Below are 115343 nucleotides of genomic sequence, written 5' to 3'. Positions count from 1 at the left end.
ATTACAATAGTAGCTAATGTCTACACTCCTGCCAACTACGATGCTTCAAAAAAATATCCTGCGGTAGTTATTGCCCATCCTAATGGTGGTGTAAAAGAACAAGTGGCAGGTTTATACGCCCAACGATTAGCTGAACAGGGCTATATCACTATCACGGCAGATGCTGCATACCAAGGAGGTAGCGGTGGAGAGCCTCGTAATGTGGATAAACCGGCAAACCGAATTGAAGACGTACACGCAATGGCCGATTTTATTTCACAATATAAAGGAGTTGATACTTCAAGACTTGGATTATTAGGAATTTGTGGTGGCGGCGGTTATTCTTTAAAGGCAGCCCAATCAGACAAACGATTTAAAGCAATAGCGACAGTGAGTATGTTCAATTCTGGTGTAGTAAGACGTAACGGTTTTATGAACTCACAATTTTCAACAATTCAGCAACGATTAAAAGAAGCTTCTGATGCCCGTACCCAAGAAGCAGCAGGTGGTACAATTATGTATGTAGGCGATACGCAACTCACTGATAAACAAATAGCAGCACTACCGTTTGATCTATATCGTGAAGGATTTGAGTATTACGGTAAAACACATGCTCATCCAAATTCAACATTTAAATACACAAAGAGTAGTCTGATGGATTTAATGACGTTTGATGCCAGTACCAATATGGACTTGATAAACCAACCATTATTAATGATAGCGGGTAGTAAAGCCGATACTTTTTATATGACTGATGATGCTTTTAACAAAGCTACCAATGCAAAAAACAAAGAACTATTTCTTATTAATGGCGCTACTCATATAGAAACCTATTGGAAACCCGATTATGTATTGCAAGCGGTAAATAAATTGGGTAATTTTTATCAAACCAATCTTTAAAATTTAAAAAGATGAACCTTAAAAATATAGCCATAATAGTTCTTACAGGAGTGTTTGCTTTTTCTTGTAAAGCGCAAAAAAAAGCAATACTTTCAACAGAAACAGCATTACAAAAATCAATCCTTTTCGGCAAAGGAGAAAAAATTACCAATACTAATTTTACAGGTACAGCTTATTTACAAATGCTGATAGCCGCTGATAGTCTTAATCCAACCTCAGTAGGAAATGTGACCTTTGAACCTGGAGCAAGAACAAAATGGCACCTTCATCCTGGCGGGCAAATTTTGTTGGCCACCGATGGAGTTGGATATTATCAGGAAAAAGGGCAACCTAAAAAAATACTTCGTAAAGGAGATGTAATCAAATGTCCACCCAATATTCAACATTGGCACGGTGCCAGTATTGACACCTATTTTGTTCAAGTCGCAATAACAAATACTCAAAACGGCGTGCCTGTTTGGTTACAGGCTGTAACTGATGAAGAGTACAAATAAATTTAAATAAATAGAAACAGAAAAGAAATTTTTTTTCGAAATATGCTTTTCAATGCTATATTACGCGCGGTTTCAGCCGACTGATAAGCTAAAATAATAATCCCACAAACCTATATAAAATAAATATTTTTACGCTTCTAAAAACTAAATAGAACTGAAATTAAAAATAAAATTGCATTCTGAAACGCTTGTTCCAAAAAAAATTATATATTTGCATTTTAAATTAAAACTTAATGGCTCGCTGCATAGAATTTAACGAAGTTGAAAAAATTGAAAAAGCAATGAATGTCTTTTGGGAAAAAGGATATAATGCTACTTCAATGCAAGACCTCGTGGATGCAATGCAGATCAATAGAAGTAGTTTATATAATACAATTGGTGACAAGCATCAGTTATTTATGAAATGCATCAGCAATTATTTTGATACAGCAATGTGTGAAGTAAAGCAAAAAGTAGCCAAAGAAAAATCTGCTAAGCAAGCTCTTATCAACATTATTAATGATAAAGCATCCTGGATAGTAGATTGTGAAAAAGGTTGTCTAGGTATTAAAACTATTTTTGAATTAGCACCTGAAGACCTTGAAGTTCGCAACCTAATGAGTAAAAACAATGATATTTTTATTGATTTTTTAGCTGAAACGGTTCAAAAAGCAATGGACAATAAGGAAATGGATGATACTGAAGATGCTGATTTAATGGCAGAGTATATTATGACATCATTTACAGGTTGGAAACAATCCTACATCCTCCATAGAAATCCTATAAAAATTAAAAAAATGTCAGAATACCTGATTAAAAATATATTCAAATAATTTTTTTTTACACGAATTCTGAAACGTTTATTTCAGATAACATTATTTATTAAGCATACGCATTTTTTAAACTACAGCATTGATTCTGAAACGATTGTTCCAGAATTATTGCTACACTAAAACCATAATCTTTAAATAAAAACAGCATGAATTCTGAAACGTTTATTCCAAAAACAATTGCAATACCTAAGACCCAATTAAATCCAATTTCAATCATGAAAAAAATTACATTATTAAGCATAATGGCTGTGTTTATAATCAGCTGTGCAGATAAATCACAAGCGCCTGCTGCTGCAGCTCCTACTCTTCCTGTAATGAGTATTAGCTATCAGGCAGCCTCAACAGAAACCGAATATCCAGCTGCTCTACAAGGTGCTGTAGATGTAGAAATTCGCCCGCAAGTATCCGGAAACCTAGAAAGAATATATGTAGACGAAGGTACTTATGTTAACAAAGGTCAGACACTTTTTAAAATAAACGAACGCCCTTTTCGTGAGCAATTAAACAATGCTTTGGCTAATCTTCACGCGGCAGAAGCAGCTTATTTAAACGCTCAATTAGAAGTCGATAAATTGATGCCTTTGGTTCTGAACAAGGTAGTTTCGGAATATCAGTTGAAAACGGCTAAAGCTTCGCAAAAAATCGCTGCTGCCAATATCGAACAAGCAAAAGCAATGGTAGGTTCCGCTAGAATTAATTTAGGATATACAAATGTTACAGCTCCTGTTAGCGGTTATATTGGAAGATTGCCTAAAAAACAAGGAAGTTTAGTTGCCTCAACTGATGTTGAGCCGTTAACCAGCTTATCAGATGTGCATGAAGTGTATGCTTATTTCTCATTAGGTGAAACCGATTTTATCAAATTCAAATCGCTTTATACAGGAAATACCCTTGGCGATAAAATCAAAAAAATTCCTCCAGTTACTTTAATTCTTGCTGATAATTCGGATTACCCGCAATTAGGTAAAATCGATATGGTCGACGGACAATTCGATAAAAACACAGGGGCAATAACACTTAGAGCAACTTTCCCAAATGCAGGCGGAACGCTACGTTCAGGAAATACAGGGAAAATTCGTTTGGGAATTCAACACAATGATGCCATTTTGGTTCCGCAATCGGCCACAGTAGAAATGCAGGATAAAATATTCGTTTTTACACTAAACAAAGCAAACAAAGTTAACAAAATGCCTATCACAATTATTGGTAAAAGTGGTACTGACTATCTTATCAAAGACGGTGTAAAATCTGGAGACCAAATTGTATTAAGCGGTATCGACAAACTTCAGGAAGGACAGGTAATTCAACCAGAAAAAACAACGGCTAAAGTTGCCCAAATAATTAACAAAAAATAATTTATATAAAAAATGTTCAAAATATTTATACAAAGACCCGTACTGGCAACTGTTATTTCCATTTTATTGGTGATATTAGGTATACTTGGTCTGACGAAGTTGCCTTTACAACAGTTTCCAGATATTGCTCCACCATCTGTTTTAGTGACAGCAGTTTATCCGGGAGCTAATGCAGAAACGGTTTTGCGTTCTGTTGCCCCTTCTCTGGAAGAATCTATAAACGGTGTTGAAAACATGACGTACATGAGCTCTACAGCCAGTAATGATGGTACTCTTGCTATTACTGTTTTCTTTAAACTGGGGACTGATGCTGATCAGGCAGCTGTAAACGTTCAAAACAGGGTGGCACAAGCTACAAGTCAGTTGCCGGCAGAAGTTATTCAGCAAGGTGTAACCACTGCAAAACAACAAAACAGTTTCATCATGGCGATCGGTATGTATACCGATGATGAGTCGAAATACGATCAGACTTTTGTTGCCAATTATGCTCAAATTAATATTATTCCTGAAATCAAACGTATTCCGGGTGTAGGTTCTGCCAGTATTTTTGGAGGAGTCAAAGATTATTCGATGAGAGTTTGGTTAAACCCAACTCAAATGTCAACCTATCAGGTTACACCAAATGAAGTAATGGCAGCTATTCAGGACAAAAGTTTAGAAGCTGCGCCGGGTAAATTTGGTGAAAGAAGTAAAGAGGTTTTTGAATATGTAATTAAATATAAAGGGAAACTTACTAAACCAGAGGATTATCAAAACATTGCCATTCGTTCGAATGCAGATGGTTCTGTCCTGCGCTTAAAAGATGTTGCCAGAGTAGAACTTGGTGCCTATTCTTATAACAGCTTAACGCGTTTAAACGGAAAAAAGGGAATTGTAATTGGTGTTATTCAGTTGGCGGGTTCTAACTCAAATGATATTCAAGTTGCTATTAATAAGCTAATTGTAAAAGCCTCAAAAGATTTTCCTCCAGGCATAAAACACAATATTTTCTATAGTACAAAGGTTTCGTTAGACCAATCTATCGATCAGGTGAAACAAACTTTGATAGAAGCGTTTATATTAGTATTCATCGTTGTATTTATCTTCTTGCAGGATTTCAGATCGACTTTAATTCCGGCAATTGCAGTTCCAGTGGCCATTCTAGGTACGTTCTTCTTCATGCAGTTATTTGGATTTTCGATTAATTTATTGACATTATTCGCTTTAATCTTAGCGATTGGTATTGTTGTGGATGATGCGATTGTAGTCGTCGAAGCCGTGCATGCTAAAATGGAACATAAACATTTGTCTCCAAAAATTGCAACACATGAAGCTATGCACGAAATTACCGGTGCGATTATTTCGATCACATTGGTAATGGCGGCGGTATTCTTGCCGGTTGGTTTTATGGAAGGATCAACAGGGGTTTTCTATCGACAGTTTGCTTTTACGATGGCGATTGCAATTGTAATTTCGGCAGTAAACGCTTTAACGTTGAGTCCTGCCCTTGCTGCTTTATTCTTAAAAGATAATCATACTGGTGAAGAAGGAAATAAACCTTATGCAAAACAAGGTTTTAAAGAGAAATTTTTTATCGGATTCAACAATAGTTTCAACTCTCTTACCAACCGTTATGTTGGTGGATTAAAATTCTTGATTCGTAACAAATGGGTAAGCTTAGGCGGATTGGCTTTAATTACTTTTGCTACAATTGTTATGGTAAAAACGACTCCTTCAGGGTTTATCCCAACAGAAGATCAAGGATTTATTGCCATTGCGGTAAACACTCCTTCTGGAACCTCTTTAGACGGAACCCAAAAAGTAATGACTGAAGCTGAAAATATACTAAGCAAATTAGACGCATCAAGAGACGTTACTGCGATTTCAGGTTTCAACTTATTGACAAATTCTACAAGTCCATCTTCTGCAGTTGTTTTTGTATTGCTTAAACCAAATGACGAACGTGGCGATGTTAAAAATATCGACGAAATAATGAATCAGGTTCGTGGCAAATTAGGTGCGATTTCAGGAGGTAGTTTCTTCGTATTTAGTTTCCCAACCGTTCCGGGATTTAGTAACGTAGAAGCTTTAGACTTAGTGTTGCAGGATAAAACCGGTGGCAAACTGGATAAGTTTAGTGGTATCTCTCAAAACTTCATTGGAGAATTGATGAAACGCCCTGAAATTGCTGTAGCATTTACCAGTTTCAAAGCCGATTATCCTCAATTACAATTGGATATTAATGATGCAAAAGCAGATCAATTAGGCGTAAAAGTCAAAGATATTTTGCAAACGATGCAAGCATATTTCGGTTCAGCACAAGCATCTGACTTTAACCGATTTGGTAAATATTACAGAGTGGTTGTTCAGGCTGATGTTGATGACAGAGCAGATCCTTCTGCCATAGACCGAGTTTTTGTGAAAAACAAAAATGGAGAAATGGTGCCAATAAATACTTTAGTAAAACTGACTCGTATTTATGGTTCTGAAACTGCCTCGAGATACAATTTATTCAACTCCATTTCGATTAATGCAATTCCGAAACCTGGATTTAGTTCCGGAGACGCCATTAAAGCGATTGAAGAAGTAGCAGCACAGCAATTACCAGCAGGTTACAGCTATGAATTCTCAGGACAAACCCGTGAGGAAATTTCTTCCGGAGGTCAATCAGCAACTATTTTCTTACTGTGTCTGATATTCATTTATTTCCTACTTGCTGCACAGTACGAAAGTTACATTTTGCCATTGGCCGTAATCTTATCCATACCAGCAGGTATATTTGGAGTATTTGTAGCCATTGGATTAACAGGAATCGAAAACAACATTTATGTACAAGTTGCATTGGTAATGTTAATTGGGCTTCTCGCCAAAAATGCCATCTTGATTGTAGAGTTTGCCGTCCAAAAACGAAAATCCGGTCAGGCATTAGTCAAAGCGTCAATCGATGCAGCAAAACTACGTTTACGACCAATTATCATGACATCACTAGCTTTTGTTGTGGGATTAATCCCGATGATGAGTGCCAAAGGACCATCTGCACAAGGTAATCACTCCATCAGTATTGGTGCCGCAGGAGGTATGATTTCAGGAGTAATTCTAGGGTTGTTAATCATCCCGGTTTTATTCATCGTATTCCAACATTTACAAGAAAAGGTTTCCGGGAAACCAGTAGCCGTAATTCATAACGAAGAAAAATAAAAATGGAAAATTATATAACGACAATTCTGGTGACCATTCTCATTGGCATCGGATACATATCCTACAAAGTTTCGAAAGATCTCGAAACCAGAAAAGATACTTGTACAGAAATTTAATGACAACATATAAAATGAAAAAATATATAACCAAATTTGTGATGGTCGTTATTATGATCACCACAATAATATCCTGCAACGTTTCGAAGAATATAGAAACTCCAAAAGATGCATTTCCTGAGAATTTCAGGAATGCATCGGTTTCAACTGATACTATAAGTATTGGTGACTTGGAGTGGAAAAATTTCTTTATAGAAAAATATATTACCCAGTTGATTGACAGTGCTATTACCAGAAACAACAATTTGCAAATCGCGACTAAAAATATTGAAATTGCACAATTCAGGTTCACACAATCGAAATGGGGAAATATCCCTCAGGCCAATTTATTTGTGAATGCAAGTACCAGCAATCCATCAGACAATAGTTTTACCGGAAAGAATTTAAGTCAGGCTTTAGGTCAAAACCATATCGATGATTATTCTGCGGGAGTCTCTCTTTCATGGGAAGCAGACATCTGGGGTAAAATTCGCAATCAGAAAAAAGGCGCTTTTGCGGAATACCTTCAATCAGAAGAAGTAAAAAAAGCGTTGCAAACTACTATTGTAGCTAATGTTTCAAGCGGCTATTACAATCTTTTGATGTTGGATGCGCAACTGCAAATTGCCAGACAAAACCTGAAACTTAATGATAGTACAACCAAAATCATTAAATTAAAATATGACGCTGGTCAGGTAACTTCATTGGCGATTCAACAATCTGAGGCACAGAAATTAAACGCTGCGCAATTGATTCCTTTATTGGAACAAAATATTGCCATTCAGGAAAATGCGTTGAGTGTTTTAACAGGCTCATTTCCAAATTCAAAACAAAGAAGCATTCGTTTGAGTTCAATTGAAGTGAAAAATAATGCGTCTATTGGAATTCCGTCTTCACTAGTAAGCAGAAGACCTGATGTAAGAAGCGCGGAATTAGCCTTAAAAGTAGCTAATGCAAATGTTGGAATCACAAAAGCCGACTTATATCCTTCTCTCAAAATTACAGCGCAAGGTGGTCTAAATTCATTCGAAACCAGCAATTGGTTCAATATTCCGGCTTCTTTGTTCGGAACTATTGCCGGAGGTTTAACGCAACCTTTACTGAATAATAAAAAAGTGAGAACACAGTACAATATTGCGGTCGCCGAAAGAGAAAAAGCTGTTTTGAGTTTCAGACAAGCTGTTTTAGTGGCTGTTAGTGAAGTCTCAAATGCTTTGGTAAAAGTTGAAAAATTAGCGTTGCAAGAAGCTTTTTTACAAGAACGCGTAAAAACGTTGCAACAAGCCACTAAAAATTCTAATTTATTATTCAAAAACGGAATGGCAGAATACCTTGAAGTACTTTCTGCGCAAGCTAATATATTGCAAAGTGAATTGGAATTGGCTAATATGAAGCGAGAACAATTAATCGCAAATATTGAATTGTACCGATCATTAGGCGGAGGTTGGAAATAATAGTATTCTAAAAACAGCATCATTTCAAATATAAGAAATGATGCTGTTTTAAAATAACACCATAAGATTCTAAATTACTATTTTAAGTACTCACTAATCAAAAATTTATTACTTACTATTCAGGTGGATTGCGTTTTGACACTATTATTGGAAAACAGTATAACAACCTCATCTGAATATATTGATAAAATAAACAAATCATCAGTGTTTTCTATTATTGCTGCCTAAAAAAGAAATCAATAAAAAAAGAGCCCTTAAAAAAACACATAACATTCCCTTAAATGAATTGTATTCTTTTTTTTCTATCCTTGTACCCTTTGAAAAATATAAAATACAACTAATTTAAAATTTGCAATGAATCGAATACTTGTTTATTTCTCCCTTTTTCTATTCTTTTTTACATCAATATCAAAAGGACAATCTCCTTCTGACGGATTAAAAATTGCTTTTCTGGCAGATGTTCATTTTCAGGATTTATATGGAACCTTACAAGACAGCGACTACAAAGGAATCATTAATCCTAAGAACGGAAAGCATACTTTATTAAGAACGATGGAATCGCAGTTACATTCTACACGGATTTTTAATGAAAACTATTTTGCCTTTCTCGCAGCATTGGACGATATTGTACAACGTGGTATAAAAATCGTGGCTCTTCCAGGTGATTACAGTGATGACGGGCAACCGCTTCACATTCGGGGATTAAAGCAAATCCTTACTGATTATACTAAAAAACACGGTATCCAGTTCTTTATCACCACAGGAAATCACGATCCTGCAGGGCCTTTTGCTCAGGAATCCGGTAAAAATGATTTTTTGGGCAGTGGAGGAAAACGCCAACCTATTTTCAGTAAAAAGGGATTATACAAGTCCAACAGCACTAATGAAAATGCTGCAGTAATAACCCAAGATATTGCCAAAATGGGATATCTCGGTATTACCACAGAACTGAAAGATTTTGGTTTTTTTCCAAAAGAAAACGATGCATTCTGGGCCACTCCTTTCAGCACGTATTCATTAGACACTTATAATTATACAAAAGCAACAGAAGCCGCTTCATTAACTAACAGAATGTATTCCGTAGCGCTCGGATATTCAGTGCCTGATGTAAGTTATGTGGTAGAACCCGTTCCCGGGCTTTGGTTACTGGCCATTGATGGAAACGTTTATATTCCCAAAAAAGAGGCTGTAGAAAATTCAAAAGATTCTAAAGAATATTCTGATGCCAGTTTAGGTTACAATACTGTTCTTTCCCATAAAAAACACCTGATAAAATGGGTTGGGGAAATAAGTGCTGAGGCAAAAAAAAGAGGTAAAACCCTAATCGCATTCAGCCACTTCCCGATGGTGGAATTTAATGATGATGCTTCCCCGGAAATTGAAAAATTAATGGGTAAAGGAAAATGGCAATTAGACCGTGTTCCCAAAGAAGAAGTGGCACAAACCTTTGCTGATGCCGGATTGAAAATACATTTTGGAGGACACATGCACATCAATGATACCGGAGTTCGAAAAACCAATAACGGAAACACATTGGTCAACATTCAAACCCCATCATTGGCAGCATATATTCCTGCTTACAAACTTCTCACTATCAAAGAAAATGAGGTAATAGAAATAGAAACCATAGCAATCAATGAAGTTCCTCGATTTAATGAATTGTTTGATCTTTATAAAATGGAATATGATTTTTTGAAAAATCAGCACACAGCAGACATTTGGAATACCGCTATTTTAGAAACAAAAAATTACCATGATTTTACCGATTTTCATTTGAAAGAATTAGTTCGATTACGCTTTTTACCGGAAGACTGGCCTGAATTATTTAAGAATTTTATGTTGAATGTTTCCGGCGAAGACTTACTGATACTCGCTAATATGAAGTCTAAAGTTGATGATAATACCATCATAAACCACAAAAATAATTTTGAAAAAGAGTGGAAAAAAGCAGAAAAGAAAGTAAAGCAACAATTAACAGACAATCAGTTCAATCAAAGTGATTTTAATTGGTCTGGTTTGGAGCTTATCACCGACTTTTATCGCATTCGAAGTGCCGATGAACTGGCTATTGCCGACATTGGAAAAGAAAGAATAAAACAATATCAATTTATTATCGCTTCGTATCTTGACCATCAAAAGGAAAGAAATTTAAATCCAAAAAATCAAACAGCAAAAAATACAATTCTTCTTCTGACCATTCTGAATAAGTTCTTAAACGGAGCTCCGGCAGATCACTTTTTTATTGATTTAAAATCAGGTGCTATTCAAAATTAAAAGAAAATAGTTCTCCATAAAAAAAGAGGTCTCCTTAATAAGGAAACCTCTTTTTCTTTTAATTTAATTTTTATAGCGACCAACTAATCAATTATTTAAGCTGCAATACTTGCTTAATTTTATGAAAAACTTCATTATTTTCATACACTCCCGAAAAAATATTTGATTGAGGTCCATAACTAAATATAGGTACCATAATTCCAGTATGATCGTAAGTTGTAAAATCGCCTTCAATCATTTTCTCTTTTACATTTCCTTGCGGTAGCGTAAACCCCGAAGTCTCATGATCTGCGGTAACAATGACCAAAGTGTTGCCCGTTTTATCTGCAAATTTAATCGCTTCGGTTATGGCTCTGTCAAAATCAATTCCTTCCGAAACAATTCCGGGTACATTATTCGTGTGACCGTAGGAATCAATTTGGGCGCCTTCAACCATAAGGAAGAACGGTTTATTCTTGGCATTCAAAAACTCCAATCCATTTTTTGTGGCTTCCGCCAATAGATTGCCTCGTCCTTTTAAAACACTGGGAACCGTATTTTCAGAGAAAAAAAGACCCACTTGATCTTTATTGCTTTTGGCTACATCTGCAATGGAGTTCAAAATTGAAAAATCAGTTTTAGAAAAACCATCAGCAAAATTTCGGCCTCCGCCACCCATAAAAAGCGATAATTTACTATTCATAAGGTCATTAGCGATGGCTGCGGTCAAATCTCGCTCTTTTTGATGCGCATAAAACGAAGCTGGTGTCGCTCCTGTAATGTGGTCTGTAGTGATGCAAGCCGTACTATATCCCTTTTTGGTAAGGAGTTCCATAATGCTCTCGATAGGTTTCCCGAAAGAATCTACCCCAATAGCTCTGTTATATGTTTTTTGACCAGTGGCAAGAGCTGTTCCTCCAGCAGCTGAATCGGTAGTGAAATCATCTGAAGACTGTGTTTTTAAAAACCCGATAGCTTTTAATTGAGTCAGTGTCAGTTGACCGCCATTAGCCAAAACAGCACTGGAAATCTGAGCAAGTCCGTTACCGTCGCCTATAAGCAAAATAACATTTTGTATGGGACTGTTTTTCTTGTCAGACAAATAAGTAGGTTTGTAAACCGGCGAATCAATTGTATTGTAAAAAACTCTGCTGTCTAATGTGTTCAAGTAGCGGGAACTCTCGTAAGGCATGTCGGTGTTTATAAAATCTACTCCAAGATCCTTGAAGGTTTTCCATGCGGTTTTAGAATCTGGACAACCCCAAAAACGGAATGGTTTTCCATAACTATGCGCTTTATTGATCGCTTCGGATACCTTTTTGTAATCTTCGACAGTAAGTCGTCCTTTTCCGTTCCAAGATGAAAACTCACTAAAACTTTTACTGATTAGCGCCACCTTTTCCCATTGTTCTTTTTCGGGAATACCCGCTAAACTTTGATAATCAAATTGAATGTAATTTGGGTATTGCGTATATGTTTTTACTTCTGGTCGGTTTCCCGATATGACAATGGAGAATTTTTTATTGTTTATTACTTTGGGATAGGTTTCTAAAACAGCAATCAGTTTTTTTAGCGTTGCAACAGACTCGGTTTTAATATCAATCAATAATTGTATGGATTGGTGATTCCCCAGTTGAAGCGCCATTACTTGTTGCAAAGGATCTAAGTACAGCTTTTCAAGAGTACGCTCTTTCTTGATTTCGGCCTCCGTGTGGCTTACATACAAGTTGTTATCCTTCAAAAAAATATCCGCTTCAATAGAATTTAAACCATTGGCGTAAGCACTCCAAAACGGAATATTTTGCTCATAATCATTATGAGAATGTATTTTATATTTTTGAACATCTTGCGCCCGAATGAACTGCAAAGAAAATAACAAGACAAGAACTGAAATTTTAAATGATTGGGACATACTATAAATTGTAAAAAAAGTAATGTTAATAAACGTATTTAATTATGTAGACCTTTCGGGTATCATAACAATACACCGAAAGGTCTTTAATAAAATTATATTTTAGGAAGTGAATTCATGTGATACTGTTTGGTTTTTTATTTTAAAACTGTACCAATAATCCTCTTTTTAATCCAATTAATATCCTGCGTTTTGAACCAAATACCCAGGTTTGTCTGAAGCTCCGTCAATGGCAGATTGTGGAATTGGAAAAAGACGTTTCTGAACATTACTGTCTGTTTTTTCAGTCCACGTTCCTTCGTATTTTCCAAAACGAATCATATCCGTACGTCTAAGCGTTTCCCAGTAAAATTCAAATCCACGTTCTCTATACAAAATATCAAGTGTCATAGATGTTAATGCTGGTGCAGCAATTCTAGCAGTTCTTGAAGCTCTTACCACATTCACATCTGCAAGTGCACCACCCATATCGTTTGATTTACGCAATTTTGCCTCGGCACGCATCATGTAAATATCAGCAAAACGCATGATAACAATATCCGCATCTCCTTTGTTTCTTCCGGTATCCGATTTTTTACTGAACTCATATTTCAAAACTCTATAACCGGTACTGTATCCACTTCCTGCAGCGGTAAAATCGATAAACTGCGTATGGTTTACTAACTTGGTTTTATCCGATCTTGTAATGTTGCGAAGCTTACTTATTTTATAACCAACACCATCCGCACAACGCGCAAATGGCTGTCCGTTTGCAGTGGTAATCAATCCGTATTGTTGTCCTCTTAATATACCTCGATTCACTTCAAAGTCTTTTGCAGCGATACAGGAATCAGCGGGTATTCTAAGATTCTCTTTAAAAAATCGAGGATCGGCAGTTGCAGGATCTTTAGCTCCATATGCCGAAACCCATGTCTGATAAAAATCAGGGGTAATCGCTGGTCCGTCAGTTCCGTTTGCTCGGGGAAATGCAGGACTAGGGAACATATCACCAGACAAAGAAAAATAAGCCAAACGATTGTGTCCGTTCAATTCGGCACGTTGATCAACAGCAAAAATTAATTCTTTATTGGTATGATTTTCATCGTCAAAGATTTCAAAATATTCCGAAGAAAGATTGTACTGACCAGATGCTATAATTTTATCGGTATACGAAATAACCTTATCCATATCGTCTGATTTAAAATCAAAATTAGTGGCATAAGGCTCACGGTAAACCGCAGCATTCAAATACAAACGAGACAAAAGTCCCCATACAGCACCTTTAGTAATACGACCAGGTCCAGCTGTTGTACTCACTTCATTTTCAATTGCTACTAATTCTTTTGCAATGTATTCTACCGCATCATTACCACGGACAATAGTGGAGACTTCGGCTGGATTTTCTTTTACAAAAATCAATCCGAATAAGTCCAAACTCAACATCGAATAGTAAGCTCTCAATCCACGGGCTTCCGCTAAATAAATTTTAGCTGTTGGGTTTGTTTCTGCCAATGGAGCCAGCGCATTTATTGCCGTTACTGATCGGGAGATACCTTGAGTAATAGATCCCCAAGTGTCTTTTATACGAATATGAGAGCTAGAATAGGTATGACGGTGCATATCAATAAAGATTCCGTTGTCACCCCAATCTGTTCCACCTCTATATGGTAAAATAGCTTCATCTGTTGATATTTCCTGAAGTGTAAAATAACTGGTATGCAAAAACAAGTTGGGTAAAACTGCGTAAGCCGGAGAAATACTTCCATCTGCAACCGCATCCATTTTTGCTCCTCCAGTCAAGGATTCATCCAATACCTCTTCCTCTAGATCAGAACACCCAAATTGCATAAAAGTGGATAATACTGTAAGTGCTATTAAAAATTTATTTTTCATGTGAATTGTCTTTTATTAAAATGAAACATTGAATCCGAATAAAAATGTTCTTGCTTTTGGGTAACTCAAATAATCGATACCATAAGAAGTAACACCATCTACTGATCTATCTGTATTAACCTCAGGATCGTACCCGTCATAATCCGTAATAACAAATAAATTTTGTCCTGTTAAAGAAAACCTCATCGAACTAACCCAGTCTTGAATACCTATCATTTTAGGATTTAAATTGTATCCTAATGAAAGGTTGTTCAAACGAAGAAAAGCACCATTTTTCAAGTATCGTGTTGAAATCGAGGCCGGATTTGTTATTGACTCTGATGGAAATTGAGCTACTGCTGCAGTTGTATTCAATGATTTAGCTAATCTAGCTTTGTAAAAATTTGAATTGGCAGTATTATCATAGATTTTATTTCCTGAAACCCCATTGAAATTAAAGTTTAAATCAAATCCTTTGTATGCGATGTTACCATAAAAACTGTATAATTTGTCTGGCAATGCGCTACCGGCAACTACTCTGTCTGCATCGGTATCTAAACCATCACCGTTAACATCTCTAAACATGCTCATTCCTTGATCATTAACACCAATGAATTCTTTCATGTAGAAGGTACCAATAGGTTGTCCGTTAACATATCCATTAATAGTAGCTGACGAAAGACCTGAACCTGATGCACTTCCAGTTGTTAAAACAGTAAAAGGAGAATTTTCGATTTTGTTGTCTATGAACGATACATTACCGCCTAAACCAAATGAAACACCATTTTCACTTTTGTATTCGTAAGCAAGCGCTAATTCTAAACCTTTATTAGTGATGGTCATATCCTTCACATTGGTCCAATAAGTTGAAGCGGCTTGAATAGGATCTGACGGTACCACTTCAAGTAAAATATTATCAGAAACTTTGTTAAAATAATCTACCGTTCCCGATAAAGCGCCATTAAACAATCCGAAATCTAAACCAACATTGGTTTGTGTAGATACTTCCCACTGGATGTTTGGATTAGCTAGACGCGCATAAGTGGTGCCCCCAGGAAAGGTTCCTGCTGGATTAAGAGGATAACTGGTACTTCCTGTCACTGATGTTGTAGAGGATGCTTGTGTAATTTTGGATGGAATTTCCTGATTTCCTGTTCGTCCCCAACCAGCTCTAAGTTTTAGGTTGCTAAACGGTGATAATTTCATAAATTCTTCTTCTGAAATTCTCCAACCGGCAGCAAATGAAGGAAAGTTTCCGTACTTATTATTGCTTCCAAATTTTGATGAACCATCCCTACGGAACGTAGCAGTCAATAAGTAGCGGTCTTTAAGGCTATACCCTACTCTTCCAAAAAAGGATTGCAGTTCATTTTTAATAGCCGATCCTGATGGTAAATTATCTATTAAATCCAATTCTTGTCCCAAACCAGGATTGTATTTTGGGTCGATACCATTATCTTTAAATTTATCAATACTCCAATGTCTGTATTGCACAAATGTCTTTTGGTACGAATGACCAGCCAAAAGAGAAAAATTATGCTCTTTTAAATCAAAGTTGTAAGTGATATAGTTTTCAATCAGATTGTTTTTATTACTGATATAATACGAATCCAGTCTTCCGTCCTGTTGCGGTAAAGTACTTGGACGATTTTGTATGTCTCGGTCAGAATTAGAGTTATCAACACCTAAATTTAACTTATAATCCAATCCTTTGATAATTTCAAATGAAGGAGAAATATTCGCAATAATTCGGTTTGTATTCGTCAAGTCTTCATACAAATCAAGACGTATCAACGGATTAAAAACATCTGCAAATATGGAAGGAGCACCATTTTCATCATACGCAGGATACGTTGGATTCAAACTCAATGCAGTACCTATCAAACTTTCTATAGCCGGTCTCTCACTTTTAGTATTGGTAGCATTCAAGTTCAAATCAATCTTAAGCCTGTTATTTAACAGTTTCTGGGTTAGATTAATTCTACCGGAAATCTTTTTCAGTTCACTGTTTTTCAAAATACCTTGTTGATCTTGGTGACCAATAGAAGCAAAATACGTTAGATTATCAGCACCACCGCTTAAATTTAAGTTATGGTTTTGAGAGAATGCTGTTCGTGTTATTTCTTTTTGCCAATTAGTAGATCCACCCAAATCAATTAGCTGCCCACCGATTTCAACTACTTTTGCTCTAAAAGCATCTGCACTATAAACAGGGATTTCTTTGGCCATATTTGAGGTTCCAAGACTTGTTGAATACGTTACTTTAGATTGTCCTTTTTTACCTCTTTTTGTGGTAATCAAGATAACTCCATTAGCTCCTCTTGAACCATAAATAGCTGTAGCAGAAGCATCTTTCAACACATCGATAGATTCTATATCATCAGCATTAATAAAACTAAGCGGATTTGTTGCTCCGCCTGTACTTGAATTATCAAGAGCAAATCCATCAATAATAAATAAAGGTGTACTTCCAGTACGAACTCCACCTTGACCACGTATGCTTATGGCTTGGTTACTACCTGGTTCTCCACTTGCAGAAGTGATGTTTACCCCAGAAACCTTACCTTGTATTAATTGCTCCGGTGAAGTAACGATACCTCGGTTAAACGCATCACTTTTAACTGAAGTTACTGCACCTGTAACATCTCTTTTTCGTTTTGAACCATATCCCACTACTACCAAATCTTCAAGTTGCATGGCGCTTGCTTGCAATTTTATATCTAATTTGTTGTAGTTTTTAATCGTTACTTCTTGTGTTTCTAATCCTATATAAGAAAACTCTATAACATCACCAACTGATGCTTTAATACTAAAACGACCATCAAGATCTGTAACTATTCCTTTTTTATTTCCCTTTACTAACACATTAACTCCTGGTAACGGAAAATTGGCATCATCTAATACTACTCCTGTCACTTCTGTTTGAGCCCAAGCAGCAACAGAGAAAACGGTTAAAAAGAATAGCATCAAAAATCTAATTTTTTTCATCTTTTATCAATTTATTTATAATGGACAAATAGAATCGATATTTGCTAAACTTATGTTAATTGCGAAATAACAAAAAGTAAATTTTTCAAAAACAAAAAAATGTATGACAGTAAAAAAAAGAAAAAATAAAAGAGGCAAAATCACAACTAAACCAGATAGAAATTAAGTATTTAAAAAGCATACTAACCGTGATTTTTTTATGAAATAAAGTAGTTGCTACTGCTATTCCCGATTAAGAACTCAACGAACGTAAAATCAAATTACATTCACCAATAAACAACTGAAATAAAGGATGTTTGTCATGAATTTCGTTATGATTTTTTACGTATTGAAGAAGTCTTCAAAAGCTGCTTTTATTCTATTATTTGCATCTAAAAAAAATGTTCAAACAAATTACGTCACTAATAATTCTTTGGCACAATTTGCTAAAATCAAATTTAAAACAGCAGTAAGACCAAACCTTTTTTAAATAACAGATAGTTAACATTTGTATAATATACCATCCATTTTTGAAGGAAAAAATTGTTATAGTTCATAAAATAAAGCATAAATTAGCACATACTAACAACGTTTTTTTTAAGCATACTCACCACACTATCAGATTTTTATAAAAATTAAAATCTAATACACATCATTTAATCATTTTTTAAACAATTCTTACATGAATCTAGTAAAAAGCCTTTTTAGAAAAACGACAGTAATCCTGTTCGTTTTATGCAGTACTTTTCTATTGGCACAAAAACCAGCCAACAATGCTACATTCAATAAATTTCTGGATGATTATTACGAAGAAGGATTGCAATTTGACCCTATTTCTGCCACGTCAAGAGGCGACAACAGATACAACGATTTATTGCCTAACGATATCGCAGAACCGTATCTGAAAAAGAAACACGACTTCACCATAAAATATCAAAAACGGTTAGAAACTTTTGATAGAAAAAGCCTCAATTACTTTGATAAAATTGCTTTCGATATTGCTAGCCTTCAATTAAGACAAGCCCTGGAAAGAGAAAAATTCCATTTTGAATACATGCCCTTTAGCCAGTTTAGGGGATTTCCTGGAGCATTACCTTCTCTAGGTTCAGGTAAGGGCGCTCAACCTTTTAAAACAGTAAAAGATTACGAAAACTGGATCAAACGAATAGAGGGTTTTACGATATGGGCTTATACTGCTATAGCCAATTTTGACAAAGGTGTTGCAATAGGAATGGTACTTCCCAAAGCATTAGTTGTTAAAATGATTCCACAACTGGAAGCGCAAACTGCTACAGATACCCTTAAGAATATTTTTTATGAACCCGCCCGAAATATGCCAACCTCTTTTTCTGCAAAAGAAAAAAAAGCGATACGATTGGCTTATCAAAATGCTATCACTACTAAAATAATCCCTACTTACCGAAAACTGGCTGATTATTTAAAAAATGTTTATTTGCCAAAAGCCAGAACTACAGCAGGCTATAATGATTTACCAAATGGAAAAGCAATGTATGAATATTTGGTTAGCGTAAGTACTACTACTGATAAAACACCAGATGAAATTTACCAAACGGGGCTTAGGGAAGTGGAACGAATTACCAAAGAAATTGATGACCTCCAAATAAAAATTGGCTTTCAGGGAGACAGAACCGCATTTTTCAATCATGCCTTAACCGATCCTTCCTTTTTTCCTTTTACCACTGACGAACAAATATTAGAAAGTTACAGAGCCATCTTGCCCATAATAGAACCCAACCTGAAAAAATTATTCAATATTGTACCCAAAACAGCATTTGAGGTAAGGGCAATTGAAAAGTTTAAAGCGGCTACTTCTGCAGCCAATTATGAAAGAGGTACTACGGACGGCAGCAGACCCGGTTATTTTAATGTTCCCATCGTTGACGCTGCTAAATTCAATAAATTAGGTATGGACAATCTTTTTATGCATGAAGCCATTCCTGGACACCATTTTCAATTGTCCCTTCAACAAGAGAATCAATCGATGCCTAAAATTAGGAAATTTGCTGGCTATTCCGTTTTTTCTGAAGGATGGGCTTTATATACGGAATCATTGGGTGAAGAATTAGGATTATACACTGATCCTTATCAAAAATTGGCAGCATACAAATCAGAACTATTTAGAGCGATACGATTAGTAATAGACGTTGGATTGCATACCGGAATCATGACAAGGGAAGAATCAATCCAATACATGATGGAAAAAGGAGGAAGAGAGAAAAATGCTTCTGTTTCTGAAACAGAAAGATATATGGCAATGCCCGGACAGGCACTTTCCTATAAAACAGGAGAATTGAAAATAACGGAATTGAAAAACAAATATATTAAAAGCTTGGGTCCAAAGTTTGAAATCAAAAAATTTCATGATGCCATTTTGCAGGTTGGTTCAGTACCTTTAAGCGTGTTTGAAACGTATATGGATAATTGGGCAAATGAACAAATTAAATAATCACTTGTTCCGTTACCAATAAATACTGCTGAGTAGAAATTATACAGATAACCGATTTTTATTTTATATTTTTACTAAATAGTTAACCTATCAAACCATTATATAAAACACATTAGGCTCAATTTGGCTTAACTGATAATAAACCAATACTTATAAAATCCTATCTATGAGAAAATTTTCAATCGTACTATTTTTTTTAATACAATTACAATCTTCAATCGCTCAAAATGTAACAGAAGCTGTTGCCATTACTGATATGTTGAAAATTAAAACTGTTAGTAACATAACGCTTACAAAAGATGGAAAACGAGCTGCTTTTACGGTGACTTCTATCGAAGCCGATGAAAATAATAAATTAGATTACAAATACCGCACACAGATTTTCACTACCAATACTTTAAACAATTCCGTACCTGTACAACTGACCACAAATAAAGATGGAGCGACAAGACCGGCATGGAGCCCAGACGGTAAACAGATAGCTTTTACCCGTTCTGTAGAGGACAAAACACAAATTTTTATATTATCTATGGAAGGTGGTGAACCCATGCAATTGACAAAACATAAATACGGCGCATCCAATCCAAAATGGTCGCCAGACGGTAAAAGAATACTTTTTTCATCAAGCATCCCGTTACGAGAGTTACTTCAGGATTCTATTTTAAATAAATCGAATGCAATTCCTACTTGGAAAATGGAAAAGCCCGGTTTTGACAAAAATGAACATTTACTAACGAACAAAGAGAAACCAAATCCTAACGGAAGTTTATCTGAAATAAGAGCTTATTTAGATAAAAACGCAATAGACAAAAAAGCAATTGTCCTGAATAAATTAAACTTCCAAAGTGAATCGAATGTCTCTTCAGAAATGAATTTCAATCACTTTTTTGAAATAAATGTCTCCAAAGATGCTGAACCGCGTTTGCTCACTAAAGGATTTTATAATTTTAACAATGCAGACTACACACCAAACGGAAAGCAAATAATTGTATCTGGAGATGTAGACACTGAAGAAAATCAGGACCGATCATTAGAAGGTGAGATTTTTATAATGGATACCAATGGTGAGAATTTTAAAATGCTACTAGGAGAAAATGGAAAAAGATACAATGGCGCCACAATATCTCCATCAGGGAAATGGCTGGCTTTCTTGTCCGGCAATACTTCTTTTATTAGTGTTCCTTCAGTATCAATAATGCCATTGAACGGCACGGAGAAAGATATTGTAACAATCCCTTTTGATCGTAATAAAACAAATTTTATCTGGAGTAAAGATGATAAATACCTGTACTTTACTTCTCAAATGAACGGTGGCAATGTTTTGCACAGAATTAACCGATTAACAAAAAAAATAGAGGCTTTGTCAAGCGTTGATACTGGTATTTCAAGTTTCGACATTGTAAATAATACGATTGTATTTTCAAAAACTCAAGTATCAAATCCTTCCGAATTATATTTTGCTGATGCTAATCTAAAAAATGAAAAAAAAGTAAGTAATTTTAATGATTGGGTTATTAATAAAAAACTATCCTTTCCTGAAAAGAAAACATTCATCAACGATTTAGGAATGACTGTAGAATATTGGATCATGAAACCCTCCAACTACACGCAAGGAGAAAAATATCCATTATTGCTAGAAATTCATGGGGGTCCATCAGCAATGTGGGGTCCCGGTGAAGAAAGTATGTGGCATGAGTACCAATATTTTTGCAGTAAAGGATATGGCATCGTTTATAGTAATCCAAGAGGTTCGGGTGGATATGGTTTGGATTTTTTAAGAGGTAATATCAACGATTGGGGCAAAGGCCCAGCTAGTGATGTACTGACAGCATTAGATAAAACCGTTGAAGAAGGCTGGGCAGACAAATCCAAGTTACTCATTACGGGAGGTTCGTATGCAGGTTACCTGACAGCTTGGATTATAAGTCATGATAACCGTTTCAAAGCGGCTTGCGCCCAACGCGGTGTCTATGATCTTACAACCTTTTTTGGAGAAGGAAATGCATGGAGATTAGTTCCAAATTATTTTGGAGGGTATCCATGGGAACCAAAAGTGAAGGAAATTCTAACTCGTGAATCACCAATAAGCTATGTTCAAAATATCACAACGCCTTTCATTATTTTTCATGGTGGCAACGACCGTCGTACCGGTTTTATTCAGGCAGAAATGATGTTTCGCAGTTTAAAAGTATTGAATCGTCCAGTAGAATTTGTAGTACATCCCGGTGCAACTCATGAAATTACCAGAAATGGTGACAACCGTCAACGAATGGATCAAATGCTGCGAACGTATGAGTTTTTTGAAAGATCGATTGAAAAAAAATAAAGCAACTAATTTGTATCTATTACAGTATGAGGATTTAAATCCTAAAAATATAAAAGCCCTGTGCATTATAAAATGACAGGGCTTTTTTGTAAAAATCAAGTCTTATTTTTTATTATTAGACGCTGCCAAAACATATATAATTTTGGAGTTTTCATAATTAAAAAACCTGCTGCCTTCAAAATAAGTTGTTTTGACTATCTTTAAAAAACTTTAAAATAAAATCATGGAAACACAATCCTATAAAAATCATATTCGGTATTACCCACCCCATCATTTTGTTTATTATCCCATAATAATGACATTTCTAGCATTCAGCATATATTTTAGTTGCACCACCGAAGATTCATTAATTTGGTCATTTATAAGTGGAATTTTCGTTGTTCTTTTTTGTCTGGCTTTCATGCTACGCCAACATTATGCCTTGACTTTGCAAAACCGAATCGTGCGTCTGGAACTTCGATACCGCTATTTTTCGATTACAGGAAAAAGATTGGAGGATTTTGAGCATCGATTAAATGACGACCAATTATTTGCATTACGTTTTGCCTCAGACAATGAATTTCCTGAGCTTACGCAAAAAGCGATGAATGAAAATCTTTCGGGAAAGGAAATTAAAAAATTGATTCAGCACTGGAAAGGTGACTATGAAAGAGTTTAAACACAAAAAATAATACTCCAATTTATCCAATATAACGATTCAGAATTTTGTTTCTTTGTTCCGAAAAACAGCACTAAAAGCTGAATTTAAAACCCATAAATGGCAGAATATTTTCTAGATATTGAGTATAATGATATCACGTACCAAGAGGAAGAAGTCAATTTCAAGGAATTTGAGTGCTGTACGTTTACCAATTGTAATTTCTCTCAATGTGCTTTTGTAGCGGTTACTTTCATTGACTGCATCTTCAATGATTGTACTTTCAGTAACGCCAAAATAAATTATGTAGCCTTTAGAACTGTGACTTTCAATCGATGTGAAATCAAAGATGTCAATTTTGCTATGTGCGATAAATTAATTTTCGAAATTACTTTTAATAATTGCATTTTGGATTTCTCCAAATTTTATACTCTAAAGATGAAAGGAACTTCGTTTACCAATTGTAGTATTATTGCAGTTGATTTTATGAGCACTGATTTAACCGAAGTTATTTTTGACAATTGCGATTTATACCGTTCCGAATTTGCGAAAGCAATTGCTAACAAAGCTGATTTCAAAACAAGCTATAACTATACGATTGATCCGAAAACAACAAAGTTAAAAAAAGCAGTCTTTGCTTTAGAAGGATTAAAAGGATTGCTTTATAAACATGAAATTATAGTGCAATAATAGTAATTTACTACTTAGAATAGTTGTTTTTTGAGTGGCTGAATTAAGTTCCACAGCTATGCAGACTGCTTGGAAAATGTATGGAAATATAGGTTTTAAAAGATCCGAAGATTTAGATTTTATGCACTTTTGGATTCAGATTGCTTTAACCAAAGGAATCAAAGCTTCTTTTCCATTTTGTAATCTTCCATTTTGTAGCCAAGTTCCAATAAAATCTCTTCTTCTGAAACTACTTCAAATCCTATTTTTTTATAAAACGAAATGGCTTTATTGAATTTATTTACATTCAATGAAACTACAACCGATTGATTTTCCTTGGCAAAATTTTCTACAGCTTCAATAAGCAACTTACCCGCTCCTTTTCCCTGTGCCTCAGGCAACATATAGATTTTGTGAAGGCGAGTGCATTTTTCGTTTAAATAATTGTGTTCATACGAAGCAAAACCAAGACATACTTCTCCCTCATTTACCAAGAGAAAACGATGTCCTTTTTCGTTTAAATTTTTAAGTAAGGTTTTCTCTGAATAGAACAAATCGAGCATATAATCAATTTGTTCTTTCGATAAAATAGAACCGTAAGCCATTGGCCAAGATTTATAGGCAATTTCTCGAATAGTTTTAAAGTCGTGTATGGCGGCGTCAGCTAGTATTAACATTGTGATTTATTATTGAAATTAAAGCAAATCTCCTTTTGGAATAAAAATATAAAATTTAGCACCTACACCCGGTTTTGCTTTTACTTTTATAAATCCTTTGTGATTATCTACAATTCTACTGCAAATAGCCAGACCAAGTCCAGTTCCAGAATATTTAGGATCCGTTTCCAATCGCTTGAACAATAGGAATATTTTATCTGAATACTCTTGTTTGAAACCAATTCCGTTATCAGAAATTACAATTTTATGGTAATCTTTTTTATTGGCGATTTTATAATCAAGCATTTCTTTTTCTGTAATTTTTTTAGAAGCAATACTGATTTCTGGAGCAATATCTTCTTTACTGTATTTAAGGGAATTTGAAATTAAATTTATAAAAAGCTGCTTCACCTGAAAAGGTATCGCTTTAATTGTAGGCAAATTTCCAATTGTGATAATGGCTTTTTTATCTTCAATATTAGAAGATAAATCTTGAAGTATTTCTTCTATAATTTTATTAACATCCGTTTTCACAAAAACCTTATCCCCTTTTATTGTTCTGGAATAATTCACTAAATCAATTAATAAGGTCTGCATTCTATTGGCAGTTACGCGAATTTTTGAGAAATATTCTTTCCCTTGAGAGGTAAGCAAGTCCGATTCCTTTCCTTCTAATCTGGAGATAAACATTTGAATCTTGCGAAGTGGCTCCTGCAAATCATGACTTACAATATTGTTAAAAGCCTCGAGTTCAGTATTAATATATTTTAGTTCTTTATTATTATTTTCAAGCTCGAGTGTTTTATTATACTGGCTTGTAATATCATAATTAACTCCTATTTTAATCAAATCTCCATTACCGTTTTTAGTAAAACTACCAACGCCCATAATATATTTTATATCACCGCTTGGTGTCAAAAATCGGAAAATCGTTGAGGTAGATTGATGGTTAACCAAAGAATCAGTATGTACTTTAGTCACATATTCTAAATCATCCGGATGGATATATTTAATTGAATTTTCTATATTCGGTTCGAATGCATTGGGTTCAACTCCCATCAATCGAAATAAATTATCTGAAAAAGTATAGGTATTACTTTCTAAATTAACCATCCAATGCCCGAAACTGGCTGTCATTTCAGCAGAATTATAGGACTCATTCAACAGTTTTAATTGATCATTCGCCTTTTTGAGTTCATCAATATCAACATTCATTTTTTGGAACGAAAGCAGTAATATAAGAAGCGAAAGTATCACTAATAAAAAAGCGGTAATGATTGAATCTTGTAATTCAAACTGATGATTATTGTTTTCAAATTCCGTCTTTGCACTTTCAGAAAATATAATTTTAGTGACAAAGGATTTCATCATTTCAGTAACATTACTGTTCTCCAATAACATCGCATTTATCGCTACAGGACCAGAATTTTTACTTTGTGCAAGAAGTAAGGTCTTCCTGAATATTTTGAATCTAAGATCAATAAGTCTTTTTAATCGGTCTATATCATTATATCTGGCAGTGTCATTTGCAGTTAACAATTTAAGCTTTGTGATGCTTTCTTCAATTTTACCCCTACTCAAAAATCGATCTTCTATATATGCTGCATCTTTAGTGATAATATAACTCCGTAGACTCGTTTCGTAATTACTCATTACGGATAACAGTTTTTCTAATTCGAGTTGCGTTTCATTTGAATTTGCTATTAATTCAACCGTTGAATCAAGCTTTTTCATTTGGGAATAAAACATCGAGGCTATATAACAAACAACAACAATTGCAATAGCTAAAGCTATTTTAAACACTTGTGAGTTTTTATATAGTCCAAGAATTTTCATTTATTCCTTGTTATATGCTAAAGAAAAAAGTTTCAATATTTAAACCTGAGGTATGAAATTGCCAATTCATATTTACAACCTCCTTGATTACTTTTTTAAGTTTAGAAAAGTCATTGGGTTTTTTAATGTAGATATTTGCTCCTTCAATAAAAGTATCTTCAATATCTTTTTCTGATGAAGAGGTAGAATATATGGCAATCGAAACATCTCTAAAACGAGTGTTCGATCTAATTTCTTTCAGACAGTCAATTCCTGTTTTTCCTGGCATATTCAAATCGAGAAATAAAACATGAGGCAACTTAATTTCAGGATGCACTAAATAATCCATTAGATCATTACCATCTTTAAATAGAGTCAACTTATTATTCATTTTAAGCTCTTGTATAGCTTCACTAAAAAAAGTGCGATCATCTTCGTCATCGTCAGCTAAAAGAATATGCATTGAATCTTGGTGTGTAATCATAAAATATAAGGTATATTTTTAATTTTTTATTTAATCATTATTAGATAACTCTCTCTTTTTACCTACTATTCTTTTAAACATTGAAGGTGTTAATCCCGTCACTTTTTTAAATTGAGTTGATAAGTAAGCAACACTACTATAGTTTAACTCATGAGAAATTTCGGTTAAGGTGAGTTTCTCTTCAATTATAAGTTTTTTGGCTCTTTCAATCTTTTGAATAATAATAAAATTCTCAATAGATGTAAATGTATATTCCGAAAAAACATTAGTAATATAACCGTATCTAAAGTTCAGCTTATCCGATAAATATTGAGAAATCGTGATGTTTGGAAATTTTTCTTTTTCATAGACAATCTCAATTATAGCATCTTTAATTTTTTGGATTAATTGTCCTTTTGGATTATCAATAATCTGAATGCCATACTTAGTCAAACAAACCTGAAGTTCTGTTAAAACATCCTCAGAAACATTGTCTCCAATTTCAATTTGTCCTAAATCCAACAACTGATATTTAATATCAAATTTTTCTAATTGATCTTGCAATATTGCCTTACAAGCAACATTTCCATCATAATTAAAATTGAGTTTCATATCAATAAACAAGTGTTAAGGTTAAAATTAAATCATAAATGTAAATCAAAAAATATTAATCTGGTAACAAATAATTTATTTTGAATACAAAACATTGTCTTCTTTTAAACGCAATAAATATAAATAACTGATTATTAAGGTTCTTAAATCGTTCATTATTTACTAAAAATTAGAACTAAAATCGGCTATAATAAAAAACTACCCATGAATTGTTTCATTTTTACCGTAATTTGTTATAATATTTTCTTCAAATTCTAACCATTCTCTCCAACGCTTTTCAACGTTAATTCCTACTCCGTATTTTCTTGCATAAGTAATAAAAGTAGTATAATGTCCTGCTTCACTCTCCATCAAATCCCTGTAAAAAACTGACAACTCTTCATCTTGAATGTTTTCCGAAAGTACTTTGAAACGCTCACAACTTCTGGCCTCTATCATTGCTGAAAACAATAACCGTTCCACTAAGCTGGAAACTCTACTTCCATCACTGCTTTTTTTCATGTACAAATACAATTCGTTTACATATTCATCTTTGCGTTCACGCCCCAATTTCAAGCCACGCTTAATAATAATATTGTGAACTTGCTCAAAATGATCGATTTCTTCTTTGGCCAAAGCCAATAAATCCTTCACTAAATCTTGATGTTCTGAATTGTTTGTGATAATGGTAATGGCATTTGTAGCTGCTTTTTGTTCACACCAAGCGTGATCTGTCAAGATTTCCTCAATGTTTTTTTCTACAATATTGACCCATCTTGGATCCGTTGGCAATTTTAATCTTAGTACAGACATTTATACAATTTGTTTAAAGTTTAAAGTTACATTAAAATAAAAAAAGTTTAAAGTTTAAAAAATTGCGATCACTTTCCGTAAACACAAAACCTTAAACCTTAAACTTTAAACTTTTTTGAACTTTTTAGTATACGAAAATAGCTCTTTCGCTCATCATTTCGTTTACTTCATTAGCTACCGCTTCGATAACATCTTCGTTAGTGTGGTCTACCAATACTCTGTCAATTAGAGCAACAATAGTTTCCATATCTTCTTCAACTAGACCACGAGTGGTAATAGCAGCAGTTCCTACACGAATACCTGAAGTTACAAATGGTGATTTATCATCAAATGGAACCATGTTTTTATTTACGGTAATTTCTGCTTTTACCAATGCATTTTCAGCATCTTTTCCAGAAATATTCTTGTTTCTTAAATCAATCAACATCATGTGATTATCTGTTCCGCCAGAAATGATTTCATATCCTCTTTTTACAAAAGCATCCGCCATAGCGTTAGCATTTTTTTGTAATTGTAAAGCATATGTAAAAAATTCATCTTTCAAAGCTTCACCAAAAGCTACTGCTTTTGCAGCAATAATGTGCATTAAAGGACCTCCTTGATTTCCAGGGAAAACAGCCAAGTCTAATAAAGAAGACATCATTCTGATTTCTCCTTTTGGAGTAGTTAAACCAAATGGATTTTCGAAATCTTTACCCATCATAATCAAACCACCACGAGGACCACGTAACGTTTTGTGTGTTGTAGTAGTTACAATATGGCAATGAGGCAAAGGATCATTCATCAATCCTTTTGCAATAAGTCCGGCAGGATGAGAAATATCAGCTAATAAAATAGCGCCAACACTGTCAGCAATTACTCTGAAACGCTCAAAATCCATATCACGAGAATAAGCCGAAGCTCCTGCGATAATTAATTTTGGTTGTTCTCTAGTCGCTATTTCTTGAATTTTATCATAATTTAATCTTCCTGTTTCCTTATCTACACCATAAAAAGAAGGCGTGTATAAACGTCCTGAAAAATTAACCGGTGAACCATGCGTTAAATGTCCTCCATGAGACAAATCAAAACCTAAAATTTTATCTCCTGGTTTGATACATGCGTGGTAAACCGCTGTATTAGCTTGTGAACCGGAGTGTGGCTGTACATTTGCATATTCAGCTCCAAATAATTCTTTGGCTCTGTCAATAGCAATTTGTTCAACAACATCAACTACTTCACAACCGCCGTAGTATCTTTTGCCAGGATATCCTTCAGCATATTTGTTAGTTAAAACAGAACCAGCTGCTTCCATTACTTCGTCACTTACGAAGTTTTCCGATGCAATAAGTTCTAATCCGTGAATTTGTCTTTCTTGTTCTTCTAGAATAAGGTCAAAAATTTGTTCGTCGCGTTGCATTTTTTTGATTTTCGTTAATTTGATGCAAAAATACAAAAAAACGTTTGGTTAATAGTTAGATTATAATATATTTGATGAGTAATTTTTTAACAAAATAATTAACAAAATATGCCAATAACAGCTAACGATACCAATAGAAAATCATGGCTTGAAGTACCTGTCAACAGTGATTTCCCTATTCAAAATATTCCTTTTGGAGTTTTTCTTACCAAAGAAAACATTGTAACCGTAGGAACAAGAATTGGTGATTTTGCAATCGATTTGGGAGCTTTACAACAATTAAATTATTTTGAAGGCATTGAACTGACCGATGACATGTTCATGCAGGATACTTTGAATGATTTTATTTCTGACGGTCAAAAAACATGGCGTTTGGTTCGAAACCGAATTGCTGAACTTTTTGATGTGACAAATTCGAAACTACAAGATAATATTAAAGACAGAGATATTATAATTTTCAAAATGGAAGATGTTGAAATGCAATTACCGGTACTCATTGGTGATTACACTGACTTCTATTCCAGTAAAGAGCACGCAACTAATGTAGGAAAAATGTTCCGTGACCCTGAAAATGCATTGTTACCAAACTGGCTTCATATCCCTGTAGGATATCATGGTAGAAGTTCTACTATCGTTCCATCAGGAATTCCAGTACACAGACCAATGGGACAAACGTTGCCAAATGGCGAAACCACACCCGTTTTTGGACCCTCTCGCTCGGTAGATTTTGAATTGGAAACTGCTTTTATTACTACGGATGTAAATATAATGGGAGAAAACATTGCTGTAACTGAAGCTGAAGATTATATTTTCGGAATGGTTTTATTGAATGACTGGAGTGCCCGCGACATTCAAAAATGGGAATATGTACCATTAGGACCATTCTTGGCAAAAAACTTTGCAACTTCAATTTCGCCTTGGATAGTTACTATGGATGCTTTGGAACCTTTTAGAACCAAAGGACCAAAACAAGAACCTACTCCACTTCCCTATTTGCAACAAAAAGGAAAACATTCATTTGATATCAATTTAGAAGTGGCAATTCAGCCTGAAAATGCAAAACCAACTGTTGTTTCGCACTCTAATTTTAAATATTTATACTGGTCAATGTGCCAACAATTAGCACATCACACCTCAAATGGATGTCGTGTGAATTCTGGTGATATGATGGGATCAGGAACTATTTCCGGCCCTACTGAAGATAGCTTTGGTTCCATGTTAGAATTAACTTGGGGCGGAAAAAATCCAATAAAAATGGGCGACGGAACAGAGCGTAAATTTATCAATGACAATGACACCGTAATCATGAAAGGTTTTTGCCAAAATGGTCAGGTCCGAATTGGTTTTGGTGAAGTTTCCAGCAAATTACTGCCTCCTTTTGTGAGACAATAAAAAATTAGAAATACACTTTTTAAAACCTAACATTTATTCTATTTTTGTTAGGTTTTTTTATGGCATTATTTTTGGATTTTAAAATTCAAAACCCGTAAAACTGCTTAAAAACAGTAGAAACAATTTCGAAAAATCATTTACTTAACTGTAAGCTTATGAAAAAAATTACTCTTTTATTATCCCTGTTTCTCCTTGTTTCCTCATGTGGCGTGAAACAAACCCAAAATTTATTAAGCTCTGGAAATTACGATCAAGCAATTGATAATGCCGTTTCAAATTTGCGAACCAATAAAGATAAAAAAGGCAAACAAGATTATGTTTACTTGCTGGAAGAGGCTTTCGCCAAAGCAAAAGAACGTGATTTGAATGCCATTAATTTATTAGCAAAAGATGCTAATCCTGCTCAATTGGAAAAAATGTACAACACGTATTTACAATTGAATTCCCGTCAGGAAAAAATCAAACCGTTACTTCCTTTGAAACTACTTAAAGAAGGACGAAATGCAATTTTTCCATTTGATAATTATAACGACCAAATCATTGACAGCAAAAATGCCTTATCAGCGTATTTGTATGCTAATGCAAAAAAATTAATGGGAACTTCAGACAAAATGAATTACCGAAAAGCCTATGATGATATGGAATATTTAAACCAAATAACTCCAAATTATAAAAACGTTTTACAACTCATGGATGAAGCTAAATTTAAAGGTTCTGATTATGTTTCGGTTTACACCAAAAACGAAACGAATATGATTATCCCGGTTCGTCTTCAAAATGACTTATTGGACTTTAGCACCTATGGATTGAACGACAAATGGACTGTCTACCACAGCAACAAACAAAAAGGAATTGATTATGATTACGGAATGGTAATTAACTTTAGACATATTTATATTTCGCCTGAGCAAATAAAAGAAAGAGAGTTTGTAAAAGACCGCATTATAAAAGATGGTGTAAAAAAACTGATTGACGCCAACGGAAAAGAAGTTTTGGACGAAAAAGGCAAAGTCGTGATGGTGGATAATATGAGAAATGCAACTGTACGCATTTATGAATTCAGACAGTTTAAATCCTGTCAAATTACTGCCAAAGTAGATTACATCAACTTTAAAAGCAATCAATTTTTACAATCTTTCCCAATAGCCAGTGAGTTTATTTTCGAAAATATTTATGCAACATATAAAGGAGATCGACGCGCTTCTGACGATAATTATTACTCTTATTTTGACAAAAGAGCGGTAGCTTTTCCTAGCAATGAACAAATGGTTTATGATACCGGAGAAGATTTAAAAGCCAAAATAAAAGATGTAATCAGCAGAAACAGGTTTAGAAACTAATATTTTAAATTAATACTATTACATAAAACTCCTTGATAATTAAGCCTATCAAGGGGTTTTTCAATTTAAAAAATCAACAATACATTAAAATTTTGTTACAAAACACAAAATTAGTGTTGTGTTTTAAAAATATGTGTACTTTTGCACCAATGAATAAAACAAGTTTACATATAACTTCTTTGTCACGGACAAACAGACCTACTACTTCTCCCGAAGTACGGATACTATCCCTATAGTACCCAAAAGCTGTTTCGTATCTTTATTCATTTTTCATTTTTTCCGTTTTGAAATTACCGCTATTTTCCATTGGATTAATATATCCAAAAATTAATACTTATTTATCACTATCGTATTGTAGTTCAATTTATTGCACAACAATCGACTGTTTTAGTATTATATTTGAATTTGGCGAAAATGCATTTCAAAAACAAATACACGAATCGTTTTTTAACTCAAAATAATCGCTTGAAATGAAAATTTCTATCATTGTAACTCAGGAAGAACATTATAAGTATTCGCAAGAAATATGCGATACTATTGAATCGTCCGCCTTATTGAGAGGTACTGGGATTGCAAAAAGAACTCCTGAATACATCCAAAAAAAGATGGAAAGTAAAGATGCCGTTATCGCATTAGATAATGGAAAATTTGCTGGTTTTTGCTATATCGAAAGTTGGCAACACGGAAAATTTGTAGCACATTCCGGATTGATTGTACATCCTGATTACAGAAATTTAGGTTTAGCAAAAAAAATCAAATCATTTGTTTTTGACTATTCATTAGAGAAATATCCAGACGCTAAGGTTTTTGGAATCACTACTGGTTTAGCGGTAATGAAAATAAATTCCGATTTGGGGTACAAACCTGTTCCTTTTTCAGAATTGACCAGCGATCCAAGTTTTTGGAAAGGGTGCCAAACGTGCACCAATTATGAAATCCTAAAAAGCAAAGACAATAAAATGTGTTTGTGTACCGGAATGCTTTATGACCCAAAAGAAAAGCCTAAAGATCCGCCTAAACACCCATTTAATGTCAGAGTATTAAACAGATTAAAATCAATTAAAGAAGCCTTGTTCTTAAAAAAATAATATCATGAAAAAAGTTGTATTAGCTTATAGTGGAGGATTAGATACCTCATATTGCCTGAAATATTTAAAAAACGAAAAAGGATATGAAGTTCATACCGTTCTTATAAATACAGGAGGATTTGACGAAGCTGAACTAGCCGCTATTGAAGAAAGAGCCTACGAATTAGGAAGTGCGCAACATGCAAATCTTACCATTGTAGATAAATATTATGATAAAGCCATTAAATATTTGATTTACGGAAATGTATTAAAAAACAATACGTATCCATTATCTGTAAGTGCAGAACGTGTTTTTCAAGCTATCGAAGCGATTAAATATGCAAAATCTGTTGGTGCTGAAGCAATCGCCCACGGAAGTACCGGCGCAGGAAATGACCAAATTCGTTTTGATTTAATTTTTCAAACCATTGCTCCCGAAATTGAAATCATTACACCTATCAGAGATTTAAAGTTATCAAGACAGGAAGAAGTGGATTATTTATCTATAAACGGAGTTCATTATTCTTGGGAAAAAGCACAATATTCCATTAATAAAGGATTGTGGGGAACAAGCGTAGGCGGTAAAGAAACATTGACATCAAATCAAACTTTACCAAGTGAAGCGTACCCTTCTCAATTGCAAAAAACGGGTGAAGAGAAAGTAACACTACAATTTGAAAAAGGACAATTAGTAGGCATCAACGGTACTTTGGACACACCAACAAAAAATATCGTTGCACTTGAAAAATTAGCCAGCGCGTATGCAATTGGTAGAGATATTCATGTTGGTGACACTATAATAGGAATTAAAGGAAGAGTTGGTTTTGAAGCCGCCGCACCTTTAATCATCATCAAAGCGCACCATTTATTAGAGAAACACACGCTGGGTAAATGGCAACAATACTGGAAAGAACAACTGGGGAACTGGTACGGAATGTTGTTTCATGAAGGACAATTCTTAGACCCTGTAATGAGAAACATCGAGGCTTTCCTAGAAGACACTCAAACAACTGTAAATGGAACCGTTATCGTTTCTCTAAAACCATATCACTTTACATTGGACGGAATAGAATCTGAAAATGATTTAATGAATACCGGTTTTGGACAATATGGAGAAATGAACAACGCTTGGACATCTGACGATGCCAAAGGATTTATCAAAATTCTTGGAAATGCCCAAAACATATTTTCATCTGTAAACAAACTGACACATGATTAATATTGGAATAATTGGCGGTTCGGGTTACACTGCGGGGGAACTCATCAGAATATTGATGTTTCATCCCAATGCTACACTTGATTTTGTTTACAGTACGACAAACGCTGGAAAACCACTTTCGGTTGCACATCATGATTTGATGGGCGATATCGAAATGAATTTTACCGATACTGTAAATCCAAATGTGAATGTTGTCTTCTTGTGTTTAGGTCATGGTAAATCAAAATCATTTTTAGAGCAAAATCAATTTGCGAGTCATACCAAAATTATCGATTTAGGAAATGATTTCAGATTGACAAAAGACAAAGAGTTTGACAATAAAACTTTCGTTTACGGCTTGCCTGAATTGAATAAAGCGGTTATCAAAAACGCACAATTTATCGCTAATCCTGGTTGTTTTGCGACAGCGATTCAATTAGCATTATTGCCATTGGCCAAAAACGAAATGCTTACGACTGACGTTCATATCAATGCCACAACGGGAAGTACGGGAGCCGGAGTTACGCCTTCGGAAACGACGCATTTTAGTTGGAGATTGAACAATATGTCGCATTACAAAGCTTTTGAACACCAACATTTGGGCGAAATAAACCAAAGTGTCAACCAATTACAAGCGGATTATACAAACGAATTGATTTTTGTACCTAACAGAGGTGATTTTGCTAGAGGAATTTTCGCAACATTATATACAACAGTCGAAGAAAATCTGGAAGATGTAGTAGCTAAATATGAGGCTTTTTACAAAGACCAGCCTTTCGTAACGGTTACGACAACCGGAATCAACATGAAACAAGTGGTTCAAACGAATAAATGCATCATCAGTTTAATGAAAAAAGGAAACCGGCTATTGATTACTTCAGTAATTGATAATTTAACAAAAGGAGCCTCAGGACAAGCCATACAAAACATGAATTTAATGTTTGGATTGGATGAAACCACAGGATTGTATTTGAAACCAAGCGGGTTTTAGAAAAAATTTGTTTAAAGTTTAAGGTTTAAAGTTAGGAGCGATACAATTATTTACTTCTACAACTTTAAACCTGAAACTTTAAACTTTAAACAAAAAAGAAAATGAACTTATTTGACGTTTACCCATTATACAACATCACTCCTGTAAAAGCACTGGATTGTACTATTACAGATGAAAAAGGAGTGGAATATTTAGATTTATACGGTGGTCATGGAGTAATTTCCATTGGACACACTCAACCGGATTATGTTGCCAAACTAAAAAATCAATTGGATAATATTGGTTTTTATTCCAATGCGATTCAGAATCCATTGCAAGTAGAACTGGCAGAAAAATTAGGGAAACTTTCCGGATTGGAAGACTATACTTTATTCTTGTGCAGTTCTGGAGCTGAAGCCAATGAAAATGCTTTGAAATTAGCCTCTTTTCACAACAATAAATCGCGTGTAATTGCTTTTGATAATTCCTTTCACGGAAGAACTTCGGCGGCAGTTGCGGTTACTGATAACAAAAAAATTGTTGCGCCAATCAATGCACAACAAATCGTTACTTTTTTACCATTGAATAATATCGAGTTGGTAGAAAACGAACTAAAAAAAGGAGATGTTTCTTCTGTTATTATCGAAGGAATTCAAGGAGTTGGCGGTTTAGACCAAGGAACAACTGAATTTTTTCAGGCATTAGAAAAACTATGTGAGGCTTACGATGTCGTTTTGATTTTGGATGAAGTGCAATCAGGATACGGAAGAAGCGGAAAGTTTTTTGCACACCAACACCATAACATCAAAGCAGATATTATTTGTCTGGCGAAAGGAATGGGTAACGGATTTCCTATTGGCGGAATCTTGATTTCTCCAAAATTCACAGCGAGTTATGGATTATTGGGAACTACTTTTGGAGGAAACCATTTGGCTTGTGCTGCTGGAATAGCAGTTTTGGATGTGATTGAAAGCCAAAAATTAATGGATAACGTAAATGACGTTTATGCCTATTTTTTAGAAGCAATCAAACAAGTTCCTGAAGTGATCCAAGTAAAAGGAAGAGGATTAATGCTAGGTGTAGAATTTGATTTTGACGTAAGTACACTTCGTAAAAAAATGATTATTGACAAACATATTTTTACCGGAAATGCAAATAATAAAAACTTATTAAGAATTCTTCCACCATTGACAATCAATAAGGAAGCAATCGATACCTTTATTATAGCTTTAAAAGAAACATTGGCTGAATTGAAATAATATGCTCAGCAAAATCAGACTTTGAGGAGCGTGCAAATTAATTTTACAATAAGTACAAAATGAAAAATAATATTAAATTGTTACTTTCTTTATTAACAATAATAATTGGATGGCTCATGGGTGGTTTTGGTTTTACAACTAAACTAGGACACCCCATTAGTACAATTTGCTTTTATTTAGGTCTTGCATTGATTCTCACAGGAATAATATTTTTTATTAAAATCGTAAAAGAAAAATGAACACTTTATTACCAATAGAAAAACGAAATTCAGTTTTAAGCCGTATGGCCGAACTTCTTGAACAAGAAAGAGCCAATCTTAAGACTATAAATCAACAAGATTTAAATAATTATTCTGGGGATGATTTGGCCATGGAAAAACGTTTATTGGTTGATGATGCCAAAATTGACGGCATGATTTTATCCATGCAACAATTAGCAAGTCAAGAAGATCCTATTGGCGTGGAGCGTTTTAATTTCGACCATGAAAACGGAATGAAAATCATCAATAAAACAGCGGCTTTTGGAACTATAATGATTATTTATGAATCCAGACCTGATGTTACTGTTGAAGCTGGTGGAATCGCTTTTAAATCCGGAAATAAAATTCTATTGAAAGGCGGAAAAGAATCTTTACTATCCAACTTAAAAATTGTGGAATTGTGGCACCAAGCCTTAACAGCAAACAATGTTGCTACAGAATGGGTGGAATACTTGAATTACAATCGGGAAGAAACACAGGCATTTTTAGAAAAACCAACACAAAAAGTGGACTTAATCGTTCCTCGTGGTGGTGAGAAATTGATTGCTTTTGTAAAAAAACACGCCACTTGCCCAGTGATTATAAGTGGCCGTGGAAATAATTTTGTATATATAAATAAGGAAGCCGATTTAAAAAAAGCGCTTGACATTATTATTAACGGAAAAACCTCAAACATATCAGTTTGCAATGCTTTAGATAAAGTTTTAATTGATACTAATATTGAAAATTGGGAAGCTTTTGCTACCAGTATAGTTCAGGAATTACAACAAAGAAATGTAACCATTTTAGGAGATGAAAGTATTTCCAGAGTTACAAACATTCCTCAGATCGAATCGGATTTAATTTGGTACGAAGAGTTTTTAGATTACAAAATTGTTATTGGAATAACAAATTCGGATCAAGAAGCGATTGACAAAATAAATAAATATTGTGGTGGACATTCAGCTACGATAATCACAAAGAATGATGCAATTGCTCAGGAATTCATGGAAAACGTGGATACGGCAGCCGTTTATCAAAACGCCTCTACCCGATTCACTGATGGAGGACAATTTGGTTTAGGAGGAGAATTGGCGATAAGCACAGACAAATTACACCAACGTGGGCCAATTGGGCTGCAACATTTAGTTACTAATAAGTGGTATATTTACGGAAATGGACAAATCAGGTAAAGGATTTTTGATTGAAGATTAACGATTTTTGATTGAAGATTAACGATTTTTGATTGAAGATTGAAAAAAGAAGAATTCAGAATATTAACACAACACTTTGCGAACTTAGCGTTTAACACTGTTACGTTTGAAAATTAACTTTGCGCACTTTGCGGTTAAAAAAATGGCAAAAAAAAGAATTTTATTAAAGTTAGGCAGCAATACGTTAACCAAAGAAACCAATCACATTTCGAGAGGAAAGATTGAAGATATTGGGATGCAAATAGCCGCTTTACAAGACGATTATGAGTTCATCATTGTAAGTTCAGGTGCGATTGCCGCAGCCAAACAATTTGTAAAACTGGAAAATCAAGACAAAGATGTTTTTGTGAAACAAGCATTGGCTTCTATTGGTCAGCCCCATTTAATGAGGATTTATCATGAAAACTTCAGCGATTTAGGATTACTGATTTCGCAGTGTTTACTTTCGTATTCTGATTTCGAAAAAGAACAATCCAAAGTAAATATCGTGAACACCATCAATGTGTTGGTCAAAAATAATTACATTCCGATTATCAATGAAAATGATACGGTGGCTACGGATGAGATTCGGTTTGGCGATAATGATAAATTAGCCGCTTTAACGGCCGTTCTATTAAATGTTGACATTCTGATTATCGCCACCAATACGAACGGGATTTACACCAAAGCATCCATTAATGATGCTGTTCCCGAAACCATTTCTTTGGTAACCGATTTGAAAGTATTAGAAAAAGAGATTGGCGATTCTAAATCCTCGCACGGAACCGGCGGAATGCAATCTAAAATAGAAGCTTCGGCAATTGCCAAAGACGCCACTATCGAAACCTGGATTGTCAATGGATTGGAAGACAATTTTATTTTGAAAGCTTTAAAAAACGAAATACCTTTTACTAAAATTCTATAAAATGTTGATACGGTTAATCGTTAATTCGGTTAATCAATTAAACAAATAACCGATTAAACAAATAAGACAATGAACTACATCTCCATACAAAACATAGATTCGCTCGATAAATGGGTGAAACAAGCATTAAAAATCAAGAAAAAACCTCTTAAAAACAAAAAACTAGGTAAAAACAAAACCTTAGGAATGTTGTTTTTTAATTCCAGTTTAAGAACGCGTTTAAGTACACAAAAAGCCGCTTTGAATTTGGGAATGAACGTCATGGTAATGAATTTTACCAGTGAAGGTTGGACATTAGAATTTGAAGATGGAGCCATCATGAACTCTGGTGCTTCGGAACACATTAAAGAAGCTGCTGCGGTAGTTTCTCAATATTGCGATATTGTTGCTATCAGAGCTTTTGCCGGATTGACAGACAAAGAAAAAGACAATGCCGAAATCGTACTTTCCGGTTTCCTAAAATATGCCACTGTACCTGTTGTCAATATGGAAAGCGCTACGGGGCATCCGTTACAATCGCTCGCAGATGCGATAACTATGGCGGAATACAAAACAGAACACAAGCCAAAAGTAGTTTTGACTTGGGCGCCACACCCTAAAGCGTTACCTCAAGCAGTTGCCAATTCTTTCGTGCAAATGATGCAGTTACAAGATGCAGACTTTGTAATTACACACCCCAAAGGCTACGAATTGAATCCTGAAATCACGAAAGATTCCAAGATTGAATACGACCAAGACAAAGCTTTTGAAAATGCCGATTTTATCTATGCCAAAAACTGGAGCAATTATAACGAGTATGGTCAGATTACAAATTCTGACCCAAATTGGACTGTAACTGCCGATAAAATGAAACTGACCAACAATGCTAAATTCATGCACTGTTTGCCGGTAAGACGTAATGTAATTGTTACTGATGAAGTGATCGACAGCGAAAATTCTATTGTTATCGAACAAGCCAACAATAGAACGTATGCTGCACAATTAGTGTTGCAAAAAATATTGGAAAATGGAAAATAAAAAACCGGTAACGCTAATAAAAATTGGTGGAAACATAATTGACAATCCAACGGAATTATCACAATTTTTATCTGATTTTTCGAAGATTGGAGGGTATAAAGTGCTCGTTCATGGTGGTGGAAAATCAGCTACCAAAATGGCCGAAAGCATAGGTTTAGCACCTCAAATGATTGATGGAAGACGCATCACCGATGCCGCTATGCTTGATGTAGTTGTGATGATTTATGCAGGTCAAATCAACAAAAATATTGTGGCTCAATTGCAAGCAAATTCAACCAATGCAATGGGTTTTTCTGGGGCTGATGGGAATTTAATTCAATCGGACAAAAGAAACCACCCAACCATCAATTATGGTTTTGTAGGCGATGTAAAAAAAGTGAACACACAATTATTGGAAACGTTGCTTTCTAATGGTATTGTTCCTGTATTTTGTGCCATAACACACGATGCAAAAGGACAATTATTAAACACGAATGCGGATACTATTGCGAGTGAATTGGCGATTGCTTTATCGGAAGTTTTTGATGTCACTTTGAATTATTGCTTTGAAAAACCGGGCGTTTTATATGATGCCGAAGACGATTCTTCCGTAATTGAGAACATAAATCAAGAATTATATTCCAGATTAAAAGCCGAAAAAGCAATACATTCAGGCATGATTCCTAAATTAGACAACTGTTTCAACAGTTTGTCCAAAGGAGTTCAAAAAATAAAAATTGGTCATCACAAGATGTTACAAGATAAAACGGCATTGTACACTACAATTACACTATGAAGAGTATAGAAATCCTTACACAAGAAGCCATTGCGCTATTAAAAGCACTGATTGAAACGCCTTCATTTTCAAGTGAAGAAGACCAAACAGCACTTTTAATCGAAAATTGGTTTACACAAAATAATATCCCTTTCGAAAGAGAGAATAATAATATTTGGGCTTTCAATAAGAATTTTGATAAGTCCAAACCTACGCTTTTACTGAATTCTCACCACGATACCGTAAAGCCGAACCAAGGTTATACCAATGATCCATTTGAAGCCATCGTCAAAAACGGTAAATTATTTGGACTGGGAAGTAATGATGCGGGAGGTTGTCTGGTTTCGCTTTTAGCCACTTTTGTACATTTTTATTCGAATGAAAATCTGCCATACAATATAGTGATGGTCGCTTCAGCCGAAGAAGAAAGCAGCGGGAAAAATGGATTAAACAGCGTTTTAAAACATTTACCGGAACTGGAATGTGCGATTGTGGGAGAACCAACTTTAATGCAATTGGCCGTAGCCGAAAAAGGTTTGTTGGTGCTTGATGTTATTGTAAAAGGTACCGCCAGTCACGCCGCCCATAACAATCCTGACAATCCAATTTACAATGCGATTCCCATTATGGAATGGTTTAACAGCTATCAATTCGAAAAAATATCGGAGGTTTTAGGTCCTGTAAAAATGACGGTAACGCAAGTAACAGCCGGAAAACAACACAACGTAGTTCCTGCGGAATGTCATTTGGTTGTCGATATCCGAGTGAATGATTGTTACAGCAATCAAGAAATTTTAGATACCGTGAGAAAGCATTTAACTGCCGAAGTCAATCCGCGTTCGATGCATTTAAACGCATCTTCAATTCCTGTTGCACACGGATTAGTACAAGCCGGAATTGCTCTGGGAAGAACCACGTATGGCTCGCCTACCCTTTCGGATCAATCGGTTTTGAGTTGTCAATCCTTGAAATTAGGACCAGGAGAAACCCTGCGGTCACACTCGGCAGACGAATTTATATTTATAAACGAAATAGAAGAAGGAATTCAATTGTATATCAAAATACTTTCAGACTTCTTTATTCAGACTTCTTAGATTTTTAGACTCCTTAGAAGTCTAAAAATCTAATTGTCTAAAAATCTAAAAATCTAATTATGAAACTTTGGGAAAAAGGAATACCAACCGATAAGCAAATTGAACATTTCACCGTTGGAAACGACAGAGAACTGGATTTAGTTCTGGCTAAATATGACGCCTTGGGTTCTATTGCACATGCAAAAATGCTGGGACAAATCGGGCTTTTAACAGACTCCGAAACCGTTTCTTTGGTTTTAGCTTTGGAAGAAATAATAAAAGATGCTGAAAACGGTAATTTCGAAATCGAAGACAGCTTTGAAGACGTGCATTCCAAAATCGAATATTTACTAACAGTAAAACTTGGGGACGCCGGAAAAAAAATTCACACTGCCCGTTCTCGCAACGACCAAGTTCTGGTAGATGTTAATTTATATCTTAAAGATGTCGTTAAAGAACTGAAAGAGCAAGTAAAAAGCCTTTTTGATTTACTGATGGAATCAGCAGATAAACACCAAAATGTGTTATTGCCAGGATACACGCACCTTCAAATTGCAATGCCATCTTCTTTCGGAATGTGGTTTTCTGCTTACGCCGAAACTTTGATTGATGATATTACGATGTTGAATGCCGCTTTGAAAATTGTGGACCAAAACCCCTTAGGCTCGGCTGCAGGTTACGGAAGCTCATTTCCTATCAACAGAACATTCACGACACAGGAATTGGGTTTTGAAACTTTAAAATTCAATTCGGTAGCGGCACAAATGAGCCGTGGGAAATCAGAAAAAACAGTCGCTTTTGCTATGAGTAGCGTGGCAGCAACTTTGGCTAAATTCTCGATGGATGTTTGTTTGTACATGAGTCAGAATTTTGATTTCATCACTTTGCCTTCGCATCTTACAACCGGTTCGAGCATTATGCCGCACAAGAAAAACCCGGATGTTTTTGAATTGATTCGTGGGAAATGCAACAAAATTCAAGCGTTACCATACGAAATCACTTTAATTACAAATAATCTTCCAAGTGGCTATCACAGAGATTTACAATTGTTGAAAGAAGGATTGTTTCCAGCGATTCAAAACCTGAAAGCCTGTTTGGATATAGCAATTTTTGCTATCAAGGACATTAAAGTAAAAGAACATATCTTAGACGATAAAAAATACGATTATTTGTTTACGGTAGATTCCTTAAACGAAATGGTCGTTGCAGGAATGCCTTTTAGAGATGCTTATAAAGCCGTTGCTGAGCAATTAGAAAATGGGACTTTTCAATCTCCAAAAGAAACCAAACACACGCACGAAGGAAGTATCAACAACCTTTGTTTGGATGCCATAAAAAAGAAAATGGACGATTCATATTAATTCAGGACCAAAATAATTGTTACAAAAAAATCCATCAGCCGCGACTGATGGATTTTTTTATATTCCAAATTTAAACTGTTGGTTCTTATACCTTTTTACTTAATTCTTCCGCATCAATATCACTGTGCGAAACATTATAAATGGCTTTTCCTTCTTTAATTAAAATCAATTGTGGGGATTGATGCGTTACACCAAATTGATCCGCAATGGCATTAGAAATAGCTCTATATGCTATTAAATCTAAAAAATAAGGCGTAACTTTATCTGAGCTATTAAACTCATTTTCAAACTGTTTCAGTGCCATCCTACTTACACTGCATCGTGTACTGTGTTTAAAAATTGCTACTGGTTTTTCATTCGAAATAGCAATAATTTCATTCAGTTGCCCTAAATCGGTTAGTTCATTCCAATTGATTTTATTTTCATTTAAATCCTTGTCGTCTGAACTATTGAACATATTTTTAAAAAAACTCATAATTGTCTTATTTTAAGACATTTTGACTTTGAAATATAATAAAAATCATGAAATTTCTGTCAATTTGTCGGTAATATTGTATTGGAATATAAATTGAATATTGATTCGCAAAGTTAGTCAAATAACCACAAAACAAATAACATCATGAACATAAATAAATTTACAATCAAATCCCAGGAAGCCATCCAGCTATCCCAACAATTGGCGCAAAGCTACGGGCAACAACAAATAGAAAACGAACATATTTTCAAAGCCATTTTTGAAGTAGATGAAAATGTGGCTCCTTTTCTGCTTAAAAAACTCAATGTAAATGTGAGTTTATTGGAACAAATAATAGACAGCACGATACAAAGCTTCCCGAAAGTTTCCGGTGGTGAAATTATGCTTTCCAGAACTGCAAATTCAACGCTGAACGAAGCCGAGATTATTGCAAAAAAAATGAATGATGAATTCGTTTCTTTGGAGCATTTAATTTTAGCCATATTTGGTTCTAAAAGTAAAGTTGCCCAAATCCTAAAAGACCAAGGCGTTACCGAAAAAGGACTAAAAGCCGCAATCGATGAATTGAGAAAAGGAGAACGAGTGACATCGGCATCTGCTGAGGAAACCTATAATTCTTTAAATAAATACGCCAAAAACCTCAACGAATTAGCCCGTACCGGGAAACTCGATCCCGTTATTGGACGTGATGAGGAAATTCGTCGTGTGTTACAAATCCTGACCCGTAGAACCAAAAACAATCCAATGTTGGTTGGTGAACCCGGAGTGGGAAAAACCGCCATTGCGGAAGGATTAGCACACCGAATTGTTGATGGAGACGTTCCTGAAAACCTGAAAGATAAAATCGTGTATTCCCTTGATATGGGGGCGCTGATTGCAGGTGCTAAATACAAAGGGGAATTTGAAGAACGACTAAAATCCGTGGTAAAAGAGGTGACTTCTGCCGAAGGCGATATTGTTTTATTCATAGACGAAATCCATACGCTTGTGGGAGCTGGTGGTGGCGAAGGTGCCATGGATGCGGCAAATATTCTGAAACCGGCGTTGGCTCGTGGGGAACTGCGTGCGATTGGAGCAACCACATTAGACGAATATCAAAAATATTTTGAAAAGGATAAAGCATTAGAGAGACGTTTCCAAAAAATAATGGTCGAAGAACCGGATACCGAAAGCGCTATTTCGATTTTGCGTGGAATCAAGGAGAAATACGAAACACACCATAAAGTCCAAATCAAAGACGATGCTATTATTGCGGCTGTTGAATTATCGCAACGCTATATTACGAACCGTTTTCTTCCGGACAAAGCAATCGATTTAATGGACGAAGCCGCTTCAAAACTGCGTATGGAAATCAATTCAAAACCCGAAGAATTGGATGTTTTGGATAGAAAAGTAATGCAATTGGAAATTGAAATTGAAGCGATTAAAAGAGAAAAAGACGAAAGTAAACTCAAAGTTTTAGGAATGGATTTGGCCAACCTAAAAGAAGAGAGAAACGAAATTTACGCCAAATGGAAATCGGAGAAAGATGTGGTCGATAACATTCAAGCGGTAAAAACGGAGATAGAGGATTTCAAATACGAAGCCGAACGTGCAGAGCGTGATGGTGATTATGGAAAAGTTGCCGAAATTCGTTATGGAAAAATCAAAGAAGCCCAAGAACGATTGGATGCGTTTCAAAAACAATTGGCCGAAGATCAAACTGGAGGAACTTCTTTGATTAAAGAAGAAGTTACCCGTGAAGATATTGCAGAAGTCGTGGCAAAATGGACGGGAATTCCAGTAATGAAAATGCTTCAAGGCGAAAGAGAAAAACTATTGAAACTGGAAGATGAATTGCATCACAGGGTTGTAGGACAAGAAGAAGCCATTCAGGCGGTAAGTGATGCCGTGCGCAGAAGCCGTGCCGGATTACAGGATATGAAAAAACCAGTGGGAACGTTTCTTTTCCTTGGAACAACCGGAGTTGGAAAAACAGAATTGGCGAAAGCCTTAGCCGAATACCTATTTGACGATGAAAATGCGATGACCCGTATTGACATGAGCGAATACCAAGAACGCCACAGCGTAAGCCGTTTGGTTGGTGCGCCTCCGGGATATGTAGGTTATGATGAAGGCGGACAATTGACCGAAGCCGTTCGTAGAAAACCGTATTCCGTAATCTTATTGGATGAGATTGAGAAAGCGCATCCGGACACGTTCAACATCTTGCTACAAGTTTTGGACGAAGGACGTTTGACAGATAACAAAGGACGTTTGGCAGATTTTAAAAACACGATTATTATCATGACTTCTAATATGGGAAGCCAAATTATACAGGAGAAATTCGAAAACCTGAAAGGAAGCGTGGAAGCCGCAACCGAATTGGCTAAAGTAGAAGTTCTTGGGTTGTTAAAACAAACGGTGCGTCCGGAATTCATCAATCGTATTGATGAAATTGTAATGTTCACGCCATTAACCAATGAAAATATAGCTCAAATTGTAGGGTTACAACTGAAAAATGTAACCAAAATGCTGGCACAACAAGGTATCACGATGGACGCCACTCCAGAAGCTATTGCCTATTTATCTGAGAAAGGATACGATCCGCAATTTGGAGCCAGACCTGTAAAACGTGTGATTCAAAGAGACGTTCTCAATGAATTATCCAAAGAAATTCTATCCGGAAAAATAACTACAGACAGCATTATTTTGATTGATGCGTTTGATGGAAAACTGGTTTTTAGAAATCAAACCGAGTTAGTAGAGTAAATATTTGACTATCTTTGATAAAAATAAAATTATGCAAACTATTAAGTTAAAAATAAACGATAGTATCTATAATGAGTTAATGTGGTTTCTTAATCGATTCAGTAAAGATGAAGTTGAAATCATTAAAGAAAATGAAGATTTTACTGAAACTAAAAACTATTTAGAGCGGGAACTTGAAGACATAAAAAGTGGCACAGCAACATTTTTTACCGTAGAAGAAGCAGAAATAAGAATTGAAAAAACAATTCGAAAGTATGAGAATCCTTCTTAAAAGTTCCTTTATTGATCGGCTTGAAAATCAGGTTATATATATTGCAAAAGATAGCCCCAGTAGAGCTCGAAAATTCAATATGGATGTATTAAAAGAAGTAAAAAATATTCATCCAAATCCTTATAGATTTAGAAAATCAACCTATTTTGAAGACAACACTATTCGGGATTTGATTTTCAAGGGTTATACTATCGTTTATAAAATAAATGAAGAAACAATTGAAGTTTTTGGTTTTGTAAAATACCAAGAAAAATTACATGATTATTAATCTCTTTTTTTTTAATATCAAAAACACCAATCGAAAGGTTGGTGTTTTTTTATGTCATCCTTTTTTTAGGAACAGGGTGAATTAGTTTCTTAAGAATCTAGAACATTTAAACTTATGAAAACACTAGTCAAAAGGCTGGTGTTTTTTTATGCCATACTGTTTTTTAGGAGTAAACCGGCTGATTTAATTGCTGTTATTATAATCCGTATCCCAAAAAAGTAAAAATGCGAAACCACTTTAATCTATAGCTTCAATTTCACAAGTTGGAAAGCGCAGAATTGGAAAATTACACGAATTGGCTATAAAACAGAGTTGGTTTGCTTTTTTATGCAAACTAAGTGCCTCCTCTATTTTTTCTATGTTAGTAATCCGAACTTTCGGATTAAGTTTAATCGCAATAAAACGGCCGCTACCGTCAGCCGAAACCTCCAGAGTTGCCTCCGCTTCGTCTGTATAAGACACCACATCGATATCATTTTGTTTACAAACATATAAGTAAGACATCATGTGACAGGAAACTACACTACTCAATAACAGGTCTTCAGGATTGTACAAAGCAGGATCTCCTTTGAAAGCTTTAGCCGCCGAAACATGTAGAACAGCCTTACCATCAATCGTTATGCTATGACTTTTAGTATACGTCGCCGCTTCCTTTTTGGAAAAAAGCCAATCTAATTTAGCTTTAAATACATGTTTAAATCCCATAATTATTTTTATTCCAAAAGTAATTAAAAACAGTATCGTTACTACAGAAAGGTTTTGGGGGAATATTAACTAAAAATTCATCCGTTTTATAAATAGAGTAAATAAAAAAAGTTTTAGATTCGCATCAATAAACAATCAAAACGCGCAGATTAGATTTTGGCAAAGCAATACCAAAATAAACGCGGTTTCTAAAACAATCAAAATGGCATCAGGTTTTTTCGCACTATTAGATGATATCGCAGCAATTATGGATGATGTTGCAGTAATGAGTAAATTTGCAGCCAAAAAAACGGCTGGTATTTTAGGCGATGATTTAGCCGTAAATGCCGAAAAAGCCTCAGGATTTATCTCCTCAAGAGAACTTCCCGTATTATGGGCAATTGCAAAAGGTTCTTTCCTTAATAAAGTAATCATTTTACCCATCGCCTTTCTGCTGAGTGCTTTTTTACCGGTGGCTGTTATCATAATCTTAGTGCTTGGCGGACTTTATTTAGCCTACGAAGGTGCCGAAAAAATATACGAATACTTCTTTCCGCACGAACATGCAAAACACGAAATTTCGTTGGAACCGATGACCGAAGAACAAATTTTAGCCTTTGAAAAAGAAAAAATAAAATCAGCCATCGTAACCGATTTTATTTTATCAGTAGAAATCGTAATTATTGCGCTGGGCACCGTTATTGGAAAACCTATTTTATCACAGATTCTTGTAGTTTCTATCATTGCAATAATAGCAACCGTAGGTGTTTATGGGATTGTAGCTCTAATTGTAAGAATGGATGAAGCAGGTTTAAAACTGATTCAAATGAGTTCCAAAGAAAAAAGTTTTACAAAAACGGTAGGTAATATTCTGGTACAAGCGCTGCCAAAAGTCATCAAAAGTCTATCCGTTATTGGTACTATCGCTTTATTATTAGTGGCTGGTGGGATATTTGTACATGAAATTCCGTTCCTACACGATATACTACCACAAATACCGTCTATAATAATTGAATTTATAATCGGCCTTGGATTCGGGGGAATTGTTTTGGGAATTGTAACCCTGTTCAAAAAGATCATTGGCAAAAAGTAAGCAACAATTGAATACACTTTAGCCGCATACATAATTTAAAAACAAGGAGAACATCAGTCGAAAGGCTGGTGTTTTTTTTATGCTTTTTTAGGAGCAGAACATTTCTAATTTTTCAACACGAGTTGTCCCGCTGTCCGCAGTATCTTTTTATAAACGCAACCCTATCGGGTTGCATTTATAAAAAGGATACTTGCTCCCATCGGGGCTATTTGACAACGCGTTTTTTCCAGAATAAAGTTTCCGAAAAAAGTGCTTTATTAAAGTTTAGAATCTGTTATAAATCATATTGGAATAAAAAAATTGATCGATAATTTGTAAGAAAATTTTAATATATTTGTTTACTATATCGCTATAAAATAACGACAATCTTCCCAATTACGGTTGTATAGGCGCTACTTTGTAGCGAGTATATGTAAGTAGTAGGTAATTAAAAAACTATATGGAAATAAAACTTGGTGAATATACATTAGTCCATTCGGGACTAGTCATTCAAATTGATAGTTTACCGATTACTGTAAAACTAACTGATGAAATTGAAGGAGATTATACATTCATCTTCAATTTTTCGGCCGATACAAATGAAAAAGGTGTAATATCACGATTTGTTACTATTGATACTCATACGTTACAAATAAACTTTTTAAACTTTAATAATATTCAAAATGGAGGGAGTACAAATCCAATTGATGTAGGTACATTACGTCAAAAACCTCTTTTTTTAAGTTATAGAATTTTTGATTTGCCAAATTGTGGAAAGACAATTCAATTTAATTTCTATATAAAGGAGGTGAAAGATGGCAAATAATAAATATATAAATAAAGTTTGTAGTAATACTCAATCTGACTTAATAGAGATAACTCACGATAAATTGGAAAATATACTTATTAAGTATTTAAAAGAATATCGTAAAACTATCGAATGGATGACTCCTTTAGGTTTATTTCTAAGTTTCTTGCTCACATGTCTTTTCGCAGATTTTAAAGACTTCCTGGGTATTTCAAAAGAAATTTGGAGTGCTATAATGTATATTTTAATGGCTTTGAGTTTATTTTGGACATTATACACAATTTGTGTAGCATTATATTTTTTTAAAAGAACTAGTATTGAATACCTAATAAATAAGATTAGAAACGATTAACTGCACACAACAACAGTTACACGAGATTTGGGTTTCAGACATAAACTGAGACTTGAGTTTGTGTTTTAAAGTTCAGTCTTAAACCGAAAAAACGGCATAGTTTTCCCAAACCTCTTGTAGCTGCAGGAAGTAACTAACAAGTTTAGAAATGAATTGTTTATAAATCCTGTAATTTGTAAAAGACAATTTAATTTTTTTATAACAAAAAATCATTAACGTAAGCTTTATTTAGTTATTCTTTATTTTTACTGATGATTAACTACTAATCAAAATATAATATCATGGACGAGACAGAATTATTTTACGGCAACAAAGGAGCACCTAAAATGAAAAGGCTAAAAGAAGGTTTACAAAAAATTGAAAACAAACATTCTGAATATTTTGAAGAAAGGAACTCACCTCTTTCTATTGAAAAACACGATAGATTACACAATCATTACGATATGAATACAAATCCAAATGGTGTGTTTTTTGGAATTAAACCTGGGAGTGATTTAAAAGAAGAAATCAAAATTGAGTGCCAAAATTTATTCAACAAAATATTTAAGCTGGAAGGCAAGAATTAAAGCCTACTAGTAACAGCGGTTTGGCTTTATTGCTAGTTTGGTCTGTATTTGAAAATACACCAGCTCTTCAAAGTTTCCCGTCTTCGGAGTAGTCATAAGGAAACCCAAATAAAAATATCCGCAAACTATTTAAAACCTAAAAACCGCTCCTGAACAAACAAAAACAAGCAACTTATTGACAACTATCAAAAAGGACTCTTGACTATTATAATGTAAACTTAAACATAACAAATATGAAAACATTTAAACCAACCCATACATTATTGACTGTAATAGTCACTTTTTTTATAGTTTCCTTTAGTACAAATACTGTAGCTCAGGAAAAAATTCAAATGGTACGATTGGCAAAAATTAAAGTTGATCCATTGCAATTGGACAAATATAATATTGCGCTAAAAGAACAAATGACTACTGCAGTTCGTCTTGAGCCAGGTGTATTAACGTATTACGCCGTTGCAGACAAAACCGAACCATCACACATCACCATACTTGAAATATATGCTGATACAACGGCATACAAATCACACATAGAAACAACTCATTTTAAAAAATACAAGGAGACAGTTAAAGATATGGTCAAATCTCTGGAACTTGTAGATGTTAATTTAATTGGTTCGGCAAATAAAATGGACAAATAATCCGTAAAAAAACAATTCTTAGCGATACAGCTAATTGGGAAAAGAACAGTTCCAAATAAGTAAAGAATACGATACTAAAACAACTTATATATACGCTGAATTGGAATCATCACACCTTGCTTTAGTATCACATTTTTGTCTGTAACACCCCAAACCGTAGTATCTACTATTTTTTTGGATTCGCTATCTTCAAAGAAAATTTTAATTTTTGAATGTTCTAAATTACCCAATGACAAAGCCCTATTGATATCGCTTATTCTCGTTTTTATTTCGTCCACATCGTCAAGAACATCTGTTGTCGGAAATTTAAGAAGTGCTATGTCTTCTTTATCGATGATTTTGAATTCTTCAGTCATAATTGTAAAAATTTAATTAATTATAAATTACTTGTATTGTAGTAAAACAGAACCCTTTTTATTAGCTATAATACTATACAAAAATAAAACCTACTTGACTTTGTTAATGCCAATTTTATATTAATTTTTCTCCTGCTCAAAGTATTGCTAGTATCGGCAATTATTCGCCATCCTCTTTAGATAACTTCTACCAACTTCATTGAAGTTCTTAAAACATAATAGGTCCAAAGACTATTTAAATCCTAAAAAACACATTACCCCTATTTTCTACTGTTTATAAAATTCACTATTTTTGCAGTCTAAAATTTTAGTCATGCCAAACAAGAAATACAAAATAGCGGTCATTCAATTGAATCTTAATGATATTGCCGAAAACAACTTAAAAAAATGTATCAGTTGGGTTCGTGATGCCGCCAACCTTGGTGCCGAAGTTATTTCGTTACCGGAATTATACAGCAGTCATTATTTTTGTCAAAGCGAAGATGTAGATAATTTTGCTTTGGCAGAACCTTTATACAGCACTTCGTTTATTGCTTTTAGCGCTTTGGCAAAAGAATTAGGCGTAGTGATTATTGTTCCTTTCTTCGAAAAAAGAATGGCAGGAATCTACCATAATAGTGCTTATATCATAGACACAGACGGTTCAGAAGCAGGATTGTATCGCAAAATGCACATTCCGGACGATCCTCATTTTTATGAAAAATTCTATTTCACACCTGGAGATTTGGGTTTCAAAACAATTCCAACTAAAAAAGGAAAAATAGGAACCTTAATTTGTTGGGATCAATGGTATCCTGAAGCAGCGCGTTTGACGGCTTTACAAGGTGCTGAAGTGTTGTTTTACCCAACAGCAATTGGATGGCATCCACAAGAAAAAGAGCAATACGGTGAAAACCAACATGGCGCTTGGATGAGTGTTATGAAAGGGCACGCAGTTGCAAATGGCGTGTATGTTGCAGCAGCAAATAGAATAGGTTTAGAACAATACTTGCCTGATACGGCGGGAATTCAGTTTTGGGGATCTTCGTTTATTGCGGGACCACAAGGCGAAATTTTGGCGCAAGCCTCACACGACAAAGAAGAAATTCTGATTGCCGAAGTAGACTTAGACTTACAGGAAAATGTGCGTCAGAACTGGCCATTTTTTAGAGACAGAAGAATAGACGCTTTTGGAGATATTACAAAAAGAGCGATTGATTAAGTCGCCTTTCGATACTAAAAAATCCCTGCTAAGAAATCTTTCTAAGCAGGGATTTTTATTTAAAGTAAACTTCTAAATCTAATTCAAATCCGGTTGAAATATTTTAACGACACCATCGCCTTCACTACTTACCACCACTAAACTTCTTTTGGTAGGACTTTTTGAAGCTGGAATAAAAAGTAAACCTTCAGGCGCATCACCCGTTTTAAAAGTCTGTAAAAATTTTGGAGCAACAGGATTCGAAACATCATACACCATAACGGCATCTACTCGTTCCAACCCAACAAAAAGAATCGTTTTATCGCCCATTTTAGTCACTACAACTGATTCTGGCTCTACTGATTTATCATCACTTCTGGCATCATCATAAATACCCAATTCTTGTGCTTTTTTATCAAGTTCATTTTTACTGTCGAATACTATTTCTCCTGTGTTTCCATTCCAAATTGAGAAAGAACGGGCTCCAAAAGAAACTAATTCATCAAAATCACTATCGCCGTCCGTATCACCCATTTTGGTATTGATATTCAACCTTCCCATGCTTGCTTCTGCTTTTAAAGCCGCCGCATTAGGAAACGCTATTGGATCAAGGACAACCGAAGAACTGCTGATTCTTTTTACATCTACAAAAGCACTATATTCTCTGGCATCTCCTTCATTTGCAGTAACAAAATAAGGGATTTTATTGATTTCAAAATTAGTGATAGCATCCGGTTGAAACATTCCTTTCAATTTCCACACATTAGTAAAAACACCCCCATCTTTATCGCTGATATCGATAGCATTTTCGGCAAGATTGTAGTCTTTATAACCTAATGGAAAAATATTCGTGATCGTTTTTGTTGCCAAATCAATTTTAGCCACTCCGTTATTTTCCTGTAAAGTCACCCAAGCCGTTTTTGAATCCGAGGAAATCGTGATGTATTCCGGTTCAATATCAGAGACAAAATTATTAGTTGGACTTGCAATTCGGAATCCTTTTGTTTTCAGTGTACTCAATTGACTGCTAAAACTTCCGAAATTTAAAGTCGTCACCGCATAATTATTGTTGACCGCAATAATAGAAACAGAACCATCCGGATCTATAGAATACGTATCATTTGGCTCTCCTTCATTAGCGGTCATGATATAATTCCCATCAGGAGAAAATGTAATCATGTCCGGCAAAGCACCAACCGTAATTTCTTTGATTACACTGTAATTAGCCGTGTCAAAAACAACCACTTTTCCTGCATCTTGCTTATTCGGTTTTGCTTCCAATGCCACTGCTAACTTTCCATTATAGGTAGCAACACTGTTTGAAGCTCCGTTAAATGGAGTTAAATCAATACTTGTTAGAAAAACTGGACTGGATGGATTAGACAAATCAATAACATCAATTCTATTCGTATTACTGTTGTTTACGGTAAATAACTTTTTAGAAACTTCATCATACGCACTTATTTCAGCAGCTCCGGCACCACCGACTGTAATGGAACCAATTTCTTTGAAAGTGGATGCATTTTCATTTACAACCAACTCTGGAGAATCCTCCTTATTAGAGTCATTTTCGCAACTTGACAATATCATAATTGCCGCGAGTAGTGTAATACCATATTTTTTCATAACTGTAATTTTTAAATTTTTTCAAAAATAACTAGCTGAAACCCGACTAGAATTAACTAAATATTATATAATCATTACCAAAACTATTCTTATAAATTTATGAGTTGCCCAAAATGAATGGTTGCTAACTATTTTAAAATCCTACTGAATGTTTATATTTGCAGTCTTTAAAATTAGAAACGCTGTATGACTACAAATAATAGAAGATTTCCTGCCGAATGGGAAAAACAACAAGGGATTTTACTGTGTTTTCCTCACAACGGTAAGGATTGGCCAGGGAAATATGAAGCAGTTCAATGGGCTTTTGTGGAATTCATTAAAAAAGTGGCTACTTTCGAACAAGTCTTTTTAGTAGTTGCCGATGATAACCAAAAAGAAAAAGTCAATACGATGCTGGAAACAGCTCATGTTGTGCTAACAAATGTTTCCTACATTATTTATAAAACCAATAGAAGTTGGATGCGTGATTCGGGTCCGATAATCGTTAAAAACGGAACCGAAAGAGAAGCGTTAAACTTTAATTTTAATGGCTGGGCAAAATATAAAAACATTCAGTTGGACAAGTTTGTTCCTGCGAAAGTGGGCGAATTTCTAAATATTCCTGTGACTCAGGTCATGTACGAAGGAAAACCGGTAATTGTAGAAGGTGGTGCCATTGACACCAATGGACGCGGTACTTTACTGACTTCCGAAGAATGTTTGATGCATCCTGATATTCAGGTTCGGAATCCAAATTTCACCAAAGCAGATTACGAAGCCGTTTTCAAGGAATACCTTGGAATTACGAATGTGATTTGGTTAGGTGACGGAATTGAAGGTGACGATACGCACGGACATATTGATGATTTATGCCGATTTGTAAACGAAGATACGATTGTGACTATTGTAGAAACAGACCCAACGGATAATAACTACAAACCATTGCAAGACAATTTAAAACGCTTGCAAAATGCCAAACTGGAAAATGGTAAATCTCCAGTAATTGTAGTTCTACCAATGCCAAAACGTTTGGAATTTGACGGCTTGCGATTGCCAGCGAGTTATGCCAATTTCTTGATTTTAAACAATTGTGTTTTGGTCCCTACTTTTAACGACAGTAACGACAGAGTAGCTTTAAACATACTTTCAGAATGTTTTCCTGATAGAGAAATCATTGGGATTAGCGCTACTGATTTTATTTGGGGTTTTGGAACATTACATTGCCTAAGTCAGCAAATTCCAGAGTAAATTTAGAATAGAAAAATAGAGTAAATAAAAAAAGACTTGTAGCAATTAAGGCTACAAGTCTTTTTTATTTTATTAAAACCAAAATACTATTTATCTTTTGTAAATGGTATTTTTTGTCCTTCAGGTATCAACATATCAAATCCGTTTAAATTGTCATTAAATTCAAATTTAAGTCCTGCTTGTTTCGATTCAAAACTGTTTTTTCCAATTGGTTCCACCGTAAAACTTGGATAATTAGTTATCAAAACATTTAGCACACCATTTTTCTCTGAAAAAGTAATTTTTAGAGGTGCCATTTTAGTTGAATACGTTCCTAAATAACCATCCAGAATAACATCTTTTTCAATCAAACCTTTGCTTGCTGTCCAAGTGTTATTTCCTTCATTCGTATCTGGTAAAACATGATCTGGATCCAGTGTGATGCTTTCAATTTCTTCTGTCGAATTGTGTTTGAATGACCACGCTTTGTTTCTTTGCCAAACTTCAACCGGTAATTTAACACGTGTTAGTTGCCCGCTTTTCGTTTTTACGTCTAAACTTACTGGCATAGCCATTTTTTCGAAGTTTTCAATCGAAATCACAACTCCTTGTTTAGGATCGTTTTTCACATATTTTATCGAATTAATTCCTTGGTCTAATCGCCAATTGTATTGAAACCAACCTCTCCAAAACCAACTCAAATCTTCCCCTGCAACATTTTCGATTGTTCTAAAGAAATCATCTGGTTGCGGATGTTTGTATGCCCAACGTTCTACGTAAGTTTTCAAAGCTAAATCAAAACGCTCCGGTCCAAGAACTTGTTCACGCAAAATCACTAATCCTGAACTTGGTTTTGAATACGCCAAAAGACCAATATTAGCTTCTTTCATGTTGTCCGGAGAACTCATTATGGTTTCAAGATTCGGACTTGTATACACTTCCGCTCTTTGATGCATATCAACCGGCTTATCTTTGTACTCGCCATTATTAAAATCTACTGAACTCAATGAATTAATAAAAGTATTAAAACCCTCATCCATCCAAGCAAACATTCTTTCATTTGAACCAACAATCATAGGAAACCAAATGTGTCCAAATTCATGATCTGTAACGCCCCATAAATCTTCACCTTTTGACTCCCAACTGCAAAAAACAATTCCTGGATATTCCATTCCGCCTTCGTTTCCTGCAACATTTGTAGCCGCTGGATACGGATATTCTAACCATCTTTTAGAATAATTTTCAATGGAAGCTTTCGTATATTCTGTGGAACGTCCCCAAGCGGCGTCTCCAGCACTTTCTATAGGATAAACTGAAATCGCTAAAGATTTCTTTCCGCTTGGCAAATTAATTTTTGCTGCGTCTAAAATAAATGCCGCTGAAGAAGACCAAGAAAAATCACGGGCATTTTTGATTTTATAATTCCAAGTTTTAGTAGTTGTAGCAACTGTTTTTGATGTGTTTTCAACTTCGGCAGCAGTACGAATAAAAACTGTTTTATCACTTTGTTTTGCTTGTGCCAAACGTTTTTGTTCTTCTGCAGAATAAACAGCTGTAGGATTTAGTAATTCGCCGGAAGCAACCACAATATGATTGGATGGCGCTGTAATGCTCACATCAAAATCACCGTATTCCAAGTAAAATTCCGACGCTCCTAAATACGGATTCGTATTCCAGCCTCGTACATCATCATACACACACATACGCGGATACCACTGTGCTATGGTGAAAATTTTTCCGTTTTTAGTTTCCAATACTCCCATTCTGTCCGAACCTTCAAAAGGAGCTATAAAAGAAAAGTCCATTTTAATTTTAACGGAACCGCCTTTAGCATTTAATCCCTGCGGAAGAAAAACCTGCATTCTAGTATCCGTAATTACATATTTTGCTTCTTTTTCAGTAGCTACACCTTTTACAGTAGTGATAACTTTCACCGATTTTATTTTATGACCGCCATCAAAAATTTGGCCTTGAGCCCCATTTCGACTACCTGTCAAAGGCACAACTGCATTTCCACGGGAATCTGCTTTGAACAAATTCTGGTCTAAGTTCATCCAAACAAAAGCCAATTTATCAGGACTGTTGTTCGTATACGTGATGATTCCCGTTCCGGAAATTTCATTGTTTTTCTCATCCAATTTTGCCGTTAATTTATAATCAGCACTATTTTGCCAATATTCAGCTCCTGGCTGACCACTTGCAGATCGTGTACTTGTTCCATTTTTAGAGTAAAAATGTGGAGCAAAAGCATCATGATAATCATACTTTGAGATTGAGTTACTTGATACATTTACAGGGATTTGTTGCGCCCAAGCAGACGTAACTCCTAATAATAAAGCCAAATGTAGCATGACTCTGAAGCGACTGTTTTTCATTTTTCTTATAGTTTATATCACAAATTAATGAAAAAAAAGAGGATTTTAAACTATTAAGAAAGAATTGATTCCATTTTAAATAAATAAAATCAAGCTTAAACCTAATTAGAATTAAAAATTATAAAATATATTTACCATACAAAATCAATTTTTAAATTAACGAAGAACAATTTTGACTACTATAATAAAAAACTCCGTTCTAACCGCAGAAATCAAAAATTTCGGTGCCGAATTAATTTCCTTAAAAACAAATCTGAATAAAGAATACATTTGGGAAGGAAATCTAGAATTTTGGGGCAAACACTCTCCTATTTTGTTTCCAATTGTTGGAACTTTAAAAGATAATTCCTTTCATCATAATGGAATGGAATATCATTTATCGCGACATGGATTTGCCAGAGATATGGAATTTGAATTAATCAATGCGTCAGATAATAGTGCTACTTTCTCCATACAATCTTCTGACGAGACCTTAAAAGTATATCCTTTTGAATTTGAATTACAACTGATTTACACATTAGACAAAAACAATTTATTCATTGCATATAAAGTAATTAACAAAGGGAAATCTACGATGCCATTTGCTATTGGAGCGCATCCTGCTTTTGCTTTACCAAATCAATTCGAAAATTACGCTATTGCTTTTGAAAAAGAAGAAAAGTTGGAATATTATCTTTTGGAGGATGATTTAATTTCAAATAATACGAAGCAATTAGAAGTTCATAATAAACAGATTCCGCTAACGTATGAATTATTCAAAAACGACGCTTTAATTTTCAAAACATTACAATCTGATTCATTGACAATTTTAGAAAATGAAAATCCAATTTTGAGAGTACATTTTAAAGATTTTCCAAGTTTAGGAATTTGGACCAAAATGAATGCGCCCTTTCTTTGTATCGAACCTTGGTTTGGTTATTCGGATACCAATGAGAATTCCGGAAATCTATTAGAGAAAGAAGCTATTCAAATTTTAGAATCAAATGAAATTTTTAATTCAAATTTCAGTATCGAAATCCTTTAATTAAAAAAATAAAATATGTTAACTATTAATTTCAGTCCATTTCCAAATTTAGAAACTGAACGTTTGCTTTTACGAAGAGTGGATTCTAATGATGTAAAGGAGATTTTCGCATTGCGATCTAATCCCGAAACGATGAAATATATTCCAAGACCTTTAGTGAAAACTGATGAAGATGCCTTGGAACATATTGCAATGATAGATACAAAAATAGAAACCAATGAAGGCATAAATTGGGCGATTACGTTGAAAGATAACCCAAAATTAATTGGAATAATTGGTCATTACAGAATAAAACCAGAACATTATCGAGCTGAAATTGGCTATATGTTACTTCCAGAATACAATGGAAAAGGAATTATTTCAGAAGCGGTGAGCGAAGCTGTAAATTATGGTTTTAAAATAATGAAATTGCATTCTATTGAAGCAATTATAGCTCCTGAAAATCATGGGTCTGCAAAAGTTTTAGAAAAAAATGGCTTTGTTAAAGAAGCACATTTAAAAGAAAATGAATTTTTTGAAGGACGATTTTTGGATACCGTTATTTATTCTATTTTAAACAAATAGTCTTTAATGACGCCCTCTTTTATAGTGTTAAAATACGTTTAAACTGACAATATTTACTTTAAACATAAAAGGCTATCAAACATTAATGGCTATATTTGTCATTGTCTTTAGTCTCTTTTTGACCAAAAAAAGTAGAATCTACACATTATGAAAAAATTATTTATCGCTCTATTTCTTTTCTTTTCTTTTTTATCACAGAGTCAAACATATATAAAAGCAAATGCTTTTACTACTTTATTGACAGTTCCAAATATAGGTCTTGAAACGAGTATTGGAGAAAAATCCACATTACAATTTGATGTTTTAGCTTCTTTTTGGGAATCAGTAAATGGAAAACCTAGAGAGTTTTATACTTTCACACCAGAATACAGATATCATTTTAAAGAAAAATACAATGGTTTTTATGCAGGTGCGCATATTGGGGCTAGTATCTTTAATTTTCAAAAATGGAATTACATAAACACTAATTTATATGAAAAAGGCTTTGGATATTTTATAGGTACAACTATTGGATATCAAGTAAAAATCAATGACAAATTTATGCTGGATTGTTTTTTAGGTGGTGGTTGGCATCAGGGTTTTTATAAAGGCTACTACATTGGAACTAATGAGAGATATGAGCAAGCAAAAAATTACAATAAAAGCGGTGAATGGTTCCCTTATAGAGGAGGTGTAATGATTTCCTATAAATTAAACTGAAATCTATTTAGGGAATTTAGTTACTGATTTTATATACAAATTTTCTACTTGCGTTCTTGCCCAATCCGTTTTTCTTAAAAAAGTCAAACTGGATTTTATACTTGGATTATCTGTAAAACATTTAATTTTCACTAATTCTCCAAGAGTATCAAAACCATAATATTCAACTAATTGTTCAACGATTCTTTGAAGCGTAATTCCGTGAAGCGGATCTTTAGATTTTGAGTTTTCCATTTTGCAAATATATTAAAATCGTAAATACTAATTTTTAAATTTATTCAAATGAAAAAGTATCTATTAATAATCGCTTTATTTGTTTTACAAATTAGTTTTGGACAACAAAGCACAACTACTTATTACTTCATACGTCACGCTGAAAAAGTTGATAATTCTCAAAATCCTGATTTATCAGAAATTGGTCTTGAAAGAGCTAATCTTTGGAACAAAATATTCTCAGAAGTTGGTTTTGATGAAATCTACTCAACGGATTATAAAAGAACAATACAAACTGCTAATCCTACTGCTGCAGCTAAGAAGATCCAAATTAAACTGTACAATCCTAAAACTACAGCCATAGATTCATTCAAAAAAGAAACGCTGGGTAAAAAAGTTTTGATTGTAGGTCATAGTAACACCACACCAAATTTTGTTAATCAAATTATTAATCAAAAGATATATGCAGATATAGAAGATACCACTTTTGGTAATCTATATATAGTAACTGTAAATAGTGATACCATCACTCACCAACTTTTGAAATTGCTATAACTTATTGCTAAATCTTTAATTTTTGCTACATTTGCAATATGCTAAAAACAATAAACATATTAAATAAAAGAGCTCGATTTGACTATGAAATAATCGAAACTTTCACTGCTGGAATTGTTTTAGCCGGAACCGAAATCAAATCCATTCGATTAGGAAAAGCAAATATTACTGAGAGTTTTTGTGAATTTAGCAATAATGAACTTTTTGCGATAAATACTTACATTGAAGAGTATACTTTTGGTAATCAGTTTAACCACAAAGCCAGAAGCGAACGCAAATTACTTTTAAATAAAAGAGAGTTAAAAAGCTTAGCAAGAAGCGTTCAGGCTAAAGGATTGACAATAATTCCTTTGAAATTGTTCACCAATGAAAAAGGAATGGCTAAACTTCAAATTGGCCTTTGTAAAGGAAAGAAAACTTACGATAAGCGCGAATCTCTTAAAGAACAAGATACTAAACGCGATCTAGAGAGAATTAAGAAATCATTTTAAATTAAAAGAAAATTGAAATAATTGATTTTTAACCTAAAAAATGACTAAATTTGTCAAGACAATAAAAAACATTTTTAAGAAATGAAAACACTACTCAAAAACGCAAGAGAACAAAAAGGACTCAAAACTAGAGAAGTGGCTCAACTTTTAGGAATTGACCAAGCCTTAATAAGTAAATTTGAAGGCGGAACCAGAAAACCTACAAGAGAACAAGTCGTGAAACTAGCATCTTTGCTGGAAATAGATTTAGAAACTATAATGGTCGTTTGGCTTAAAGAAAAAATTCTTTATGAAATTGGCGAAGACGAATTTGCATTAAAAGCATTATTAGTTGCAGAAGAAGAAATTAGATATCAAAGTAAACCTTCCAAGAAAAAATTATCCAATACACTTCAGAAAATTTTAGATGAAATAGATACTCTGAGAATAAAACTAGATGGATTTCGTCAATTTGACAGCTATCGCATTGCACAAGCTTTAGAGCTAGAATATACTTTTGAAAGTAACCGTATCGAAGGAAATACCATGACGTTACGTGAAACTGATTTGGTTATCAATGAAGGTTTAACTATTTCTGGAAAAAGTATGCGGGAACATCTTGAAGTAATAAATCATCAAGAAGCGATTGCCTACATCAAAGATTTAATGCAAAGAAATAGTTCCATCAATGAACGTGAAATACTATCTATTCATAATCTTATTTTGAGAGGGATTCATCCCGAAGATGCAGGTCGTTATAGAAAAGTACAGGTGATGATTCAAGGAAGCAGCCACATGCCACCGCAACCGTTTCTGGTTGCAAAAGAAATGGATGATTTTTTTATATGGTATGAAAGTAATAAATCAATTCTTCATCCTATAGTTTTGGCTGCCGAAATACATGAACGTTTAGTTACCATTCATCCATTTATTGATGGAAATGGCAGAACTTCGCGTTTGGTTATGAACTTGGTTTTATTACAGCATGGCTACATTATTGCTAATATAAAAGGTGATTATAATAGTAGAATGCAATATTACCAGGCATTGGAAACAGCTCAAACTAAAAATAATAAAGAAGATTTTTTATTGTTCATTGCGCAAATGGAAAAAGAAAGCTTAGAACGGTATTTAAACATTATTGGTCAATAAAAAACCCGTCTCGCTTAAATAACGAGACGGGTTTCTATTTTAATTTTTATCTTCTAATAAAGGAACGAATCGAAACTCACCAAACTCATGTTTTTCGAATTGAGTTTCATTTTTCCTGATTAGCAAAGTCATGATTTGTACCTCTTCGCCTAATGGAATAACCAATCTTCCTCCTATTTTTAGCTGCGCCATCAATGGCTGTGGAATAAATGGAGCTCCTGCAGTTACGATAATACTATCAAAAGGAGCATAACTTGGTAATCCTTTATATCCATCTCCAAAAGAAAGATGTTTAGGACGAATGTTCAGCTTTGGAAATAATACAGAAGTTTGCTTAAACAATTCTTTTTGTCTTTCAATGCTAAATACTTTCGCTCCTAACAAACATAAAACAGCTGTTTGATATCCTGAACCTGTTCCTATTTCTAAAATTTTATGCTCTTTTTTTACTTCTAATAATTGGGATTGAAAAGCTACAGTGTAGGGTTGTGATATCGTTTGACCTGCTCCAATGGGAAATGCTTTATCTTGATAGGCATAATCTTCAAAACTGGAATTTAAAAATAAATGTCTTGGAATCTTTTTTATCGCATCCAAAACACTTTTATCAGTAATCCCTTTTTGTTCTAAAACGCTTACTAATTGATTCCGAAGTCCTTGATGCTTGGCTGTGTCTTTCAAAATTTACTGTTTTATTTTGGTAAAAATAGAAAAGAATTTCTGAATTCAAATGTTGGATTTTAAATTTTAAATTAACTGAATAATTGTCCCACATCAATAATAGATTAATCATTTTATTGCTATTTTTGTAAAAATTACATCGTTATGCTGAAAATTGGAGTATTAGGTGCTGGTCATCTAGGAAAAATACATTTACGTTTATTACAACAATCTGATAAATATGAATTAGTTGGTTTTTATGACCCAAATCAAGAGAATGCCGAGAAGGTTTCTAAAGAATTTGGCTATAAACATTTTAGCACAATTGCAACTCTTATTCATGCAGTTGATGTAATTGACATTGTAACACCAACTCTTTCTCACTACAAATGTGCTAAAGTAGCCATCAAATCCGGTAAGCATGTTTTTATTGAAAAACCCATTTCAAATACGGTTGAAGAAGCCGAAGAAATTATCGCTTTGGCAAAAGAATACAATGTAAAAGGTCAAGTTGGACATGTAGAACGTTTCAATCCAGCGTTTATCGCTACCAAAAACATGATTGAAAACCCTATGTTTATAGAAACTCATCGTCTTGCTGAATTTAATCCTCGTGGAACCGATGTTCCTGTAGTATTGGATTTGATGATTCATGATATTGATGCTATTTTGAGCGTTGTAAAATCTAAAGTAAAAAATATAAATGCCAGTGGCGTTTCGGTTATCAGTGATACACCGGATATTGCCAATGCAAGAATAGAGTTCGAAAACGGTTGTGTTGCCAATTTAACGGCGAGCCGAATTTCTATGAAAAATATGCGTAAATCTCGTTTTTTCCAGAAAGACGCTTACATCTCGGTGGATTTCTTAGAAAAGAAATGTGAAGTAGTAAAAATGAAAGATGCCCCTGAAGTTCCCGGCGATTTCGATATGATTTTACAAAATGCCGAAGGTGTAAAAAAACAAATCTACTTCTCTAATCCAGAGGTAGAACAAAACAACGCAATTCTTGATGAATTAGAATCATTTGCAGATGCTATAATCAATGATACAGAACCTGTGGTAACATTGGAGCAAGCAACTGAAGCCTTAAGAGTGGCGTACCAAATTATAGATTGTTTTAAAAAGTAAATAAAATTTGTTTAAAGTTTAAGGTTTAAAGTTGCTCGAGAGAACTTTAAACTTTAAACTTTTAAACTTTAAACTAAAAAATATGAAAACAATAGCCGTAATCGGAGCAGGAACAATGGGGAATGGAATCGCCCACACCTTTGCACAAAGTGGTTTTACCGTAAAATTAATAGATGTTTCAGAGAAATCTTTGGATAAAGGAATGGCAACTATCGCCGCAAATTTAGACCGAATGATTGCAAAAGGGAGCATTACCCAAGAAGATAAAGCCAAAACGATTACCAATATTATCACGTACACAGATATCAAAGATGGTGTTGTAGGTGCAGATTTAGTGGTTGAAGCTGCAACTGAAAATGTTGAATTGAAATTAAATATCTTCAAACAATTAAACGAGGCTTGTTCTCATAATACGATTTTAGCAACCAATACTTCTTCGATTTCAATTACTCAAATTGGAGCAGTTGTGGCGCATCCGGAACGCGTTATCGGTATGCATTTTATGAACCCAGTGCCAATTATGAAATTGGTGGAAATCATCCGCGGTTATAATACTTCTGACGAAGTAACAAAAATCATCATGAATCTTTCTGAGAAATTAGGAAAAACTCCTGTTGAAGTAAACGATTATCCTGGTTTTGTTGCCAATAGAATTTTGATGCCAATGATTAACGAAGCTATCGAAACATTATACAATAAAGTGGCAGGCGTTTATGAAATTGACACTGTTATGAAACTTGGAATGGGTCACCCAATGGGACCTTTGCAATTAGCAGATTTTATTGGTCTTGATGTATGTTTAGCCATTTTAAATGTAATGTACGACGGTTTCAAAAATCCAAAATATGCTCCTTGCCCATTATTGGTAAATATGGTTCGTGCAGGAAAAATGGGTGTAAAATCCGGTGAAGGTTTCTACGATTATTCTGAAAGCAAAAAAGCAGAGAAAATTTCTAAACAATTTATATAGTCTCTATGTTTAAAAGTCGAGAGTCTGAAGTTAATTACTTTAAACTCTCGACTTTTGGCTTTTGACTTTTGACATAATTATGGCTAAAATAGTTCCTTTCAAAGCAGTTCGTCCTACTCGTGATAAGGTTTGCCTTGTTACTTGCCGTTCTTATGAAGAATATGTAAATGCTGAATTAGCGGCGCAATTGGATTTCAATCCGTTGTCTTTTTTGCATATTCTAAAACCCGCTTATACCAATCAGGAAAGCGTTTCTTTTGAAAAAAGATACCGACAAGTACATCAAAAATACGAGGATTTCAAAAATGAAATCATTTTAGTAAAAGATAAAAAACCTGCTATTTATATTCATAAAATTGTTACCAAAACTCATTCATTCACAGGGATTATTGCGGGGACAAGTGTAGCAGATTATTGTAACAATATCATCAAAAAACATGAAGATATTATTGCTTTCAGAGTCCGATTACTCAAAGACTACATGAAATATTCAGAGTTTAATACAGAACCGGTTTTAATGACCTATCCTGATAATAAAACAATCGAAAACTGGATTTTTAATTGTACCCAAAAATTAGCTGATTTTGAATTTTCAACCACAAAAAAAGAGATTCATTATTTGTGGAAAATTGAAGATGCATTAGAAATTAATTGGTTGCAAAATATATTTGAAAAAACAAATAATCTTTACATTGCTGACGGTCATCATCGTACTGAAGCACTGAAATTATTATCAGAGGAAAATGATGACCCAGAAAACACTGCTAAAAATCACATTCTGAGCTATTTGATTTCCGAAAATAATGTCAAAATATATGAATTCAATCGTTTAGTAAAAGATTTAAACGGTTTCTCAAAAGAAGATTTCATAAAAGAGTTAGAAAAGGATTTTATTCTTGAAAATAAATTTCAGCAACCTTTTCAGCCTTCGAAAAAGCATCAATTCGGAATGTATCTTGACTATGAGTTCTATAGCTTAATTTTACGAAAAGAAAATGAAGTTTTCCAGACAGCTTTGGATAGTCTAGACACACAAATTTTATACAAAAAAGTATTGTTGCCTATTCTAGCCATTGAGGATTTACGCAATGATGAGCGAATAGAATACCTTTCAGGAAAACAATCAGTATTGGAAGTAAAGAACAAAATTGATCAAGGAGAATTTGAAATCGGTTTTATACTATTCCCCTCAAACATTGGAGAAATAAAAGCCTTGGCAGATGCCAATTTAATAATGCCTCCAAAAAGTACATATATTGAGCCAAAATTTAGAAGCGGATTAGTCGTTTATGAACTTTAGGTTTTAGTAACGCTTTAAAATCAAAATATTAAAATGTCAATAAAAAATAATTTACTCCAAATAAAATCCACTTTACCTGAACAAGTAACATTAGTTGCGGTTTCAAAAACTAAACCTGTTTCTGATTTAATGGAAGCGTATGAAGCCGGTCAACGCATTTTTGGAGAAAACAAAATCCAGGAAATGTCCGAAAAATGGGAACAAATGCCTAAAGACATTCAATGGCACATGATAGGTCACGTTCAAACAAATAAAGTCAAATTTATGGCACAATTTGTGAGCTTGATTCATGGTGTGGATAGTTTGAAATTACTACAGGAAATCAATAAACAAGCGCTAAAACAGAATAGAATTATTGATTGTTTATTACAAATGCATATTGCCGAAGAAGAAACTAAATTTGGTCTTGACGAGCAAGAACTGGCTTCGCTCCTATCCTCAAGTGAATTCGAGGAAATGAAAAATATTCGAATTGTTGGATTAATGGGAATGGCGACTTTTACAGACAATAAAGATCAAATCAAGAAAGAATTCTCTCATTTGAAATCGATTTTTGATCAACTCACAATTCATAATTCACAATTTACCATTCTCTCTATGGGAATGTCCGGCGATTATCAACTTGCAATTGAATGCGGAAGCAACATGGTTAGGATTGGAAGTAGTATCTTTGGAGGAAGAAATTGATTTTTATTTGAAAATTGAAAATTTCTATCAAAAAACTGATTACTAAAAACTGAACACTGAATACTGAAATTTGTACGCAATACTAGACATAGAAACCACTGGAGGACAATTCAACGAAGAAGGAATCACTGAAATCGCCATCTATAAATTTGATGGTCATGAGGTGGTGGATCAATTTATCAGTTTGGTAAATCCGGAAATTCCAATTCAGCCCTTTGTAGTGAAACTTACTGGTATAAATAATGCCATGCTGCAATCAGCACCCAAGTTTTTTGAAGTTGCGAAACGCATCATCGAAATGACAAACGACTGTGTTATTGTAGCCCATAATGCCTCTTTTGATTACAGAATATTACGAACTGAATTCAGACGATTAGGATATGATTTTGAAGCCCGAACGCTTTGTACGGTTGAATTATCAAAAAAACTATTGCCTGAGCAACCTTCCCATAGTTTAGGAAAATTGGTCCGTGCGCTTGGAATCCCAATGGCAGATAGACACAGAGCAAGTGGAGATGCTTTGGCGACAGTCAAATTATTTAAAATTCTTTTAGAAAAAGATTTAGAGAAAGAAATTGTAAAAGATTTTATTAAGCTGGAAATTGAAAAAGGGATTGCACCAAAATTACTGGATATTGTGGCTGGACTACCTGCAAAAACTGGTATCTATTACATTCACAATGAAAAAGGAAATCTGATTTATATTGGCAAAAGCCGAAACATAAAAAAACGCATCAACCAGCATTTTACGGGAACTTCTACTAAATGCAAGAAAATCCAAGCCGAGGTTTTCACTGTAACCTATGATGAAACCGGAAGTGAATTGATCGCTTTATTGAAAGAAAGTGAAGAAATAAAAATCAACAAACCCATCCACAATAGAGCCCAGCGGAAAAGTATTTTCCAATTGGCTTTATACGCAGAAAAAGATAAAAATGGATATCTCAACCTAAAACTTCAAAAAGCGGATGGTAGAAAGAAAGAAATCACCTCATTTACTTCTTTGCAAGAAGGCAAAAATGCGTTGTTCAGAATAACTTCCCATTATAATTTGTGCCAAAAACTTACCGGTTTATATGTTTCTAAAACAAACTGTTTTCAGTACAGTATAAAAGAATGTGACGGGGCTTGCATTGGCGAGGTTTCTGCCGAAGAATATAACGCAAGAGTTCAAGCATTTATAGATAAAAACAGTTTCGAAAATCAAAATATGGTACTGGTCGACCGAGGAAGAACCATCAATGAGCGCAGCGCTGTTTTGATTGAAAACGGAATCTATAAAGGCTATGCTTTCTATGACTTAAATTATCAAATCAACAACATCGAAATTCTTAAAAACATTATCATCCCGATGCAAAACAATAGGGATGTACGCAATATTATTCAAGGTCATGTTCGAAAAAGCAAAACGTTGAAAATCGTAAAATTCTAATCGCATGCAAATAATTACAACATAATTATGCAAAGATTAAAGTCAAAATTTGACACTTTTAGACATAGAACTAATGTCGTAATTTACGGTACGAATACCGCTTCAGGAAGATTATTTGACCTTATTCTTTTAGGCGTTATTCTATTGAGTGTTATTATAGTTATGCTCGAAACAGTCAAAGGTTTTGATACAAAATACCATTATGAACTCATAGTATTAGAATGGATTATAACCATTTTCTTCACCTTAGAATACCTTCTTAGAATTATATCCATCAAAAAGCCATTGAAATACATCTTTAGTTTTTATGGAATAATTGATTTGATAGCAACATTACCCATGTATTTCTCTTTGTTTATTGTAGGAACCAGCGTTTTAACAGTTGTTAGAGCTTTACGATTGTTGCGATTATTTAAGATTTTAAAACATCCAAAATTCTCAAACCAATCCACTCATCTAAAAGAAGCCTTAATTGCCAGCCGAGGAAAAATACTTATTTTCATTTATTTCATGTTAATCAGCAGCATCATAATAGGTTCTATAATGTACATTGTCGAAGGAAAAGAGGGTGGTTTCACCAGTATTCCCATCAGTATTTATTGGACCATCGTGACACTCACAACAGTAGGATATGGAGATATTTCGCCCATAACCCCGCTAGGACAGGCCATTGCTTCGATAGTAATGATTATGGGTTACGGAATTATTGCTGTTCCTACAGGAATTGTTTCAGCTGAATTTGCAAACAGTAACCGTAAAAAACCAACAGAAGATAAAATTGATCCCTGTGCTAATTGTGGTACTGAAGGACATGAACATAATGCAAAATACTGCTATCATTGTGGTAAAGATTTAAAATAATATTAATTTGAAGCAATTCCAGCTGTACACTACAACTCCTCGTTATTCCAGTTGTTTTTCTAAGGCATAAAAGGAGCTTATCCCGAGACTTCGGGAGTCGCTCTTTTACACCAAGAAAAACTAACTTTCATAACTCCGGGGTTTCCGTTTCCATCTGGGCTAAAAAACATGAAATACTTAATCACCATTATCGGACCCACGGCCATAGGCAAAACTTCCCTGAGTATTGTATTAGCTAATTATTTTAAATGTGATATTATTTCCTGTGACAGCCGACAGTTTTTCAAGGAAATGACCATTGGAACAGCTGTACCAAACAAAGCCGAATTAGCAGCGGCTACCCATCATTTTATACAAAACAAATCCGTATTCGAGAATTATACTGTTGGTAATTTCGAGAAAGAAGCTATTGCTAAACTTGACGAATTATTTTTGACCAATGATTACGCCATTTTAGTTGGTGGTTCCGGATTGTATGTTGATGCAATTCTAAAAGGTTTTGATGAATTTCCAGAAATAGACGCTTCAGTCCGTACTGAAATAAATACGAATTATGAGAAACTGGGAATTGGATATTTGCAACAAAAACTCGAAGTTTTAGATCCAGATTATTATAAAAGCTTGACTACCGAAAATCCACAAACTTTGCAAAACCCACAACGGATGATGCGTTTCGTAGAAGTTTGTATTGGTGCCGGGAAACCGTATTCTTCTTTTTTAAACCTGAAAAAAAACAGTAGAAACTTTACTCCTATTTTAATTGGTCTGGAAGCTGACAGAAAAATCATTTACAGCAGAATCAATCAACGTGTTGATATTATGATGAATGAAGGACTTCAGGCTGAAGCAAAAAAGTTATTCCCAAATAAAGAGTTGAATGCTTTGCAAACTGTGGGTTACAGAGAATTATTCAACTATTTTGACAGAGAAATTTCACTAGAATTTGCCATCGAAGAAATAAAGAAAAACACGCGACGATTTTCAAAACGACAATTGACTTGGTTCAAAAGAAATGAAAATACGAAATGGTTTGATTTTGAAACTCCGTATGAAACTATTCTGGATTACATTAATTCAAAAAAATAAAAAAATTCATCTTATATCTAAGAATACAAATTCATAATTCATAATTCATAATTATTTATATGCCTATCTCTCCAAATTTCACTTCCATATTAAGCAAAGACTGGGAAATCAATTTTACACAATGCGCACCAAATGGATTTTTAAAATACACTGATTTGTGTAATATCTTGCAGTTAACTGCTGCTGCACATTCAGAAACTGGTGGCATTAGTTTTACAGACATGCAGGAATTTGACCAAGCATGGGTTTTAAGCAGAATGCGTGTTGAAATCTCTAAATTACCAAAATGGGGAGATGCTGTCACCGTAAAAACATGGATCAATTCGTTAGAAAACTCCCGTTCCGTTCGGGCGCTCGAAATGTATGTAAATGGAGAAAAAATTGTGGGTTCTGAGACATTTTGGGCAGTTTTTAATACTAAAAAGCGTCGGCCGGAAGGATTGGCTTTACCATTTGAACATTTTGAATTATATCCCGAAAAAAGAGCTACGCTAGAGGGTTTTTCTAAAATCAATTTCAATCATGAGAAAGAAATAGTTTTCGAAAAAAGTGTATTTTTATCTGATTTAGACATTGTGAATCATGTCAATAATGTCAAATATCTGGAATGGTGTTTAGATCTGGTTGATGAAAAATTAATTCTGAATCAAGCTGTTAAAAGCTTTGAAATGAATTTCCTTAAAGAATTGTCTTTAAAAGATAAAGTGATTATTCATGAAAGTACTTCTGAGAGCGAAACAGTTTTTAGCATTACAAAAGATGATAAAACGAGTTTTGCTTTACAATTGAACTGGAAATAAAATACCTACTTTTGCTCCAAAAAAAGCCTCAATTTCTTGAGGCTTATATCTATTTATTCTGCTACTTTGTTCTTAACCACTAATCTGAATCCTTCTCCGTGGATGTTTAAAATTTCAACATCCTCATCAAGTTTCAAATATTTTCTCAACTTAGCGATGTACACATCCATACTTCTTGAAGTAAAATAGTTATCATCTCTCCAAATTTTTGTCAAGGCCAATTCTCTTGGCATCAAGTCATTTTCGTGAAGAATCAACATTTTCAATAATTCATTTTCTTTTGGAGATAACTTTATTGGTTCATCATTATTAAAAGTTAAAAAACGAAGTTTTGAATTCAAATGAAATTTACCAATATTAAATTCAAATTGTACTTGTTCTGCTTTAGTATCAGATGATTTTCTTTGAATTATTGCTTTGATTTTCATCAACAATACTTCAGAATCAAAAGGTTTATTCAAGTAATCGTCAGCACCTGCTTTATATCCTTTCAACACATCTTCTTTCATAGATTTTGCTGTCAAGAATATAATTGGCACTTCATTATTTTTTTCTCTGATTTCTTTCGCCAAAGTATAACCATCTTTGTAAGGCATCATTACATCCAGAATACATAAATCATAAGTATCCTTTTTGAATTTTTCGAATCCTTCCATTCCGTTTTTGGCTAAAGTAACATCAAAATCATTTAGCATTAAATAATCTTTTAAAACTGCACCAAAATTAAGGTCATCTTCGACTAGAAGTATTTTCTTATTTACATTTTCCATATTCTAATTTATTAATGGTAATTTTATTATGAAGGTACTCCCTTTTCCCTTTTCACTTTCAACATATACTTGACCGTTATGGTCGTCAACAATTCTTTTTACGTAAGCTAATCCTAAACCGTGTCCTTTTACATTATGAATGTCACCGGTATGTTCTCTGTAGAATTTTTCGAAAATTCTTTTTTGAGCTATTTTACTCATTCCTAAACCACTATCTTTCACTTTAATAATGACCATATCTTTGATATTTTCAGTGAAAATTTCAATTTCAGGAACATTAGGCGAGTATTTTATCGCGTTTTCTAAAATATTCACAATAACATTGGTAAAATGAACATCATTGATTAAAACTGTGGTTCTAATGGCTTTAAAATGGCAGGTAATTGTTCCTTGCCTGTCTTCTAAAATCAAATTCACATGATCTATTGCATCTTCAATAATTTCATGAATATTATTTGATTCCTTAGTAATATCTAATTCTTTCTTTTCTAATTTAGAAATTCGAAGCACATTTTCTACTTGTGCATGCATGCGCTTATTTTCATCCTTAATCATTTGAAGGTATCGCAAAACCTTCTCTTTATCATCTATTATTTTTGGATTTCTAATCGCATCCAAAGCTAAATTGATAGTTGCAATTGGCGTTTTAAATTCATGTGTCATATTATTAATGAAATCATTTTTGATTTCAGAAATTTGACGTTGACGTATCAATTGATTCAATGCACTTGTATACGCAATTAAAATAATCAGTGTAAAAACAATAGAAAGAACTGTTATACTAACGAGTTCTGACAATAAAAATTTCTTTTTGAGCGGAAATGTAACCAGTAATTGGTATTTACTATTTCCTTCATTATCAGTAAAAATAGGAATTGAATACGTTGCTTCTTTATCATATTTAAAGGCATTTGATTTAATTTTGGTCGCTAAATTATTGCTGTAAATACCAAACTCAAATCTTGTTTCAATACCATATTCTCCTAATTCTTTTTTAATCAGTTTCTGTAAAACATCACTGGTAACGCGTTCTTCGAGCGGCATTGCAGACAGCACATCCTTCGCGGAAATTTCAAAAAGAGCGTCATCCAGAATATCAAGGTTACCTGATTTTTCAATTCTAACATCAGGAATCAAACTTTGACTCACTCCTGATTTATCCATCGAATTATTGTTATAAACTTCAGTTACCCTTTTGGAACTAAAGCTTTTAAATTTTTCACTATCAAATTTTTTATCAAAGAACGTTGGTGAAATATTATAATCTTCAGAAATTATACTGTTAGAATATATAATTGTTTTATTTGTTCTTGGATTTTTTTGAACATAATAAAACTCTAATATATCATCCTTTTCAGGCACTTTTCCGGTGCTGTCTTTATAATGATTTATTTTATCATAAAAACTATATGTTTCTTGCTTTTGAATCTTATCTGCCACATTACCAATTACTTGCTTAACATGGAATTTAAACTGCTCATCATTGTTTTTGAATGAAGTATTAAACCAATACACTTGAACAAGAATTATCCCTATTAAGGACAGACTCATCAATAAAACAAGTAATCTAAAAAAAAGTTTATTCATCGAAACAAATTTAGTATTTTAACAATATATTAAATAATAGATTAACCAAACATTAACACCTATACCACATTTTGTTTAATCTTTAAAATTTTAAGAATTTTAACAACTTCTAATTTTGTAGTTTCCATAGAAGTATTTTCTATGATGAAATCGCTTTTTGAGATGCGTTGTTCATCAGTCCATTGTGCATTTATTCTTTTCAAAACAAGTTCGCGTGTCGTTTTATCACGTTCAACAACTCTCTTGATCCTTGATTCTATTGGTGCTGTGACAGTTATAATCAAATCACAATTTTTATAACTTCCACTTTCAAATAAAATTGCAGCTTCGTAAATAACATAAGGAGCTGCAGTATGTTGTAAAAGCCATTGCTCAAAATGTTTTTTTACAGCAGGATGAACAATATTGTTAAGTTTTTCTAATTTTTCGGGGTTATTAAAAACAATTTTGGCTAATTCTTCTCTGTTCAACTTCTCATTTTGAAAAACTGTATCACCAAATACGTTTTTAATAGCGCTTATAATCTCTACAGATTGCATGATTTTTCTGGCTTCGTCATCAGCAATGTACACCGGAATACCAAATGATTTAAAATAATTTGCAATGGTGGTTTTCCCACTTCCGATACCGCCAGTTAAACCAATTATTTTTGTCATATTAAACTTTGAAAAATAATTCAGGGAAAGCTTCTTGAGGTTTTTGCTTCAAAATGATAATTTTAAAAAAGGATACAATAAAACCAGTTCCGTAACCGTAAAATTGTTTCCAAACAGCTATCAATGATAAATACCCAATTTTCAAGCTTTTATTTTGATAAGAAGACACCAAAAACAGTACCAAAAAGTAAACAAAATACAATTGAAGCAGTAAATCAAAATTAAAAATCAACATCAATAAAAAGGAAATAAAAAATCCAATTATAAATACCGAAGGAAAGAAAAAAGTAAGCTTATTGTATTTAGGATACCAACTATTTAGAATTGGTCGTGCTTTTCCAAATTTGTTTACTTGAGTCGAAAACTTATCCCAATCAATTCTTCTCTTGTGATATACAAATGCATTAGGAAACAGTTTAGTCTCAAAACCTAAATTCCAAAGTCGAATTGACAAATCTGGATCTTCACCGGGATGAATATTTCCAAAACCTTTTGATGCTTCAAAAGCTTTACGAGACAATCCCATATTAAAACTTCTAGGCTGAAACTTATCTATTTTTTCAGAACCACCTCTGATTCCTCCCGTAGTCAGAAACGAAGTCATCGCAAAATTAATTGCTTTTTGTATATCTGAAAAACTATCTAAAGCCTTATCTGGCCCACCAAAACAATCTACATAATTCTGTTTTAAAGCTTTATCAACCTCTGATAAATATTCTTTTGGAATAATACAATCCGAATCGAAAATGATAAAATAATCACCTCTGGCTTTTTTCATTCCGTAATTTCTGGAATCCCCAGGCCCCGAATTTTCCTTGAAATAATAGGAAATATCAAGTCTGTCACCATATTTTTGAGCTACATCTTTGCAAACTATGGAAGAGCCATCTTCAATAAGAACAATTTCAAAAATTTCGTTAAACGTTGAATGAGACAAGCTCTCTAAAAGTTCATCAACTTCATCCGGGCGATTGTAAACTGGTATAATTAGGGAAAATAACATAAATTGTGACTGTGGTATTAAAGATCTTTTTTTAGGCTCAAAAAATTTTAACAAATATAATCTTTATCCATAAAAAAACCATCAACTATTAATTGATGGTTTTATAAATATTTAATTTAGTAATTGGGATTAAGCAATACTTTCTATGTTTACCAGTTCGTTAGCATCTGCTTTATAATCTACTCCTGCAACGTCAAAGCCAAATAGATTGTAAAAATCTTTTCTGTATCCTTCTAAATCTCCTATTTCAGATAAATTTTCAGTTACAGCTTCAATCCATAATTTAGCTACTTTCTCTTGAACATCAGGACGCATTTCTAAATCGTCAATACGGATTCTTCCTTTTTCATCAACCGGAACTTCATTTCCAGTATATAATCTTTCTTGATACAAACGTTGAATTTGTTCGATACAACCTTCGTGAATTCCTTCTTCTTTCATTATTTTATACAACAAAGAAATATACAATGGAATAACCGGAATGGCCGAACTTGCTTGTGTAACCAATGCTTTATTTACCGAAACGAATGCTTTACCATCAATAGCAGCTAAACTGTCAGTGATAGCAAATGCTGTCGCTTCAAGATGATCTTTAGCACGACCAATTGTACCTTTTCTATAAACGGCTTCAGTCAATGATGGCCCAATATATGAATAAGCAACAGTTGTAGCCCCTGGAGCCAGTAGATTTTGAGCTTTTAAAGCATCAATCCACATCGCCCAATCTTCACCACCCATTACAGCAACTGTGTTTTCAATATCCTCACCACTACAAGGCTCAATTGAAATCTCTGAAACTTTACCCGAATGAAAATCAACTGTTTTATTGGTAAAAGTACTTCCGATAGGTTTCAAAACAGAACGATGCAAAACGCCTGTAACCGGATGCATACGTACAGGAGAAGCTAAACTATAGATTACTAAGTCCACTTGCCCTAAATCCGCTTTTATAAGATCTAATGTTTGTTGTTTTACTTCATTCGAAAACGCATCTCCATTGATACTTTTTGCATATAAACCCGCTTTATGCGCTTCAGTTTCAAAAGCTGCAGAATTATACCAACCTGGTGAAGCTGTTTTACCTTCTGTTGGAGGTTTTTCAAAAAATACACCAATAGTTCCTGCATCAGAACCAAAAGCACTTGTAATTCTTGAAGCCAAACCAAATCCGGTTGAAGCTCCAATTACCAATACTTTTTTAGCCCCGTTAATAGGTCCTTTTGATTTAATATATTCTATTTGATTTTTAACATTTTGTTCGCATCCTTTTGGGTGAGATGTCGTACAAATAAATCCTCTCATTCTAGGTTCTATAATCATATTCTTGGTTATTCGTTTTTTATTTATTCGTGTAATCGTTTTATTGCTCCTGCAAAAGACTTGCTTTTAAAGGAAACAAATATAAAGTAAAAAATTAGTTCAGCAAGGCTTTAGCATGATTTAAGGCCGAATCAGAAACAACAGTTCCAGATAACATTTGAGCAATTTCAACCAGTCTTTCCTCTCCGTTTAATAACTTCAATTCAGACAGTGTGTCTTCGCCAACAGTTGATTTGAACACTTTGAAATGTGCATTTCCTTTTGCTGCAATTTGAGGTAAATGGGTAATGGCAAAAATTTGCATTTCCTTACTCATCTCTTTCATGATTTCCCCCATCCTAATGGCGATTTCTCCGGAAACACCAGTATCAATTTCATCAAAAATTAAGGTTGGTAATTTTGAATATTGTGCCAATATCGCCTTAACAGCCAGCATAATCCTTGACATTTCACCACCGGAAGCCACTTTCTTCAATAAACCAAAATCAGTTCCTTTATTGGCAGAAAATAAAAACTGAAGCTCATCTTTTCCATTTTGGAAATAGGTTTCAGTAGTAGTAATGTCAATATTAAAGCGAACATTTGGCATTCCCAAAGTTTCTAAAATGGTAATCAACTTTTGAGATAAAACTGGAATCGAATCCAATCTATTCCTATGAATTGTAGTCGAAAAAGCATCTAATTCAACTGTTTTTTGTTCGATAGAAATCGTCAGTGCCGCAATTTCTTCTTCCATATTGCCTAATGCTAAAACTGAATTTTCCAGATTAGCCTGAATTTCCAGTAATTCCTCCACAGAGGAAACCTGATGCTTCTTTTGCAAATTAAAAATCACTTGCAATTTTTGACTGATTAAATCCAATTGCTCCGGATCATTAATCAGTTTCTCTGAACAGCGATTCATTTCATCTGAAATATCATCAAACTCAATCGTTACGCTTGTAATTCTTTCCAACAAAGAATGATAATCCGTCGAAAAAGACGCGATTCTTTGCAATGAAGTCTTAATTTCATTCAAATTATGCATGACACCTATTTGCTCTTCATTGGCAATAGCCAAAGATTTATCAATAGATTCTTTTATAATCTCAACGTTATTCAACTTCTCAAAATCAGCCTCAAGAGATTCTTGTTCTCCAGCTTTTAATTGAGCCGCAACTAATTCATCCAATAAAAAAGTATTGTATTCTTGTTCTTTCTTAGATTCGCTTTGTCTTTTCAGTAGCGAATTTAATTTGGATTTATCCGATTTATAACTTTTTAAAAGAGATTGATATTCCAGAATTGTTTCTTTATTATTGGCAATTGCATCAATAATTTCGAACTGTACAGTTTCATCCGAAAGTTCTTGGGTTTGCTGTTGCGAATGAATATCTATCAAGAACAAGCTCAATTCCTGCAATTCCTGAAGGTTCACAGGACTGTCATTTATAAAAGCCCTGGATTTTCCCGAAGGAAGAATTTCTCGTCTAATTATGGTGTCATTTTCATAATCTAAATCATTTTCTTCAAAAAAAGGAAGCAAATTATATTTAGAAATTTCGAAATGAGCTTCAATAACACACTTTTCTTCTTTATTTTTCAAAGAAGTTAAATCGGCTCTTTTTCCTAAAACCAAACCTATTGCGCCTAATATTATCGATTTTCCCGCTCCGGTTTCTCCTGTAATTATTGAAAATCCTTTTGAAAAATCAATAGACAATTTTTCTATTAAGGCATAGTTTTTTATCGAAAGTGACGTTATCATTTACTATATTATTTTGTGATGTGAGGCTGAACTAAAAATTGAAAAATTAATTAATATTTCATCAGCATCCATTTACTTGAATTCAAAGGAGAAATTTTATTCAGATTATCGACTAAATCTGAGATTGTAATACTGGGTCCGCCAGAAAATATAGAAACTATTTCATCTGATTTAGCATCGAAAAAAACGCGGGTTAAAAATGCATTGGGTCTGGAAGCATTTAATTTAGTTAAATCGATTAATGATGCTTTTATTTTTTCTTTAGACGCTTTTAAATCCTGGTTCATTACATCTAAACCAGTATGATAATCAAGCATGGTTTGACGTATTTGTTTGAATGCCGGGGATAAAATATCATTTATCAAAAAGTAGCGATTTTGGTTTCCATCAGCTTGACTCCATCCTTTAGAACCGCCTTGTTGTGCGACATTTGAAATGTTTTGAGCTGTTTCAAAATAAGAATTTCCCGATTCAGAAACAAAAGTATCTGCATCCATTCCTAAAATCATATAACTGTAAAAAGCCAAAACTGAAACTAAATTAGAATCGAATGTAGTAGGACTAAAAATTAGATTTTCAAACTCTATATACCTAAAATTAAAGTCTTTATCATTATAATTTAATACTGGAGAGGAATAGGAGGAATTAAAAATAGGTCTTGAAGATTGTACTTGAATGGTTGCCGTAAATTGATCTGAGTTGTTCGAAGAAACAGTAATATACATCGAACAATTAATTTTCTCATTTTGCTTAACCGTTTGTCCCGTCCAATCCGTTTTATTTATAAACTCACTTATGGAAGTTTGCAAGGTTTTAAAAACTTGCTGATTTGTAACACTCAATTTTTGTGAATCAACCGTTACCGTACAGTTTAATTGTTGCGCTTGCGAAAGCCCAAAAGAAAAAAGCAGAAAAAAAATAATTATTTTATTCATCTGTAGATTTGTATTATTTCTTAACGGTTAACAATAGTTCAAACACCAATATTGCGTTTGTATTAATCCGACACCCTATTTGATAAAATGTACTTTCACCTTTTCTAGAATATCATCAGCAACAGCTTCTTTTGATTTTAATTCCATTGGCTCAATATTGAAATTTTTATCAATAAAGGTAACTTTATTCGTTGCTTTCCCAAAACCAGCACCTTTATCTTGAAGCGAATTTAAAACAATCAAATCTAAGTTTTTTTTCTGAATTTTCAAGATTGCATTTTCAATTTCATTTTCTGTTTCTAAAGCAAAACCTATCAAAAACTGGCTTTTCTTTTGTTCGCCTAAAGAAGCTAAAATATCTTTCGTTTTTTCGAGTTCTATTGTAAAATCATCAGCCGCTTTTTTTATTTTTTGATGTGCAACATTCTTGGGTTTATAATCTGCTACGGCAGCTGCTGCAATCGCAACATCCACATCTGGATAAAACTGATGACAAGCCACGTACATTTCTTCTGCAGATACAATAGGAATCACATTAATTAATGGGTTTGAAACTTTACAATTTGTAGGTCCCGAAACCAAAATCACCGAAGCACCCAGATTTGCAGCGCTTATTGCTATATCAAAACCCATTTTTCCCGAAGAATGATTTCCTATAAAACGCACAGGATCTATTGCTTCGTATGTGGGACCGGCAGTAATTAATATTTTTTTTCCTTTAAGAGGCAATTTACTGTTTAAATCCGCTTCCAGAAAGGCGATAATGTTTTCAGGTTCCGCCATTCTTCCTTCACCGGATAATCCACTAGCCAATTCACCGCTTTCTGCAGGAATTATGACATTGCCAAACTGAGTCAGAGAATAGAAATTAGCAATAGTAGAAGGATGTTTGTACATGTCTAAATCCATTGCAGGAGCAAAATACACTGGACATTTTGCAGATAAATAAGCCGCAATCAGAAGATTATCACAAGTACCATTTGTCATTTTAGACAAAGTATTTGCAGTTGCTGGAGCAATAACCATCAAATCAGCCCAAAGTGCTAATTCAACATGATTATTCCATTTTTCATTCTCGTCTTCTTGATTATAAAAACTGGAATGAACAGGATTTTTGGATAACGTAGATAACGTAAGAGGAGTTACAAAATCCTTAGAAGCAGGTGTCATTATCACTTGGACATGTGCACCTGCTTTTATGAAAAGTCGTACTAATGTGGCTGTTTTATAGGCTGCAATTCCACCAGAAACTCCAAGTAGAATTTTCTTACCGCTTAAAACTGACATAGTAACTATTATTTATTTGAATCTCTGTGGTAGATTTTTCCGTCTAACCATTCTTGAACTGCTAAAGCGTGTGGCTTAGGTAGTTTTTCGTAAAATTTTGAAACCTCAATTTGCTCTTTGTTTTCAAAAACTTCTTCAAGACTGTCATTATATGTAGCAAATTCTTCCAATTTCTCAGTCAATTCTTTTTTAATTTCAGAATTAATTTGGTTTGCTCTTTTAGCCATAATGGTTATCGCTTCATACACATTACCAGTAGGTTCTTCAATAACAGTTTTGTTGTATGTTATTGTATTTACTGGAGCATTCGTCTTCTTTAAATCCATGACTTTATTTATTAAATTGTTGTAAATCTTTGTCTATTCGAGCTAACATTTCGTTTGCTACTTGCTTGTATTTAGTATCCGCTTTAAATTTAATCAAGTTCAATTGAGCTGCTTTTGCAACATTCAATCGGTCTTCCATTTTTGATGGAATACTATTAATTGCCAATTGATACGCTGAATCTAACTTGTAATATAAAGCATCTTCTTTGAATGGAGTTCCCGGATAATCTGCTACAAAATTGTCTAAAGCAACAATTGCTGATTTATAATCAGAAATCGTATTGTATCCTTTAGCATTCTCGAAAACCTTTTGTTCTATTTTCTCGCTCAAGACTTTTACAGTTGCATTTGCTTCTGCCAAGTACTGAGAATTAGGATTATTATCAATGAATGTTTGTAATTTATCTAATGCTTTAGTAGTATCCGTTTGATCTAAACTGTAAACTGGCGATAACATAGAATAGCTTTTTGCTCCTAAATAAGCTGCTTCTTCCAGTTTTTCACTTTTTGGATATCCTGAAACAAAACTCTCAAATTGATATCCTGCCAAGTAATATTGTTTTGTTTTGTAATACGATTGAGCAAACATGTAAAACAATTTTTCAGCTTGAGGTTTCCCTCTGTATGCTGGAGCAATTTGTTCAAAAATACGAATCGCTTTAGAATATTTCTCTGCGTCGTATAATTTAGTGGCCATTTCAAATTTAACAGCAACATCTTCGGTTTTTAATGCTTTTTGGTATTCACTACAAGAACTGAATAAAGCTACAAGAAGCAATAGAGATATTATTTTTTTCATTTTTTTACTTTTTTTATGATTTCTTGGTTGAAACAACCCATAAAATCATACCGAAGTTTCGGTGGCAAATTTAGTTATTAATTTAGCGACTTCAAAATATATTTTTTGTTTAAAAAAAGACTCTTTTTTTATCCTTGTTTATTGACTTTTTTGACAAATTGATCAATTCTTTCTGCTAATGAATCATCTACTTTTACTAATGGTAAACGTACTGTGTTTTCTGAAATTCCCAGTGATAGAAACACTTGTTTGATTCCTGCTGGATTTCCTTGTTCAAAAATCATATCAATACAATCTGCTAAAAGGTATTGTGATTTGAATGCTTCGTCCACTTTACGATTCAACCCTAATCGAATCATTTCAGAAAATTCTTTAGGAAAACCTTGTCCAATTACAGATATAACGCCTGATCCTCCTGCTAAAACCATTGGCAAAGAGATCATATCATCCCCAGAAATTACCAGAAAATCTTTTGGTTTATCTTTCAGCAATTGCATCGCTTGAACAATATCACCGGCAGCTTCTTTTATGGCTACGACATTTTCAAAATCATTAGCCAAACGGATAACGGTTGAAGGCAACATATTGCTGGCTGTTCTTCCTGGAACATTATATAAAATAACCGGAATTGGTGATGCTTCGGCTACAGCTTTAAAATGCTGGTAAATACCTTCTTGTGTAGGTTTATTATAATACGGAGAAACCGATAATATTGCTGTAAATGCAGACAAATCTCTTGTCTTCAACTCCTCTACCACTTTTAAAGTATTGTTTCCTCCTACTCCAAGCACTAATGGCAAACTTCCATTATTAGCTTCGATTACGGTACTAATAACTAATTCTTTTTCGTCTGGAGACAATGTTGCATTTTCGGCAGTTGTACCCAAGACTACAAGATATTCAATTCCTCCGTCGATTGAAAAATTCACAATTCTTTTTAATGCTTCGGTGTCAATTGAAAAATCTTCTTTAAACGGGGTTACAAGAGCAACACCAGTACCTATTAATGATTGCATATTAGATTTATATTTTGTTTAATATTTTTAAATATTTGAATAGCTCACTTACAAAAAGTGAATAATTATCGACATCTGTTTTAATCATAAAATGATTTAGTCTTTTGTCTATTGATGAAAAACCAACTTTAAATTGCGCTTTTGAAATATGAGTGATTTTTAATAAAATTGCTTTTTCTATGTCGTAATAACTGATTAACAAATCAAATTTTTCAGTGACAAAATCATTTACTTCCGAAGAAGAAATTTCTCCATTCCAATTTAAATCTCCTGAATTAAATACAGGATATGTTCGCTCTACTGTTTTTTTAAGTTTATCTCTGTATACAATTGTTGTTATATTTTCTGGTGCAATTCCGTTTGCTATCAACTGTTGAATTAATAATTCCGTTTCAGCAAAACGAGTGGCATCAACCAGTAAACCAATTGTTTTTACAACATTAACTGACTCAATATTTTTTAAATTTTGAAAGCTTTTTTTTAATGTTTTTTTTACAAAAAAATCCTTTATATAATTCAAAAACATATTACTTTTACTTGATTACAAAATTAATTAATTAAGTCGCATTTAAAATGGTAAATCTAAAAAAGTATAACGATGTTTCTAAACTTTTTGTTATATTCTTAACATTTTTTTTTGTTGCTTCCTGCAGCAAACAAAATTACTACATTACTAAGATAGAAGGCAAACGAATTCCTATCACCGAAAAGGAAATTCAAGTCCCTCAAATTGAAAATTTTATTAAACCTTACAGAGAACACATCAATAAAGATTTAGACAGCGTTCTAGCGTATTGTCCGGAAACATTAGACAAAAGCACTGGGAAATGGCAAACTACAATTGGTAATTTGATGGCTGATGTTACTTTAATGAAAGGAAACACCGTGTTTCAAGCCAGAGAAAAAAAGAACATTGATATTTGTTTGCTCAATAGCGGGGGAATTCGTTCCATACTTCCAAAAGGAAATGTAACGGCACGAACGGCTTTTGAAATTATGCCTTTTGAAAATAGTTTGGTTGTAATTGCTTTAAAAGGTGAGCAAATTCTTGAAATGGTCGATTATTTTATCGCCGAAAAAAAACCACACCCTCTGGCTGGAGTAACTTTTACAATTGACAAAAATAATCTTCCAAAAAACATATTAGTACAAGGGAAACCTGTTCAAAAAGAGACTATTTATTACGTAGGAACCAATGATTATTTGTCTAATGGTGGTGACAATATGAATTTCTTTAAAAAAGGGGTTCAGAAATTTGATTTAGATTATAAACTACGAAATATTCTTATTGATTATTTTAAAGAAGTAGATACAATTCCTGTGATAAATGATGTTAGAATTACGGTTGAATAAGAAATTTAAATAACAAAATAGTTTTAGAAAACATAAAGCCCTAGCCCCGAGTGAAGTGAAAATCATTTTTTATCGTTTTTCACGATAAAAAATATTGCAACGAAAAGCGGGAAATAGCTCCTGATTGCTTCGTTCCTAGCAATGGTAATTGGATTAAAAATAAATATAAAATGAAAAGAAGAGAATTTATAGAAAAAACAGCTGCGAGTTCAGCTTTACTAAGTTTAGGTTTATCATTAAGCAGCTTTGAATCTTCACAAAAAAGACATCTTACTATTTTACATACGAATGATGTGCACAGTTACATTGATCCATTTCCTGCGGATCATCCCAGAAATGCAAATATGGGTGGCGTGGCACGAAGAGCAGCCTTGATTGAAACGATTCGAAAAGAGAATCCAAATGTATTATTACTGGATGCAGGCGATATTTTTCAAGGAACGCCTTATTTTAATTATTATGGTGGAGAGTTAGAATTCAAGTTAATGAGCATGATGCAATATGATGCTTCTACGATAGGAAATCACGATTTTGATAACGGTGTTGAAGGTTTACATGCGCAAATGCCACATGCTAAATTTGAGTTCCTATCTGCCAACTACGATTTTAAAAACACCGTGATGGATGGTTTTGTAAAACCGTATAAAATATTCAACAAAAATGGCATAAAAGTGGGTGTTTTTGGACTTGGAATAGAGCTTGAAGGATTAGTTGATAAAGGAATGTACAAAGAAACCGTTTACAACAATCCAGTTGAAACGGCTCAAGATATGGTTCGGATTTTAAAGAAAGAACAAAAGTGTGATTTAGTGATTTGCTTGTCGCATTTAGGCTATAAATACAGAGACGAACCTAATAAAATATGTGATTTGAAATTAGCGGAACTAACGCAAGACATCGATTTGATTATTGGCGGACATACACACACTTTTCTGGAGAAACCTACTGTTGTAAAGAACCTTGCAGGTAAAGAGGTTCTTGTAAATCAAGTGGGTTGTTACGGTATAAATCTGGGAAGAATTGATTTTTATCTGGATAACGATAAAGCTAAAGCATTTGAAGGAAAATCGATTATTGTGTAACAGTAATCGCTTCTTTTTTTGCATTTATCGTTTCTGCATCAATCACAAATCTATAAAAGGAATAATAACTTGTGACATACAAAATCATTGCCAGTGGCCTGAAATATGTGGGTGGCAGATTAGACAAAAAGCATTTTTCAATAAAAACTGTAAAATAGAGCGCTGTAGATAATAATCCAAAAATAGCCAGCCAGGGCGAATTATTACTGTCGTTCATGAAATAATTCGACAAAATAACACCGGCAAGAATCGATACTAAAATGTTTTGAGCTACCAAAGGATAATAACTGCCTTTTGGAATTTCATCCGAAATAGAAAGCAAATAGGAAAAAATAAAAACAAAAGGAATAATTGCTATTAATATTGGTACAAAATCCTTAATATTATTCAACTTTATGATATAAAATATAAGTAAAATTCGATGCGTAAAAATACCTATTAAGCCCAAAATCAAAAAAAGTATTGATTCAAAAAGAATGAAAATACTGGTAAGGAGTAAAAAAAATACGGTCATATAAAAAAGCACATTTCTTTCCTTAGAAGTAACCCAATAAAGATAGATTAGCAGTATGGCTACCAAAGGTCTAAATGCAAACAGAATTACTTTGAATGAAAATAATTCTGCTAGAACTTCAATAATTGAAAAAGAAAAGAGCAAACCAAGGATTGCATTTTCCTGTAAAAAATTATACTTTTTAGTCAGTAGCTGCATTAGCGTTATTAATTAGATTCATAAAATCATCTTCGGAGATTATTGGTATGTTCAACTTAGTTGCTTTATCCAATTTTGCAGGTCCCATATTATCTCCTGCAACAACATAATCCGTTTTTGCCGAAATAGAGCTTCCTACTTTTCCTCCATTATCTTCGATTGCCTTTTTTAAATCATCTCTTGAAAATTTCTCAAAAACTCCTGAAACAACAAATGTTTTTCCGGAAAGTTTATCTGTAGCGTTTGGATTTATATGTTCAATAATTTCAAATTGAACACCAAACCTTTTTAGCCTTTCAATTATAATTCTATTTTCTTGATTTTCGAAAAAGTCAATTACACTTTGCGCAATTCGTTCACCAATTTCGTCTACCAAAATCAAATCCATCAATGTAGCCTGACTCAATGCATCAATGTTTTTATAATGTTTGGCTAGTTTTTTGGCAACCGTTTCACCGACAAATCGAATTCCAATAGCGAACAAAACGCGCTCAAAAGGAATACTTTTTGAATTCTCAACACCTTTCACCAAATTTTCAGCAGATTTTTGAGCCATTCGTTCCAAAGGAAGAATTTGATCCACAGTCAGTTCATATAAATCGGCATAATTATGAACCAATCCGTTATTAAAAAGCAAAGCAACAGTTTCGCCTCCTAAACCTTCAATATCCATTGCTTTTCGAGAAATATAATGCTGAATCCTTCCTATAATCTGCGGTGGACAACCATAAAAATTAGGACAATAATGATTTGCTTCGCCTTCGGTTCTCACTAATGCCGTATTACATTCCGGGCAATTAGTGATGTATTTTGTTGGTTCTGTATTTTCTGGACGCTTACTCAAATCAACAGCAATAATCTTAGGGATTATCTCCCCTCCTTTTTCTACAAAAACAGTATCTCCTACACGAATATCCAATTTCTCAATTTGATCAGCATTATGTAAAGAAGCTCGTTTCACAATGGTTCCTGCTAATTGTACCGGCTCTAAGTTGGCCACAGGAGTAATGGAACCCGTTCGCCCTACTTGATACGAAATTGAATTTAATTGTGTAGAAACTTGTTCTGATTTGAATTTATAAGCAATTGCCCAACGCGGAGATTTGGCTGTAAAGCCCAATTCATCCTGATAGTGGAAAGAATTTACCTTTACCACAACACCATCCGTTTCATAGGGAAGGTCATGTCTATGAATATCCCAATAATCTATAAACTCGAAAACCTCGGTTAAATTACTGGCTAATTTTGCCTCTTTTGGCACTTTGAAACCCCAATTTCTTGCCGTTTCCAATCCTTCAAACTGTGATTTGAAAGGAAGATTATTTCCAATTAAAAAATACAATAGACAATCCAAAGGCCGTTTTGCAACTTCAGCACTATCCTGCAATTTTAAACTTCCCGAAGCTGTATTTCTGGGATTTGAATACGGTAATTCTCCTATTTCGATTAAATCCTGATTCATTTTTTCGAAACCGGCAAAAGGCAAAATAATCTCCCCACGCACATCAAATGTAGCAGGGAAATTCCCTTTTAATTTTAACGGAATGGATTTTATAGTTTTGATATTATTAGTCACATCGTCTCCTTGAAAACCATCTCCACGCGTTACCGCACGTTTTAATTTTCCATTTTCATAAGTAATACTAATAGATGCACCATCGTATTTTAGTTCACAAGTATATTCTAATGGAACATCTCCTAAAACTTTTTGAACACGTTTTTCCCAATCCATCAATTCTTCCTTAGAATAGGAATTATCAAGAGAATACATGCGGTGTTCATGCGGAACGGTTTGGAAATTTTTTGTAATCGTACCTCCTACTCGTTGAGAAGGCGAATTTTCGTCAAAGTATTCCGGGTATTTATTTTCTAAATCCTGAAGTTGTTTTAATTTTAAATCAAATTCAAAATCGGAAATTGTGGGTGTATCTAACACATAATAATTATAGTTGTGCTGATTTAATTCTTCCCTTAATTTTTGAATCGTATTTTGAATATCCATAGAAAATAAAAATTGGCTATTTTAGTTTTGAAAAAGTGTACTAAAATAACCAATTAAAAATAAATAGCAATACAATTAGGATGCTATAATAGTATTTATTTGCTGGTATAAAAGGCCGTCGCTCAAAAACGAACCTTGTTGTATCAATTCAAAAATGGAAGCATTACGCTCATCCGTAAACTCTTTTTTCCCAACTTTCATTTCAATAGTATCCGTAAACATATTATCGCTAAGCCATTGCAATCCATCTTTAGTTAAAAAATCCACTTCAGGAACCAATGATTTTAAAACTATAGATTGAACATGGGTATCAAAACAATGAAAAAGGAAAATATGATTTTTAGAAAAATGTTCTAAATACGTTGCTTTCGAAAGAACTCCTTCCCAAATTAAATCAGAAAAAATGTCTAATTCTTGTTCGGCAACTTCTGGTTTTTTAGCTTTTATTTTATCCCACTCTGCTTTATCAATTGCTTGAGTTGCTAAAAAAGTACTGAATTCCTGATTCAATTCTTCAAATTGTTCTTTTGTTAATCTTGAGTATTTCATTATTGTATTTTAATATTTAACTTTTGTCTTAACTCTCTTTTGAAATTTTTAAATCAAAAAAAAGCCCTCTCAAATGAGAGGGCAAATTTAATCTATTTTTATCTTTTTTTAGAAAATATATCTAACTCCAAACTGTGCTTGCCATCTTGACAATAAACTTGCATCATAGTTGAACGTTTTAGTTTGAGTTCCATTAAAAGTGTATGTTGGAATTTTTGTAGTTTGATCTACAGATACACCAATTGGTTGAACACTTGTTGGTACTTGAACCAATCCCCAATCAGAATTAATCAAATTTCCTAAATTCAATACATCGATACTAAATTGAATAGTGTTTGTTTTAGTAGAAGCCGAAGAAACTTTAAAATTATAATCTTGCATTACTTTAAGATCCCATTTCCCTCTCCATGGAGATAAAGCTCCGTAACGCTCTGCATACTGACCTCTTCTTTCATTCAAATAATCATCTTGACTGATAAATGCATCAAAAGCCGCTCCTTGTCCTACTCCAGAAAAAGCCATAGAACTGATTTCAGCAGTTGTTGGAATATAAATCAAATCGTTTGTTCCTGATCCGTCATTATTGATGTCTCCACCATAAATGTAGTTAAAACGACCTCCTTGAGCATATTCAAAGAAAGTAGATACAGTAGTTGCCCATTTGTCATTACCATATTTCCATTTTTTTGAAGCTACACCAATAAAACGGTGTGTATCTCCATATTTAGAATCAGATAAAACGGCATTATTCACGTTTCCTAAAGCTGGGTTAAAAGCGAAAGCATCACCTGTAATTTCCGCTTCAATTGAATTCACATCTTGAGATTTCAAATAGTTATACGCTAAACTTGCGAACAATCCGTTATCAAAATTCTTTTGTACTTTGATAGAAGAGTTAAATGCACTTCCTTTATCAGAATTTGTCATTACGTAAGCACTGTTACTTTGCTTATCAGAAGCATTGTCATAAATTAATCTGTTATCAACACCTGCAAGAGTTCCTGAAGGCGTTCTTAAACCCCAGTTTTGCACGTGAACTCCATTGATATCTTTATTATAAGACATGTCAACAGTAACAATGTAGGCGTTTTCAAATTTATGGTCAACACCTAAACTTGTTCTCCATACTTGCGGCCATTTATAATCTGGATCCATAATTTGGAAAAAACTATCATCAGCACCGCTCACTTGATTTCCTAACCAAACAAAAGGAATTCTTCCTGTGAAAATTCCGGTTCCTCCACGAATTTGTGTAGTTTTATTTCCATTAACGTCCCAGTTAAATCCAAGTCTTGGAGACCAAAGCAATTTATCACTTGGTAATTTTGTTGATATTAAAGGAACTTGATTTCCTGTTTCCGGGTCATAATACTGAGTCGCATTATTTCTCGTAGCGCCATTATCTGTATCAATATACTTTTGAATCAAATCAGCTGTATTAAAATACAATGGTTTATCTGCTCTTAAACCAAAAGACAGTTTAAAATTATCGTTAACACTCCAGTCATCCTGCATGTAGAATGCAACTTGACCTACGTTTAATTCTGATAATTTCCATCCATTATCTTCTCCTACTCCAAAAGAGTTTTTATCTTCAAATTGATTTTGCGCATAAAGTAAATTCTGAGCAATTATACTTGTTGCAAAAGGCTTAGCTGCATCAGCTAAAAATGCTGCTACATTTGAATATGGTGTATAAAAAGTTCCTGCATAACCATTAGGATTACCAAAATTATCATAACCAGCTAAGTTAAATGAATTCTGAAATTGAAATTTTTCAAATGATGCACCAAAAGTAAAAGAGTGATTCCCTACAGTATAATTTAAGTTATCTGTAATTTGAAAAACTTTTTGATCTAATGTATTATTGATAGAAAATGGCTCATGCCCTGCAATAATATAATTTGATCCTGCTCCGTCTTGAATATTAATTACTGGAGCCGGTGAAGAAAATGGATTTCTAAAGTCATCAAAATGCGTGTAACCAGCCTGTAATTTATTAGATACTTTTTCATTAATCTTAGAGTTCAACTCTAACAAGAAAGAACTCAATTTATTATTGATTTGATATCCTGAATTTTGAAATTGCAAAGTAGAAGCATTCGGACCTCTAAATCCTAAAGCTGACGGGTGAGCCGGTTTGTCTTTGGAAGCATCCAAAAAGTTATAAATAACGGCTAATTTATTATTATCATCAATATTCCAATCTAATTTTACAATTCCTTTTCTTGAATTTGAATTATGAGAGAAACCTTGATAAGCACCTGTATTATATCCTAATGAAGATAACGCATTTGAAACATTGATCAAATCTGTTTCTAAAACTCTGGATTCATTAACGCCAGTTACAGCATCACCGTTATTAGCCACAAAGTTTGATCCTAAATCACTTCTTTCGTCAATTTCAAAATTGGTAAAGAAGAATAATTTATTTTTAATAATTGGTCCACCAACACTAAAACCTGCTTGTGTTTGCTCTAATGAAGGTACAAATATCTTTTCTCCTTTTATTTTATTACCCGTCATGTCTTGATTTCTATAGAAAGCATAAGCTGTACCATGAAACTCATTTGAACCGGATTTAGTAACTGCATTCACAGAAGCTCCAGTAAAACCAGATAAAGTAACATCATAAGGAGCAGTCGCCACTTGAATTTGTTCGATTGCATCCAATGAAATTGGCTGAGAACCAGTTTGTCCACCAGGAGTTGCAGCATCCAATCCGAAAGGATTATTGAATATTGCACCATTTAATGAATAATTATTGTACTGATCGTTTCTTCCTCCAAAAGAACCTCCACTTGCAGTTGGCTCTAAACGGGTAAAATCATCGGCTGATCTTGAAATAGAAGGCAATGCAGATAATTCTCTACGTCCAATTGTTGTTTCTGCACCAGTTCTTCCACTTTGAAAAACTTTATTTTTGGTTCCAACAACTTTTACTTCTTCTAATTTCTGACTTTCATCTTTTAAAAGAACATCTAAACTGAATACTTTACCTAAATCAAGATAAACCTCATTGAATTCTTCACTTTGATAGCCTACAAAAGTTACTGTAATTTTATAAGGACCACCAATTCTCATATTCAAGATACTAAACCTTCCATCTTCATTTGATAAAGCTGAATACTTAGATCCTGTTGGAGTATGAACTGCCAGTACTGTTGCTCCGGGAAGCGTCTCATTATTGGAACTTTTAACAATCCCTTTAATACTAGAAGTAGTCGTTTGCCCAATGACTGAGTAAAAACTACTAAAGATTAGTAATAATGTAATAATTTTTTTCATTTGTTTGAATATGTGTTATTTGTGGGTCAAAATTAGACAAAAAAAAATCACTCCTAAGAGTGATTTTTATATTTTATTAACAAAATGTTAACCAAATGTTATTTTTCAGCAACGATTTCGTAGTCTAATTCAACGATAACATCTCTGTGTAAACGAACACTAGCAGTATATTTACCAGTACGTTTAACGATTCCGCTAGTAATGAATTTTCTTTCGATTTGTTGTCCACCTTTAGCTAAAGATTCAGCAATATCAATATTCGTGATTGAACCGAATAATTTTTCACCACCTGCTTTTGCAAAGATTTTAATTTCGATAGCTTTCAAAGCTTCAGCTAATGCTTTTGCATCTGCTACAACTTTAGCTTCTTTGTGCGCTCTTTGTTTTAGGTTTTCAGCTAATACTTTCTTTGCAGAAGAAGTTGCTAAATGTGCATGACCTTGAGGAATCAAAAAGTTACGACCGTAACCATTTTTTACCGTTACAATATCATCTTTAAATCCTAAATTTTGAACGTCTTGTCTTAATATAAGTTCCATGTTGTTGTCCTTTGTTATAGAAGTTAGGTTTCATGTTTCAGAAAACCAACAACTGAGTTTAATTATTATTTTAGTAAATCCGCCACATATGGCATTAAAGCTAAGTGACGTGCTCTTTTCACAGCTACTGACACTTTTCTTTGGTACTTCAATGAAGTTCCTGTTAAACGACGAGGAAGAATTTTTCCTTGCTCATTAACGAATTTCAATAAGAAATCAGCATCTTTATAATCAATATATTTGATACCTGATTTTTTGAAACGACAATACTTTTTAGTCTTGTTTGTTTCTATGTTTAAAGGAGTAAGATATCTGATATCCCCGTCTTTTTTTCCTGAAGCAGATTGTTGTAATGTTGCCATGATAATTAAGCTTTTTGAGATTTAAGTTTTGCTCTTCTTCTTTCAGCCCAAGAGATAGCATGTTTGTCAAGACTTACAGTTAAGAAACGCATAACTCTTTCGTCACGTCTAAATTCAGTTTCAAAAGCGATAAGAACTTCTCCTGATACTTTAAATTCGAACAAATGGTAAAAACCACTTTTCTTGTTTTGGATTTCGTAAGCCATCTTTTTAAGACCCCAGTCTTCTTTAGATACCATTTCTGCTCCTCTACTAGTAAGAAAATCTTCAAATTTGCTTACTGTTTCCTTTACCTGAACTTCAGATAAAACGGGATTTAAAATGAAAACAGTTTCATAATGATTCATAAATATATATTTATTTGTTATTTTGGGTGCAAAAGTAATCAATTAATCTGATTAAACAAGTCTTATTTCATTTTATTCGACGTAAGGTAAAAAAATCCGCCCAATTAGTTTTTTTTAAATAAAAAAGTAATATATTTACTCAGCCAAATCTAAAATACTAAAATTATGAAACTAAACTGTGTTGTAGTAGATGATAGTTCTATTCAAAGAATGATTATCGCAAAGTTAGTTAATAATCATCAAAATTTACACTTAATCGGTGATTTTTCTAATGCAATCGAAGCCAGAAGCTGTATGTCTATACACAATGTAGACCTTATCTTTTTGGACATCGAAATGCCGGTAATTAGCGGCTTTGACTTTTTGGATGGTTTAAAAGTAAAACCTCAAATTATTTTCATAACCTCAAAAGCTGAGTATGCTATGAAAGCGTTTGATTATGATGCTACGGACTACCTTCAAAAACCAATTGCAATCGACAGATTCAACGCTTCGGTAAAAAGAGCTATTGATTTACATCTACTTAAAAAAGAAAACAAAGAAGAAGAAGGAGAACATATTTTCATTAAAAGCAATTTGAAAAAATTGAAAATATTTACTTCTAAAATAAAATGGATTGAAGCTTTTGGTGATTATGTAAGAGTAGTTACAGAGGAAGACAGCAATCTAGTACTCTCTACCATGAAATCTTTTGAAAATGACTTATCAAAAGAAAAATTTGTACGCGTACACAAGTCCTATATTATCAACATTGATAAAGTAGAACGTTTCAACAGTAAATTTGCCGAAATTGGAGTTACAAAAATTCCTTTAAGCCGACATAAAAAAGAAGATTTAGTAAAAGCACTTGCCTTTTCATAAGCAACTGAATTTTAGTAAAAATCGACGTTTGACGTAACTTTTATAGCTCTGTATTGAGCAACAGCTTCAAAACTATTCAACATTTTCTGGATAGTTTTTTTTGTGCTTACAATTGATGCATTCTGAGGAATCTTTATTATAATCGTACGAATGTATTCGTTTCTAATTCTGCTGATTGCAGGCTCTTCAGGTCCCAACACCGGCATATTAAGATTCTGGCTCATCACTTGATACAACCACATCGAACCTTCTTTTAATTTATCAAAATCACGTTGTTTCAAAGTAAGCTTTATAATTCTGAAATACGGCGGGTATTTATATATCTGGCGGTCATACAGCTGCTCTTTATACATACCCAAATAATCATTATTAGTGACTTGCTGTATTGTATTATGATTCGGATTATACGTCTGGATAACAACTTTTCCTTGTTTTTCTGAACGTCCAGCTCTTCCCGCAACTTGAGTCATCATTTGAAAACTTCTTTCGAAAGCCCTAAAATCAGGATGATACAACATATTATCCGCATTCATAATTCCCACTAAACTCACATTATCAAAATCCAATCCTTTGGCCAGCATTTGGGTTCCAACTAAAATATCCATTTCTCTATTCTTAAAACTATCGATGATTTTTTCGAATCCAAATTTTCCTCTGGTAGTATCCTGATCCATTCTTCCAATTTTAGAATTTGGAAAAATAGACACTAATTCTTGTTCTATTTGTTCAGTTCCAAAGCCTTTTGTAGTCAAATCAACACTCGAACAAGAATGACAATGTGTAGGTTTCGCAGTTGTATATCCACAATAATGACAGCGCAACTGGTTTTTATGTTTATGATAGGTTAAGCTTACATCACACTGCTGACATTGTGGTACGTGACCGCAAGTGATGCATTCTATTATGGGAGAATATCCGCGTCTGTTTTGAAATAAAATAACTTGTTCTCCCAGTGACAAAGCGAGATTAATTTCGGCAATCAAAACATCACTAAAATGTCCGGTCATTTTTTTACGAAAGTATTTATCTTTTAAATCCACCAATTCAATATTCGGCATCATGACATTTCCAAATCGTTCCGAAATTTCGACCAGCCCAAATTTATCTGATTTGGCATTGAAATACGTTTCAATACTTGGCGTAGCCGAACCCAAAAGTACTTTTGCTTTATGCGAATAAGCCAAAACTATAGCCGCATCTCGAGCATGATAACGCGGTGCTGGATCTACTTGCTTAAATGTCTGTTCGTGTTCTTCATCTACAATTATGAATCCCAGATTATAAAATGGTAAAAACAAAGATGATCTCGCTCCTATTACCACTTGCGCCTTTTCTGAATTCACCAAAACTTGATTCCAAACTTCGATACGTTCGTTATTATTATATTTCGAATGAAAAACAGCTACTTTATTGCCAAAATATGTTCGCAGCCTACCAACTAATTGAGTCGTCAAAGCTATTTCTGGCAATAAGTACAAGATTTGTTTTCCAGTTTCCAGATATTCTTCAATAAGTTTGATATAGATTTCTGTTTTTCCGCTCGAAGTGACACCATGCAACAAACACACGTCTTTTTGAGTAAAACTCTCTTTGATTTCCTCAAAAGCTTTTTGCTGGGCTAAACTCAACTGCAATTGATCGGCACGGATTTTTCCTGAGAACTTTACGCGGTCTTCCTGAAGAAAATAATCTTCGAATATTTCTTTTTCTATTAATGCTTTAACAATTGCCGAAGAAGAATTAGCCGCTTCAACAAGTTTTTTTACAGTAATGGGCTTCTTCTCTGTAGCACTCAATTGAAAATAATTCAATACGATTTCTTTTTGCTTATTAGCGCTTTTTAGTGTTTCGAGTAATTCGCTCAACCCTTCATTTGATTCATATTTAGGATGCAAACGAACATAACGCACTAACTTAGGCTTGTAGGTTTCCTGTATTTCTTCCTGAAGTACTAATATATTTTTATCTATCAATTTTTGAATAACGGGAAAAATATTCTTTTTGTTTAAAATAGCCATTATATCTTGTACTTTCAAAGAACTTTGCTGTTGCAAGGCTTCGTAAACCAAAAATTCATCATCCGAAAGCAGTCTTGTATCAACAACTAAATCTGTTTTTTGAGAAATTATGGTTTCGCTTTCCAGCAAAAGTGCACTTGGCATGGCACCGCGATATACATCACCAATAGCGCACATATAATAGGATGCAATCCATTGCCAGTGTGCAATTTGGATTTCAGTTACAATGGGCTTTTCATCTAGAATTTGATGAATTTCCTTGGCTTCGTATAAAGTGGGTTTGTTTTGATGAATTTCAATAACTAATGCCGTGTAAATTTTACTTTTTCCAAAAGGAACAGCCAACCGCATTCCAATTTTTATATAATGGAACTCCGCTTCAGAGACGCTATAAGTAAAAGTTTTGGCTAAAGAAAGGGGTAAAATTACTTCGACGAAATGCATTTTTATTTTATTATGAGTTTTGAGTTATGCTGATTCTTTACTTTGAACTCATAACTCACAATTTATAATTATTTTACTCGAATCCAAGTTTGGGTTCTTCCAAATAACGGTACACCAATATATCCGCGCACTTTTAATTTATCATTTCCCTCGAGAGCCAAAAAGCATTTATATAATTTTCCTGATGTTGGGTCAAGAATTTTTCCTGAATTATATTCATTCCCATTTTTTGTTAAGCCTTTAATAACAACAAGACCCAAAACCGGTTTGTTTTTTTCGTCGCCGGGACAATGTACACATAAGTTTTTTTTCTTTTCAGCATCAAATATATCGATAACTTTTCCATAAATTTTTCCAGAACGCTCATAGATTTCTACAATCGCTTTGGCTTTGCCGGACTGATCATCAATAGTCCTCCATTTCCCGATAACGGTATGATTTTGACCATAGAAAACTATTGAAATAAATAATGTGAGTACGGTTATGCTTTTTTTCATTGTTGTTCTTTTTTTGCCCTGATTGCAATATAAATTATATTGTCCCTAGGAACGAAGCAATTGAAACGCAAGATTGCTTTGTTCCTCGCATACTAACTTATAACCAATAACAGGAAATAGCTAAAAATTTTGAAACTATATTGGTGTTAATAATTTATATTTTTTTCGCTTTTAATTTATTTACTGTGGCATTCAATTCGAAACCCAACAGCAATATCATACAATTAATCCAAATGTAAAACATCAAAATCAATAATGTTCCTATCGACCCATATAATTCATTGTATTTAGAAAATTTTATGACCCATATCCCAAATACGTACGAATCCAAAAGAATCAATATGGTCGTAAATACGGAACCTATTGATATAAATGCTCTATTTTTGTCGTGTTTTGTGCCAAACTTAAAAAGTATAGACGTTATGCCTAAAATCATTAAAATTACAAATGCATATCTTCCTAAAACAATTAACGCAATTTGATCACTCAGTATTGTTTTTTGAATAAAAACTTCAAAAACTACTATTGTTGCTACAGTCACGATCAATAAAAAAGATAACAATAAAGACATTCCCAAAGCAACTATATATTGCCTGATAAATCCTCTTTTTATAAGAACATGTCGAGAAGATTCAAATCCTCCAAGGATTCCATTCAACCCGTTTGCCATCAACAAAATTGACAATAAAAACCCATAAGACACTAATCCTGAATGACTGTTATTAAGAATATCATTGATGATTTTATAAATAGCATCATACGTATTGGGTGGCACTCCTTCCTTTACAAACAATAAAAAATCATCTTGAAAACCTTCAATAGGAATGTATGGAATAAGGTTTAAGATGAACAGCGCAAAAGGGAATAAAGCCATGAAGAAACTAAAGGCAATCGCACTGGCATGATAGGTCAAAGCGCTTTCGACAATTCCTAACCCGTACAATTCCAATAAATCATATAACGACAATCCTTGCAACCAAGGAAGTTTGATTTTTTTTAGCACATTAACCAGATTCCGTACTATTGGAATTCTTTGTAATTTTACTTCTATTTCTTTACTCATATCGCTTTTAAGCTCAAATCCATGTTATAAATAGAATGTGTCAAGGCTCCTGATGAAATATAATCTACACCACATTCTGCATAATGACGAATGGTATTTTCGTTGATATTTCCCGAAGATTCTGTTTGACATTTATCCCCTATCAAAGCTATCGCTTTTCTAGTATCGTCATAATTAAAATTATCTATTAAAATTCTAAAAACACCTTCACTTTCCAGTATCTCTTTGATTTCATCCAAGTTTCTAGCTTCAACAATGATTTTTAAATCCAAATTATTTTCTTTTAAGAAAGCTTTGGTTTTGGCTATAGCCAAAGTAATTCCGCCCGCGAAATCATTGTGATTGTCCTTTAGCATTATCATGTCATACAAAGCAAAACGATGGTTTTCGCCTCCGCCAATTTTTACCGCCCATTTCTCACAAGCTCGGAATCCTGGTGTCGTTTTACGCGTATCAAGAATTTTAGTATTAGTTCCTTCTAATGAACGAACATACTCTTTGGTTTTAGTAGCAATAGCAGACATTCTTTGCATTGAATTCAATACTACACGCTCCGACTTCAAAATAGACTGTGAACTCCCCGAAACATGAAAAACAACATCTCCTTTTTTTACTGGAGTACCATCCTCGATAAAAGTTTCTATTTTCAAATTAGGATCTACATAATCAAAAATCATTTTGGCGAAAGCCACACCAGCAATTATTCCATCTTCTTTTACAAGCAACTTCGCTTTTCCATTTGCTGTAGGTGGAATACAAGCTAAAGAACTGTAATCGCCAGGACCTACATCTTCCCGAATGGCATTTTGTATTAGTATGTCTAACTCGTTTTTAAACTGTATATCGCTAATCATTTTATAGAAAATTTATGGAATGCTAAAGTAAGATTTATTTTGTGGATTTGAAAATATGTATGCTTGGTTCTTTGAAAAAAGAGGTAAATCAATGTGTTTTAACAGCGTATTACATTTTAATTAAAAAAAGAATATTGATACTAATAATTTAACACCTATTCAACTATTTATATCCAATAAAATCAATTCTTTTATACTGTGGTGTATTATTAAAATCTTATATTTGAGCTAGTAACTAAAACGCTGATTATGAAATCTTTTTTAAGCCTTCTTTTTGTATCCTCGATACTATTGACTTCCTGCAAAAAAGAAGTTGAACCACAAAATAACGCAACTCCTACAAATGTAGTTCCTTTTACTGAAGTTGGTAAACAAATGAAGAATGAAGCTTCGACAGCAACTCAGGTTCAACAAACTACTAATACTATAAATCCAAATAATGCAATGGCTACCTCCAGTGCTGTAGCTGCAGGAATGAATCCTGCGCACGGTCAGCCATCACACCGCTGTGATATTCCTGTAGGCGCTCCATTGAATTCTCCGCCAGCAGCAAACGCAAACAAACCAGGAGTCCAACAACAGAATCAACCCGTTCCTACATCAACAGTTACAACTTCCACAACACCAGTTGCCACCACACCAACTCCTGAAGGAATGAATCCACCACACGGTCAAACCAATCACCGATGTGATATTACTGTGGGTGCGCCGCTGCCTAAATCATAATTGAACTAATTATTAAACTAAAACTGGCGTAAAATTCTTAAGATTTTACGCCAGTTTTAGTTTTTTGAATTAATCCATTGTAAAAAATAAAACAAGAACTTTTATAAAAAAAATAGTTTACTAACCCAAACAAAATGAATGTCATAAAAGTTTTTGATTTTAATTTAGAAAGCGACCTTGAAAATTGGAAAGTTGTAAATGACGCTGTAATGGGTGGAGAATCAGAAAGTAAATTCTATCTGAATACAAATGGAATTGGGACTTTTAAAGGTAAAGTTTCTTTAGAAAATAATGGCGGATTTTGTGCTGTAAAATATGTTTTTGGGCCATTGCTTTTAAAAAGCATTACACATTTTTGTATTCGGCTTAAAGGAGACGGTAAACAATATCAATTTAGAGTAAAGACCAATCGAACTGATTCACATTCGTATGTATTTCCTTTTCAAACTTCCACAGATTGGCAAAGGATTGAAATTCCAATCACGGAACTGTATCCTGCATTCAGAGGGCAAAAATTAAATTTACCTAATTATGACGGTTCTAATTTAGAAGAAATCACTTTCCTGATAGGTAATAAAAAAGAAGAGTCATTTCAATTGCTAATTGATGGCATTGAGATAAAATAAATATCATCTTAGCTTTGGTAATTTTATGAATTTAAAGCCAGAATATTAATTTCCATTAAAGAGAATGCGTTTTAAAACTGTTAATTTTTCTATCTTTGCGCCTCTGAAATCAAACAAAAATGAACATCAAATTGATTGCTATCGGTAAAACTGATAACAAAGCTTTACAATCTTTAATAGACGATTACACCAAACGTTTGTCTTTTTATATCAAGTTTGACTTAGATATTATTCCTGATATCAAGAACGTAAAAAATTTATCCGAAAGTCAACAAAAAGAGAAAGAAGGCGAATTAATTTTGGCAAAAATTACACCGACAGACCAACTTATTTTATTGGACGAAAACGGAAAAAATTTTTCCAGCGTAGGTTTTTCAGAAGAATTACAAAAGAAAATGAACTCTGGAGTAAAAACTTTGGTTTTCGTAATTGGTGGTCCTTATGGTTTTTCAGAAACGGTTTATGCCAAAGCGCAAGGAAAAATATCGCTGTCTTTAATGACTTTTTCACATCAAATGGTACGTTTATTTTTTATAGAACAATTGTATCGTGGTTTCACGATTTTAAGAAATGAACCGTATCATCATCAGTAATTATTCTGTTTAAAGTTTTCTTTGTTTGAAGTTTAATAAATAAATTCTTGAGTGCTTTTCATGTCTACTTTTAAACTTTCAATAAAAATTTTATTTTGAATGTAACCTCCAAAAGTTAGGTTTTTATTAAAGCAAAAAACATATTGATTTGAGGTGTTACTTGGCAGTTTATTCAAATAGCTTTGTAATTCTTCTCTTTTTATCACAACATTATCTACTAAAATTTCATTGTTTTTGGTAAAAAAAATCACCAATTCTGACTTTGGTCTTTCCAATTTATAATACACATTAGTAAAAGGAATAAAGGCTAGGTTTTTACCAATAGTATCTGCGTAAGAATAATAATTTTTGGCCTTTTCATTCTTGTGTGCTTTCTCAGTACGCTTTTTCTCCTGCAACTTCATGATTTCCGGAATGGCAAGTCGTAGTGGCAAACGTTTGTCAACATTTAGAATCCAATTAGTTGAAATAATACTGTTTTTCCTGTTTACTTCAGCTAGCGTATCTTTTCCTTTTGTTCTAAAAAAAATATAGATTGGAGAAAGATCATCTACATTTTTGACAATTGTTGTATTGGCTTTTGGTAATAAAACATCCTCTTTGTTCCCACAAGAAAACAAAGTAAAAAGAACAATCAAAGTAAAATATTTCATCGTTATAAATTGATTTTATTGAATAATGCAACACATTCCATGGCTTCTTTTACATCGTGGACACGAAGGATTTTTGCTCCTTTGGTCAATGCCAAAGTATTCAAAACCGTCGTTCCGTTTAATGCATTTTCTATAGTCGCATTCAGCGTTTTATAAATCATTGATTTTCTTGAAATTCCAACAAGAAGTGGGAGTTCCAATATATTTAACAATTCCATTTTTTGAAAAACTTCATAATTTTGATCTGTTGTTTTGGCAAAGCCAAAGCCCGGATCGATAATCAAATCATTGATACCAAAACTTCTGGCCTTGGCAACTTTTTCAGAAAAATAGAACAACATTTCTTTTACAATATCATCGTAATCCGTTAGTGTTTGCATCGTTTGAGGATTTCCTCGCATGTGCATCATAATATACGGAACATTATATTTTGCAATTATCTCAAACATTTTTTCGTCCAGATTTCCTGCTGCAATATCGTTGATGATTGCTGCACCACTTTCTATGGAAGCTTTTGCCACTTCACTTCTAAAGGTGTCAATCGAAATTATCGTTTCTGGAAAATGTTTTAGAATCAAATTTACAACAGGAACAATTCTCGCAATTTCTTCTTGTTCCGAGACAAATTCTGCACTTGGTTTACTGGAATAAGCGCCAATATCTATAAAAGTGGCTCCTTCAAGTACCATTTTTTCAACTTGCGAAAGTATTTCGGTTTCATTCTTATACTTTCCACCATCAAAAAATGAGTTGGGCGTCACATTCAAAATCCCCATAACTTTGGGAGTTGATAAGTCAACAAGTAATCCTTTGCAGTTAATAGTCATTCGTTTACAGTTTTAAAGACTTCAAAATTCTACATTCAAAAAAATTATCTTATTTTTGAAAAAATTTGAATACAAATATACACCAATAATGAAGAATACTTCAAAAGAATATGATGCTGTGACTGCGACTTGTCGTACGCTGTTTATCAATAAAATGAAAGATTACGGATGTGCTTGGCGAATTTTAAGACTGCCTTCCTTGACCGATCAAATCTATATAAAAGCTCAAAGAATTAGAAGTTTACAAGAAAATGAAGTCCGTAAAATTGATGAAGATGAGACAGGTGAATTCATCGGAATTATCAATTATTCCATAATGGCTTTGATTCAATTAGAATTAGGTGTTGCAGACCAACCTGATTTAAGTGTTGCAAAAGCAACCGAATTATACGATGCCAAAGTTAAATTGACCAAAGACTTAATGGAAGACAAAAATCATGATTACGGGGAAGCTTGGCGCGACATGCGTGTGAGTTCACTAACAGATTTGATTTTACAAAAACTACTCCGTGTCAAACAAATAGAAGACAACAAAGGAAAAACATTAGTCTCTGAGGGAATCGATGCGAATTATCAGGATATGATAAATTATTCGGTTTTTGCCTTGATTCTAATGGGTTTTGGAAATAAATAATAAAAAGCAATAACTAAACATAAAATCGCCAAGATTCCAAAATCACAAACTGGAATCAAGAATGGCGATACCATATTCCATTAAAAAACAAATATTATCTTCATATGAAAAATATAATTACTCAATTTTCTAGAATTTTCGTTGGAATCTTATTCATTATCTCCGGATTAATTAAACTGAATGACCCAATCGGGTTTTCATACAAACTGGCTGAATATTTCAGTGAACCCGTTTTCAACATGCCCTTTTTCGTTCCGTTTGCACTAGGAATTGCTTTGTTTTTAGTAATTCTTGAAGTGGTTTTAGGTATTATGTTGCTCATTGGTTACAAAACCAAATTCACTATCTGGAGTTTATTAATCTTGATTGTACTGTTTACTTTCCTAACTTTTTATTCCGCTTATTTTAATGTGGTAAAAGACTGTGGTTGTTTTGGAGACGCTTTGAAACTGACGCCTTGGCAATCTTTTACAAAGGATATTGTTTTGCTTTTCTTTATTCTGATATTATTTTTTAATCAAAAATTGGTAAAACCGTTGTTTAGCAATAACGTACAAAACATAGTTATTTACGCCAGTATCGTTTTATCTTCACTTATGGGAGTTTGGGTTTTAAACCATTTGCCATTAATCGATTTTAGACCTTATAAAGTAGGCAATAATATTCAAAAAGGAATGCGAATCCCTGATGGAGCAGAAAAGTCAGTGGTAGAAATGGTCTTTATTTACAAAGTTGGTGGTGTCGATAAAGAGTTTACCGAAAAAGATTTGATGTCGATTCCTGAAGGTGCCGTATTTGTAGACCGAAAAGACAAAGTTATCACAGAAGGTTACGTTCCTCCTATTCATGATTTTACAATGGAAAAAGACGGTTCAGATTACAAAGATGAATTTTTAGAAGAACCAAAATTGATGTTGATTACTGCTTACGATTTAGTTAAAGCGGATCACAGTGGAATGGCAAAATTGGAAAAACTGAGTCAGGATGCTAAAGCTAAAGGATATAAAGTAGTTGCAATGACAGCTTCTTCACCAGAAGAAATAGCTGCTGCAAAAAAACAATTCGGATTAACATTTGATTTCTATTTTTGCGATGCTATAACTGTAAAAACAATCGAAAGAGCCAATCCAAGTATTGTACTAATTGAAAAAGGAACAATAAAACAAAAAGTTCATCACAATGATATTGCAGATTTAAAATTCTAAATAAACTATAAAACTTTAAAGTCGTAAAGTCCAAAACAGGAAACTTTACGACTTTTTACTTTAAAAGAATGATAAATGCTTTCTAAATAAATCAGTGAATCCAAATCATTCCATTATTTTTAAACTATAACGATATTGCTTTATCATTTTCGAATAATGCTTTCAAAATTTCTTAATCCGTATAACGCATTCAAATTGTTTGTTTAACTTTGTTTAAAAACAATTCTATAATGAAAAAAATAATAGTACTACTAATTGCGGTTGTAACATTGTCTTGCACCTCAAATGCGCAAAAAACTAAATTCTCCAAAGAAGCTTTATCTGAAACCCTTTTAGCCACTGATGGAAGTCAAGTTGCTTTTAAGGACATTTTACAAAAACACAAAGGAAAAACCCTGGTAATAGAAGTTTGGGCTTCCTGGTGTGGGGATTGCGTGAAAGCAATGCCAAAACTAAAAGAATTACAAGCTAATAATCCTGATGTTGGCTACTTATTTATTTCGATGGATAAAACTGCCGATAAATGGAAAGCCGGAATCGAAAAACACGAATTGAAAGGGGATCATTTCATGGCAAATGACCAAATGAAAGGGGTATTTGCAAAAGCCGTTGATGTGGATTGGATTCCAAGATACATCATTCTTGACAAAAATGGAAAAATTGTTTTATACCGCGCCATAGAAACTGATTTTGATAAAATCAATGAAACACTTAAAAATTTAAAATAAAATATTGGATTCTTTAATTTCAATATTGAAAAACATAACCAAAAACTAAATATAATACAACTAAAATGAGAAAGAAGATTGTTGCCGGAAACTGGAAAATGCATAAAAATGCAGAGCAAACTGAAGATTTATTGAATGAACTAATAGCAAAAATACCAACTGACGCAAAAGCACAAGTAATTGTTGCTCCAACATTTGTAAACTTGGCTTCTGCTGTTGACCATTTGGAGTTTACTAATATCGATGTTGCTGCACAAAACGTACATCAAGCAGAAAGTGGTGCTTTTACAGGCGAAATTTCAGCTGATATGTTAAAAAGTGTTGGTGTAGATATTGTAATTCTGGGACATTCAGAACGCAGAGCTATTTTTCATGAAACGGATGCTTTGATTGCTAATAAAGTAAATACAGCCTTAGAACATGACATGATGGTTATTTTTTGCTTCGGAGAAGAATTAAAAGACCGTCAATCAAAAAATCATTTTAATGTGGTAGAAAACCAATTGCGTGATGGTTTATTCCATATTGAATCTAAAGATTGGGACAACATAGTTTTGGCCTATGAGCCAGTTTGGGCAATTGGAACTGGAGAAACTGCTTCACCGGAACAAGCACAAGAAATGCATGAATTCATCAGAGAAACAGTTCGTAAAGCCTTTGGAAGTGAAATCGCTGAAAACGTATCTATCCTTTACGGAGGAAGTGTAAAACCTGAAAATGCTAAAGAAATATTCTCAAAACTTGATGTTGACGGTGGTCTTATTGGTGGTGCTGCCCTAAAAGCAGATGATTTTGTAGCAATTGTAAATGCAATATAATTTCATTTTTCAGATATAAAAAAGCGGTGATTCATTTCACCGCTTTTTTTTTTAAATTCCTATTTCTACCTGAAATCTCACATACCAATTATTTTTTGTTCTACCATCAAAATAACTTAAAGTATCAAAAGTCAATTCGCTTTGCAACTTAAAAGTATGTTCCCAAATATATTTAGTTAAACCCATCGTATATTGTTTCGAATTTGGAGCCAAAGTCCTGATATCATCTCCCACTTTTTGAGAAGAATATCGCCCAATAATTTCATAGTTTGAAGGGAAATTATAACTCAACTGATGATCAAATCCGTTCCCTATATAAGCATAATTAGATTGTGTAATATCATCAGGATTTACAGTAACAGCATTTCTGGAAGTCGTTCTAGACATGTAACTTGACATCGCTGCCCAGCCATTATATTTCAACATAGCATCCAGCATCACTGATTTCATAGTACGCTCTTCAAACAAATCATTCCCTAATTGCCCCTGTGTGCGTTTCGCATGATTATTTTGCTGAAAAGCTCCTGAAAGCATTAATTTTGGTTTTTTTTCTCTAACAATGTCTCCTTCAAAATAAGTTCCATCTCGAGAAAACGCTCCAAACGGTAATAACTCCACTTTTCCGGTTACAGCAACTCCAGCATCAGCATTTCCAGTTATGTTCCTGCCTTCTCCTGTGGAAATAGCTGTTTTTAAATTATAAGAAAATTTATCTTTGAATTCATTCATATTATGAACTTGAAAACCAAAATCCCTGTCGATTGTAAATCTGGCATTATTGATGGATCTATCAGTTAACTGTAATCCTCCTGATGAATTCACACGCTGGCGATTTCCTGGCAATTTAGTTTGTCCAAAACTGATATTCCAATGTTTATTAGGTCTGTAAAAAACTACCGCATCACGAATAATATTGATATTTTCTCCTTCTTGAATTTCGCCCACATCACCCGGGGCAAATGACAATTGAATCGCATATAAAAACTTTGGACTTCCTACATATCCATCAAATCGCAAACGCAAACGTCTTATTTGTCCGTCATAAACACCATCTTCACCCCCATTTTCGGAATATGTAACCCTGTTTTGCATTCGAAAACGAATATTCAACTGATATAAACTGTCTGGAGAAGTCATTCCAATTCCTTTACCAAAGCTATAATATGGAAGAGCGGATAATTTTAGGTCGTTATCCTGTTTGTTTTGCTTTATGGTAACTTGAGCATTCCCTATAATACCAGAAAGAATAACAAAAAATAAAATAATCTTTTTCATGTAGTTGTTACGTGTTTGTTGTGCAAATGTAAAATAAAATTTGATTTACAAATGCCGTTTAAATAGTGATTACTACCTTTGCAAAAAAAATAAGCATGTCAAACATTTATATTGGGTATCATTTTACTATTGAGCCTAAAGACTCGAGCAGTAGCGAACAGGCGAAGCAATTACGTTCTGAAATATTAATCGCAGAATTAGGAGAAAGAGCATTTGAGAGTTTTACAGAAACTGAAACGGGTATTTCTGCTTTTGTACAAAAGGATTTATGGGATGAAATGATTCTTGATGACATTCATATTTTACAATCTGAGGAGTTTACAATCGATTATACATTTGAAGAAATCGAGCAAGTAAACTGGAATGAGGAATGGGAAAAGAATTTTGAAGCAATAGATGTTGATGGCAATTGTCATGTACGTGCGCCTTTTCACCCAAAAACGGATGCCGAATTTGATATTGTAATCGAACCAAAAATGAGTTTTGGAACCGGTCACCATGAAACGACACACATGATGATTCAGCATTTATTAGAAATAGATGTTACCGGAATGAAAACCCTTGATATGGGATGCGGAACAGCCATTTTAGCCATACTTGCAGAAATGAAAGGCGCGCAACCAATCGATGCAATTGATATTGATAATTGGTGTTATTTAAATTCTATAGAAAATGCACAACGCAATAATTGTAAACACATCACAGTTTATGAAGGTGAAGCTGCATTACTGGAAGGCAAAAAATACGATTTGATTATTGCGAATATCAACAGGAACATTTTGTTGAACGATATGCAAAGTTACATAAACAGTTTAAATCCTAATGGAACACTGCTTTTAAGTGGTTTCTATCAGGAAGATATCCCATTTATAGATGCTTCTTGTACTGAAAAAGGATTAACGTATGTTAAAAAATTTGAAAGAAACAATTGGGTATCTTTAAAATATGTAAATTAGTGGTACTATTTTTTTATTAATTACGAAAGTACAAAAACCTACAAAATGAGTACTAAAGAAAAAGTAAGAGAAAGAGTTAGTGTTAAGGAAGCTATAAGTTTAGACAATGAAATAGTGGTTTACAACGATGATGTAAATACTTTTGACCATGTCATAGAAACTTTGATTCGCGTTTGTAATCACACTCCGGAACAAGCAGAACAATGTTCATTAATTGTACATTATAATGGGAAGTGTACCGTAAAAACAGGTCCTTACGAAAAATTAAAACCACAATGTACCCAATTATTAGAAGCAGGATTAAATGCAGAGATAATTTAAGACTAATAAAATTTCCCTGTAATAAATAAATTACTATGAATAATTCAAAAACATTCTCTTTTATTCTATATTTGAATAAAAAAAAGTGTTTTTATGGAAGAATATGGTAAAATTTTAGTTTTTGTAATGCCTGTTTTTTTGATATTAATTATTGTCGAAAAAATATACGGGCATTACAAAGGGGAAGACACTGCACCAAACATGGATTCTGTTTCGAGCGTAAGTTCTGGAATGGTTAATTCCCTAAAAGATGTTTTAGGACTCAGCATAACACTAGTTTCTTACGACTGGATTGTCTCTAAAATAGCTTTATTTGATCTTCAAGCAAGCTTTCTAACTTATTTTATTGGATTTATAGCTATTGATTTTTATGGTTATTGGAGTCATCGTTTGTCTCATCAAATTAATTTTTTGTGGAACAAACATGCCATTCATCACAGTAGTGAAGAATTTAATTTGGCCTGCGCACTTCGCCAACCGATATCCAGTTTTGTGAATCTGTTTACCTTTTTATTGATACCGGCCGCTCTTTTAGGAGTTCCCTCCAAAGTGATTGCAATAACGCTTCCTATTCATTTATTTCTACAATTCTGGTATCATACGAAGCATATTAAGAAAATTGGTTTTCTGGAAAACATACTGGTTTCGCCATCACATCATAGAGTGCATCATGCCATCAACCCAGAATACATGGATAAAAACCATTCTCAAATATTCATCATTTGGGATAAATTGTTTGGTACTTTTCAAGCAGAATTAGAAACTGTTCCACCCGTTTTTGGAATCACAAGACCAGCAAGAACCTGGAATCCCATTCGGATTAATTTTCAGCATTTATGGTTATTGATTACAGATGCTTGGCGCGCCGAAAACTGGAAAGACAAATTCACAATTTGGTTTAAACCAACAGGCTGGCGTCCAGAAAATTTTGAAGAAAAATATCCCGTAAACAAAATCACCAATGTTTATGATTTTGAAAAATACGGTGTTCAACATTCTAAAAAATTGATGTATTGGTCCCTTTTTCAAGCTATTATCACCTTATTACTCATTAGTTACCTCTATAATTCTATTGCTCTGATAGGTTTACCAAATGTATTTATTTACGGTGCATTCATCTTCCTGACCGTTTATAGTTACACAGAATTAATGGATACCCGTAAAAGTTCTATATTCTGGGAAAGCATGCGTTTTGCATTTGGAATTGGACTAATTTTCTATTTTGGTGATTGGTTTGGCATGAATCAGCTATTTCCTTTTGCGAGTTATGTTGTTGCAGTTTATCTCATTTTGTCATTGATAGTAACTATTTATTTTGTCAGCAGTAATTTTGAAAAAGAAACAATGATTGTAGCTCAATCTTAAAAACAACGTATGAAAAGCGATATAATATTAAAGAGTTTTATTGGATTTAGTCTTTTTTATCTTTCGTTTCTATTATTTGGGAATGAAAATACAGTTTGGTTTTTGAAACCCTACTTATTGCCATTTTTAATTCTCGCTGTTTATTTTCATGAAAAGTTTGTTACCAAAAAAAATCTTTTAACAGCTTTGACTTTGTCATGGATAGGCGATATTATTTTGATGTTTGCTGACAAAGGAGAATTGTATTTTATAGCAGGATTGATTGCTTTTCTTCTATCACACATTTCCTATATCATACTGTTCAGCAAACAATTAAAGATTTATTTAAAGAAAAGTAAAATCATCTTCTGGGTAGGAGTTACAGCAATTGCCTTTTATTTAATAGTAATGATGTTGATTTTACTGCCAAGTCTGGGAGACTTAAAAATTCCTGTTTTTGTTTATGCCCTGACAATTTCAATTATGCTATTATTTGCATTGAAAGGCTTTTTAAACTGGCAAAAACCTGCCAACATCTATATTTTAATTGGCGCTATTATTTTTGTAGCTTCAGATAGTATTTTGGCGTTTGACAAATTCTATACTCCGTTGCAATACAGCTCATTCCTGATTATGGCAACCTATTTAACCGCACAATACTTGATTGTTACCGGTATTTTAAAATTAAACAAAAAAAAGTAGCATTTTCATAAGAGAATGCTACTTTGATAACCGATGTATTTCGATTAATGAGGTAATTTATTTTTTAATAATCCATATAAATAAGTTCCTAAAAGAGCTCCAAAAAGCACTATCAGAACGGTCCAAAAACCGGCTCCTAGCAAAATAAAGATAGGACCCGGGCAAGAACCAACCAGTGCCCAACCCAATCCAAAAAATAAACCGCCAATCCAGTAGCGAGCAGATCCTTTTTCTTTATCCGGAATTTCAATCGATTCTCCTTTGATGTCTTTTATATTGTTTCGTTTCATGATTTGAATTCCAATAATTCCTGTCAAGATAGCCACAGTAATAATTCCGTACATGTGGAATGACTGAAATTGAAACATTTCATAAATGCGATACCAAGAAACTGCTTCAGATTTAGTTAGTACAATTCCAAAAACAAATCCAACCAACAGATATTTTATTATATTTTTCATGCTTTTTCTTTTAATGTTAAGTTCATTCTGATTGCCTTACAATTCTTATTTTACAATTAATGGCAATAAAAAATGCGCCATTATCAATCCACCAATGAAAAACCCTATAACCGCTTTCAAAGAAGGAATTTGTAAATTACTCAAACCTGAAATAGCATGTCCTGAAGTGCAACCACCAGCATAACGAGAACCAAAACCTATCAAAACGCCACCAATAAGCAGTATAAAAATACTTTTTGGAGATTCTAAAATGGATATCCCAAAAAGAGCATCCGGCATTAGTTTTCCGTTTGGAGCTTCAATACCAAGTTGTGCTAATTGTGCAATTGTTTTAGGATTAATAGCCACATTTGAAGCATCCCCCATAAAATGAACGGCAACAAAACCGCCTAACATAGCTCCAAGAACGACTACTAAATTCCAGCGTTGTGCTTTCCAATCAAAATCAAAAAAGGCTACTCGTTTTCCTAAACCAGCCATAGAACACAATGAACGTAAATTAGAAGACATCCCGAAAGACTTCCCGAAATAAATCAAAGAAAGCATAATCATACCAATCAAAAACCCAGAAATAAACCAGGACCATGTTTGAAAAATAATATCCATATTGTTTTTTTGTGCAAAGATAAGAAGCATTTGATGAGATTTTGGAAGAAATGCGACATTCGGTTAAAAAGTGCTAATCCAAATTATTACGGGAACTCGCATTAAGGTCTAAAGTTCTGTTTATATTTGTATTATTTAAATTACATGGTATTGTAATTGCTATATAAATTTCACCTTATAAATTTACATTGAACATGAACAAATCAATCTTTTTTATTGCTTTACTAATCGGTATGGCTTCCTGCTCAAGTACACAATCTACTTTGAAAAACACAGATGATAACGCGCCAAACCTTACCCTTTCAAAAGACAATACTTTTGTGATTACGGAGTACAGTAAAGACAAAAAATATGGCTATGACAAAGATTATCCCATCAATATTTTCTTTAACAACACCAAAAATGAAACCATCAACCAGCAACGTTTTTTTAATGCTCTTGCCGGACCGAATGGTGAAGCCATAACCTATACGAAATTAGAAAACTGTTGTCCGTTTCCAACAAAAAGAAGCGAATTAGGTGCCGGATTTTTAGATGTTTATGAAGTAAAGTGGGAAGGTCAAAAAAAAACCATTACGCTATACGTGAACATTTACGAAAAAGGAATATTGATGGTTCCTGTGGGACTGTCATTGAAAAAATAATAGCTTTAGAATCCCAAAATATCCTTGCAAACCAATCCCCTAGCCCTGATGGTACCGAAGCGTCGGGAGAAATCCTACCGTTTTTTCGGGAGATTGCAACGTACAGCGGGAAAAAGCTCCTAATAAAACGTTAATCCAAGAAATTATTTGCAAATCATAAATAGTAAATCGCAAATCATAACTACCTTTGCATCTTTAAAAAATTCATATTATGAACCTACAACATATTCCACAAATTAAATATACTGACAGTGGTAATTTCTTTCTGCTAGCTGGTCCTTGTGCCATTGAAGGTGAAGAAATGGCAATGCGAATTGCCGAAAAACTAGTTGGTATTACTGATAATTTACAAATTCCTTTAGTTTTTAAGGGATCATTCAAGAAAGCTAACCGTTCTAGAATTGACAGTTTTTCAGGAATTGGTGACGAAAAAGCATTGAAAATCCTTAGAAAAGTTTCTGAAACATTTAAAGTTCCTACTGTTACTGATATTCATACGAATGAAGATGCGGATATGGCTGCTCAATATGTAGATGTGCTGCAAATCCCCGCTTTTTTAGTGCGCCAAACCGATTTAGTAGTGGCTGCTGCCAATACCGGAAAAGTGGTAAACTTGAAAAAAGGACAATTTATGAGTCCGGAAAGCATGAAGCATGCGGTTCAAAAAGTATTGGATTGTAATAATGAAAACGTAATGGTTACGGATAGAGGAACAATGTTTGGCTACCAAGACATGATTGTTGATTTTAGAGGAATTCCTACTATGCAACAATACGCTACAACTGTTCTTGATGTTACACACTCATTGCAACAACCCAACCAAACCGCTGGTGTAACTGGAGGAAGACCAGATATGATTGAAACCATTGCCAAAGCTGGTATTGCCGTAGGTGTGGATGGAATTTTTATAGAAACTCATTTTGATCCTGCCAATGCAAAAAGCGATGGAGCAAATATGTTGCATTTAGATAACTTTGAATCATTAATGACCAAGTTAGTTGCCATCAGAAAAACAATAAATACATTTTAAATTTAGGCCCCAAATTCATTGAAACATTTTTTTTTATTTTCAGCATTCCTAATTATACTATTTACTAATACTACAATTGCACAGGAAAAAACAGTAATACAAGATCGATACACCAGCCATAATAAAGGGAAATTTTTTATTTCATGGGGAGGAAACAGAGATAGTTATACTAAATCTGACATCACTTTTCGTGGAAAAGACTATAACTTTACTCTGGATAATGTACAAGCGCATGACAAACCAAAAGGATGGCATGTTGATTATCTCAATCCAGCCAGGATGACTATTCCTCAGACTAATTTAAAATTGGGGTATTTTATAAATGATCATTATAGTGTAGCAATAGGCGTTGACCACATGAAATATGTGATGACACAAGATAAGGCTGTAAATATTGATGGTTATTATCCTAATCCGGGATCATATGATGAATTGTTACCTAACGATCAGGTGCTTTTGACAGAAGAATTTTTAACTTTTGAGCATACCGATGGTTTAAATTATGTACACACTGAATTTTCAAGACACGATGATATTTCCTCTATTTTTAAAATTGGAAATACAGACAAAATCCAAGTTAATTTAACGGAAGGAGTTGGTTTTGGTCTTTTATATCCAAAAACAAACACAAAATTATTGGGTAAAGAACGTCATGATGATTTTCATGTTTCCGGTTATGGAACTTCTTTGAAAGCAGGTTTGAACATCACTTTTTTCAAGCATTTTTACCTTCAAGGAGAACTTAAAGGCGGTTATATCAATATGCAGGATATACGAACTACAACAAGCTCCGAAGATACTGCTTCACAGGACTTTTTCTTCTTTCAAAGAATTATTGCTGTGGGAGGAATATTCAAAATATAATAGCACACAAATAATAATAAAAACGAGGCTGCCTGTAAATTGACAGCCTCGTTTTGTTTAATCTAATTTTTTATTTTAATGAATTAGATGCTTCAATTTTAATTATAAATTTGTTTCTAGCATCGCTTTTATTATAAGTATTTATTAGCTAAATTTGAATATTAAGTTTTTTCCAAAAGAACAAAAGTAAAGAATTCATAAAATTTGTATTTGCCCAAAATCCGAATGATAAGTAACCTCTAAAATCAATGACTGTAAAAAAAAGTAATCCTGATTCAGAAGGGATCTATCACTTTGATAATTTTTTTAATATCTCCGCTGATTTTATTTGTATTGCAGGATTTGATGGCTTTTTCAAGAGAATAAATCCCGCTGTTTCAAAATTATTAGGCTTTTCAGAAGAGGAATTATACGCTAGACCTATCAGTAGTTTTGTTTATACTCCAGACCTTAAAATTACAATCGAAACCAGAGAGCAAGTATATAAAAACAAGCCCCTTTTAAATTTCGAAAATCGGTATTTAACTAAAAGCGGAGAGATTGTTTGGCTATCTTGGACATCCATGCCTGTCGAGTCAGAAAAATTAGTGTATGCGATTGCAAAAAACATCACTCATAAGAAGAAAGTCGAAGAAGAGCGCAATTTACTTCTTGCAAATCTTACACAAATCAATAAGGAACTTACCGTTTTATCACATAAAACATCCCATGATTTAAAGTCACCTATCAATAATATGCTTTCGGTCTTTAGCCTTATCGATATTTCTAAAATCAATGATCCTGAAACGTTGGAGTTAGTAGAAATCCTTAAATTAACCAGTGAAAATTTAAAACAAACTTTAAATGATTCTATTGATCAATTAGTAGAAAATGAGAGTATCAACACTCAAATTGAAGAAATAAATTTGAGTGAATCTCTTGCTGAAGTCCTTGCATCCATAAATTCCTTGGTAAGTGATTCAAAAGCAATTATTAATGTTGACTTTTCAGCTTTTGAGAATGTTACTTTCAACAAGGCCTACATTAAAAGTATTTTTCTAAATTTATTAACTAATTCAATTAAATATTCGAAACCACATCAAGCACCCGTAATTACTATTCAATCCAGAAAAAATAATGGCGTGAACCAATTAATTTTTTCTGATAATGGGTTAGGTTTTGATATGGATAAAGTGAAGGATAAGATTTTTGGTTTATATGAAAAATTTCACAGTAACGTTGACAGTAACGGTATAGGATTGTATCTGGTTTACAATCACATCACAAGTTTAGGTGGCCGAATAGCGGTAGAAAGCAAAATAAATGAAGGTGCTACATTCACTATTTCCTTCAAATATTGAAAAAAAATAGGATATAGCACCTTCACAAATTAGGGTGTTTTTATTTTACAATTCCATTCTGATCTATCAAATACATAAGTGAAGCCATGGTTGCAGCTCCTAATTCTAATTCTCTTTTATTGATAGCATCAAAAGTATCATTTGCAGCATGATGGTAATCAAAATAACGTTGTGAATCTGGTTGTAATCCAGCTTTTACGATATGATTTGATTTCAATGGACCAATGTCAACACCCGAATGTCCTTTTACAAATTTATGAACTAAATACGGTTCGAATAAAGTTGCCCAACTACTGATTTTATTGAAATTTGCTTCATCAGCATCAATTGAAAAACCTCTTGGTGAAAATCCTCCTGAATCACTTTCTAAAGCAAAAATATGGTTCTCTTTGTTTTTGTTGGATTGATCTTCATATTCTTTTCCGCCGCGAACACCGTTTTCTTCATTCATGAACAATACCACACGAA

Annotated in this window: 111 protein-coding genes (2 of these 111 cut by a window edge); 65 read left to right on the top strand and 46 right to left on the bottom strand. The window is 33.7% G+C overall.

Annotated features, from left to right (window positions below; all coding sequences use genetic code 11):
• From QLS65_RS07595 to QLS65_RS07585, 3 genes are all read left to right on the top strand, one after another.
• Positions 1-879 carry the 3' portion of an alpha/beta hydrolase gene (locus QLS65_RS07595; protein ID WP_282712641.1) on the top strand. The gene continues 183 nt to the left of window position 1, outside the view, so 879 of the gene's 1062 nt are visible here — the last part of the coding sequence; the start codon falls outside the window, past its left edge; it ends in the stop codon at positions 877-879.
• A gap of 11 nt (positions 880-890) precedes the next feature.
• Positions 891-1373, top strand: coding sequence for a cupin domain-containing protein (locus tag QLS65_RS07590; protein ID WP_282712640.1), 483 nt, complete (start codon positions 891-893; stop codon positions 1371-1373).
• Positions 1374-1606: 233 nt separating this feature from the next.
• Positions 1607-2185 (top strand): TetR/AcrR family transcriptional regulator, encoded by a 579-nt coding sequence (locus QLS65_RS07585; protein ID WP_282716389.1) that lies wholly within the window; start codon positions 1607-1609, stop codon positions 2183-2185.
• A gap of 49 nt (positions 2186-2234) precedes the next feature.
• Here QLS65_RS07585 and QLS65_RS07580 read toward each other — a convergent pair whose 3' ends face one another.
• Positions 2235-2402, bottom strand: coding sequence for a hypothetical protein (locus QLS65_RS07580; protein ID WP_282716387.1), 168 nt, complete (start codon positions 2400-2402; stop codon positions 2235-2237).
• On the opposite strand from QLS65_RS07580, the gene QLS65_RS07575 reads away from it, so the two are divergent.
• The 4 genes from QLS65_RS07575 (at position 2401) to QLS65_RS07560 (ending at position 10540) form a co-directional block, all read left to right on the top strand.
• Positions 2401-3540, top strand: coding sequence for an efflux RND transporter periplasmic adaptor subunit (locus tag QLS65_RS07575; protein ID WP_282716385.1), 1140 nt, complete (start codon positions 2401-2403; stop codon positions 3538-3540). The two genes, QLS65_RS07580 and QLS65_RS07575, sit on opposite strands and share 2 nt — an antisense overlap.
• 12 nt (positions 3541-3552) lie before the next feature.
• On the top strand, positions 3553-6717 hold the full coding sequence (locus QLS65_RS07570) for an efflux RND transporter permease subunit (RefSeq protein WP_282716383.1): 3165 nt from the start codon (positions 3553-3555) through the stop codon (positions 6715-6717).
• Between the two features lie 130 nt (positions 6718-6847).
• Entirely contained in the window at positions 6848-8266 is a 1419-nt protein-coding gene (locus QLS65_RS07565) for a TolC family protein (RefSeq protein WP_282716381.1), read from the top strand.
• 354 nt (positions 8267-8620) lie between these two features.
• Complete coding sequence (locus tag QLS65_RS07560; RefSeq protein WP_282716379.1) at positions 8621-10540, top strand: metallophosphoesterase family protein; 1920 nt, start codon at positions 8621-8623, stop codon at positions 10538-10540.
• A gap of 91 nt (positions 10541-10631) precedes the next feature.
• Here the strand turns inward: QLS65_RS07560 and QLS65_RS07555 are convergent, their stop codons facing one another.
• The 3 genes from QLS65_RS07555 to QLS65_RS07545 form a co-directional block, all read right to left on the bottom strand.
• Positions 10632-12431, bottom strand: a complete 1800-nt coding sequence (locus tag QLS65_RS07555) for an alkaline phosphatase (RefSeq protein ID WP_282716377.1) — start codon at positions 12429-12431, stop codon at positions 10632-10634.
• Between the two features lie 177 nt (positions 12432-12608).
• Positions 12609-14303, bottom strand: a complete 1695-nt coding sequence (locus QLS65_RS07550) for a RagB/SusD family nutrient uptake outer membrane protein (protein ID WP_282716375.1) — start codon at positions 14301-14303, stop codon at positions 12609-12611.
• Positions 14304-14318: 15 nt separating this feature from the next.
• The gene (locus QLS65_RS07545; RefSeq protein WP_282716373.1) at positions 14319-17270 is read right to left on the bottom strand and encodes a SusC/RagA family TonB-linked outer membrane protein; all 2952 of its coding nucleotides are present in this window, start codon (positions 17268-17270) and stop codon (positions 14319-14321) included.
• 661 nt (positions 17271-17931) lie between these two features.
• Between QLS65_RS07545 and QLS65_RS07540 the strand changes: the two genes are divergently transcribed.
• From QLS65_RS07540 to QLS65_RS07525, 4 genes are all read left to right on the top strand, one after another.
• Positions 17932-19716 carry a DUF885 domain-containing protein gene (locus QLS65_RS07540; RefSeq protein WP_282716371.1) on the top strand — a complete coding sequence of 595 codons (1785 nt, stop codon included), beginning with the start codon at positions 17932-17934 and terminating at the stop codon, positions 19714-19716.
• Between the two features lie 166 nt (positions 19717-19882).
• On the top strand, positions 19883-22042 hold the full coding sequence (locus QLS65_RS07535) for a S9 family peptidase (protein WP_282716365.1): 2160 nt from the start codon (positions 19883-19885) through the stop codon (positions 22040-22042).
• Between the two features lie 223 nt (positions 22043-22265).
• Positions 22266-22700 (top strand): DUF6526 family protein, encoded by a 435-nt coding sequence (locus QLS65_RS07530; protein ID WP_282712632.1) that lies wholly within the window; start codon positions 22266-22268, stop codon positions 22698-22700.
• A 99-nt stretch (positions 22701-22799) separates the two neighbouring features.
• The gene (locus QLS65_RS07525; RefSeq protein WP_121342319.1) at positions 22800-23369 is read left to right on the top strand and encodes a pentapeptide repeat-containing protein; all 570 of its coding nucleotides are present in this window, start codon (positions 22800-22802) and stop codon (positions 23367-23369) included.
• 158 nt (positions 23370-23527) lie between these two features.
• Here the strand turns inward: QLS65_RS07525 and QLS65_RS07520 are convergent, their stop codons facing one another.
• The 6 genes from QLS65_RS07520 to glyA form a co-directional block, all read right to left on the bottom strand.
• Complete coding sequence (locus QLS65_RS07520) at positions 23528-24025, bottom strand: GNAT family N-acetyltransferase (RefSeq protein WP_282716359.1); 498 nt, start codon at positions 24023-24025, stop codon at positions 23528-23530.
• Between the two features lie 18 nt (positions 24026-24043).
• Positions 24044-25840 (bottom strand): ATP-binding protein, encoded by a 1797-nt coding sequence (locus QLS65_RS07515; RefSeq protein ID WP_282716357.1) that lies wholly within the window; start codon positions 25838-25840, stop codon positions 24044-24046.
• Positions 25841-25850: 10 nt separating this feature from the next.
• Positions 25851-26303 (bottom strand): response regulator, encoded by a 453-nt coding sequence (locus QLS65_RS07510; RefSeq protein ID WP_282712628.1) that lies wholly within the window; start codon positions 26301-26303, stop codon positions 25851-25853.
• Positions 26304-26333: 30 nt separating this feature from the next.
• Positions 26334-26894, bottom strand: a complete 561-nt coding sequence (locus tag QLS65_RS07505) for a helix-turn-helix domain-containing protein (RefSeq protein WP_282712627.1) — start codon at positions 26892-26894, stop codon at positions 26334-26336.
• A gap of 198 nt (positions 26895-27092) precedes the next feature.
• Positions 27093-27686 (bottom strand): MiaE family protein, encoded by a 594-nt coding sequence (locus QLS65_RS07500; RefSeq protein ID WP_282712626.1) that lies wholly within the window; start codon positions 27684-27686, stop codon positions 27093-27095.
• Positions 27687-27810: 124 nt separating this feature from the next.
• The gene (gene glyA, locus QLS65_RS07495; protein WP_282712625.1) at positions 27811-29085 is read right to left on the bottom strand and encodes a serine hydroxymethyltransferase; all 1275 of its coding nucleotides are present in this window, start codon (positions 29083-29085) and stop codon (positions 27811-27813) included.
• A gap of 108 nt (positions 29086-29193) precedes the next feature.
• Here glyA and fahA point away from each other — a divergent pair, with 108 nt between their 5' ends.
• From fahA to argH, 12 genes are all read left to right on the top strand, one after another.
• Complete coding sequence (fahA, locus tag QLS65_RS07490) at positions 29194-30477, top strand: fumarylacetoacetase (protein ID WP_282712624.1); 1284 nt, start codon at positions 29194-29196, stop codon at positions 30475-30477.
• A gap of 155 nt (positions 30478-30632) precedes the next feature.
• A complete protein-coding gene (locus tag QLS65_RS07485; RefSeq protein ID WP_282716353.1) occupies positions 30633-31817 on the top strand; it encodes a hypothetical protein in 1185 nt (394 codons plus the stop codon).
• Positions 31818-32287: 470 nt separating this feature from the next.
• Positions 32288-32905 carry a GNAT family N-acetyltransferase gene (locus QLS65_RS07480; protein ID WP_099715142.1) on the top strand — a complete coding sequence of 206 codons (618 nt, stop codon included), beginning with the start codon at positions 32288-32290 and terminating at the stop codon, positions 32903-32905.
• 4 nt (positions 32906-32909) lie between these two features.
• Positions 32910-34103 carry an argininosuccinate synthase gene (locus QLS65_RS07475; RefSeq protein ID WP_282716351.1) on the top strand — a complete coding sequence of 398 codons (1194 nt, stop codon included), beginning with the start codon at positions 32910-32912 and terminating at the stop codon, positions 34101-34103.
• Positions 34096-35073, top strand: coding sequence for an N-acetyl-gamma-glutamyl-phosphate reductase (argC, locus tag QLS65_RS07470; RefSeq protein WP_282716349.1), 978 nt, complete (start codon positions 34096-34098; stop codon positions 35071-35073). The genes QLS65_RS07475 and argC overlap by 8 nt, the downstream gene beginning before the upstream one ends.
• 101 nt (positions 35074-35174) lie before the next feature.
• On the top strand, positions 35175-36311 hold the full coding sequence (locus QLS65_RS07465) for an aspartate aminotransferase family protein (protein ID WP_282716347.1): 1137 nt from the start codon (positions 35175-35177) through the stop codon (positions 36309-36311).
• A 235-nt stretch (positions 36312-36546) separates the two neighbouring features.
• Positions 36547-37743 (top strand): glutamate-5-semialdehyde dehydrogenase, encoded by a 1197-nt coding sequence (locus QLS65_RS07460; RefSeq protein ID WP_282716345.1) that lies wholly within the window; start codon positions 36547-36549, stop codon positions 37741-37743.
• A 163-nt stretch (positions 37744-37906) separates the two neighbouring features.
• Entirely contained in the window at positions 37907-38668 is a 762-nt protein-coding gene (proB, locus tag QLS65_RS07455; protein WP_099715138.1) for a glutamate 5-kinase, read from the top strand.
• Positions 38669-38737: 69 nt separating this feature from the next.
• A complete protein-coding gene (locus QLS65_RS07450) occupies positions 38738-39685 on the top strand; it encodes an N-acetylornithine carbamoyltransferase (RefSeq protein ID WP_282716341.1) in 948 nt (315 codons plus the stop codon).
• Positions 39675-40460, top strand: coding sequence for an acetylglutamate kinase (gene argB / locus QLS65_RS07445; RefSeq protein WP_282716339.1), 786 nt, complete (start codon positions 39675-39677; stop codon positions 40458-40460). Before QLS65_RS07450 ends, argB begins: the two co-directional genes overlap by 11 nt.
• The gene (locus QLS65_RS07440) at positions 40457-41533 is read left to right on the top strand and encodes a M20 family metallo-hydrolase (protein ID WP_282716332.1); all 1077 of its coding nucleotides are present in this window, start codon (positions 40457-40459) and stop codon (positions 41531-41533) included. Before argB ends, QLS65_RS07440 begins: the two co-directional genes overlap by 4 nt.
• A 59-nt stretch (positions 41534-41592) precedes the next feature.
• On the top strand, positions 41593-42873 hold the full coding sequence (gene argH / locus QLS65_RS07435) for an argininosuccinate lyase (protein WP_282716327.1): 1281 nt from the start codon (positions 41593-41595) through the stop codon (positions 42871-42873).
• An 85-nt stretch (positions 42874-42958) separates the two neighbouring features.
• Here argH and ytxJ read toward each other — a convergent pair whose 3' ends face one another.
• Positions 42959-43348: a bacillithiol system redox-active protein YtxJ gene (gene ytxJ / locus QLS65_RS07430; protein ID WP_282716325.1), complete on the bottom strand. Its 390-nt coding sequence runs from the start codon at positions 43346-43348 to the stop codon at positions 42959-42961.
• A 144-nt stretch (positions 43349-43492) separates the two neighbouring features.
• Between ytxJ and clpB the strand changes: the two genes are divergently transcribed.
• From clpB to QLS65_RS07415, 3 genes are read left to right on the top strand one after another with little or no spacing between them, the layout of a single operon-like run.
• Complete coding sequence (gene clpB, locus QLS65_RS07425; protein ID WP_282716323.1) at positions 43493-46099, top strand: ATP-dependent chaperone ClpB; 2607 nt, start codon at positions 43493-43495, stop codon at positions 46097-46099.
• Between the two features lie 31 nt (positions 46100-46130).
• Complete coding sequence (locus QLS65_RS07420) at positions 46131-46370, top strand: tRNA pseudouridine synthase A (RefSeq protein WP_282716321.1); 240 nt, start codon at positions 46131-46133, stop codon at positions 46368-46370.
• The gene (locus tag QLS65_RS07415; RefSeq protein WP_282716319.1) at positions 46354-46638 is read left to right on the top strand and encodes a type II toxin-antitoxin system RelE/ParE family toxin; all 285 of its coding nucleotides are present in this window, start codon (positions 46354-46356) and stop codon (positions 46636-46638) included. Before QLS65_RS07420 ends, QLS65_RS07415 begins: the two co-directional genes overlap by 17 nt.
• 237 nt (positions 46639-46875) lie before the next feature.
• Here the strand turns inward: QLS65_RS07415 and QLS65_RS07410 are convergent, their stop codons facing one another.
• Positions 46876-47343 carry an OsmC family protein gene (locus QLS65_RS07410; protein ID WP_282716317.1) on the bottom strand — a complete coding sequence of 156 codons (468 nt, stop codon included), beginning with the start codon at positions 47341-47343 and terminating at the stop codon, positions 46876-46878.
• Positions 47344-47545: 202 nt separating this feature from the next.
• Here QLS65_RS07410 and QLS65_RS07405 point away from each other — a divergent pair, with 202 nt between their 5' ends.
• The 5 genes from QLS65_RS07405 to QLS65_RS07385 all read left to right on the top strand — a co-directional run bounded on the left by QLS65_RS07405 (position 47546) and on the right by QLS65_RS07385 (position 50758).
• Positions 47546-48415 (top strand): DUF808 domain-containing protein, encoded by an 870-nt coding sequence (locus tag QLS65_RS07405; protein ID WP_282716315.1) that lies wholly within the window; start codon positions 47546-47548, stop codon positions 48413-48415.
• Between the two features lie 439 nt (positions 48416-48854).
• The gene (locus QLS65_RS07400; protein ID WP_282716313.1) at positions 48855-49220 is read left to right on the top strand and encodes a DUF6864 domain-containing function; all 366 of its coding nucleotides are present in this window, start codon (positions 48855-48857) and stop codon (positions 49218-49220) included.
• Positions 49210-49554, top strand: coding sequence for a hypothetical protein (locus tag QLS65_RS07395; protein ID WP_282716311.1), 345 nt, complete (start codon positions 49210-49212; stop codon positions 49552-49554). Before QLS65_RS07400 ends, QLS65_RS07395 begins: the two co-directional genes overlap by 11 nt.
• Before the next feature lie 281 nt (positions 49555-49835).
• Positions 49836-50120, top strand: a complete 285-nt coding sequence (locus QLS65_RS07390; RefSeq protein WP_282716309.1) for a hypothetical protein — start codon at positions 49836-49838, stop codon at positions 50118-50120.
• A gap of 233 nt (positions 50121-50353) precedes the next feature.
• A complete protein-coding gene (locus QLS65_RS07385) occupies positions 50354-50758 on the top strand; it encodes a putative quinol monooxygenase (RefSeq protein WP_282716307.1) in 405 nt (134 codons plus the stop codon).
• 74 nt (positions 50759-50832) lie between these two features.
• On the opposite strand, the gene QLS65_RS07380 is transcribed toward QLS65_RS07385, so the two are convergent.
• Positions 50833-51114: a hypothetical protein gene (locus QLS65_RS07380; protein ID WP_282716304.1), complete on the bottom strand. Its 282-nt coding sequence runs from the start codon at positions 51112-51114 to the stop codon at positions 50833-50835.
• Between the two features lie 313 nt (positions 51115-51427).
• Here QLS65_RS07380 and QLS65_RS07375 point away from each other — a divergent pair, with 313 nt between their 5' ends.
• The gene (locus QLS65_RS07375) at positions 51428-52315 is read left to right on the top strand and encodes a carbon-nitrogen hydrolase (RefSeq protein WP_091170395.1); all 888 of its coding nucleotides are present in this window, start codon (positions 51428-51430) and stop codon (positions 52313-52315) included.
• 78 nt (positions 52316-52393) lie between these two features.
• On the opposite strand, the gene QLS65_RS07370 is transcribed toward QLS65_RS07375, so the two are convergent.
• Positions 52394-53920, bottom strand: coding sequence for a choice-of-anchor I family protein (locus QLS65_RS07370; protein ID WP_282716302.1), 1527 nt, complete (start codon positions 53918-53920; stop codon positions 52394-52396).
• Positions 53921-54106: 186 nt separating this feature from the next.
• On the opposite strand from QLS65_RS07370, the gene QLS65_RS07365 reads away from it, so the two are divergent.
• Positions 54107-55147: an agmatine deiminase family protein gene (locus tag QLS65_RS07365; RefSeq protein ID WP_282716300.1), complete on the top strand. Its 1041-nt coding sequence runs from the start codon at positions 54107-54109 to the stop codon at positions 55145-55147.
• A gap of 86 nt (positions 55148-55233) precedes the next feature.
• Here QLS65_RS07365 and QLS65_RS07360 read toward each other — a convergent pair whose 3' ends face one another.
• Positions 55234-57501, bottom strand: coding sequence for a M1 family metallopeptidase (locus tag QLS65_RS07360; protein WP_282716294.1), 2268 nt, complete (start codon positions 57499-57501; stop codon positions 55234-55236).
• 172 nt (positions 57502-57673) lie between these two features.
• On the opposite strand from QLS65_RS07360, the gene QLS65_RS07355 reads away from it, so the two are divergent.
• From QLS65_RS07355 to QLS65_RS07345, 3 genes are all read left to right on the top strand, one after another.
• Positions 57674-58525, top strand: coding sequence for an aldose 1-epimerase family protein (locus tag QLS65_RS07355; RefSeq protein ID WP_282716290.1), 852 nt, complete (start codon positions 57674-57676; stop codon positions 58523-58525).
• Between the two features lie 15 nt (positions 58526-58540).
• Positions 58541-59089 carry a GNAT family N-acetyltransferase gene (locus QLS65_RS07350; protein WP_099715120.1) on the top strand — a complete coding sequence of 183 codons (549 nt, stop codon included), beginning with the start codon at positions 58541-58543 and terminating at the stop codon, positions 59087-59089.
• Positions 59090-59236: 147 nt separating this feature from the next.
• On the top strand, positions 59237-59788 hold the full coding sequence (locus QLS65_RS07345) for a DUF3575 domain-containing protein (protein WP_282712603.1): 552 nt from the start codon (positions 59237-59239) through the stop codon (positions 59786-59788).
• Between the two features lie 3 nt (positions 59789-59791).
• On the opposite strand, the gene QLS65_RS07340 is transcribed toward QLS65_RS07345, so the two are convergent.
• The gene (locus QLS65_RS07340; RefSeq protein ID WP_282712602.1) at positions 59792-60022 is read right to left on the bottom strand and encodes a VF530 family protein; all 231 of its coding nucleotides are present in this window, start codon (positions 60020-60022) and stop codon (positions 59792-59794) included.
• 48 nt (positions 60023-60070) lie between these two features.
• Between QLS65_RS07340 and QLS65_RS07335 the strand changes: the two genes are divergently transcribed.
• The 3 genes from QLS65_RS07335 to QLS65_RS07325 all read left to right on the top strand — a co-directional run bounded on the left by QLS65_RS07335 (position 60071) and on the right by QLS65_RS07325 (position 62178).
• Positions 60071-60556 carry a phosphoglycerate mutase family protein gene (locus tag QLS65_RS07335; protein WP_282716287.1) on the top strand — a complete coding sequence of 162 codons (486 nt, stop codon included), beginning with the start codon at positions 60071-60073 and terminating at the stop codon, positions 60554-60556.
• A gap of 38 nt (positions 60557-60594) precedes the next feature.
• A complete protein-coding gene (smpB, locus tag QLS65_RS07330; protein WP_282712600.1) occupies positions 60595-61047 on the top strand; it encodes an SsrA-binding protein SmpB in 453 nt (150 codons plus the stop codon).
• An 81-nt stretch (positions 61048-61128) separates the two neighbouring features.
• On the top strand, positions 61129-62178 hold the full coding sequence (locus QLS65_RS07325) for a Fic family protein (RefSeq protein ID WP_282716285.1): 1050 nt from the start codon (positions 61129-61131) through the stop codon (positions 62176-62178).
• Positions 62179-62217: 39 nt separating this feature from the next.
• On the opposite strand, the gene QLS65_RS07320 is transcribed toward QLS65_RS07325, so the two are convergent.
• Positions 62218-62859: a protein-L-isoaspartate(D-aspartate) O-methyltransferase gene (locus QLS65_RS07320; RefSeq protein WP_282712598.1), complete on the bottom strand. Its 642-nt coding sequence runs from the start codon at positions 62857-62859 to the stop codon at positions 62218-62220.
• A 144-nt stretch (positions 62860-63003) separates the two neighbouring features.
• On the opposite strand from QLS65_RS07320, the gene QLS65_RS07315 reads away from it, so the two are divergent.
• The 8 genes from QLS65_RS07315 to QLS65_RS07280 all read left to right on the top strand — a co-directional run bounded on the left by QLS65_RS07315 (position 63004) and on the right by QLS65_RS07280 (position 71105).
• Entirely contained in the window at positions 63004-63969 is a 966-nt protein-coding gene (locus QLS65_RS07315) for a Gfo/Idh/MocA family protein (RefSeq protein WP_282712597.1), read from the top strand.
• Positions 63970-64051: 82 nt separating this feature from the next.
• Positions 64052-64939: a 3-hydroxyacyl-CoA dehydrogenase family protein gene (locus QLS65_RS07310; RefSeq protein WP_282712596.1), complete on the top strand. Its 888-nt coding sequence runs from the start codon at positions 64052-64054 to the stop codon at positions 64937-64939.
• A 79-nt stretch (positions 64940-65018) separates the two neighbouring features.
• Positions 65019-66239, top strand: a complete 1221-nt coding sequence (locus QLS65_RS07305) for a DUF1015 domain-containing protein (RefSeq protein WP_282716283.1) — start codon at positions 65019-65021, stop codon at positions 66237-66239.
• 33 nt (positions 66240-66272) lie between these two features.
• Positions 66273-66926: a YggS family pyridoxal phosphate-dependent enzyme gene (locus QLS65_RS07300; protein ID WP_282716281.1), complete on the top strand. Its 654-nt coding sequence runs from the start codon at positions 66273-66275 to the stop codon at positions 66924-66926.
• A 70-nt stretch (positions 66927-66996) separates the two neighbouring features.
• Positions 66997-68358 carry an exonuclease domain-containing protein gene (locus QLS65_RS07295; protein WP_282712593.1) on the top strand — a complete coding sequence of 454 codons (1362 nt, stop codon included), beginning with the start codon at positions 66997-66999 and terminating at the stop codon, positions 68356-68358.
• A 27-nt stretch (positions 68359-68385) separates the two neighbouring features.
• Positions 68386-69219 carry an ion transporter gene (locus tag QLS65_RS07290; protein WP_282712592.1) on the top strand — a complete coding sequence of 278 codons (834 nt, stop codon included), beginning with the start codon at positions 68386-68388 and terminating at the stop codon, positions 69217-69219.
• A gap of 168 nt (positions 69220-69387) precedes the next feature.
• Positions 69388-70305 carry a tRNA (adenosine(37)-N6)-dimethylallyltransferase MiaA gene (miaA, locus tag QLS65_RS07285; protein WP_282712591.1) on the top strand — a complete coding sequence of 306 codons (918 nt, stop codon included), beginning with the start codon at positions 69388-69390 and terminating at the stop codon, positions 70303-70305.
• A 59-nt stretch (positions 70306-70364) separates the two neighbouring features.
• Positions 70365-71105 carry an acyl-[acyl-carrier-protein] thioesterase gene (locus QLS65_RS07280; protein WP_282716279.1) on the top strand — a complete coding sequence of 247 codons (741 nt, stop codon included), beginning with the start codon at positions 70365-70367 and terminating at the stop codon, positions 71103-71105.
• 53 nt (positions 71106-71158) lie between these two features.
• Here QLS65_RS07280 and QLS65_RS07275 read toward each other — a convergent pair whose 3' ends face one another.
• From QLS65_RS07275 to QLS65_RS07220, 12 genes are all read right to left on the bottom strand, one after another.
• Positions 71159-71875: a response regulator transcription factor gene (locus QLS65_RS07275; RefSeq protein ID WP_099715105.1), complete on the bottom strand. Its 717-nt coding sequence runs from the start codon at positions 71873-71875 to the stop codon at positions 71159-71161.
• A gap of 3 nt (positions 71876-71878) precedes the next feature.
• Positions 71879-73462: a sensor histidine kinase gene (locus tag QLS65_RS07270; protein WP_099715104.1), complete on the bottom strand. Its 1584-nt coding sequence runs from the start codon at positions 73460-73462 to the stop codon at positions 71879-71881.
• 59 nt (positions 73463-73521) lie between these two features.
• Positions 73522-74118, bottom strand: a complete 597-nt coding sequence (coaE, locus tag QLS65_RS07265; protein ID WP_282716277.1) for a dephospho-CoA kinase — start codon at positions 74116-74118, stop codon at positions 73522-73524.
• A gap of 1 nt (position 74119) precedes the next feature.
• The gene (locus QLS65_RS07260) at positions 74120-75121 is read right to left on the bottom strand and encodes a glycosyltransferase family 2 protein (RefSeq protein WP_121343335.1); all 1002 of its coding nucleotides are present in this window, start codon (positions 75119-75121) and stop codon (positions 74120-74122) included.
• A 129-nt stretch (positions 75122-75250) separates the two neighbouring features.
• Positions 75251-76441: an enoyl-ACP reductase FabV gene (gene fabV, locus QLS65_RS07255; RefSeq protein ID WP_282716275.1), complete on the bottom strand. Its 1191-nt coding sequence runs from the start codon at positions 76439-76441 to the stop codon at positions 75251-75253.
• 94 nt (positions 76442-76535) lie between these two features.
• A complete protein-coding gene (gene recN, locus QLS65_RS07250) occupies positions 76536-78188 on the bottom strand; it encodes a DNA repair protein RecN (protein WP_282716273.1) in 1653 nt (550 codons plus the stop codon).
• A gap of 50 nt (positions 78189-78238) precedes the next feature.
• On the bottom strand, positions 78239-79123 hold the full coding sequence (gene porD, locus QLS65_RS07245; RefSeq protein WP_282716271.1) for a type IX secretion system protein PorD: 885 nt from the start codon (positions 79121-79123) through the stop codon (positions 78239-78241).
• Between the two features lie 75 nt (positions 79124-79198).
• Positions 79199-80410, bottom strand: coding sequence for a bifunctional phosphopantothenoylcysteine decarboxylase/phosphopantothenate--cysteine ligase CoaBC (gene coaBC, locus QLS65_RS07240; RefSeq protein ID WP_282716269.1), 1212 nt, complete (start codon positions 80408-80410; stop codon positions 79199-79201).
• A gap of 8 nt (positions 80411-80418) precedes the next feature.
• Positions 80419-80736, bottom strand: coding sequence for a DNA-directed RNA polymerase subunit omega (locus QLS65_RS07235; RefSeq protein WP_026709525.1), 318 nt, complete (start codon positions 80734-80736; stop codon positions 80419-80421).
• 4 nt (positions 80737-80740) lie between these two features.
• Positions 80741-81535 (bottom strand): outer membrane protein assembly factor BamD, encoded by a 795-nt coding sequence (locus QLS65_RS07230; RefSeq protein ID WP_099716309.1) that lies wholly within the window; start codon positions 81533-81535, stop codon positions 80741-80743.
• Between the two features lie 128 nt (positions 81536-81663).
• Positions 81664-82551 carry a 4-hydroxy-tetrahydrodipicolinate synthase gene (dapA, locus tag QLS65_RS07225; protein ID WP_282716261.1) on the bottom strand — a complete coding sequence of 296 codons (888 nt, stop codon included), beginning with the start codon at positions 82549-82551 and terminating at the stop codon, positions 81664-81666.
• A 7-nt stretch (positions 82552-82558) separates the two neighbouring features.
• Positions 82559-83077 (bottom strand): DUF6913 domain-containing protein, encoded by a 519-nt coding sequence (locus tag QLS65_RS07220; protein WP_282716257.1) that lies wholly within the window; start codon positions 83075-83077, stop codon positions 82559-82561.
• A gap of 47 nt (positions 83078-83124) precedes the next feature.
• Between QLS65_RS07220 and QLS65_RS07215 the strand changes: the two genes are divergently transcribed.
• A complete protein-coding gene (locus tag QLS65_RS07215; protein WP_282716253.1) occupies positions 83125-83904 on the top strand; it encodes a 5'-nucleotidase C-terminal domain-containing protein in 780 nt (259 codons plus the stop codon).
• 170 nt (positions 83905-84074) lie between these two features.
• Positions 84075-84986 (top strand): bifunctional metallophosphatase/5'-nucleotidase, encoded by a 912-nt coding sequence (locus tag QLS65_RS07210; RefSeq protein ID WP_099715094.1) that lies wholly within the window; start codon positions 84075-84077, stop codon positions 84984-84986.
• On the opposite strand, the gene QLS65_RS07205 is transcribed toward QLS65_RS07210, so the two are convergent.
• The 7 genes from QLS65_RS07205 to rpsF form a co-directional block, all read right to left on the bottom strand.
• A complete protein-coding gene (locus tag QLS65_RS07205; RefSeq protein ID WP_282716249.1) occupies positions 84976-85698 on the bottom strand; it encodes a hypothetical protein in 723 nt (240 codons plus the stop codon). The genes QLS65_RS07210 and QLS65_RS07205 overlap by 11 nt on opposite strands.
• Positions 85682-87700 carry an NAD-dependent DNA ligase LigA gene (gene ligA / locus QLS65_RS07200; RefSeq protein ID WP_282716247.1) on the bottom strand — a complete coding sequence of 673 codons (2019 nt, stop codon included), beginning with the start codon at positions 87698-87700 and terminating at the stop codon, positions 85682-85684. The genes QLS65_RS07205 and ligA overlap by 17 nt, the downstream gene beginning before the upstream one ends.
• A gap of 75 nt (positions 87701-87775) precedes the next feature.
• A complete protein-coding gene (locus tag QLS65_RS07195; protein WP_282716245.1) occupies positions 87776-88249 on the bottom strand; it encodes a DUF6495 family protein in 474 nt (157 codons plus the stop codon).
• 108 nt (positions 88250-88357) lie between these two features.
• On the bottom strand, positions 88358-91537 hold the full coding sequence (locus QLS65_RS07190) for a TonB-dependent receptor (RefSeq protein ID WP_282716243.1): 3180 nt from the start codon (positions 91535-91537) through the stop codon (positions 88358-88360).
• 98 nt (positions 91538-91635) lie between these two features.
• Positions 91636-92076, bottom strand: coding sequence for a 50S ribosomal protein L9 (gene rplI / locus QLS65_RS07185; protein WP_099715089.1), 441 nt, complete (start codon positions 92074-92076; stop codon positions 91636-91638).
• A 65-nt stretch (positions 92077-92141) separates the two neighbouring features.
• Complete coding sequence (gene rpsR, locus QLS65_RS07180) at positions 92142-92438, bottom strand: 30S ribosomal protein S18 (protein ID WP_007138295.1); 297 nt, start codon at positions 92436-92438, stop codon at positions 92142-92144.
• Positions 92439-92443: 5 nt separating this feature from the next.
• Positions 92444-92785, bottom strand: coding sequence for a 30S ribosomal protein S6 (gene rpsF / locus QLS65_RS07175; protein ID WP_077370382.1), 342 nt, complete (start codon positions 92783-92785; stop codon positions 92444-92446).
• A gap of 165 nt (positions 92786-92950) precedes the next feature.
• On the opposite strand from rpsF, the gene QLS65_RS07170 reads away from it, so the two are divergent.
• Positions 92951-93646 (top strand): LytR/AlgR family response regulator transcription factor, encoded by a 696-nt coding sequence (locus QLS65_RS07170; RefSeq protein WP_099715088.1) that lies wholly within the window; start codon positions 92951-92953, stop codon positions 93644-93646.
• 11 nt (positions 93647-93657) lie between these two features.
• On the opposite strand, the gene priA is transcribed toward QLS65_RS07170, so the two are convergent.
• The 4 genes from priA to nadC form a co-directional block, all read right to left on the bottom strand.
• Positions 93658-96108, bottom strand: a complete 2451-nt coding sequence (gene priA / locus QLS65_RS07165; protein WP_282716241.1) for a replication restart helicase PriA — start codon at positions 96106-96108, stop codon at positions 93658-93660.
• A 68-nt stretch (positions 96109-96176) separates the two neighbouring features.
• Entirely contained in the window at positions 96177-96605 is a 429-nt protein-coding gene (locus QLS65_RS07160) for a DUF2147 domain-containing protein (protein ID WP_282716239.1), read from the bottom strand.
• A gap of 154 nt (positions 96606-96759) precedes the next feature.
• Positions 96760-97668, bottom strand: a complete 909-nt coding sequence (locus QLS65_RS07155) for a YihY/virulence factor BrkB family protein (protein ID WP_282716237.1) — start codon at positions 97666-97668, stop codon at positions 96760-96762.
• Positions 97665-98522: a carboxylating nicotinate-nucleotide diphosphorylase gene (gene nadC / locus QLS65_RS07150; protein WP_282716235.1), complete on the bottom strand. Its 858-nt coding sequence runs from the start codon at positions 98520-98522 to the stop codon at positions 97665-97667. Before nadC ends, QLS65_RS07155 begins: the two co-directional genes overlap by 4 nt.
• A 249-nt stretch (positions 98523-98771) precedes the next feature.
• Between nadC and QLS65_RS07145 the strand changes: the two genes are divergently transcribed.
• From QLS65_RS07145 to rlmH, 3 genes are all read left to right on the top strand, one after another.
• Positions 98772-99248 (top strand): hypothetical protein, encoded by a 477-nt coding sequence (locus tag QLS65_RS07145; protein ID WP_282716234.1) that lies wholly within the window; start codon positions 98772-98774, stop codon positions 99246-99248.
• Positions 99249-99382: 134 nt separating this feature from the next.
• On the top strand, positions 99383-99874 hold the full coding sequence (locus QLS65_RS07140) for a CIA30 family protein (RefSeq protein WP_282716231.1): 492 nt from the start codon (positions 99383-99385) through the stop codon (positions 99872-99874).
• 119 nt (positions 99875-99993) lie between these two features.
• Positions 99994-100467 (top strand): 23S rRNA (pseudouridine(1915)-N(3))-methyltransferase RlmH, encoded by a 474-nt coding sequence (rlmH, locus tag QLS65_RS07135; protein WP_039109797.1) that lies wholly within the window; start codon positions 99994-99996, stop codon positions 100465-100467.
• 32 nt (positions 100468-100499) lie between these two features.
• Here the strand turns inward: rlmH and QLS65_RS07130 are convergent, their stop codons facing one another.
• Together QLS65_RS07130 and folP are read right to left on the bottom strand one after the other, a co-directional pair.
• On the bottom strand, positions 100500-101120 hold the full coding sequence (locus QLS65_RS07130; RefSeq protein ID WP_282716220.1) for a hypothetical protein: 621 nt from the start codon (positions 101118-101120) through the stop codon (positions 100500-100502).
• Between the two features lie 2 nt (positions 101121-101122).
• Positions 101123-101947: a dihydropteroate synthase gene (gene folP / locus QLS65_RS07125; RefSeq protein WP_282716217.1), complete on the bottom strand. Its 825-nt coding sequence runs from the start codon at positions 101945-101947 to the stop codon at positions 101123-101125.
• Between the two features lie 88 nt (positions 101948-102035).
• Here folP and QLS65_RS07120 point away from each other — a divergent pair, with 88 nt between their 5' ends.
• From QLS65_RS07120 to tpiA, 4 genes are all read left to right on the top strand, one after another.
• Entirely contained in the window at positions 102036-102581 is a 546-nt protein-coding gene (locus tag QLS65_RS07120; protein WP_282712567.1) for a DUF1599 domain-containing protein, read from the top strand.
• A gap of 104 nt (positions 102582-102685) precedes the next feature.
• Positions 102686-103786, top strand: coding sequence for a BT_3928 family protein (locus tag QLS65_RS07115; protein ID WP_099715079.1), 1101 nt, complete (start codon positions 102686-102688; stop codon positions 103784-103786).
• A 230-nt stretch (positions 103787-104016) separates the two neighbouring features.
• The gene (locus tag QLS65_RS07110; RefSeq protein WP_282716214.1) at positions 104017-104514 is read left to right on the top strand and encodes a TlpA family protein disulfide reductase; all 498 of its coding nucleotides are present in this window, start codon (positions 104017-104019) and stop codon (positions 104512-104514) included.
• 65 nt (positions 104515-104579) lie between these two features.
• Complete coding sequence (gene tpiA / locus QLS65_RS07105; RefSeq protein ID WP_282712565.1) at positions 104580-105332, top strand: triose-phosphate isomerase; 753 nt, start codon at positions 104580-104582, stop codon at positions 105330-105332.
• Between the two features lie 51 nt (positions 105333-105383).
• Here the strand turns inward: tpiA and QLS65_RS07100 are convergent, their stop codons facing one another.
• Complete coding sequence (locus tag QLS65_RS07100; RefSeq protein ID WP_282716212.1) at positions 105384-106607, bottom strand: porin; 1224 nt, start codon at positions 106605-106607, stop codon at positions 105384-105386.
• A 95-nt stretch (positions 106608-106702) separates the two neighbouring features.
• Here QLS65_RS07100 and prmA point away from each other — a divergent pair, with 95 nt between their 5' ends.
• The 4 genes from prmA (at position 106703) to QLS65_RS07080 (ending at position 109930) form a co-directional block, all read left to right on the top strand.
• Positions 106703-107563, top strand: a complete 861-nt coding sequence (gene prmA, locus QLS65_RS07095) for a 50S ribosomal protein L11 methyltransferase (RefSeq protein ID WP_282716210.1) — start codon at positions 106703-106705, stop codon at positions 107561-107563.
• A gap of 45 nt (positions 107564-107608) precedes the next feature.
• Positions 107609-107884 (top strand): ATP-dependent Clp protease adaptor ClpS, encoded by a 276-nt coding sequence (locus tag QLS65_RS07090; RefSeq protein ID WP_282716208.1) that lies wholly within the window; start codon positions 107609-107611, stop codon positions 107882-107884.
• A gap of 93 nt (positions 107885-107977) precedes the next feature.
• Positions 107978-109249: a sterol desaturase family protein gene (locus QLS65_RS07085; protein ID WP_282716207.1), complete on the top strand. Its 1272-nt coding sequence runs from the start codon at positions 107978-107980 to the stop codon at positions 109247-109249.
• Between the two features lie 9 nt (positions 109250-109258).
• Positions 109259-109930 (top strand): lysoplasmalogenase, encoded by a 672-nt coding sequence (locus tag QLS65_RS07080; protein ID WP_282716205.1) that lies wholly within the window; start codon positions 109259-109261, stop codon positions 109928-109930.
• Positions 109931-109974: 44 nt separating this feature from the next.
• Here QLS65_RS07080 and QLS65_RS07075 read toward each other — a convergent pair whose 3' ends face one another.
• Complete coding sequence (locus QLS65_RS07075; RefSeq protein WP_282716204.1) at positions 109975-110391, bottom strand: DUF6691 family protein; 417 nt, start codon at positions 110389-110391, stop codon at positions 109975-109977.
• 45 nt (positions 110392-110436) lie between these two features.
• A complete protein-coding gene (locus QLS65_RS07070) occupies positions 110437-110997 on the bottom strand; it encodes a YeeE/YedE family protein (protein WP_282716483.1) in 561 nt (186 codons plus the stop codon).
• 194 nt (positions 110998-111191) lie between these two features.
• On the opposite strand from QLS65_RS07070, the gene QLS65_RS07065 reads away from it, so the two are divergent.
• From QLS65_RS07065 to QLS65_RS07050, 4 genes are all read left to right on the top strand, one after another.
• Positions 111192-111641, top strand: a complete 450-nt coding sequence (locus QLS65_RS07065) for a 2-dehydro-3-deoxyphosphooctonate aldolase (RefSeq protein WP_282716202.1) — start codon at positions 111192-111194, stop codon at positions 111639-111641.
• A gap of 211 nt (positions 111642-111852) precedes the next feature.
• Positions 111853-112671 (top strand): 3-deoxy-8-phosphooctulonate synthase, encoded by an 819-nt coding sequence (gene kdsA, locus QLS65_RS07060; protein ID WP_282712557.1) that lies wholly within the window; start codon positions 111853-111855, stop codon positions 112669-112671.
• Positions 112672-112689: 18 nt separating this feature from the next.
• On the top strand, positions 112690-113535 hold the full coding sequence (locus QLS65_RS07055) for an autotransporter domain-containing protein (RefSeq protein WP_121342375.1): 846 nt from the start codon (positions 112690-112692) through the stop codon (positions 113533-113535).
• Between the two features lie 248 nt (positions 113536-113783).
• On the top strand, positions 113784-114875 hold the full coding sequence (locus QLS65_RS07050) for a PAS domain-containing sensor histidine kinase (RefSeq protein WP_282716197.1): 1092 nt from the start codon (positions 113784-113786) through the stop codon (positions 114873-114875).
• 40 nt (positions 114876-114915) lie between these two features.
• On the opposite strand, the gene QLS65_RS07045 is transcribed toward QLS65_RS07050, so the two are convergent.
• Positions 114916-115343, bottom strand: the 3' portion of a protein-coding gene (locus QLS65_RS07045; protein WP_121342377.1) for a M28 family peptidase. Its footprint extends 952 nt past the window's final position; the window shows 428 of its 1380 coding nt (coding positions 953-1380); its start codon lies off the right edge, out of view; its stop codon occupies positions 114916-114918.

This window comes from Flavobacterium algoritolerans (assembly GCF_030010385.1).
Classification (GTDB): Bacteria; Bacteroidota; Bacteroidia; order Flavobacteriales; family Flavobacteriaceae; genus Flavobacterium; species Flavobacterium algoritolerans.
The sequence above is the reverse complement of the archived record's forward strand: the minus strand, read 5'-3'. Positions and strand labels throughout refer to the sequence as shown.

Bases quoted from the DNA above. Each gene is read 5' to 3' on its own strand.
- QLS65_RS07590 (WP_282712640.1), top strand. From the start codon at position 891: ATGAACCTTAAAAATATAGCCATAATAGTTCTTACAGGAGTGTTTGCT.
- QLS65_RS07585 (WP_282716389.1), top strand. From the start codon at position 1,607: ATGGCTCGCTGCATAGAATTTAACGAAGTTGAAAAAATTGAAAAAGCA.
- QLS65_RS07575 (WP_282716385.1), top strand. From the start codon at position 2,401: ATGAAAAAAATTACATTATTAAGCATAATGGCTGTGTTTATAATCAGC.
- QLS65_RS07580 (WP_282716387.1), bottom strand. From the start codon at position 2,402: ATGATTGAAATTGGATTTAATTGGGTCTTAGGTATTGCAATTGTTTTT.
- QLS65_RS07570 (WP_282716383.1), top strand. From the start codon at position 3,553: ATGTTCAAAATATTTATACAAAGACCCGTACTGGCAACTGTTATTTCC.
- QLS65_RS07565 (WP_282716381.1), top strand. From the start codon at position 6,848: ATGAAAAAATATATAACCAAATTTGTGATGGTCGTTATTATGATCACC.
- QLS65_RS07560 (WP_282716379.1), top strand. From the start codon at position 8,621: ATGAATCGAATACTTGTTTATTTCTCCCTTTTTCTATTCTTTTTTACA.
- QLS65_RS07555 (WP_282716377.1), bottom strand. From the start codon at position 12,431: ATGTCCCAATCATTTAAAATTTCAGTTCTTGTCTTGTTATTTTCTTTG.
- QLS65_RS07550 (WP_282716375.1), bottom strand. From the start codon at position 14,303: ATGAAAAATAAATTTTTAATAGCACTTACAGTATTATCCACTTTTATG.
- QLS65_RS07545 (WP_282716373.1), bottom strand. From the start codon at position 17,270: ATGAAAAAAATTAGATTTTTGATGCTATTCTTTTTAACCGTTTTCTCT.
- QLS65_RS07540 (WP_282716371.1), top strand. From the start codon at position 17,932: ATGAATCTAGTAAAAAGCCTTTTTAGAAAAACGACAGTAATCCTGTTC.
- QLS65_RS07535 (WP_282716365.1), top strand. From the start codon at position 19,883: ATGAGAAAATTTTCAATCGTACTATTTTTTTTAATACAATTACAATCT.
- QLS65_RS07530 (WP_282712632.1), top strand. From the start codon at position 22,266: ATGGAAACACAATCCTATAAAAATCATATTCGGTATTACCCACCCCAT.
- QLS65_RS07525 (WP_121342319.1), top strand. From the start codon at position 22,800: ATGGCAGAATATTTTCTAGATATTGAGTATAATGATATCACGTACCAA.
- QLS65_RS07520 (WP_282716359.1), bottom strand. From the start codon at position 24,025: ATGTTAATACTAGCTGACGCCGCCATACACGACTTTAAAACTATTCGA.
- QLS65_RS07515 (WP_282716357.1), bottom strand. From the start codon at position 25,840: ATGAAAATTCTTGGACTATATAAAAACTCACAAGTGTTTAAAATAGCT.
- QLS65_RS07510 (WP_282712628.1), bottom strand. From the start codon at position 26,303: ATGATTACACACCAAGATTCAATGCATATTCTTTTAGCTGACGATGAC.
- QLS65_RS07505 (WP_282712627.1), bottom strand. From the start codon at position 26,894: ATGAAACTCAATTTTAATTATGATGGAAATGTTGCTTGTAAGGCAATA.
- QLS65_RS07500 (WP_282712626.1), bottom strand. From the start codon at position 27,686: ATGTCTGTACTAAGATTAAAATTGCCAACGGATCCAAGATGGGTCAAT.
- glyA (WP_282712625.1), bottom strand. From the start codon at position 29,085: ATGCAACGCGACGAACAAATTTTTGACCTTATTCTAGAAGAACAAGAA.
- fahA (WP_282712624.1), top strand. From the start codon at position 29,194: ATGCCAATAACAGCTAACGATACCAATAGAAAATCATGGCTTGAAGTA.
- QLS65_RS07485 (WP_282716353.1), top strand. From the start codon at position 30,633: ATGAAAAAAATTACTCTTTTATTATCCCTGTTTCTCCTTGTTTCCTCA.
- QLS65_RS07480 (WP_099715142.1), top strand. From the start codon at position 32,288: ATGAAAATTTCTATCATTGTAACTCAGGAAGAACATTATAAGTATTCG.
- QLS65_RS07475 (WP_282716351.1), top strand. From the start codon at position 32,910: ATGAAAAAAGTTGTATTAGCTTATAGTGGAGGATTAGATACCTCATAT.
- argC (WP_282716349.1), top strand. From the start codon at position 34,096: ATGATTAATATTGGAATAATTGGCGGTTCGGGTTACACTGCGGGGGAA.
- QLS65_RS07465 (WP_282716347.1), top strand. From the start codon at position 35,175: ATGAACTTATTTGACGTTTACCCATTATACAACATCACTCCTGTAAAA.
- QLS65_RS07460 (WP_282716345.1), top strand. From the start codon at position 36,547: ATGAACACTTTATTACCAATAGAAAAACGAAATTCAGTTTTAAGCCGT.
- proB (WP_099715138.1), top strand. From the start codon at position 37,907: ATGGCAAAAAAAAGAATTTTATTAAAGTTAGGCAGCAATACGTTAACC.
- QLS65_RS07450 (WP_282716341.1), top strand. From the start codon at position 38,738: ATGAACTACATCTCCATACAAAACATAGATTCGCTCGATAAATGGGTG.
- argB (WP_282716339.1), top strand. From the start codon at position 39,675: ATGGAAAATAAAAAACCGGTAACGCTAATAAAAATTGGTGGAAACATA.
- QLS65_RS07440 (WP_282716332.1), top strand. From the start codon at position 40,457: ATGAAGAGTATAGAAATCCTTACACAAGAAGCCATTGCGCTATTAAAA.
- argH (WP_282716327.1), top strand. From the start codon at position 41,593: ATGAAACTTTGGGAAAAAGGAATACCAACCGATAAGCAAATTGAACAT.
- ytxJ (WP_282716325.1), bottom strand. From the start codon at position 43,348: ATGAGTTTTTTTAAAAATATGTTCAATAGTTCAGACGACAAGGATTTA.
- clpB (WP_282716323.1), top strand. From the start codon at position 43,493: ATGAACATAAATAAATTTACAATCAAATCCCAGGAAGCCATCCAGCTA.
- QLS65_RS07420 (WP_282716321.1), top strand. From the start codon at position 46,131: ATGCAAACTATTAAGTTAAAAATAAACGATAGTATCTATAATGAGTTA.
- QLS65_RS07415 (WP_282716319.1), top strand. From the start codon at position 46,354: ATGAGAATCCTTCTTAAAAGTTCCTTTATTGATCGGCTTGAAAATCAG.
- QLS65_RS07410 (WP_282716317.1), bottom strand. From the start codon at position 47,343: ATGGGATTTAAACATGTATTTAAAGCTAAATTAGATTGGCTTTTTTCC.
- QLS65_RS07405 (WP_282716315.1), top strand. From the start codon at position 47,546: ATGGCATCAGGTTTTTTCGCACTATTAGATGATATCGCAGCAATTATG.
- QLS65_RS07400 (WP_282716313.1), top strand. From the start codon at position 48,855: ATGGAAATAAAACTTGGTGAATATACATTAGTCCATTCGGGACTAGTC.
- QLS65_RS07395 (WP_282716311.1), top strand. From the start codon at position 49,210: ATGGCAAATAATAAATATATAAATAAAGTTTGTAGTAATACTCAATCT.
- QLS65_RS07390 (WP_282716309.1), top strand. From the start codon at position 49,836: ATGGACGAGACAGAATTATTTTACGGCAACAAAGGAGCACCTAAAATG.
- QLS65_RS07385 (WP_282716307.1), top strand. From the start codon at position 50,354: ATGAAAACATTTAAACCAACCCATACATTATTGACTGTAATAGTCACT.
- QLS65_RS07380 (WP_282716304.1), bottom strand. From the start codon at position 51,114: ATGACTGAAGAATTCAAAATCATCGATAAAGAAGACATAGCACTTCTT.
- QLS65_RS07375 (WP_091170395.1), top strand. From the start codon at position 51,428: ATGCCAAACAAGAAATACAAAATAGCGGTCATTCAATTGAATCTTAAT.
- QLS65_RS07370 (WP_282716302.1), bottom strand. From the start codon at position 53,920: ATGAAAAAATATGGTATTACACTACTCGCGGCAATTATGATATTGTCA.
- QLS65_RS07365 (WP_282716300.1), top strand. From the start codon at position 54,107: ATGACTACAAATAATAGAAGATTTCCTGCCGAATGGGAAAAACAACAA.
- QLS65_RS07360 (WP_282716294.1), bottom strand. From the start codon at position 57,501: ATGAAAAACAGTCGCTTCAGAGTCATGCTACATTTGGCTTTATTATTA.
- QLS65_RS07350 (WP_099715120.1), top strand. From the start codon at position 58,541: ATGTTAACTATTAATTTCAGTCCATTTCCAAATTTAGAAACTGAACGT.
- QLS65_RS07345 (WP_282712603.1), top strand. From the start codon at position 59,237: ATGAAAAAATTATTTATCGCTCTATTTCTTTTCTTTTCTTTTTTATCA.
- QLS65_RS07340 (WP_282712602.1), bottom strand. From the start codon at position 60,022: ATGGAAAACTCAAAATCTAAAGATCCGCTTCACGGAATTACGCTTCAA.
- QLS65_RS07335 (WP_282716287.1), top strand. From the start codon at position 60,071: ATGAAAAAGTATCTATTAATAATCGCTTTATTTGTTTTACAAATTAGT.
- smpB (WP_282712600.1), top strand. From the start codon at position 60,595: ATGCTAAAAACAATAAACATATTAAATAAAAGAGCTCGATTTGACTAT.
- QLS65_RS07325 (WP_282716285.1), top strand. From the start codon at position 61,129: ATGAAAACACTACTCAAAAACGCAAGAGAACAAAAAGGACTCAAAACT.
- QLS65_RS07315 (WP_282712597.1), top strand. From the start codon at position 63,004: ATGCTGAAAATTGGAGTATTAGGTGCTGGTCATCTAGGAAAAATACAT.
- QLS65_RS07310 (WP_282712596.1), top strand. From the start codon at position 64,052: ATGAAAACAATAGCCGTAATCGGAGCAGGAACAATGGGGAATGGAATC.
- QLS65_RS07305 (WP_282716283.1), top strand. From the start codon at position 65,019: ATGGCTAAAATAGTTCCTTTCAAAGCAGTTCGTCCTACTCGTGATAAG.
- QLS65_RS07300 (WP_282716281.1), top strand. From the start codon at position 66,273: ATGTCAATAAAAAATAATTTACTCCAAATAAAATCCACTTTACCTGAA.
- QLS65_RS07290 (WP_282712592.1), top strand. From the start codon at position 68,386: ATGCAAAGATTAAAGTCAAAATTTGACACTTTTAGACATAGAACTAAT.
- miaA (WP_282712591.1), top strand. From the start codon at position 69,388: ATGAAATACTTAATCACCATTATCGGACCCACGGCCATAGGCAAAACT.
- QLS65_RS07280 (WP_282716279.1), top strand. From the start codon at position 70,365: ATGCCTATCTCTCCAAATTTCACTTCCATATTAAGCAAAGACTGGGAA.
- QLS65_RS07275 (WP_099715105.1), bottom strand. From the start codon at position 71,875: ATGGAAAATGTAAATAAGAAAATACTTCTAGTCGAAGATGACCTTAAT.
- QLS65_RS07270 (WP_099715104.1), bottom strand. From the start codon at position 73,462: ATGAATAAACTTTTTTTTAGATTACTTGTTTTATTGATGAGTCTGTCC.
- coaE (WP_282716277.1), bottom strand. From the start codon at position 74,118: ATGACAAAAATAATTGGTTTAACTGGCGGTATCGGAAGTGGGAAAACC.
- QLS65_RS07260 (WP_121343335.1), bottom strand. From the start codon at position 75,121: ATGTTATTTTCCCTAATTATACCAGTTTACAATCGCCCGGATGAAGTT.
- fabV (WP_282716275.1), bottom strand. From the start codon at position 76,441: ATGATTATAGAACCTAGAATGAGAGGATTTATTTGTACGACATCTCAC.
- recN (WP_282716273.1), bottom strand. From the start codon at position 78,188: ATGATAACGTCACTTTCGATAAAAAACTATGCCTTAATAGAAAAATTG.
- porD (WP_282716271.1), bottom strand. From the start codon at position 79,123: ATGAATAAAATAATTATTTTTTTTCTGCTTTTTTCTTTTGGGCTTTCG.
- coaBC (WP_282716269.1), bottom strand. From the start codon at position 80,410: ATGTCAGTTTTAAGCGGTAAGAAAATTCTACTTGGAGTTTCTGGTGGA.
- QLS65_RS07235 (WP_026709525.1), bottom strand. From the start codon at position 80,736: ATGGATTTAAAGAAGACGAATGCTCCAGTAAATACAATAACATACAAC.
- QLS65_RS07230 (WP_099716309.1), bottom strand. From the start codon at position 81,535: ATGAAAAAAATAATATCTCTATTGCTTCTTGTAGCTTTATTCAGTTCT.
- dapA (WP_282716261.1), bottom strand. From the start codon at position 82,551: ATGCAATCATTAATAGGTACTGGTGTTGCTCTTGTAACCCCGTTTAAA.
- QLS65_RS07220 (WP_282716257.1), bottom strand. From the start codon at position 83,077: ATGTTTTTGAATTATATAAAGGATTTTTTTGTAAAAAAAACATTAAAA.
- QLS65_RS07215 (WP_282716253.1), top strand. From the start codon at position 83,125: ATGGTAAATCTAAAAAAGTATAACGATGTTTCTAAACTTTTTGTTATA.
- QLS65_RS07210 (WP_099715094.1), top strand. From the start codon at position 84,075: ATGAAAAGAAGAGAATTTATAGAAAAAACAGCTGCGAGTTCAGCTTTA.
- QLS65_RS07205 (WP_282716249.1), bottom strand. From the start codon at position 85,698: ATGCAGCTACTGACTAAAAAGTATAATTTTTTACAGGAAAATGCAATC.
- ligA (WP_282716247.1), bottom strand. From the start codon at position 87,700: ATGGATATTCAAAATACGATTCAAAAATTAAGGGAAGAATTAAATCAG.
- QLS65_RS07195 (WP_282716245.1), bottom strand. From the start codon at position 88,249: ATGAAATACTCAAGATTAACAAAAGAACAATTTGAAGAATTGAATCAG.
- QLS65_RS07190 (WP_282716243.1), bottom strand. From the start codon at position 91,537: ATGAAAAAAATTATTACATTATTACTAATCTTTAGTAGTTTTTACTCA.
- rplI (WP_099715089.1), bottom strand. From the start codon at position 92,076: ATGGAACTTATATTAAGACAAGACGTTCAAAATTTAGGATTTAAAGAT.
- rpsR (WP_007138295.1), bottom strand. From the start codon at position 92,438: ATGGCAACATTACAACAATCTGCTTCAGGAAAAAAAGACGGGGATATC.
- rpsF (WP_077370382.1), bottom strand. From the start codon at position 92,785: ATGAATCATTATGAAACTGTTTTCATTTTAAATCCCGTTTTATCTGAA.
- QLS65_RS07170 (WP_099715088.1), top strand. From the start codon at position 92,951: ATGAAACTAAACTGTGTTGTAGTAGATGATAGTTCTATTCAAAGAATG.
- priA (WP_282716241.1), bottom strand. From the start codon at position 96,108: ATGCATTTCGTCGAAGTAATTTTACCCCTTTCTTTAGCCAAAACTTTT.
- QLS65_RS07160 (WP_282716239.1), bottom strand. From the start codon at position 96,605: ATGAAAAAAAGCATAACCGTACTCACATTATTTATTTCAATAGTTTTC.
- QLS65_RS07155 (WP_282716237.1), bottom strand. From the start codon at position 97,668: ATGAGTAAAGAAATAGAAGTAAAATTACAAAGAATTCCAATAGTACGG.
- nadC (WP_282716235.1), bottom strand. From the start codon at position 98,522: ATGATTAGCGATATACAGTTTAAAAACGAGTTAGACATACTAATACAA.
- QLS65_RS07145 (WP_282716234.1), top strand. From the start codon at position 98,772: ATGAAATCTTTTTTAAGCCTTCTTTTTGTATCCTCGATACTATTGACT.
- QLS65_RS07140 (WP_282716231.1), top strand. From the start codon at position 99,383: ATGAATGTCATAAAAGTTTTTGATTTTAATTTAGAAAGCGACCTTGAA.
- rlmH (WP_039109797.1), top strand. From the start codon at position 99,994: ATGAACATCAAATTGATTGCTATCGGTAAAACTGATAACAAAGCTTTA.
- QLS65_RS07130 (WP_282716220.1), bottom strand. From the start codon at position 101,120: ATGAAATATTTTACTTTGATTGTTCTTTTTACTTTGTTTTCTTGTGGG.
- folP (WP_282716217.1), bottom strand. From the start codon at position 101,947: ATGACTATTAACTGCAAAGGATTACTTGTTGACTTATCAACTCCCAAA.
- QLS65_RS07120 (WP_282712567.1), top strand. From the start codon at position 102,036: ATGAAGAATACTTCAAAAGAATATGATGCTGTGACTGCGACTTGTCGT.
- QLS65_RS07115 (WP_099715079.1), top strand. From the start codon at position 102,686: ATGAAAAATATAATTACTCAATTTTCTAGAATTTTCGTTGGAATCTTA.
- QLS65_RS07110 (WP_282716214.1), top strand. From the start codon at position 104,017: ATGAAAAAAATAATAGTACTACTAATTGCGGTTGTAACATTGTCTTGC.
- tpiA (WP_282712565.1), top strand. From the start codon at position 104,580: ATGAGAAAGAAGATTGTTGCCGGAAACTGGAAAATGCATAAAAATGCA.
- QLS65_RS07100 (WP_282716212.1), bottom strand. From the start codon at position 106,607: ATGAAAAAGATTATTTTATTTTTTGTTATTCTTTCTGGTATTATAGGG.
- prmA (WP_282716210.1), top strand. From the start codon at position 106,703: ATGTCAAACATTTATATTGGGTATCATTTTACTATTGAGCCTAAAGAC.
- QLS65_RS07090 (WP_282716208.1), top strand. From the start codon at position 107,609: ATGAGTACTAAAGAAAAAGTAAGAGAAAGAGTTAGTGTTAAGGAAGCT.
- QLS65_RS07085 (WP_282716207.1), top strand. From the start codon at position 107,978: ATGGAAGAATATGGTAAAATTTTAGTTTTTGTAATGCCTGTTTTTTTG.
- QLS65_RS07080 (WP_282716205.1), top strand. From the start codon at position 109,259: ATGAAAAGCGATATAATATTAAAGAGTTTTATTGGATTTAGTCTTTTT.
- QLS65_RS07075 (WP_282716204.1), bottom strand. From the start codon at position 110,391: ATGAAAAATATAATAAAATATCTGTTGGTTGGATTTGTTTTTGGAATT.
- QLS65_RS07070 (WP_282716483.1), bottom strand. From the start codon at position 110,997: ATGGATATTATTTTTCAAACATGGTCCTGGTTTATTTCTGGGTTTTTG.
- QLS65_RS07065 (WP_282716202.1), top strand. From the start codon at position 111,192: ATGAACAAATCAATCTTTTTTATTGCTTTACTAATCGGTATGGCTTCC.
- kdsA (WP_282712557.1), top strand. From the start codon at position 111,853: ATGAACCTACAACATATTCCACAAATTAAATATACTGACAGTGGTAAT.
- QLS65_RS07050 (WP_282716197.1), top strand. From the start codon at position 113,784: ATGACTGTAAAAAAAAGTAATCCTGATTCAGAAGGGATCTATCACTTT.